This window comes from Paenibacillus elgii NBRC 100335, assembly GCF_004000865.1.
GTDB lineage: Bacteria > Bacillota > Bacilli > Paenibacillales > NBRC-103111 > Paenibacillus_G > Paenibacillus_G elgii.
Window position 1 is genome coordinate 57,672 of record NZ_BIMB01000002.1, and the last position, 113,219, is coordinate 170,890.

The following is a 113,219-nucleotide window of genomic DNA, read 5'->3' on the forward strand; positions in this document are numbered from 1 at the left end:
GTGGGGGACGCGCTGCGGTTTACGGCGGACCAGAGCCATATTTATACGAATAAAACGGATCAGAAGACGATGTACCATAACATCATCCTCTACCCTTCTTGATCCGTATATAGCCTAAAAACGGCAATCCGGGAAGCAGCGCCTCCTTCGGATTGCCGTTTTTGTTGCGCTATAGCGGGACTCCTGCTACTTAATAAAGTGTTTTCACTGCCTCACTCGTAAAGGGGACCAATTCGGCTGTTCGGCCTTCGCGGATCTTGTTTGCCCAAGCAGGGTCTACCAGTAACGCCCGGCCTATGGCTACCAGATCAAATTCTTGACGTTCCAGCCTTTCGATTAACCCGTCGATCTTCGAATTATCGGCTCCCTTTCCTTCGGTAAAGAGACTCATAAAATCCTCGTCCAGACCAACCGATCCAACCGTAATCGTCGGTTTCCCCGTCAATTTTTTGGTCCATCCGGCAAGATTCAGATCCGAGCCTTCGAACTCCGGCTCCCAGAAACGGCGCGTGGAGCAATGGAAAATATCGACGCCCGCGTCGACTAAGGGCGCCAAGAACTGTTCCAGTAGCTCCGGCGTTTCAGCCAATTTCGCTGTGTAGTCACTCGCCTTCCATTGCGAGAAACGCAGCACGATTGGGAATTCCGGCCCGACGGCGCGGCGGCAAGCTTCGATAACCTCCACGGCAAAGCGGGTGCGCGCAACCATGTCGCCGCCATAGCTGTCGGTTCGCGTATTGGTTTTCTCCCAGAAGAATTGGTCGATTAAATATCCATGCGCACCATGGAGCTCGATGCCGTCGAAGCCAAGCCGCTTGGCTTCGGATGCTGAGTGTGCGAAGCCTTGGACGATTGCGGCGATTTCCGATTCCGAATAATCGCCTACTTGGCCTCGTGCTCCCATATGCCAAATCTGCGGTATAATCCTTCCGCCCGCCGCGTGTACCTCAGTCACTACGTTTGCCCAACCGTTTAATGCAGCTTCGCCATAGAAATGCGGTACGTTGGCGGAATTGGACGCATCCGGATGGTTGATCACCGTACCTTCCGTCACGATAAGTCCGACACCGTTTTCGGCCCTGCGACGGTAATAGGCGGCAACATCCCCCCCCGGTACGCCGTCCGGGGAAAATTGCCGGGTCATCGGCGCCATCACGATACGATTAGACAGAGTCATTTTTCCGGTTGCGAACGGTTCGAACAAGGCTTGAACAGATTGAGAATTACTCATAACAACCTCCAAATTAAATTAGATTGGATTGAATTATGTTAATAATGTTGGCATCAGCGTTAATAAAGCTGCAAACAGCATCTTGAATTCGGATTTTTACTCATGTACTTAGATATTCCCTGAGAACCACCTCCTTCAATCACACTGATCCTTTATTGACTACGCAGTCAATAACTTCACAAAAAAAAGATCAAGGTTCGAGCATCGCAAAAGACGTACGTAAAACCGCATCGACCTGCTCTCGGGAAGCACCTGATCTTTCCATGATTTTCGCGCCGAGAAAAGCGTTGTTCAGATAAGCAGCAAGCTCTTTGCTGGTATGGCGGGTCGTAAAGATCTGCTGCTCCTGACCGCTATGGATGATCTTCTCCAGTATTTGTTCAACCTTGGCAAACATCATCTCGATTTCGCGGGTTACTTCTTCGTCGTCGGTTCCGAATTCCAGCACGGAATTAACCATGAGACATCCTCTACGAATGGTTTCGTTGCCCCGACATAGTGCAGCGTCGCGTATGGCTTCCAGCTTTTTCAAGGGGGACTCTTCCTGAGAGGCCAGTTCTTCCAGCACGGATATACTCTGTTCGCGATACAGTGCCAACGCTTTTAAAAACAAGTCCCGCTTATCTTCAAATACGCAATACAAACTTTGCTTCTTAACCTGCGTCGTACGTGTCAAATCCTCAAAGGAAGTCGACTTGAAGCCTTTCATCCAGAACATTTCCATGGACTGGTGCAGTGCACGATCGACATCAAATTCTCTAGGCCTGCTCATAGGGCCATGATATCAATTCTTGACCACGAAGTCAACAACCGCTCGCCGGTGTGACATTTTGAGCACAGTGCTTAGTACGTATTGGGGTAATTCTCCCAAATCATCAATAATTACGTCGGCATCAATATTATCGGAATATACTGTATTATTTCATTTCCAAGCTGCCTTCATACCAACAGCCCGACTCGCTCTTATATCGTTTTCAGGATGGTCCCCCGCAAAAAGAGCTTCCGTTGCTTCCACCCCGAGTTTAGATAAGGCTCTGATAAAAATTGCCGGGTCAGGCGAATAAGAAAACCGCAGGGGCTTAAAGAGGACTATCCTCCGCTTGTATCGTGCGATTTTCATCGAGCCGCACTTTATAAGACTCCCCCCATGCTTTCATAGACATAATCACCGGTTCCAAAGTCCTTCCGAAATCAGTAAGGGAATATTCCACTCTTGGCGGAACCTCTTTATATATTTCTCGATGAATGATGCCGTCCCGTTCAAGCTCTCTTAACTGCAATGTGAGCATAAACTGCGTAATTCCCGGATTGAGGCGCCTGAATTCATTGAATCTTTTCGTTCCGTCCAGAAGCTGATAGAGAATGATCCCCTTCCACTTTCCGCCAATAACATCCAGCGTTGTTTCAACCGGACATGCTTGCATATCTGGACGCATTCCATATTTGTTTCTTCGGTCTCCCACCAGCTTGTCCTCCCAAAGGTTTGATTTTTAATACTATACCATAAAAATATGCGTACTTACTTAAAGTAATCTGACTGATATACAATGCTGTCTGTACAACATTTGCTAATTGAGAGGATGGGATACCCATGAATACCAGCCAAAAGATGAAAGCCATCGGTGCTTACCGATACCTCCCAATATCTGATCCGGAAAGCCTTCTTGATCTGCATTTGGATAAACCGGAACCTACAGGCAGCGATTTGCTTGTAAATGTAAAAGCTATCTCCGTCAACCCTGCAGACGTAGGCGTTCGCGAAAAACATAACTACGAAGCCGAATCACCGAAAATTCTTGGTTGGGATGCCGCTGGAATCGTAGAACAAGTTGGCCCTGACTGTCAATTGTTTAAACCAGGGGACAAGGTCTATTATGCGGGCAGTGTGGCTCGACCAGGCACCAATAGCGAATTTCACTTGGTTGATGAACGAATTGTAGGAAAAATGCCGAGAAGTTTGGATTTCGCAGCCGCAGCCGCATTACCGCTTACCTCGATAACTGCATGGGAGGGCCTATTTGATCGTTTAGGAATTAGCCCGAACGCAAATGAAAACAAAAGTATACTTATTATCGGCGCAGCTGGAGGAGTAGGATCGGTTGCCGTGCAACTTGCCAAATTAGCAGGTTTGACAGTTATTGGCACTGCTTCGCGTCCGGAATCAACTCAATGGGTCAAAAGATTGGGTGCGGATTTTATAATAAACCATAACAACCCTTTCCAACCTCAGCTCAAGGAATTTGGTATAGATACTGTAGATTATATTTTCTGCTTGAATGATACTGTACAGCATCTAGCGAATATGTCGGAAGCCATTACGCCCCAAGGTAAAATTTGCTGTATCGTTCCTACGGATAAGGCTTCCTGGTCAGGAAGCTTGAAAATGGACTTGCTGTTTGCTAAAAGTGTTACGTTTGTATGGGAGTTCATGTTTACACGGTCGTTGTTTCATACCGAAGACATGATGAAACAACACGAATTGCTGAATGACCTGGCGGACTTAATCGATAATGGAAAATTAAAAACTACACTAAACGAACGACTAGAACCCATTAATGCAGCAAACCTGCGTTTAGCGCATGAGAAGTTGGAAAATGGACGGTCTATCGGTAAAATTGTTTTAGAAAACTTCTGAATACCCACGAAGAAGGCACGGTTGGTTCCAAAAAGCGGTAATGCGTATAGACAAGACTAAGGCCCCTCGCCACTTCGGGGGCCTTTTTGTTTACAACGGTATGGTGCAGGCGAGAGAAAGAAAGTGAACCCGTTTCCAATCAAAATGCCCCATTCTACAGACTGTCAAACCTTTTGCGAATGTCCTCAAGTAGCAGCTTGGCCGCTATAATGCCGCCGGACGTATTCCAGATCGGTTCGTTGACGACGAAGGCCCGTTTCGTTTTGACGACGTTCATGTTTTGCGCGAGCGGGCTGCCCAGCCATTCCTCGGCCGTTTTCTTGGCCCCGGTGTCCCCTTGACGGTCCGAGACGAAATAGAACATCACGTCTCCGTCGAGCACGGTCATTTGCTCCTGCGTAATGTCTGCGGAGAAATCGTCCTTGTTCTGGGCGTCCGGACGGGCGAAGCCGAGCTGGCTCAAAATAATTCCGGCGAAATTGTTTTTGTAATAGACACGAACCTTGCCGGGCTGGAAGCGGGCCAGCGACACGCGCATTTTCGTCTTATCGCCCAAGTGCGCTTTAGTCTGCTCAACCGCTTTGTTGTAATCGTCCAGCACGGCCTTGCCTTCGGCTTCTTTGTTCAGCGCCACGGCATACAGCTTGAAGTTGTCGATCATGCTGTCGCCCAGATTTTCCGTAAAAACCGTAGGCGCGATGGCGGACAGCTGCTGGTAAATTTTCTCCTGCCGCACCTTCGTACCGAGAATCAGATCCGGCTTTAGCGTCGCGATGACCTCGACATTCGGCTGCGTTTCGTCCCCGATCATCTTCACATCGGCCATCTGCTCCTTGATATGCTCAAACCACGGATCGCCAATCCAAGACTTCACAGCGGCTACCGGCTTGATGCCGAGCGCCAGCAGCGATTCCGTGCCCTGATTCGTCAGAACGACGACACGCTGCGGGGTGCCTGTAATTTTCGTCTCCCCCATCGCATGCTTAATCGTGCGGGACGCCGGTTCCTGCTGCGAGGGCTGCTGACCCGCCTCCGGCTTCCCGCTTCCTCCGCCGCCGCAAGCCGCAGCAACCAAGGCGAGAACCAATACAACCGCTAGTACGGAAATCTTTTTCGACCCGAATCCCCCAAATCCTTTGAACAACAACGATAACTTCCCCTTTCAGCGATCAACAAGTTGTCTTTTTTTGATAATGATTATTATTATCAATGAAAAATTCAAAAAAACTCCCGTCTGCGGGGATCAAGCCGATAAACCAACCAAGCGTTACAATTGTTACTTGTGTTACACTTGTAACATTAAACGATATCGTCCGGTTATGCAATAACCTCGGCGCTCCCCATGGGCGAAAATGGACAGATGAAAGGAAGTGTCACACTTGGGCGAAGCTACGAGCAAGCTCTCCTTGCGGTCGCAAGAATGGATTCAGACCGCGCTGTTTCAACTAATGGAAAAAAAGCCCTACTCTCTCATCTCCATTACAGAGATTGCAGATAAAGCAGGACTTGCGCGCCAGACGGTTTACCGGAACTTTCAGGATAAAGACGACATTTTATTGAATTACTTGACCCGGCTAATGAGCGGCGTGTGGAAACATATCGACAGCGGGCAGCCGTATACGGAAGCGATGTTCGTGCTGCTGTTCCGCACCTGGAAGGACAATATTCCCCCGTCGCTGATCCTGAACATCAAGGGCCAGGACCGCAAAATCCGGCAGCTCATTTTCCGCAGCATCTGCGATTGCCATGACGAGCTGTTTATCGGGGGAAGCCGCGGCGAGGGCGGCACGAAGTCCGACATTTACCGCCTGTACGGGCAAAAATCGTTCTCAGCCCTCCTTCACATGATGCTGATCGAGTGGACGCTACAGGAATTTCATTTGTCTCCCGAGGAGATCGGCAAGGTCGTCAGCGAGCTGTCGGCTTCGATGCGGAAGTTTCTGTGAGCTACCGCTTATTTGAGTCCGGTGAGCGCAATGCCGCGCACGATCTGCTTCTGGAAAATCACAAACAGCAGGATCAACGGCAGCACGGACACGGTCGCTCCCGTCATGATCAGTACCCAGCCGCTCGTGTCCTTCAGCTCGCTGGAGAAGAACGCCACGCCGACCGGAATCGTGAAATGCGTCTCCGTCTGCGTCACGATCAGCGGCCAGATGAACGCGTTCCAGCTGCCGAGAAACGACAGGATCGCCAGTGTCGCCAGCGCGGGGCTCACCAGCGGCACGGCGATCCGCAGCATGATGCCCCATTCGTTCATGCCGTCGATTCGCGCGGCGTCCAGCAGGTCCGAGGGCACCGATTCCATGAACTGCTTCATCAGGAAGATGCCGAAGGCGCTGACGAGCCCCGGAAACAGGACGCCAACGTACGTATCGACCCAGCGGAGCTTGGCTGACAGCAGATACCACGGAATGATCAGCATCTCGGTAGGCACCATCAGCGTGCTGAGAATGGCGATAAAAATGAGCCGTTTCCCGGCAAACGTAAATTTCGCCAGCACGTACCCCGCGACCGTATCGAACAAGCATACGCTCGCCGTCATGATCACCGCGATCGCAAAACTGTTATACACCCAGTCCGTAAACGGCGTCGTGGCGAACAATTCCGCATAATTGGCCAGCGTCACGCGATCCGGTACGAGGCTGAGCGTGAAGACATCCTGCGGCGTCTTGAGCGAGGTGGCGACCATCCATAAAAAAGGAAATACCATCGCGAGCGTGCCTGCGCTAAGCAGAGCATAGCTTCCTAGCCTCATCGCTCTCCCCCTCCTTAGTATTCGATCTTCTTGCTTAGCACCTTAAGCTGCAGCAGCGACAGGAGCAGGATCAATGCGAAAAGCACGACGGTGGCGGCGGCCGCCTGGCCCATATTAAAGTGCTTGAACGCGAGATTGTAAATGTACAGCACAAGCGAGACGGTCGAGTTGAGCGGACCGCCGGACGTCATGTTGAGCACCTGCGTGAACGACTGCAAATAATCGATGCTGCCGATAACGACGGAAAACACGATCACCGGGTTGAGCAGCGGCAGCGTGATATGCACGAACCTTTGCCAAGCTCCCGCGCCGTCGATGGCGGCCGCATCGTAGTACAGCCGCGGAATGCCCTCCAGCCCTGTCAGGAAGATCAGCATCTGAAAGCCGACGCCCTGCCAGATCATAGCGGCGATGACCAGATAGATCGCTTGGGACGGCGAGCCGAGGAATAGCTGCGGGCCGAGCCCGAGCGAGAGCAGAATGCCGTTGACGACGCCGTTCTTCATCAGCATCCAGCGGAACACCCAGCTGACCGCCACCACACTGGTGACGTACGGGATAAAATAGATCGTGCGGAACAAGCCGCGCAGCCGGCCGATGCGCTGCAGCAGCAGCGCTACAGCCAATCCGGCGGCGACCTGCCCGGGTACGCCGGCCAGCACGTAGACGAGCGTATTTTTCAGCGCTTGCAGGAACACTTCGTCCTGAAACAAGGCGGCGTAATTGTCGAGTCCGACAAACGGCTTTTCTTCGGACAGCATATCCCATTCCCGGAAGCCGACGTTAAACGAATACAGGATCGGCAAAATCCGGATCGAGACGAAAAAAAGCAGCGGCAGCAGCAGGCAGGTGTAAACGAACACATACCGCTGCTTTTTCAAGCCGAGCCCCCGCTTCTGAGGGGCCCGGCTTCTGACGGCAGGCAGCGCTTCGGCACGTTCCATCGTTTCTCGTCCTCCTTTCTCTCGCAGCACGCACGCCGCCTTATTTTTTATCCTGCTTCGCCCAGTAATCGTCGAACAGCTTCTGTGTCTTCTTCACCAGCTCGTCGTACGCCTTCTCGATCGGCACCTGCTTCAGCGCCACTTGATCAACCGCCTCGACGAAGTAATCGCGCTCCAGCTTCTCGTCCACGAAGAAGTGCGCATGCGCATAAGGCAGCTGCTGGATGAACGGACCGAGCTTCTCGTCCTTCGCGTATTTGTCCTGCAGTGCGACCTCTCGCTTCGCCGGAAGCTCCCCGACCTTCTCCACCCACTGCTCCTGCACTTCCTTGCTCGTCAGAAATTTCAGGAACTCGGTCGCCGCCTCCAGCTTTTTGCCCTTCACGCCCTTTGTAATCGAATTGGCCCAGAAGGACACCTGCGTCGCCTTGTCCTTGTACGAAGGAAGCGGCGCAATCGCATACTGGAGGTCGGGCGCGTCCTTCTTGATTCCGCCGAGCTGGAACGATCCGTCGATATTCATCGCGGCTACGCCCTTCTTGAAGGCGGTAATGTCGTCGTTATAGAAATCCTTGGTGCCGACCTTATGTACCAGCGACAGGTCGATCAAATACTTGAACGCCTCCAGCCCCGCAGGGGAATCCGCCCACAAAATTTTGCGCCGGTCGTCGCTGATATCCTTGCCGCCCGCCTGATACACGAGCGCGTCACGGTACCAATGATGAAGCTGCGCGTTCGGCTGCCAAGCCAGCCCTTCGACAACGTATTGCCCGTTCTTGTCCTGCTCGGTCAGCTTCTTCGCAGTGTCGACCAGCTCGGTCCAAGTGGCCGGCGGCTTGCCCGGATCGAGCCCCGCTTTGGTGAACAAGTCCTTGTTGTAAAATAAGGCGAGCGTGCGCACGGCGGTCGGAATCGCGTAATATTTGCCGTTCAGCTTGGCTGTGTCGACGAACGGAAAATATTCCTTTTTGATCTGCTCCTCGGAGAAGGCGCTCTCCGGCAGCGGCTGCAAATAGCCCGAAGAGACGTATTTCGGCAGCCAGCCGTAATACAGGTTAATAATGTCCGGCCCCTTCCCGGCGGGCACGAGCGTCGCTACCTTCTCGTTGTACTGGTCGTATGGGAAGTTCGTCTGCTTGACGGTAATGTTCGGATGCTTTTTCTGGAATTCGTCAATCAGCGCGGCGATCAGCTCGACCTTCGCCGGGTATTGGTACTGCCAGTACTCGATGGTGATCTTCTCCTCTTGGCCGGCTTCCGCCGTCTTCTGGGCAGCCTGCCCCGATTGGCCGTCTCCTGCGGGCGCCTTGGAGCCGCCGCAGGCGGACAGCCCCACGGCTAAGCTAAGCGCAAGCGCCGCGGCGCTCCAAGATGTATAACGATAACGCTGACTCTGAGTGCTCTTCATGGTTTTCCAGTCCCCTTTTTTCTATATGAAGTTCAACAGCCTTCTTGCGTTGTTGCCGAAAATGTTCTCGATCTCGGTCTCACTCATCCGCAGCTCGCGGCAGGAGCGCACCTGATCCTGCAAATAGCGGTAGACGAACCCCCGCGGGAAGCTGCTGGAATCCGTGCCGAAAATTATCCGCTCGGGACCGATCAGCTCATAGCATTTGCGGAACAGAATATCCAGGTTCAGCTCGTACGGCGTCCAGCGCATCCACTGGTTCGACCCGGACGTATCGATGAAGATGTTCGGGCAGCTCCAGCACAAGTGCAGCAGCTCTTGAAAATAGCCCGCGCCGAAATGCGGGATGATAAACGGAATATCCGGGTACTCCCGGGCCACGTTAAAGATCGCCAGCGGATTGATGTTGAGGTGCGAGGCGATCCCGCCGGTATGTCCGAGCAGGCCGAAATGAATGAGCACCGGCAGCTTCCGCTCGGCGAGAAACCGCCACACCGGCGTCAGCTTCGGATCGTGGAACGGGATTTCCACGAGCGGGCCGAACAGCTTGTAGCCTTTCAGGCCGAGCGTGTCCACGGCTCTTTGCAGCTCTTCCGCCGCATCCGGCTCCTCGATCGAATGGTGAGCGAAGCCAGTAAACCGGCCGGGGTATTTGCCGATCTGCTCGGCCAGATCGTCGTTGCTCCAAGCGGTGAGGAAATTGATGCCGCCGAGGCCGTAGCGGTCCAATTCGTCCACCCAGCGGTCGATAAACGGCCGGGCCGCATCCTGATCCTCTTCCGCCGGGGGCTCCGGGAAATCCCACGTCAGCCGCATCCGTTCGGAACGCAGCGCGTTCTGGCTTCGGATCACCGGATTAGCCGACATAAACGGCAGCGGGTAAGGCAAATGGGCATGAATATCGAATACTTGAAAGCCTTCCTTGAACAGCATTGAGGTTCCACCTTCTGTCTTTAGGTTAGCAAGCTATATAAAAAAAGGAGATGAACGCCTGCTTCTGAAAAGCAAAAAGGCTTCATCTCCGGGGGTCCGGTCAATGGATATGGAGGTCCAATCGGGAGGAGCGCCGCTCCGCCCAGTCGGCAACCGTATGATTTACCTGACGCCGGGCGCGTTCGATCGCGTCCCGCTTCTCCCGCAGCCAAGCTTCGTCCCGCTCCTGACGCTGTCTCTGCCCTGCGAGCGCCCGCCGCACTTCGTCCGGGCTCGGTCCCCCGGGCAGCTTGCGGACGCTCACGAAGTGCTGCGGGCTCATGGAACGGCGCAGCGCTTCCTCCGTGAGCGCAAGCGGGCGGCCAATCGTCTCGCGGGCCGCATCGTTCAGCAGCTCCAGCGAGAGCTGACCGGCGGATCGTCCGAGACGGACCGCCTCCTTCACCACACGGCTGACGATCTCGTGCGCCGTGCGGAACGAGAGCCCCTCCGTGCGTACGAGCGTATCCGCCAGCTCGGTCACGGTCGCGAAGCTGCCTTCGGCCCGGGCGCGCAGCCCTTCCTTGTTGATCTGAAGCGTCGCGATCACGCAGCCGAGCAGGCGGTACACCGATTCCAGCGTATGCAGGCTTTTCCAGGCGTACGGCTGCATGTCGTCCTCCGTATCGACGATGTCGCCGAACGGCGTATTGTGCATCATCGTCAGCACAGTCTGCGCGCTGCCCGCGCAGCTAGACAAGAGCGAGCGCATATGCTCGATCGAGACGGGATTGCGCTTCTGCGGCATGATTGAGCTGATCTGCACGTAAGGCGCAGCCACATGGAGCACCGCGAATTCCTGCGTGCTCCAGAGCAGCAGTTCCTGCACGAAGCGTCCCAGATTGAGCGCGGCGAGCTGCACGGCGGTCGCGATCTCACCGATATAATCGGCGCCGCTGACCGCATCGTAAGCATTCTCGATCAGCCCGTCGAACGCGAGCAGTTCGACCATCCGTTCCCGGCTGATCGGGAAGCCGGACGTCGTGAGCGCCGCTGCCCCCATGCTGCTGCGGTTGCAGTTGGCGTACGCCGCTTGCAGGCGGCGGATATCCCGGCCGAGCGAATCCGAGATGGCGGCCGCGTAGTGGGCCATGGTCGTTGGCTGCGCCTGCTGCGTGTGGGTGTAGCCGATCATCACCGTGTCCGTATGCTCAGCCGCGAAACGCAGCAGCAGGTCATGGAGACGCAGCGCCGATGCGATCGCTTCGAGCAGCTTCTCCCGCAGCGTCAGCCGGTAAATCGCGATGCCCATATCGTTACGGCTGCGGGCCAGATGCAGATTGCCCGCCGCCTCTCCGGCGTGCCGCAGCAGCTCATGCTCCACCTGAAAAAACAAATCCTCGAACTGCCCCGTATACGCGCTGCCTTGAAGCTTCGGCAGGTCGACGGCTTCCAGCGCGGCGGCAATGCGCTCCGCTTCCTCCTGACCGATCAGCCGCTGCTCCCGAAGCATCAGCAGATGCGCCTTATTGACCTCGAGCATCGGCTCCAGCAGCTCCGTCTTGGCCTGCTCGTAGGCAGGCTCCAGCACGACCTCGGCGTACGTTCTGCCCGGAAAGCGGTCCCCTTCCGCCAGCAGCCATTCGTCCTTCTGAACCAAGCGGCGCGCCCCCTTCGCCGGACATCGGTAAAAAATAAAAAAGACACATTCCGCCCAGCAGGCAGTACGTGTCTCCGGTAGTCCGGTAGATTTTTAACTATTCCCATAAACTTACTATGCTTTAATCGAAATCATACCCCCGAACCCCGGGAATGTCAATAGAAAAATCGGGATTCGCGTATGATTCGCCTAGCGTGCGCTCTTCTCCAGGAGCCGGTCCAACAATTCGTCCAGCGGCAGCGGCTGCTCCTTCGTGACTTGGATGCCGTTCTCGGACAGGAAAGCCAAAGTTGCCGTACGGTCGCAGGTGACCAGTTGAGGAAACGGTACCTCACTCCATTCGACCGCGCCCGGGATATCCGCCAGACTTGGCAGCGCTTCTCCGGTTAACCAAAGCCGGCGCCACAAGGCGCTTAACGCATCTTTTTCGTAAGGGCCTTCCAAAGCGCCGTTTCTCAGCAAAAGAATACAATCCGCAAACTGCCGGATATCTTCGACCGAATGGGTGGACAGCAGAACAGTCCGCTCCATGATCTCCGCATCCTCGACGAACATCTGCTTCAGACGATTGCGGCTGGCGATATCCAAGCCATTCGTCGGCTCATCGAGCAGCAGCAGAGGCGCATGCGTGCTCAGCGCGAGCGTTAACGCCGCCTTCTTTCGTTCCCCCTGCGACATCTTGCCGTACCTTTTATCGAGCGGAATACGAAAAGACGCCGCGCGCCGGGCGAAATCGTCGTCGTCCCACGATGCGTACCAGCCGCTGATAAAATCCCTCATCTGCCGCAGCGTAAAAGGCTCGCAGCCGTCCAGCGGATCGGGGACAAAAGCGGTCTGCGTCTTAATGGCCTGCTCCTCCCGCTCATACGTATGCCCGAAAATTTCCAGCTTGCCTGAGGTCGGCTTCATCAGATTCATAAGGCACTTGAGCAGCGTCGTTTTGCCCGAGCCGTTCGGCCCTACTAACGCATACGTCAGTCCGGGTTCCAGAACGACATCGATCGGTCCCAGCCGGAATTCGTCTCGCTGTTTCACGAAGCGCTCCAGCCGAAGAGGACTTAGGGAAGTCATTCGTCTCGCCTCCTTTCTTGCAGCATTTCCGCCAAGATCTGCTCGAACGTCTGCCGCGTCTGCTCCGGATCGTTCTGCAGCCGGAAGCTCATTTCGATCGCCGCGCGGAACGCTTGATGCAGACTGGCATCCGCGACCTGCTTCTTTTCGCCCTCCTGCACATCCGCTACGAACGTTCCTTTTCCCTGCACGGTTTGTATGAATCTGCGCTGCTCCAGATTTTGATAAGCCCGGTTTACCGTAATGACGCTGCAGGCCAGATCACTGGCGAGCGACCGGATGGAAGGAAGCGGCGTCCCCGGTTTAAGCTGGCCGCTCACGATGAACGATATCAGCTGCTGTTCAATTTGATGATAGATCGGCTCCCGGCTATGTTCCGAGATGTGTATCGGTAGCTGTATCGCTGCCGCCTCCTTTCTGAGAAGTCCGGTGAACGCCCGGCCGTTGTGCGATCGGACCGCTCCTAGGGAAGATCCTTGCGCGCAAGCCGGTACATCAAGCCCCGGTAGAACCCCGCCACGCCAAGCACGGCCACAAGTACGGACAAGATCATGGCGACCGGCGGATTTCCCCGCACCCATTCAAACACCCATAAATAAACCGGTTGTCTAAAATACGAGTAGAACGTTAAGATTCCCGCAACGATCAGCAGCAGCCCCGTAAAAGAGCCGATAAGTATCGCTTTGCCGTTCGTTCCGAATTCCAGATACGGATTGATGCCGCTGGCCGCAATGGCGTAGCCGACCCAGACAAACACAAAGGCGGCATACTCCGCCACGGACAGCACGCCTAGCAGAGCGGAACCGCTGAACGTTACGAAAACGGAAACACAGACGAGCAGGGATATTCCAAGGCACATCATCATATACAGCATCCGGCTCCAGGCTACGACCTTAAGCGGAATGGCCCACATCCGGAAAAAGCGCAGCCGCTTCAAAAACGGCTCCTCCGACACCAAGTAACCGAAAGAGATATATTCTCTGGAAAAAGCAAGCGCGCCGAGCGTAGGAACGACGGCAATCAGCCATAAATCCACGGGAAAAGAAACGCCCGGCTGCATATTGCCGCGCTCGTCTCCCGCCAGCACGCGCACCATATCGTACGCCAGAAAGTACCCGATCAAGGCCGAGAACAGAACGTTGGCCAGCAGCGCAATATATTTATGTTTTAACTCATTCCATGCAATCCGGCAAGCATCACGCATGTCCACTCACGCTCCAGATTATTGATTCATGCGGGTCAGCCCGAAAAGATCGACGCCGTAAGCGGCGGCAGCGGCGAACAGGATTGTCCAGAACGCCAGCGAGCACGTCATCCAGAACAGGACGGGGCCGCGCGGCGCTTTGAATAACATAGCGAATCCCGCCGCAATCTCCGTCCCGATCAGGATGGGACCGAGAAAGGCAAGGCCCGGCAGCCCGTACCGGACAAACAGGCGGTAGGCCCGCTCGCTTCGTTTGCTTTCGCTTGCTCCGCTGCGTTTGCTGCGCCATGCGTTCCAGCGGTCGAACAAGAAAACGACGAGCAGCACGGTAATCCAATTCCCCAGAAAAGCCATAATCGTTGCGGCAACCGGGTTTAAGTTAAGCATGGCGATACCGAGCACTACGACGAAAGCCGATTCCACCCAAGGCAGCGCCGCAAGAACGAAGACGGCAAGATAAGACCATTCTTTCAGAAATTCAGCAATCATGCAATACTCACTCCTCTTAGGTGTATAAGTGTATATATTAATATATACAGTATATCACCGATTGAAGCTTGTCAACGATCTGCCGTCCGGGAAACTAAAAAAGACACGTCCCGCGTTCAAAACGGTACGTGTCTTTTATCCGGTAAATTTTAATATCGCTGTTATACGTTTTCCACTCGCTGCGTTTGATGACCGACAGGCACACCCGAAGCTCGAACTTCAGGTGTCCGGGAAACCGGCGGACGGTTCTCCCAGCACTCGACGTCTTCTAACCCCTCAATGCTGTCCTTGTAAAACACCGGATCAAGCCCGGCCTTCTTCTGCTTCATGTAATCCTGCAACGCTGCAAAAGCGATTTTGGACAGCCACAGGATCGCGATCAAGTTTACGATAACCATCAGGCCCATAAATAGATCGGCCAAATCCCATACCAATTGCACCTTCGCAACCGAGCCGAAGACGACCATGGCGATCGCGCCGAGCCGGTAGACCAGCAGCCATTTTTTGCTTGTGCTTAAAAATTGAATATTCGTTTCCCCGTAATAATAGTTGCCAATGAGCGCACCAAAGGCAAACAGGAACACAAAAATCGCAAGACAGCCTGATGCCCAAGAGCCGATGTGCTGGCTTAATGCCGCTTGTGAAAGCGCAATGCCGCTTAGCCCCGGTTGTTTGTACGCATCGGAGAGCAAAATAATAAACGCCGTGCTTGTACAGACGATGAGTGTATCCGTTAATACGCCAAAGGCTTGAATCAAACCTTGTTTCACAGGATGACTTGTGGTTGCCGTTGCGGCAACATTCGGAGCGCTCCCCATACCTGCTTCGTTCGAAAATAGCCCCCGCTTCGTTCCATGCATGAGAGCAGCGCCAATGGAACCGCCTGCGAATTGCTGAAAGCCAAACGCGTTCTTAACAATAAGCGAAAGCACTTCCGGCATTTTGGTAATGTTGATCAGCACGACAAACAATGCAACGCCAATGTATAATACGGCCAGAATCATAACCTTGTATTCCGCCATTTTGGCAATACGCTTTACACCGCCGAAAATAATCACGGCGAACGCAATGGTCATGAGAATTCCCAACGTTAAACGATTCGTGCCGAATGCGTTCTCAAAGGCAATGGTAACCGTATTGGATTGCACGGAATTGAAAATAAAACCGAACGTAACGGTAATCAAAATGGCGAAGAACACGCCCATCCAGCGCTGCTTTAAGCCTTTCTCCATATAATAGGACGGGCCGCCGCGGAAGCCAAGCTTATCTTTCGTTTTGTAGACCTGCGCCAGCGTGCTTTCAACAAAGCTCGATGCCGAACTGATGATGGCAATAATCCACATCCAGAAGACGGCCCCCGGACCGCCTAACGCTATGGCAATGGCAATCCCCGTAATGTTGCCCGTTCCCACGCGGGCGGCCATCCCGATAGCGAACGCCTGAAAAGGGGAAATGTCGTCTTTGGAGGAGCCGGACTTCCCTTCCTTTAAAACGCGCACCATCTCTTTCAGCATGCGGACCTGCAGGAATTTCAATTTAAACGTGAAATAAAGTCCCGCAGCAACGAGCAGCACAATCAATAATTTTCCCCAGAAAAATTCGTTGATTTCGCCAACAATACTCTGCAGCAATTCTTGCATACCTTCACCCCATAATTTAATATATGTTTAAAAAATGCTGAGATCCCAATTTTGCGCAATGTGCTGCAAAAGCTTCACGCCGGCCACGCTGTTGCCATGGCTGTCAATTGCCGGCCCGTAAATTCCGATGCCGCAGCCGTCCCGAAACAACGCTTCCGGCCGGCTTCGCGGGGGCACCAGTGCCATAATTCCGCCGGAAACTCCGCTCTTTGCCGGCAATCCGACGAACGCGGCGAATTTTCCCGAGGCATTGTACATGCCGCAAGTGAGCATCAAGCTTTTAGTTAATCTGGCGATGTCCTTCGGAATCAGTTGCTTTTTGGAGACCGGATGGCAGCCGTCCAAGGCCAGAATCAACCCGATCATGGCAATGTCCTGAATATCCGTTTCGATCGAGCATTGCTTGAAATACACTTCCAAAGCATGCTCAACCTCGACCTCCAGATAGCCTGTCTCGCTCAAATAGTAGGCCAAAGCCCGATTGCGGTGCCCCGTTTTGCACTCAGATTGAAATACTTCTTCATTCACCGCCGGACGTTTGCCCAGCATGTTTTCCAGCAGGCTGAAAAAAGAATCCATCTTCTGCTGCGGCGATTCGCCGGGAAGCAGAGAGGCTACGGTAATGGCGCCGGCGTTTATCATCGGATTAAACGGCTTCCCCGGTTTATGCAGCTCCAACCGGAGCATCGAGTTGAAAGGATCTCCGGTCGGCTCCAGATCAACCCGCTCCAACACATAGGGAACACCCCGATGCAGACAGGCTGCAATAAAGCTGATCACTTTAGAGATGCTCTGCATCGTGAAAGAAACGTTGGTATCGCCCGAAGTGGCGGCGATCCCGTCCGGCCCTGCAATACAGATGCCCAAATGGGACGGATTGGCTCTTGCCAATGCGGGAATATATGCCGCACATTGCCCTTCCGCGGCAAAAGAGCGGTAATGGTTCACCCATTCATCCAGGCGATCCAACTGTTGGCGCTCCGTTTGAGCTTCATACGATCTTGTGATATCTCCAATCATATGCAATTCTCCGTTCCAACTGTGGCTTATAAACGAAAACGCTTTCAACTGGTTTTCAAAACTGTGATTTATTTTACTTTTCATACTACAAAATAAAACGGGAAACTACAGCGCGCGATAAATTATCTTTTGGGAAGGGAGGAAAAAGCAGACAATCCGGGCACGACAAAATAGACGCAGTCCGCTCCTCGCGAATGCGCCTATCCATTATTTGAAAACCTATACATTTACATTTTTGAGCTTTTTCGGGGTATAATAGATTAAACAAGCCCCAGCCATGCAAGAAGGATATTTGACACCGTATAGCGCCACGGAATACATCGCAAGCTGATTCTCTCATTCCAAGGAGGAGCCGTCCCATGTCAGACTATCAAATCCGCTTATTGAAAGCGTTCTCCCTGCTGCTGTTTCTTCTATTAGTGATGGGCATCGAATATTACCGCCAGCTTCACGGTTGAACAGGCTCCTTCTGCTCGTCCGTCCCGCTTCGCTTACGAGCGCGGAGCTGCTCCGTCAGCTTCCGCCCAGTCGGCGTCTGCGCCAGTCCGCCAAGCGCCGTCTCTCGGTGCTCGCGCGGCATCGCCCGGCCGACCGACAGCATGACGCCGATCACTTCGTCCGACGGAATGACACTGCGCACACCAGCCAGCGCCATGTCGGCAGCGGCGAGCGCATTGACGGCGCCCAGCCCGTTGCGCACGATGCACGGAATTTCCACAAGTCCGGCAACCGGGTCGCAGATGAGGCCGAGCGTATTTTTCAGCGCCAAGCCGACCGCATGCATCGCCTGCTCCGGGCTGCCGCCACGCATTTCGACCAGCGCGCCCGCCGCCATCCCGATGGCGGAGCCGACCTCGGCCTGACAACCGCCCTCCGCTCCGGAAATGGACGAGTTGTTGGCGATGACATACCCGATCGCTCCCGCGCAAAACAGTCCTTCGACCAGCTTCTCGTCCGGCCAGCCGAACCGTTCCTGCGAGCTGACGAATACGCCGGGGATAATGCCGCAGGAGCCCGCCGTCGGCGTCGCCACCACGCGGCCCATCGATGCGTTCACTTCCGATACGGCAAGCGCATAGGCCATTGCCTTGCACGCTTCCTGACCGGAGGAAGGATCGCCGCTCGCCGCGAAGGAAGCGACCCGGCCGGCGTCGCCGCCCGTCAGTCCGCTCCGCGAAACCGTCGGCTGTTCGATGCCCCGCCGCACCGCTTCTTTCATCGTTTGATAATACTCTGCCATCTGGCGGATGACCCGCTCCCTCGTCTCGCCGGTTTCTTTCACCTGCTCCTCAATCATGAGGCTCGCGACCGTCTTCGATTCCGAGCGGCATAGTTCGGCCAGCTGCCGCAGCGTTTGAAATCTCATGCTCTTCCGCTCCTTTGTGCCAAATCGATGATCGTCGCGTCCGTCACGTCCGGCAGCAGGCGAATGGACTCCAGCATGCCCTCCGGCGGAGCCGAATCCATCTCGATAACCGTCATCGCTTCGCCTTGACGACCCTTGCGGTCGACATCCATAAACCCGATATTGACTCCCGCCTCGCTGACGACCTTCGTAATCGAGGCGAGAATTCCCGTGCGGTCCGAATGCTTGATCACCAGCATCGGGTACTGCCCTGTGCAGCTGACATCAAAGCCGTTCAGCGAATGAATCTCAATGTTGCCCCCGCCGATGGAAGCGCCCAATACCTCCGCATGGCGATCGCCCACCCACAGCTCGATTTTGGCCGAGTTCGGATGAGGCGCGGCTCCGGTACTCGGCTCGAATGTAATCTCCATGCCGAGCGCCCGGGCTTCCTCCAGCACATGCGGAATGCGGGGATCGTCCGTATCGTAGTCGAGCAGCCCTCCGGCAATCGCCAGATCCGTGCCGTGGCCCCAATACGTCTCCGCGAACGACTCGTACAGAAGCACGCGGGCTTTCTCCGGCCTGCAGCCGAGAAGCTGCCGCGCCACACGGCCGATGCGAACCGCACCGGCCGTATGGGAGCTGGACGGACCGACCATCGCCGGACCGATAATCGTAAATACATGCTTAAAGCGCATTGGACATACCTTCTTTCAACGGTTCGTCCGCTTTGACCGCCGGTTTGTGTTCCTTACGATACTTCCCGCTTGGCCGGACGGTTAGTCCTGGCTTGAGACGAAATCGCCGTAGGCTTCAGCGGTAAGCAAGCTCTCCAGCGCTTGGGCGATCTCCCCGTCGATTTCCACTTCCACGATCCAGCCGGCGCCGTACGGCTCGCTGTTGACCAGCTCCGGCGAATCGAGCAGCGCTTCGTTCACCTTCGTCACCGTCCCTGCGACCGGGCTGAACAGATCGGATACCGTCTTGACGGATTCGATCGTTCCCATCGGCGCATGCGCTTCCAGCTTGGCTCCAAGCTTCGGCAGCTCGACGAACACGATGTCCCCAAGCTGATGCTGGGCAAAATCCGTAATGCCGATCCGCACGGACGTCGCCCCGATCTTTTCCGCCCATTCATGCTCTTCCGTATAACGCAATCCCGCTTTCACTTCACTCATCGTCAGCACCCTTTTCTCGTGGAATGAATAGATCCCTATCACTTTGAACATACGGACAGCAGCATGACGGCGGCTCTGCCCCTATCTTCTTTCCGCTCCGCCTTGCTTGCCGTCCGGCAAAGCGGCTTGCTTTCTCTTAGCGTATCCGCCGATACCGGCGCTTTATCCGCGTCTGCCGAAACGCCAGCCGCGCCATGACCGGGTAAAGCGCTTCCACTCAGATTGTCCGGCTGCACCCGCTTGCCCGCAAACGCCAAAAAAGGACAGAAAAAGGCATCTCGCCTTGTTCTCTGTCCCGGGTACCTGAGAGTTTAGGGCCGCTCGTCGCGCCGTTACCCCTTTGGTGGCTTACGCTCTCTCCAGAGGCGCGTCGGATGGCGGTACGTTTACCTGAGAGATTAATCGCCATTCGGCAGGTTTGGCGACTTGCTCCTTCGGTGCCTTGCGCGGGCTTATCGCAGCCGCTCCGGTCTCTCCCAACCATCGTCATTCGCTGTATTTCACATCTCCTTCAAGAGTAATTCAACCGGGTAGGGATGTCAAGAATCCGCATCAAAATGTTGCCTGACGTTTACGGTTGACACAGGCCTGCTATTTAGAGTATTAATGAATATAGAGCTATACAACCGAATAACGCGGATGAACGTAAAGGGAGAGATTACCGGAACGTACGGTAGCGCCGAAGGAGTAAGCCTGCCGAGCCGGGTGAATCTCTCAGGCAAAAGGACCTCTACCGGACGCACCTCTGGAGAGCACCCTCCTTGCTTTAAGCAAGCTCAGGGTCACCCAAGGGGAAACTTGTACGGCCGCTTCCATCCCGGAAGACGGCTGCAAGGTAACTCTCAGGTACAAAGGACAGAGCGAGAGGACAGCGCAGGCATGCAATTTTGGCATGCTTGTCTGCCTTTTCGTCCTGTCCTTTTTTGGCTTGAAGCGTATTGCAATCCCATCCCACAACCGAGGTGATTCGATTGAATCCGTCATTGAAAAGAACGCCGCTGTTCCCTTTGTACTCCGAGTTCCCCGGCGCCCGCTGCATCGACTTCGGCGGCTGGGAGCTGCCGGTCCAATTCACCGGCATCGGACGCGAGCACGAAGCGGTCAGGCAACAGGCCGGCCTGTTCGACGTATCGCACATGGGCGAATTTCTCGTGACTGGCACCTTCGCGGAGGCGTTCCTCCAGCGTGTCACGACGAATGATGTCTCGCGGCTTGCCGACGGCCAGGCGCAGTATACGCTGATGTGCTATGAGGACGGGGGCGTCGTCGACGATCTGCTCGTCTACCGGTTATCGGCCGATCAATTTATGCTCGTCGTCAACGCCTCCAATATCGACAAAGACTTCCGCTGGCTCGAATCGCATCTGCTCGGCGATGTCTCCTTGGAGAACAAGTCGGATACGACGGCGCTCCTGGCGCTGCAAGGTCCGAACGCGCAAGCGATTGCCGCCCGCGTCACAGACGCCGATTTGAATGCGCTCTCACCGTTCCATTTTATTCCTGAAGCCAAGGTATGCGGCGTGACCGTGCTCGCCTCCCGCACCGGCTACACCGGCGAAGACGGCTTCGAGTTTTATGTTGCCGCAGACGACGCCCCTGCGCTGTGGAAAGGACTGATGGAAGCGGGCGAACCGCTCGGCCTGACGCCCGCCGGACTCGGCGCGCGGGATACGCTGCGGTTTGAAGCCAAGCTGCCGCTGTACGGGCAGGAGCTTTCGGACAAAATTACGCCGCTGGAGGCGGGCCTCGGCTTCTTCGTCAAGCTGACGAAGGAAGACTTCATCGGCCGGGATGCGCTGCTCCGCCAGAAGGAAGCAGGCGTGCCGCGCAAGCTCGTCGGCATCGAGATGATCGACCGCGGCATTCCCCGCTCCCACTATCCCGTCTATGCCGGCGACCGGCAAATCGGCGAAGTGACCACCGGAACGCAGTCTCCTACGCTTAAGCGAAATCTCGGTCTGGCGCTGATTCAAGCGGAATACGGCGAGCCGGGCACCGAAGTGGAAGTGGAAATCCGGGGCAGCCGGTTGAAGGCCGTTGTCATCAAAGCGCCGTTTTATCGGCGAAACGTGCAATCCTAACAGAAGCGAGAACCGACAAGGAGTGAAACCCATACGATGAGCGTCAAACACCGGTATTTGCCTATGACCGACCGGGATCGGGCCGACATGCTGCGCACGATCGGCGTCGACTCGGTCGAAGAGCTGTTTCGAGATATTCCCGAACCAATCCGCTACCGCGGCACGCTGCCGATGTCCGGCGCGCTGGATGAAATCTCGCTGCTGAAGCACATGAAGCAGCTCGCTTCGCGCAATGCGGATACGAGCCAATACGCCAGCTTTCTCGGCGCGGGTCTGTACGATCATCACGTGCCCGTCGTCATCAATCATATGATTTCCCGTTCGGAATTTTATACGGCCTATACGCCGTATCAGCCGGAAATCAGCCAAGGGGAGCTGCAGGCGATTTTCGAATTCCAATCGTATATCTGCGAGCTGACCGGCATGAAGGTTGCTAACGCCAGCATGTACGACGGCGCAACGGCGCTGGCCGAAGCGGGTGCGCTCGCCAGCGGAGCGACGCAGCGGAAGCAGATCGTCATCTCGCGGGCCGTCCATCCCGAGGCGCGCGAAATTATGCGCACGACGGCGCGCGGCCTGAACCTGAACGTGGTAGAGGTCGACTATGCGGACGGCGTGACCGATCTGGAGCAGTTGAAAGCCGCGGTGACCGACGATACCGCCGCCGTCATCGTGCAGTCGCCGAACTTCTTCGGCTGCATCGAGGATCTGGCGGCGATCGAACCGATCGCTCACAGTAGCAAAGCGCTGTTCGTCGTCAGCACGAATCCGATGTCGCTCGGACTGCTGGAAGCGCCCGGCAAGCTTGGCGCGGACATTGTGGTGGGCGATGCCCAGCCGCTCGGCATTCATCCGGCGTTCGGCGGCCCGACCTGCGGATTTTTCGCCGTCTCCGAGCCGCTGATGCGCCGCATGCCCGGCCGGATCGTCGGCCAGACGGTCGACCGCGACGGCAAGCGCGGCTTCGTGCTGACGCTGCAAGCCCGGGAGCAGCATATCCGCCGCGAGAAAGCGACCTCGAACATTTGTTCGAACCAAGCGCTGCTAGCGCTGTGCGCCTCCATCTACCTATCCACGATGGGCAAGGAAGGGATGCGGGAAGTGGGAAGCCTGAATCTGCAGAAATCCCACTATGCCGCACGCGAGCTGGCGAAGCTCGAAGGCCCGTCGCTGCCGTTCACGGCGCCTTTCTTCAACGAATTCGTCGTGAGCCTTCCGGCGAACGCGAATATCGCAGACTTGAACGAACGGCTGCTGGAAGCCGGATTTATCGGCGGACTCGATCTGGGCCTCTATTATCCGGAGCTTCAGAACCATATGCTTGTCGCCGTCACCGAAAAACGGACCAAAGCCGAAATTGACGAATTTGCAGCACGATTGGGGGAACTCGTATGAAACCGGAAAAAGCGCTCATTTTCGAGCTGAGCCAGCCGGGGCGCGTCGCGTACTCGCTGCCCGCCTGCGACGTCCCGGAGACGGAAGCCGCCGAGCTGGTTCCGTCCCACATGCTTCGCAGCGAGCCCGCCGCCCTGCCGGAAGTGTACGAGGTCGACGTAATCCGGCATTACACCGAGCTGTCGCGCCTCAACTTCGGCGTGGACAACGGCTTTTATCCACTCGGCTCGTGCACGATGAAATACAATCCGAAAATTAACGAAGATACGGCGCGATTCCCCGGGTTTGCCGGGATTCACCCGTATCAGCCGGAATCTAGCGTTCAAGGGGCGCTGGAGCTGCTGTACACACTCCAGAACGATCTCGCCGCGCTAACGGGCATGGATCAGGTGACGCTGCAGCCGGCCGCGGGAGCGCACGGCGAATGGACGGGGCTCATGATGATTCGCGCTTACCACGAAAGCCGGGGCGAGACGCGGACCAAGGTCATCGTGCCGGACTCCTCGCACGGGACAAACCCGGCCAGCGCAACGACGGCCGGCTTCGAGACGCTGACGATCAAGTCGAACGAGCAGGGACTCGTCGATCTGGACGCGCTGCGCGCGGCTGTCGGTCCCGACACGGCCGCGCTCATGCTGACGAACCCGAGCACGCTCGGCTTGTTCGAGGAGCATATCGTGGAGATCGCGGAGATCGTCCACGCCGCAGGCGGATTGCTCTATTATGACGGAGCCAACTCCAACGCGATCATGGGCATTACGCGCCCCGGCGACATGGGCTTCGACGTCGTGCATCTCAACCTGCACAAGACGATGAGCACCCCGCACGGCGGCGGCGGTCCGGGCGCAGGACCGGTCGGCGTGAAGAGCAAGCTCGTCCCATTCCTGCCGAAGCCGATCGTAGCCCGCCGCGAGGACGGCACGTTCTACCTCGACTCCGATCATCCGAACTCGATCGGGCGGGTGAAGGCTTACAACGGCAACTTCGGCATTCTCGTCCGGGCGTATACGTACATCCGCACGTACGGTCCGGAGGGACTCCGCGAAGTATCGGAATGCGCGGTGCTGAACGCCAACTACATGATGCACCGGCTGGCTCCGTATTACGAGATGCCTTACCCGGGCGTCTGCAAGCACGAGTTCGTCATGTCCGGACGCGGCCTCAAAAAATACGGCGTGCGCACGCTCGACGTCGCCAAGCGCCTGCTCGATTTCGGCTACCATCCGCCGACCATCTACTTCCCGCTCAACGTCGAGGAATGCATCATGATCGAGCCGACGGAGACGGAAAGCAAGGAGACGCTCGACGCGTTTATCGATACGATGATCCGGATCGCCAAGGAAGCCGAAGAGCAGCCGGATCTGCTGCTGAACGCTCCGTACACAACCGTCGTCCGACGGCTCGATGAAACGCTGGCCGCCCGCAAGCCGGTGCTGAACTGCACCTGCGGGTAAAGCTTGAGCTTTAAAATATACCGCGGTCAGATGGCCCGGCATTCAGCCGGAGCCGCTGACACTTGCATAGAGCAAACCATCGAAACCCCGTCCGCCTACGGAGGTCTGTTGTTACAGGACCTCCGCCGAAGCGGCCGGGGTTTTAACATACGTGGAGTCCTTTGCTCGGCATTGGGCTGTTTTTTTAATTTTTTGTGTAGTGATGGATCGTCATACTTTTGTAATAACTTTCCTGTAAGTTATTGTCGTCGATACAAAACGGATCAGAATTCAAGGTGACTCCCTATTGTTTTGTCCGTTTTTTTGAACAAGCATAGTTTCGAAAAATTTTTATCTACAATGATACTATTTGTATCAACAAAAACCGATCTTCCTATGAGGAGGGAACTATGCTTATGACCGGTTTAGGGCAGCGGATTTTAGCGGCATGCCGGCACCCCCTGGTCCAATGGCCGATTCGAACCGCCTATTATTTGTTTATTTTGATCGCCTTGCTGTGGATCTACGGGACGGTTGATCAAAGTCCCGCCACCACCTTTGTTTACAATGAATTTTAAGAGGAGACCGAATATGACGATACTGGATCGGATCGAACGGAAGGCGCTCCAAGACCCTCAGCATACGGCATTTATCCGCGGGGAGGAAAGGCTCGCTTACGGACAATTATGGAATCAATCCGACGCTCTTGCCAAGTGGATTGTCGACACGATCGGGGCAGATAACCGTCCCGTCCTCGTGTACGGACATATGGAACCGGAGATGCTCGTCTGTTTTCTGGCCTGCGTCAAAGCCGGCCATGCTTATATCCCGGTGGATAGCTCCGTGCCGGAAGCCCGGTTAGCCTCGATCGTGCGCGGCTCGCAAACACCGCTTGTTTTGGCGCCCGGCCTGCTTCCGCCTATCGAGACGGGCAGCGCTGTTGTCGTCGGCCGTTCGGACCGCCATCCATGGCGTTTGGAAGCGATTTTCGCGGAGTACGCCGGTCTGCATCCCGATCCGGAATGCCGGGTTGAAGGCGGGGAAAGCTTCTACATCATCTATACCTCGGGAAGCACGGGAGAGCCCAAAGGCGTGCAGATTACCCTCGATTGCCTGGAAAGCTTCGTGCGCTGGACTCAAGAGGAGTTCGCTCTGAGAGACGGCGACGTATTTTTGAATCAAGCGCCGTTTTCCTTCGATCTTTCGGTGATGGACCTGTACCCGTGCCTGACGGGCGGCGGAACGCTCTGGGCGCTTGACCGGGAATGGGTTGCGAGCCCTGCGGTGCTGTTCGAGCGGCTGGCCAAGTCGGGCATCGCAGTATGGACCTCGACGCCGTCGTTTGCCGAGTTTTGCCTGATGGACAAATCATTTTCGCAGGAACTGCTCCCCGACCTCCATACGTTCTTGTTTTGCAGAGAAATTTTGAGCCGGCGCTGCGTACAAAAGCTCAAGGAACGGTTCTCGAAAGCCGACGTGTACAATACATACGGACCGACCGAAGCGACGGTCGCGGTAACTTCCCTCCGCACGGATGAGCATATTCTCGCGGAATCCCCCGCTTTGCCAGTCGGGTACTGCAAACCGGACTGCCGCATCCGGATCATGAACGAAGCCGGCCAGCCCCTTCCGGACGGGGAAAAGGGCGAGATCTGGATCGTCGGACCGAGCGTCGGACCCGGCTATTTCCAGCGGCCCGAACTGTCGGAACGCTGCTTTCTTCAGGTCAACGATCCGGAGCTGGGCTTATCCCGGGCTTACCGTACCGGAGACAGCGGATTTTTGCGCGGCGGGCTGCTGTTTTTCGGGGGGCGGCTCGATTTTCAAGTCAAGCTGCACGGATACCGGATTGAACTGGGGGATATCGAGCATCAGCTTCTTCGGCTCCCGGGGATCAAGAACGCGGTTGTGCTGCCCCACTACAGGGAAGACAAATGCGATTATTTGGCGGCGTTTCTTGTGCCCGAGCAGCACCCGGACGACGAATTTGCGCTGGCACAGTCGGTCCGCAAAGAGCTGGCCTCTTCCTTGCCCGACTACATGATTCCGAAAAAAATCGTGTTTAAAACGTCGTTACCTATGAACATCAACGGAAAGGCCGATCGCAAACCGCTGCTGAGCGAGGTATAAGATGACGCCGTATACCGACTTTACGTTTTTTCTGCTGGCCGCTGTCGCGTTGATCCCGACAATGGTTCTGCTTGCCGCCGGCAGACCGGCCCGGTGGTATAACCTTTTCGTCTCGCTGCTGTTTTTGGGCATTATTTTTTACGGGAATGCCGAGGCTCTTCTATTTTTAGGCGGTTACTTGATTTGGCAGTACTTGTTGATTCGCGGCTATTTGGCGGTCAGGAAAAACGGCAAAAGCTTCCCGTTTTTCGCGTTATCGATCGTTTTATCGGTTGCCCCTCTCGTCTGGGTGAAGCTGGTTCCGCTGCTGCAGGTGAAGCATGGAGTCGGGTTTCTCGGCATCTCATATTTGACGTTCAAAGCCGTGCAGATTCTCATCGAGACGCATGACGGGCAGATCAAAGAAGTGAAGCTTCGCGCCTATTTATCTTTTCTTATCTTTTTTCCGACGCTCACTTCGGGACCGATCGACCGGTATCGGCGGTTTCTTAAGGACGAGGAACAGCCTCCCGATAAAGCAGCCTGCAAGGAGCTGTTCTACACGGGCATAAACCGCATTTTCCGCGGCTTTTTGTACAAATTCATTATCGCCTATCTGATCAACGCCTACTGGCTTCATCTCCCGCTGCATCAGACGAAGTCGGCATTCTCCGCGCTATCGTACATGTATGCTTACAGCCTGTATTTGTTTTTTGATTTCGCCGGGTACAGCGCCTTTGCGGTCGGGCTCAGCTACTTGATGGGCATTCGTACGCCGGAAAACTTCAACAAGCCGTTTCTCAGCCGGAATATCAAAGAGTTCTGGAACCGGTGGCATATGAGCTTATCCTTCTGGTTCCGGGATTATGTATATATGCGGATCGTCTTTTTCCTGACCAAGCGCAAGACGATCGCGGATAAATTCGTCATCTCCGCTCTTGGCTACCTCGCCTTGTTTTTGCTGATGGGTATTTGGCACGGACTACAGCTTCATTATATCGTTTACGGCTTATACCACGCGCTGCTCATGATCGGATTCGAATTTTTCGCTCAGAGGAGCGGTTGGTTCGACCGCTGGAAAACCCGGTTTCCTGTTCATCTGCTTTCGGTTATTGTCACATTCCACTTTGTCTGCTTCGGACTGCTAATTTTCTCGGGATGGCTGTTCTAGCCGTCCCCTGCCGACGGCCCAAATTCCAAAGGAGGATTTCCATGAACATGACGGACTTACAAGAAAAAGTAAACTCGATCCTTATCCATATTTGCAAAACGGACGCTCCGGCGCAAAACCCCGAGCTGGATTTGTTCGCAAACGGTCTGCTCGATTCGTTCGGAGTCGTCGAATTGTTGATCGAGGTCGAAAGCCAACTGGGGCTTAGCGTGGCGATCACCGATTTTGACCGGGAAACGTGGAAAACGCCGCGGCAGATCGCGAGCCAGCTTGAGGTCCTGCAATGAATCCGCCGAAGTTCGGGCCGATCTATTTGGCTTTGCTCCTGTTCGCGATCCTTTTTTTGCTGCCGGAGCGGTTCTTTGCCTTTCTGGTGACCGATCAGGCGTTGATCAAGATCTCGTCGTCTCCCGAGCTGGACCGGTTTAAAAACGTGATGCTTCAGGAAAAAGCTTTCCGTCAAGAAGGCGTACTTCCTTTTTACGGCTCCTCCACGCTTGGGTTCATCAATCCGTACCACCCCTCCCAAGTGTTTACGCCCAACCAGTTTACCCCTTATTTGATCAACTACGTTGCGGTGACCAATATATTTCATGCGATGAATGTTGCGGCTTTGGGGGATACGCTGGAGCGTAAGAAGGTGGTGATCCTGCTGGATACCTCGGATTTCGCCAACCGGAATAAGCCCGATCCGAACGTGCTCAATAATCTTTTCTCGAAGCTTCAGGCCTATCGCATGCTATATAACGATTCGATCGATCCGGACGTGAAGAAGAGAGCCTCGACCCGGCTGCTGACGATAGAAAAAGCGAAAAACGACTGGCTGCTGGCTTCTCTGCTGAAGGAAACGGCGGACGAGGAAGAGCTCACCTTGCTTCAATGGTGGAAAAAGCCTTTGGGCTACTTGGAGATGAAGCTGCTGGAGAAGCAAGATTTGGTTAAAGCGGCGAGCCTGATTTGGTACAACAAGGCGCCTATGCCCGGGAATAAGCCCGATCCCGATTGGAAGGCTCTTCGCCTCAAGGCCGAGCAAGAAGCGGAGAAGGAATCGAACAACAATCCGTACGGCATCGTCAACGCCACCTATACCAAAGAGGTGGAGAAAAAGCTGGACACCTGGAAAGGCTCCTGGAATCCGGGAAACAACTTTCCATGGGAAACGGCCGAGTACGGAGATTTGCAAATTCTGCTCGATGAATTAAAAGCCTTCCATGCCGACCCGATTTTTGTGCTGATCCCCCGCAAAGGCGAGTGGAGCGATTACATCGGCTTTACGAAAAAATACCGGAATCTGCTGTATGCCAAAATACGCGGCCGAATGACGGCGGCCGGTTACAAGGTCATCGATTATTCGGATAAGGATTACGACAAATATTTTTTGCGGGATCAGTATCATTTGGGGAAGCCGGGATGGGTTACGGTGGAGGAAGGCATTCTGAACGAATACCGGCACACGGGGCATTAAATCGTCCGGTGGTATGGCCGCGCAAGTTCGGACCATTTTGGGAAAGGGCAATTTCTCCGGTATACGGATGGATTGCCCTCTACTTCTTTTTTCCGTAATCACAGATCATGTTTATTTCATAACGGCGGCACTGCGAGATTCGCTTCGCGAACGTGCTGGCAATACCCCGCTTCGAAGAAACAAGAGCAAGGAGACGATAAAACAAAGAACGGTAAACAGGCTGACCGAAACAAACCCGTCAAGACGAGTGTACAGAACTCCGGCCACGGACGAAGCGAGCGTAGCTCCGAAATACATGGACGAGTTCGCCAAGGAAGAGATCGTGCCGCGTGCCGTAGAAGACAAGCCTTGCAGCAAGCTCATCATGAGCGGGAAAAGCATGCCCATTATAAAATAAATCAAAAAATAAGCCAGCTTTACATATGTAATACTTTCCATCAAGGAGAGGCTTGGAAAGATCAGGACGAGTACTACCATCCCCAAAATGAACGAGTTTCTCCCCATCCTCTGCACCACGCTGCTGCCAAAAAAGCTGCTGAGCGTATTGCCCAGGCCCAGAAACAGCAGCACCGTTCCAATCTCAGCGACGCCGAGTCCGAATTTGTCCGAAAGCCAGGTTCCGATAAAGGAGAACGTGGCAAAGTTCCCGAGCTGAAACACAAAATAAGCGAGGAAAGCTTTTTTCGCCCCGGATTCGCGAAGCAACGCACGATAGCGTCCGACAATGGAAGGAGCTTTCCCTGCGGCCGACGGCGCCGGAATCGACGGCAGCACCAGAGCAATAAGCATCATGATCATAAACGAGGCGACCCCGATCGCGATAAACGGAGTATGCCACCCGAAGGCGGCAAGATAGCTGCCAATGGGCACTCCGAGCATTTGTGCAACTGCAAGTCCGGCGGTCGCGATCCCCATCGCTTTTAATACTTTACCGGGTGGAACAATTTGCGGGATAGCCGCCCATACCTGCGGCGATACAAACGCACCGCTAACCCCCGCCAAAAAGCGGAAAAGAAGCATAGTCCAAAAGTCGGCGGCAACCCCGCAAAGCAGCGTAAACACACCGAAGCTGGCCATCCCCGCGATCATTACTTTTTTCCGGTTCCACCCGTCCGAGAGAGGCCCGGCAACGAGTGCAAACAGCGCATAGCCTAAGGCGTAGGCGGAAACAATCCAGCCGGAACGCTCGACCGAGACGCCGAAGGCTTCCCGAAGCGTCGGCAATAAAGGCGAAGCGATAAACGTATCGGTGCCGATAATAAACATGATGCAGAAAAACAACGTGATGACCCTGTTCAAGTTTCATAGCCCCTTTATTTCGTTATTTCGAAAATATTCGAATAATTGAAATATAACACTCCCTTTGGTATAATTCAACTACGAAAAATTTTTTTATGGAAGGCGATCGATCTTGAGGAAGCTTTTTCACCCGCAAGTTGACGAAATCAATCTATCTACCGTGCTCTATGCGCTAAGTGACGACATCCGGCTCCAAATCATCAAAAGCCTCGCGGACCACGGGGAGCAAGCCTGCAACCAGTTTGACATCCCGCTTCCGAATTCGACTCTCTCCCATCATTACAAGGTGCTCAGAGAATCGGGGGTTACGCATACGCGAATCGAAGGAACCCAGCGGTTTGTCTCCCTGCGCTACGACGATCTGAATGTTCGCTTCCCTGGCCTATTACAGGCCGTTCTTCAGGGTTTGGAGCCCCGAGCATAACCGCTTCCCTGAAACGCAAACAGGCCAGCCTTCACAACGAAGGTGGCCTTTGCTTACGCTGAATCAGCCCATTGCCTAATCCCAGTCCATGTAAAAGGTCGCCGTCAGCTTGCCGCTGGCACACTCGGGACAATCCAGTTCAACCGTCCTCGGATCGTCCGGTACGGGATGCATCGCTTCCCCACATTTCCCGCAGGAATAGGCGGTGACAAAATAATCGCGATCCGACTTCATCTCCAAATAAAGCTCGTTCCGGAGCGAACGGCATGCCGTACACCGGTACAAGGCGTCATAAGCCGCGTATCGCGTACTTGGTTCCTTCTCAAACTCGGCAATCCGCTTCTTAAGCGCTGCGTCCTGCACGAATGAAGCGATGGAATGCAGATACGCGTACGTGAATCCGATCCCTACAAAAACGTTCATATGATAGCCGCAATCTGCGCAATCCAATTTATACGCTTCGCCCATACCAACTCTAATCCCCTTTCCGGAAAACGAAACCACTCTATTATAGCAAAAAAAGAAATACAATATTTTCAAGATAAACCCATTTTTTCATCAACTTAGCATTCAATGGGCTGTAAATACGATATAATAGACAACAAATACCGAGATTCCTCTAAAACGGATGTGTAAGGATGCTGCATCTTTTTGTCGATATGCTGGAACGCGTCGGCTTCCTGATTGCGCTGGCGTTCGTCTTCTCACGGAGCCGGTGGATGCGAAGCTATATGAGCTACCAAGGGGAGCAGGCTCATCAGTGGCGCTTTATCGTCTTCTTCAGCCTGTATGCGATTCTCGGCACGTATTCCGGGGTAACCGTGACTCCGTATTCGTACCAGCCCGCGCCATGGATCGGTGAAGTCTCCCCTACAGCCGCCATCGCCAACTCCCGGTCGATCGGGGTCGTCATCGCCGGACTGCTCGGCGGGGTGAAGAGCGGGCTGATCGTCGGAGTCATTGCCGGCCTGCACCGGTACAGCCTCGGCGGCTTCGTCGCCGTCGCCTGTATGCTGGCGCCTGTCGCTCAAGGTATCCTTGCGGGATTATGCCGCAATGCCGTCAAACGGCGGTTCCGGCACGCGGCTTCGGCCAAGCCGGCGTTTGCCGTCGGCCTGATCGCTGAAGCGGTTCAAATGGGGTTGATTTTGCTGCTGGCGAAGCCTTGGAACGAGGCGCTCGGGCTGGTCGCGCTGATCGGGATTCCGCAGGTGGTTGCGAACGGGATCGGGGTATCCTTGTTTTTTATCGTGTATCATACGATGGAAAGCGAGGAGGACCGGATCGGGACGGAGCACGCGCGCAAAGCGCTGCATATCGCCGATCTCACGATGCCGCTGTGGCGGTTGGATTTTGACCGGGCGGTCCGGGAAGTTGCGAGAACGCTGCATGAGGAGACGAAGGCCGTCGGCGCTTACTTTTACAAAGATGATAAGGAATGGGCTAAAGAAGGCCGCAAGACACCGTATTGGGTCGATCTGCCGATGGAAATGCAAAATAAGAAGCTGATTGGCCGCTTCCGGCTGTTTTACGAGCGGAAGCAGGAGGATTCCCCGTCCCGGCGGCGGATGTTGACAACGCTGGCGAGGCTTATTTCGCAGCAGTATGCGTTCGTGGAGACGGAGCGGCAGGGGCAGCTGTTGGCCGATGCCGAAATCCGCTCGCTGCAGGCGCAGATGAACCCGCACTTTTTATTCAACGTATTGAATACAGTCAAATCGTTCATTCGCACAAAACCGGAGGAAGCGCGGCAGCTCATCACGCACCTGTCCAAATTCCTCCGCAAAAATATGAACGGCAGCAGCAAAACGATGGTCTCGGTCCGCGACGAGCTTGAGCTTGTTACATCCTACCTGAGCTTGACCAAAGCGCGGCTCGGCGATCAGCTGGAGTTTGTGACAGATATTGACGAAGCGGCGCTGGACTGCCGTATTCCTCCGTTTACGATTCAGCCGCTGGTGGAAAATGCGATTGTCCACGGGCTCCAAAACATCGGCAGGCCCGGCATCATTCGCCTCGACGTGAAGCAGGAAGCATGCGACGGACAATACCGTGCCCGGATTACGGTGGAGGACAACGGCACAGGTATGTGCCTGGGCGTGGCGGGGGCGGCGGACGAGCATGCAGGCGTCGCGCTGCGCAATATCGTTCAGAGGCTCAGCTATCATTACGGTACGGAGAAGCCGCTGCAGATCGATAGCGCACCGGGGAAAGGCACGAAAGTTAGCTTTTGGGTGAGGTGACAAGAATGGGTTGGAATGTGGTGATTGCCGACGATGAAGCGCCTTCCCGGGAGGAGCTGGCCTATTTGCTGGGGCAAATCGCCGACGTATCGCAGGTGACGCAAGCAGTCGGCGGAATGGACGCAATCCGCAAGGTAAAGGAGCAGACGCCGGACGTGCTGTTTCTCGATATGGAGATGCCGGATCTCAGCGGATTGCAGGTGGCGCAAATCGTAGGCGAGCTCGACCCGGAGGTTAAAATCGTCTTTTCCACCGCTTACGACCATTATGCGGTCGACGCCTTCAAGCTACGCGCGTTTCATTACGTATTGAAGCCGTATGACGAGGACGATCTCGGTGCGGTCTTTCGGGAATTGCGGCTGGCTGCGGAGAGGAGCCTTCCGACGGATTCGCGTAAGCCCGTAGCGGGAAACGCCTGCGTGAAGCTGGCGCTTGAATTGGACGACGGCATCAAGTACGTATCGCCGAAGCATATCGTTTATATCAGCAAGGAAGGCAAGCGGGTTCAAGTCCATACGATCGACAAAGCTTACGAGGTCTCGTATACCTTGCAAGAGCTGGAGCAGAAGCTGGCGCCGTTCGGCTTTTTCCGCTGTCATAAAAGCTACCTGGTCCGGCTGGAAGCGATCACGGAATTGAAGTCGTGGGTTAACGGGGCTTACGACGTACGGATGGACGATACGGCGCGGAGCCGCGTTCCCGTGAGCCGAAATTATGTGAAGGAGCTGCGTTTGAAGCTGGAAATCTGACATCTTGAACCGGGTTCCGGACATCATGCGATCCAAGCGGTTTCCCTCGGGCAAAAGAGCGATTATACTTGTTTGCAAACGCTGCCAAGATGGAAGCAATTCACAGGTGGAGGGAACCGCATGGCTAAAAGCTTGAAATCCATAGGTTTATGGGGACTCGTATCGGTACTCGGCGCCTTCGGTTTCGCGACGATTGCGCTGAACCGCGGGGAATCGGTCAACGCCGTCTGGCTGATTGTCGCCGCCGTTTCATGTTATGCCGTCGCTTACCGCTTCTACAGTAAATTCCTGGCCCGCAAAGTGCTCGGTTTAGACGACAACCGCAAGACGCCGGCCGAAATCAACAATGACGGCAAAGATTACGTACCGACGAACAAATGGGTCCTGTTCGGGCATCACTTCGCCGCGATCGCCGGCGCAGGGCCGCTCGTCGGTCCGGTGCTTGCGGCGCAAATGGGCTATTTGCCCGGCACGCTCTGGATTGTGATCGGCGTTATTCTCGGTGGAGCCGTGCAGGACTTCGTCATCTTATTCGCCTCGACGAGACGGGGCGGCAAATCGCTCGGAGAAATGATTAAGGACGAAATCGGCCCGGTAGCTGGAGCGATCGCGATGATCGGCATTCTCGCCATCATGGTTATTCTGCTTGCGGTACTGGCGCTCGTTGTCGTCAAAGCGCTAGTCGGCAGCCCTTGGGGGATGTTCACCATCGCAGCCACCATCCCCATCGCCGTCGTGATGGGAATCTACATGCGGTTTATTCGTCCCGGTCGGGTCGCCGAAGCTTCACTGATCGGGCTGGTACTGCTCCTGGGCTCTCTCGTAGGGGGCAAGTACGTGGCGGAAAGCCCGGTGCTCTCCGGTATGTTTACGTTCAGCGGCGAGACGATTGCGCTCATGCTGATCGCTTACGGCTTTATCGCTTCCGCGCTGCCGGTTTGGCTGCTGCTGGCTCCGCGCGATTACTTGAGCACATTTCTGAAAATCGGCACGATTGTGGGACTCGCGCTCGGCATCCTGTTCGTCATGCCGGATCTGGCGATGCCGTCCACGACGAAGTTTATCGACGGCACAGGGCCGGTCTTCGCCGGCAACCTGTTCCCGTTCCTGTTCATTACGATTGCGTGCGGCGCCGTCTCCGGCTTCCATGCGCTGATTTCGTCCGGCACGACGCCGAAAATGCTGGAGCGGGAAACGCACGCCCGGCCGATCGGCTACGGCGCGATGCTGATGGAATCGTTCGTCGCCATCATGGCGCTGATCGCCGCCTGCGTCATTACGCCGGGCGCCTACTTCGCCATTAACTCCCCGGCTGCCGCCATCGGCACCGATGCGGTGAAAGCGGCGGCCACGCTCACGTCATGGGGCTTTACGATCACGCCGGACGACCTGACCAATTTGGCCAAGGACGTCGGCGAATCGACGATTCTTTCGCGGACTGGCGGCGCGCCGACGTTCGCGATCGGCATGGCGCATATTTTGTCCGGGGTCATTGGCGGCAAAGCGCTGATGGCGTTCTGGTATCATTTTGCCATCTTGTTCGAGGCCTTGTTTATTTTGACGACGATCGATGCGGGAACCCGCGTTGGCCGGTTTATGATTCAAGAAATTCTCGGCAGCGTCGTCAAACCGCTCGGCAATACCGAATCGACGCTGGGCAACGTTATCGCCACGGCGCTTTGCGTAGCCGGGTGGGGCTATTTCTTGTACCAAGGCGTCATCGATCCGCTAGGCGGGATCAACTCGCTTTGGGCGCTGTTCGGGATCGCCAACCAGATGCTGGCGGGCATGGCGCTTATTCTCGGCTCGACCATCCTGCTGAAAATGGGCAAGAAAGCGTACGCCTGGGTGACACTGGTGCCGACAGTCTGGCTGCTGACCATTACGATGACGGCCGGCTGGCAGAAGCTGTTTCACTCCGACGCCAAAATCGGATTTCTGACCCACGCGCAGCAGTATCAGGACGCGTTGAACGCCGGGAAGTTGGTCGCTCCGGCCAAAACCGCCACGCAAATGCAGCAGATCATCACGAACGATTACGTGGATGCCATCTTATGTGGCGTGTTTATGATCATCGTGGTTGCCATACTCCTCGTATCGCTGCGTACTTGGTACCGCGTGCTGAAGGGCCTGCCCGTCGGGCTGAGCGAAGCGCCTTACGTGGCGCGCGGCGCAGACGGCGTCCGGGAGGTGCCGAAGTATGTTTGAGGCGGTCAAGGATGTGCTCAAATACCGCAGACAATTCCTCGACTTGCTCGTCGGGGTGCCGAACTATGAGCGGTACGTCGAGCATCGAAAGGAATGCCATCCGGGCGAGCCGATCCAGACGCGGGAGGAATTTTTCCGCGAGGCGCAGGAAGCCCGCTACAACGCCAAAGGCGGCAAAGTTTCGCGCTGCTGCTGAGAGTTAAAAGGCCGGTCCTTAGCGGATCGGCCTTTTTTATCATTTGCTTCCGTCTTCAGGATTCTCGGGCACCGGTACGACAAGCTCCAGCTCAGGGATATACTGTTTCCCCTGCTTGCCCCAATCCAAATACGGCTTGACCGTTACTGATTTCGGCCTGGTCGGGAAAGCGTCGTAGCTTTTAGCGGCTTCGCCTTCAAGAGGGTACACATGCCCGCCGTGAGATTCCAGTACATTCCTCTCGTGATCAGCGAGATCAACCCCCATTTCTTCCTGAAGGTGCTTGTCCGCGATGTTAATAACGAGATGGGTTGTGATAGGCGAGATGTCAATTTTGGCGGCTATTTTCCAACTCTCACCCTGATTGATTTTCGTCTCTTCGGATGGCTGCGGCGACGGCAATGACTAACCCTTTCCGAAGCGGCTTCCGCTTTTTTATTGTTTCACTGGGAAGCTTGTCCATTTGCTTCTCCGTTTCACGGATCATCCTATACGTTTCGTCCAAACGGGAACGCATCGTTGCCGTGATGTGGTCGGGGAGCTTATTCCTGCATTCGATCAAGCTTTTGTCCAGCTTATTGTGTGCCACAGCTCATCTTCCTTTCCGTACCGTTTCCTAACCAAGATAATAACTGTTTTCTTGCCCTGTGCAGGCGGGTCTTCACCGCTCCCGTCAATATCCCAAGCACATCGGCTATTGTTCGTCGCCCGCCATCAACAGCATCCGCTTCTTCAGCAGTTTATTGCACTCGTTAATCAAAATCCGGTAGATCCACGTCTTGAAAAAAGCAGGATCTTTTAACGTATGCAGCGACTTATAAGCTTTCAATATCGCCTCTTGTACGACATCGGCACAATCCGCCTCCTGCTTAACGATCGCCAAGGCCATTCGATACAAGGGCAGCTCCAATTCCTTTATCAGATCGATGAATGCTTCGCTATCCCCTGCTTGCGCTTTGCGGATGTAGTCTTCTTTCAAATCCACCAATACAGCCACCCTTCCATAAAAAAACGATCCCTTTTGCAATCTTCTTCTCTTCATTCAATTATTAGATCTTTCAAATACGGAAAAGGTTACAAAAAAAATAGACCGTCCCAGATAAAGGTAACGGTCTATTTCTCGTTCTTTAACTATGCCGATTTATAATAATAGCATCAAATCATCCCAAAAACTTGATTAAATTCATGTTTCCTGTTGGCCTAATAATTACCCATCCTTTAGGAATGGGCGAGCCTAACATCACCCAAATTTCACGGCCATAAGTGGCGCTCTTGACATTCGTAATTTCGATCATGTTTCCTCCCACTTTGGTAATAACCCATCCTTCAGGAATAGGAGATCCGACCATAACCCATTGGGTTGGGAACGCATTCGAAAATGGCGGTTCCAGCTGAACACTAGAGGATGGAGCCGCTTGAGACGCACTTGCAGCTTGACCATCCATAGATAAAGCCGATATAGCCATCAACGAACATAATGCTAAGATTGCCGTGCTTTTTTTAACCATGAAATACACTCCCTTTCATTTCATTGCTAAATGTTGTTTAAAAAACCGCTACTGCACGATTTACTGCTAGTCCCCCTCCTTTTATCCTCCAAATATTTCGTAGGGTATATCCGTATGATATACAATGAACAAAATACTTTAAACCTTATTTAGTAAATTTTTAAAAAATATTCATAAATTAATTTATATTCCCATTAACAAAACCTACATATCCTTAGTCCGGAACTAGTCGCAGCTTTAGAAAATGGCTTGCTCCTTCTTGGTACATACGAAAAAATACATAGTGATTTTCGCTTCATAACAAATGAAAATCCCCACCAGCTAAGCTAGTGGGGGATTGCTCAATTGTCCGGCCCTAAGCGGATGCATCATGCAACTGCTATATTCTTAGTTCGAGAAATAAAATTGGATATTGAGCTTGACATCGGTTGTGCCAGAATAGTACATGACATTTGTAACATCGAGACGATAAAACGTTGATGAGTCACTCCCTAAAATTTCACTGCGTACCCCATTTCCCGAAGCAGTATATTCCTTTATCAGTTCCCAATTCCCATTTTTGTAAATGTAATGCTTATAATTTAAAAATGGAATACCACCGAGTACACCCTGTTGATTTGCTTCAAATGTGAGCGTTCTATTGCTAGTAGGCGATAACCAGTAAAATGATTGAGTTTCCCACGGTTTAAGAGTATAACTCCCGCTAGGATCACTGGCGAGTGAAATGATATTGCTTGTCTCAGGTGTTTTATCAGCGAAACTTGCCGGAACATTTACATCCGCAGCACTAACAGGTACTGCAAAAGCCAAGCATGCAAGTGCCGAAACCATACAAACCTTTTTCAAAATTTTCACTTTAATCACTCCTATATATTAATAATTTGAATTACAGTAAAATAATAACATTAAATTACTCGTAATGTAAGTACTGTAATATAAATATTAATATTTTTTTAGAAAATAAACTTTTCATTTCGTAAAGATGGTAAAGGAGACTCGCTTTCCTCAAGTGCAGTTCTATATATCTACAAAGTTATAAAGTGCGTTTTTGATAGGGCATCTCTGTATCTAAGATTGTAGACACAACAAAAAACGATTCCGAAGATGAGATCGATATGCCTGAATGGTACATGAATGAATTAAAAGCTTACTGCCAGATATGGGATGAAGAAAAAGAACATCGAGGTACTTTATGGCGCGACGGTGAAAATGAATATATTTTTCTCAGGGGATTTGGCGAACCTCTTTACCCAGGGACACCCTCGAACCGTTGGAACAAATTTCTCAAGAAAAGCGGTCTGAGACAAATACGATTGCATGATCTACGGCATACCTCATACCTTGGGTTCACTTCTCTTTGAGGCAGGAGAAGATATAAAGTCCATTCAAGAGCGTTTACGCCATTCTAACTCCAGGATTACCGCTAATATTTATGTCCATGTAACTACAAAGAAAAAGAAACAAATTGCCCACTAATTCGATCGTTTTGCCCGGCGTCCCCAATAACGATTTCCGCTAAGTTCACGCTCCTAAAAATCCTTATATATCACGGTATTTCCGCCCATAAACAAAAAAAAGAGACCCGCCAACGGGGCGAGTCTTCAAAGGTTTATATATTAAAAAGGGGGTCTTGCTTATTATATTACACCCCTAACATGTTAAATACGTAACAGGAATATTTCATTTGTGTAACAAAATTGTAATCGCTACCATTTCGCAAAAATCCTGCTCGCTTTTCCTTAAATGGACGTCCCCCTTTCATGCCAAATGCAAAAAGCTCCCTTACGTCATCCTAAGCGGACCGAATCGTAAGGGAGCCTCCACATTCATCCTAGCTTCTTTCGTACCAATAGCCCGCGATGCCATTTTCCATACGAAGCAGCGCTTCGAGGTAGTAATAATCGCCCCAAATCATATAATCGTCCGGCGCCGACCCACCGCGCACGCTGTACGAGCCGTGCTCCAGCAGCCCTTCCGCATCCGGCTGTCCGATCGTAGAGTAATTCTCGACCAGCGATTTCATCGAACGGTGCAGCCCGTCCTCCAGGAAGGCCCGGTCGGCATCCTCGGCGTTCAAATGAGACAGAAGCTCAACAAGCCCGGCCGAGGCGATCGCAGACGCAGAGCTGTCGCGTTTCGTTTCCGGGGTGACCGGCGCATCGAAGTCCCAGTACACCACATCGTCTTGCGGCAGCCGCTCCAGGAAATAACGCGCCATGCGGCGGGACGTTTCCAGATACAACGGATTTTTCGTATACCGGTAAGACAAGGCGAACCCGTAGATGCCCCAAGCCTGTCCCCGGGTCCATGTAGAGGCATCGCGGTAGCCTTGATGCGTCCCCCCGCGAAGCGACTCGCCCGTCTCTTGGTCGAAGTAAAACGTATGATAAGACGAATCGTCCCCGCGGACCAGGAAACGCCGCGATTTGTCAGCGTGTGTAACTGCTACGTCCAAATACTCCTTGTTCCCCGTCTGCTCGTAAGCCCAGTATAGCAAGGGCAGGTTCATCATGCAGTCGATGATGATGCGTCCGCCATTCTCCGGATCGCCTTCCGGCCCCCACGCTTGGATGTAACGGCCTTTCGGACGCCAACGCCGCATCATCACATCGGCCGCTTCCAGTGCCAGTTGCTTGGCAGCCGGGTCCCGCTCGATAATCCACTGTGCTTTGGCGGAAAGCGAGTACAAGAACCCGATATCGTGATGGTCCAGCACCCGATGGGCTTCGAGCCGTTTCTTGAAGCTCTCGACCGTCTGAACGGCCGCTTCGCGGAACGCCTCGTCCTTGGTAAGCTCATAGCAAAGCCATAGCATCCCGGACCAGAAGCCTTCCGTCCAATCGCAATTATCGTTTAAAATATATTTTCCGTTCTCGCTGACATGAGGAAACAGGCCGCCGAATTTGCCAATGTTGGCTTTTGTTTTTTGAACCGCATCTTCAATCGCCTTTTGCCATAAACTCATGAGGATCAAGCTCCTTTTTTCTGGTTGTCGTCTATGTAGGGCCCGGAGGCCGATGAAGCCCGTCGTCAGACCGACTGGCTAGACATGCGCGGGACAAGCTGCATCGGAACGCGGATCTCGTGTGCATCGGTAATCTCGACTTGATCGGAATTTCCATCGATCCGCACCATCGTCTCGATCTCCCCGAGCTGCTCTAGCATCAAGCGGATGGCCAGTCGGGCTTGCTTGTCGTAAGGAATGTTCATCGTCGTCATCGACGGATAGCAGACCGATGTGAACGGATCGTTATTGACCCCGACAATCTGCACATCTTGCGGAACTTTGTAGCCATGGCGCAGTACGGCAAACATGAACGCCAACGCCACATTATCGTCGAATCCCATCACCCCGATCGGCCGGACTCCGTCCGAAAATGCAAGCACCTGTTCCACCACTTCATCCATCGTGAGCCCGTCATCCATCTCCACGATCGCGGATGGGATCGCTTCCGGAAGCCGATCCAATCCGTTACGGAAGCCGATCCGGCGCTGTCGGTCCGTTCCAAGCGATTTAGCTTTCGCTAAGTAAACCATCTTCCGGCTGCCCTGCTCGTACAAATGCCGCACGATTGTATCGCAGCCTTCCAGAAAATCGAGATTGACCGCCCCGGCCGCAATGTCGCTCGGCCATCCCCAAGCGTTAAACAGGACCAACGGGGTACCATCTGATACGATCTGTCTGGTAGCCTCCTGAGACATCGCCAACCCGTGGCAAAACAACCCGTCTACCCTGCGCTGCAGCAGCACGTCCAAGTGACGCTTCTCGATCTCCGGATCGAAACCCGCCGCCGAAAATACCGACAGATGATACCCGTACTGATGAGCGGTACGCTGCATCTCTTCGGCAAAACGCCCGTAATACCCGCCGAAGCTTGGTACGAGCATCCCCAGCTCGTAAGACTTTTTGCTGCTGAGGCTGGCAGCCATTACATTGCGGCGGTAACCGAGAAGCTCCGCCGCCGCTTCCACCTTCCGGATCGTCTCGGCCGACATCGGCACATTCCGTCTATTTAGCACGTTCGACACCGTAGCAATCGATACGCCGGCAGCCTCTGCCAGATCTACGATCGTGATTTGGCGTTTTTTGCTCATAACCGGTACTCCAATTCTTCAGCATAATTTAAACGTTTAAATTAATGTCTATTTTACCTTCTCTCCTACCCATTCGTCAACGAAATTTTATAGATTGGGTTGGCTTATTTTGTCAATAGAGGATTTAAATTTTAAACCAATGTAAAAAAATCACTAAATCTATGTTATCCTTTTCAGTAAACAATTCCATGTAAAACCATTATTTAGGATCTATTTTTTTGTTAAAAAGTACACAAAAGGAGAGCCTCCATGAAATCGCCCATGTCGGTTATTCAAACTTTGCCAACGGGAGAAAGCAGACTCGCCGTTATCGATCTCCACAGCGATGTTCTTTATACCGAAAAGGATAAGTCCGGAAGGCTTATTTTCCATACCTTGCACGGAGAATACCGGGCTATCGCGGATTTGGACGATCTGGAAAATCATATTGAAGACTTCTGGCAGCTCGATGGCTCCAATGTCGTGAACATGTCGAAGGTCAAAGGGGTCGGACATCATTTAAAGGCCTACTTTGACGATTTCCCGACAGAGCGAAGCAAGTTCGCTTCCATCAGCTGGATGTTCATGCATCTGCTGCAAGACATCGTTCATCAGCGCATCCACCATAACCGATGCCAATCGATCTCCGGAGCACTGCCGAAAAAAGACTAGCCCTTCAAGGTTGGTCTTTTTTCTTTTCCAAATGCTTTAACACTTTTTTCATATTGGGCTCGGAAACGGGAGCGTATTTCGTGTGGTCCGTCGTTTCCTCCTCGAAATAAACCGCCTTACGAACAGCATGGTAACCTGCGATCCGGTCCATTCTTACGCTATAAGATCGATCCACCTTATCGAACGACAAATCTTGATACGCTTTGCTCAACTGGTCGAGCGTCGTCGGAACGATATATCGTTCAGTGCGGGTATGTACGCTGATGACATTATTATGAGTGGTGAAAAAAACGATCTCATCGTCGTCAAGTTCGTAACCCGAACCGTCCTCCCGAAGCACTCGCATTGTAGATCCAACTCCAAACTCATACTTATTTGTCGACCAGTTCTTTCGGGGCTTTGGGACTGAACAAAGCAGGTTTCAAAGTAACGGCGAAAAACATAGCGCAAGCATATAAAATATTTGAAATCCTCCTGGCTATCAGTTTCTTCATACTTATTTATCTCCTTTTAAAGGAATAAGGGTCAAACACTGAATCAAAAAAGAGACGGAAATAATCGAGGACCAGAAGATTAAATTCGAGCTCACGATGCATAATGAAATGATCTTAAATAAACGTTTCAATTCAGGTTTGAAACCGGCCTCGCTGTGCACTTGAGGTGCAAACAATAACAATAAACAAACACAAAGTAAAGTAAATATCAACATCTCCGCCTTATTCAGTACGGGGAGCCGGGGAATCGTTGAACACAATACAATAGTTATCGCCATACAACCGAAACTGGACCTGATGTGTACCCCGCCTGAAAAAAATCTTAACAAAATAAAACTAAACAAGGCCAGAGCGGTTTCGCCGTATTTCCCCATGCTATGTCCGATACCTAACGAAATGATAATAATCAATGAAATATTAATTAAAATACTTAAAGCATATTCCATGACTTCAATGCTTGCGGTTTCCTCCGGGTTGGCATTTTTTAGCCAAGTTGCGATGGCTCGTGACGGCCTCCTAATCATTAGAGCGGTCCTTTTTATATGCAAAATATAATATGAAGTACATGATAAAAACTAAGGCAAAAGGCAAATAAAAAAGCTGAATAATCTGATTCGTTAAATATAGGAGAGACAACACGGAAACAGACAATAAATTTAAGCCGAGAAACGCAATATTAATTTTATTCATCTTAACAACTTCATACTGAGAGTGGGGAACAAAGTCGAATCCTTTGCGTCTTTTCTTGACCCACATTCCCAATAAGAAAGCGGTAGATGCTGTGATAATTTGAAGTAAATACGTTCCGTAGGCACTGGGAATCGGTAAACGCGAGTCAAAAAGACCGATTCCATTTAAGAGAAAATAATATGGTATTTGCAATATAACGTATCCTACATAAACCGTACATGTCATGATGGCCGCATAGAAAACATGCGTTTTAAATAACAGCCAAACAAACATAAACATCAAAAAAATTTGCACGAGAACATCTATAGATTGAATCTCATATACATTTCGATTCGTATACGAAATAAACGACGCCACCGCGCTCGCAAATATAATCGAGGCCGGGTACATATCGAACTTGAACAAACGGAACATCAAATAATACATTGCCATTGTTTCCATTATCGAAAAGACCATGAACAATATAAAATCGACCAATGCAACCGCGCTCCCACAATGGCTATCTTAACAAATTCCCCTGATTATACCTTGTATTAATATACTTCCATTTACAAATTTCGACAAGGACATAAATTGGAAAAAGATGATCTAAACTGCCTATTCCCAAACAAAAAAAAATTCTCCCCTGCGATCGTAGCAAGGGAGAATTTTATTACGAATATGATTACACGCTAAGCCATTTCTTGAACAAATGCTTCGTCGTATCGAGGTTCATTGCCGCGATCGATGTGGTGAGCGGAATGCCTTTCGGACAGGAACGTACGCAGTTCTGCGAGTTACCGCAGCCTTCGATGCCGCCATCTTCCATCAAAGCTTCCAGACGCTCGTGAGCGTTCATCTCGCCTGTCGGATGCGCGTTGAACAAACGCACTTGCGAGACGGCCGCCGGACCGATAAACGTTGTTTTGTCGTTCACGTTCGGGCAGGACTCAAGACACACGCCGCAGGTCATGCACTTGGACAGCTCATAGGCCCATTGACGCTTGGACTCGGCCATCCGCGGTCCCGGACCGAGGTCGTACGTACCGTCGATCGGAATCCATGCTTTAACCTTCTTCAGAGCGGCAAACATGCGCTCACGATTGATCACCAAGTCGCGAACGACCGGGAATGTCGTCATCGGCGCGATGCGAATCGGCTGCTCCAGCTTGTCGACGAGTGCGGAGCAAGCTTGCCGCGGCTTACCGTTAATGACCATCGAGCAAGCGCCGCACACTTCTTCCAGACAGTTCGATTCCCAGCAGACCGGTGTCGTTTTATTGCCGCTCGCGTTCACCGGGTTCCGCTGAATCTCCATCAACGCGCTGATCACGTTCATATTCGGACGGTAAGGAACCTCGAACTCTTCCGTGTACGGTTTGCTTTCCGCAGAATCCTGACGCGTTACGATGAACTTGACCTTTTTATTCGCTGCTGCAGTTGCTTCGGCCATGATTAATGACCTCCCTTCTTCTTGTCGGTCGTGTAGTCACGCTTTCTCGGTTCGATCAGCGATACGTCAACGTCTTCCCAATCGATTTGCGGACCGTCTGGCGTCCATTTCGCCTTCGTCGTTTTCAGGAACTTCTCGTCGTTACGATCCGGGAACTCCGGCTTGTAATGCGCGCCGCGGCTTTCGTCGCGAAGCAGAGCGCCGAGCGTCATCGCGTGGGACAGCTCAAGCATGTTCCACAGCTGGCGGGTGAATGCCACACCCGGGTTGTTGAAACGGGCCGAGTCGTTGATGTTGATGTTTTTGTAGCGCTGCTTCAGCTCGTTGATTTTGTCGAGCGTTTGTTGAAGCTGCTTGTTGTAGCGCACGACGGTCATGTTGTTCGTCATCCACTCGCCCAGCTCTTTGTGCAGCACGTAAGCATTCTCGGTGCCGTTCATTTTCAAGATGCTTTCGTATTTGTCCGTGTGTTCCTTTTTCGCGCGATCATAAACCGTCGACGAAACGTCTTCGGCATGCTTATCCAAGCCTTTGATATATTCAATGGCCTTCGGACCGGTGATCATACCACCGTAGATCGCGGAAAGCAGCGAGTTCGCACCCAGACGGTTGGCACCATGGTATTGGTACTCGCACTCGCCACAGGCGAACAGCCCCGGAATATTCGTCATTTGGTTATAGTCAACCCACATGCCGCCCATCGAGTAGTGCACGGCAGGGAAAATCTTCATCGGAATTTTGCGCGGATCGTCACCCATGAATTTCTCATAGATCTCGATGATCCCGCCGAGCTTGACGTCAAGCTCTTTCGGATCTTTGTGCGACAGGTCGAGGTACACCATGTTCTCGCCGTTCACGCCGAGCTTCATATCGACGCATACAGAGAAAATTTCCCGAGTCGCGATATCGCGCGGTACCAGGTTTCCATAAGCCGGATATTTTTCTTCAAGGAAGTACCACGGCTTGCCGTCTTTATAGGTCCATACGCGTCCGCCTTCACCGCGCGCGGATTCGGACATGAGACGAAGCTTGTCGTCGCCCGGAATCGCCGTCGGGTGAATCTGAATGAACTCGCCGTTCGCATAATAAACGCCTTGCTGATATACCGCACTGGCCGCCGTACCCGTGTTGATAACCGAGTTCGTCGTTTTGCCGAAGATGATCCCAGGACCGCCTGTCGCCAAAATAACCGCATCGGCCTTGAAAGTGTTAACTTCCATGCTGCGCAGGTCTTGTCCGGCAATCCCGCGACATACGCCGTCGTCGTCGAGAATCGCGCCCATGAATTCCCAATGCTCGTATTTTTTTACCAGACCGGCGGTTTCCCAGCGGCGCACTTGCTCGTCAAGCGCATACAGCAGCTGTTGGCCTGTCGTCGCACCGGCAAACGCCGTACGGTGATGCTTCGTTCCCCCGAAACGGCGGAAATCGAGAAGTCCTTCCGGCGTACGGTTGAACATAACGCCCATCCGGTCCATCAAGTGGATAATGCCCGGCGCCGCTTCGCACATCGCTTTAACCGGCGGCTGGTTGGCCAGAAAGTCTCCACCGTAAACCGTATCGTCAAAGTGTTCCCACGGGGAGTCGCCTTCCCCTTTCGTATTCACCGCTCCGTTGATGCCGCCTTGCGCGCACACGGAGTGGGAACGTTTAACCGGCACCAAGGAGAACAGGTCGACGTGAACTCCAGCCTCTGCCGCTTTGATGGTGGCCATCAAACCGGCCAAGCCTCCACCGACAACGATGATTTTTGAATTCGCCATGATCGTCCCTCCCCCTTAACCTTTCGCCATTTTCGGCAACTGACTGAAATCCGGATTCAAAAATGCCGTCAAGGACAAAATAAACATGACGGACATGACCACGAATACGCCCATCCATACGTAAGTCGAAACTCGCTGCGCGCGCGGCCCCACGGTAATCCCCCAGCTGACGAGGAAAGACCACATGCCGTTGCTGAAGTGGAACACGGCCGCAACGATGCCAATACAGTACATAATGAAGTAAATGTTGTTGCTCACAATCTCATGCATGTGGATGCCCACCGCATCTTGCGCTACCGCTCCGAACGAGATTTGCAGACGCGTTTGGAAGAAGTGGAAGGCCACGAACAAGAACGTAATGACACCGGTTACGCGCTGCAAGAAAAACATTTGGTTGCGGAAATAGCCATAGTTGGACACGTTGTTGCGCGCCGTATAAGCCACATACAACCCGTAGATGGCGTGATAGGCGAGCGGAATCCAAATGCCGACAATTTCCAGCAGCAGCACGAGCGGCAGCTCATGAAGCCAGAACACTTGATCCAAAAAAGCTGCATGTCCGCCGCTGAACGCCTTGTAGTTCGTCAGCAGGTGCTCGATCAGAAAGAAGCCGACCGGAATGACACCAAGCAATGAATGCAGCTTCCGTGAAAAGTAAGAATTTTTAAACATTGAAACTAGTTCCCCCCTCAAATTAAGGCTTGTCACCGCTTCGTCAAAACCATTTACCATTGTACTCCCGCATATCGGGAGCGTCAACAAAAAACGCTATGCCTATTTTCGATGTTTCGACAAGCTTTTATACCGTTTGCGGCAAAAAATGTGAACAAGAAGTGACACATTCCATACTACTCCTGAATCGCTTATAATGGAAGTGCTGATTTTTTATATATGCTTATAACTTATTGTCATATAAGAAAAGGAAGGATACCCGCTATGGAGCTTATCGATGTATTTGCCACCGTCGTCGAGCAGCAGAGCTTGAATAAAGCGTCGCAACTGCTCAACGTCTCCCAGCCCGCACTGTCGCGTAAAATTATGCGGCTGGAGGAGGAGCTCGGCATTCAGCTCTTCGTCCGCAAGGGCAAGCGGCTGGAGCTGACCCGCGCCGGTGAGGTCTGCTACGAGTTCGCCCTGGAGCAGAAGCGGCTGGAGCGCCGGCTCCATGAGAAGCTGCAGGCGTTCAAGACAAGCGTCAAGCCCGCCAGCATCGTCATCGGAGCAAGCTTGACGACGCTCCAGTCGACGCTGCCCGATCTGATTACGATCTACACCCGCGAATACCCGAATACGGACATCAAGGCCGTTACCGGCAAAACGCACGAGATCGTGCCGCTCATCAAAGAAAAACGCGTGGACATCGGTCTCGTCGCCTCCATGATCGAAGATCCTTCCATCGTCTGCGTGCCCTTATTCGACGACCCGCTCTGTCTCGTGCTGCCCGAAGGGCATCCGTTCGCCGACAAGGGGGAGCTGTTCATTCAAGATCTGCACGAGCTGCCGATGATCCTGTTTTCGCGGGGCACATGGTACCGCGTCTTAATGGATGAGATGTTTCACCGCTGCGGAGTCCATCCGGATGTTAAAATGGAGATCGACTCGTTCGAAGCGATTACCCGGCTCGTATCCACCTGCAAAACGGCAACGCTCTTGCCCGAATCATATTTGCGCCACAATCTGATCGAAGACAACGAGCTGACCGTGCGCTTCATCCCCGAGCTGGAACAAACGAAAAGAACGACCTCTCTCCTGTTCACGGAGGAAGCCGTTCTTGAACCGTCCATCCGCCGCTTCATCGATCAAGCGGTCCGGCATTACCATACGGCGGACGAATATACATTATAAAAAGAAGGCGGACGATGCGTCAGGTCTCTCCGTCCGCCTTCTCCTCCAATCCGAGCCTGCGGGCGACATACGCCGTCGTTCCGGCCTGCAGCAGGATGGTCAGCAACACGGCCAGAAACGTGACCGACGCGATAACGTCCGCATACTTCACACCCATCCCGGCAACCATGCCCGACAATGCCGCCGGAATTACTCCCGTTTCGCGCACCCAGAACATGAATACAATCTCGTTGCGCTTCCATTCGGCCTTGCGGTCCGGAAGCGCGCATGCCAGCACGGTCAACGGGCGGGCAATCAGCATAAAGACGACGATGACGGCAAGACTCGGCCACAAGTGATCGAGGATGACCCGGAAATTCACTTGGCTGCCCAGCATAATAAAGATGAGCATCCGCATAACCACCGTCATATTTTCGCTAAAATGGGCCATTTCGTGCAGTTTGTCGTCCAACTCCAGCTTGAACAGCTCGTGATTGCCCCAGATGAGGCCGGCCACGAAGGTCGCCATAAAGCCGCTGACGTGCAGCACATCGCCGAGCCAATAGGCGCCGAGCGCCGTGACGATCAAGGCGATGGTCGCATAATCCCGCAGCCAGCCGAGCTTGAAGTGAGCTGTAACATAGACCAGAACGAGTCCGATAAGCAAACCGACGACAATGCCGCCCACGGCAGTCTGCACAAAGCCGGTCACGCTAGCGCCAACCGATAAGGCTTGACCGCCTGTGATCGCTCCGAGCACCGAGAAAGTAAGGATCGAGCCGGTCGCGTCGTTGAAGGCGGACTCGCTTTCGACCGTTTCCCGCACCTTGGGACGAATGCGCACCTGCTTGAAAACGGGAATGAGTGTCGCCGGGTCCGTCGATGAAATGATTGCACCTAGCAGCACCGCGTACATCATCGGGATGCCGAGCAGCCAGTGTGCGGCAAAAGCTACGACGGCACAAGTAATCAAAACCCCGGGCACACTGAGCAGCGATACGGTGATCCATACTTTGCGAAGCCCCGACAACTTGATATTCCGACCGCCATCGAACAGAATAAGCGCCGATCCGGCCGTCAAAATAAATTGATTCATAAACGAGCTGCTCGGCTCGTTGACCAGATGCATCCCTTGTCCCACAACAACGCCCGCGATCAAAAAAAGAGCGACGTCCGGCAGTTTCAGCCAACTCGCTACTTTTCCGGAAATCATACCGATGAGGAGGATAAATATAATAAGAAAGAGTACGTGTTCGATCATAACGCCATTTTCCATTAGTGCTCTTCGCCTCCTGACAACTCGGCCCTGCTTCGGTCAACCGCGGTCTGTTACCGGATAACCTCATTCTCGAACGTCTCGATCTGCTCGTTTGTGCCAATGACGACCATGACATCGCGTTCTTCCACCATATCTTCGGCCGTCGGAGCGATGATGACGCCGTTCTTCTTATTAATAGCAACGACGCTGCAGCCGTAGCGCGCTCTCGGATCGAGCTCCTTCAACGAACGGCCGTTCAAGCTGCGCGGCACCGCGAGCTCGGCAATCGTATAATCCTTCGACAGCTCGATGTAATCGAGCAGGTTGGGCGATACCAACTGGTGCGCCACGCGAATGCCCATATCCCGCTCGGGATAGATGACGCGGTCTACGCCGATCTTTTGCAGCACTTTGCCGTGCAGCTCGGACAGTGCCTTGGCCACCACCATGCCCACACCACTATCTTTTAGCAAAATCGCCGTTAAAATACTCGCTTGAATGTCATCGCCGATGGAAACGACAGCGCAATCGAAATTCCGGATGCCGAGCGAGCGGATCACATCTTCGTCGGTAGCGTCCGCCACCACGACGTGCGTCAGCTCGTCGCTCATCTCCTCCACCGCTTCTTCATCCTTGTCGATGCCCAGCACCTCATAACCGAGCTTGATCAGTTCCTTTGCAAGGCTGGAACCGAAGCGGCCGAGGCCGATGACTGCATACTGACTACGTTTCATTCGTTAGCTTCCCCTATCCGATCGTAATTTTTCCTTCCGGGTATCGGTACAACTCTTTTTCCGCTTTCGGCCCTAGCGCATAGGCGAGCGTAAGCGGTCCGAGACGGCCGGCAAACATGGTGAGAGAAATCATAATTTTTCCAAAAAAAGAAAGGTCAGGCGTAACGCCCATCGTAAGTCCGACCGTACCGAAGGCGGAGGTTACTTCGAAAAGCAGCTTCAGAAACGATTGGTTCTCCGTCGTGGTCAGCAGCATCGTGACAAAAATGACCAGAAACAAAGCGATCATCGTCAGCGTAATCGCTTTAAGAATGCGGTCCTTGCCGAGCCGGTAATGGAACAGTACGATATCCTCTTTTCCGCGGATCATAGCGATCATTGCACCGATCAGCGTCGTGAACGTCGTCGTCTTAATCCCGCCGCCGGTCGATCCCGGAGATGCCCCGATAAACATCAGGATGATGATAAAAAATTGTGAAGCTTGTCGCATGGCACCGATATCGACCGAGTTCGCCCCGGCCGTCCGCGGCGAAACCGATTGAAAGAACGAAGCCAGAATTTTGCCGGACCAGTTCAGGGAGCCCAGCGTCTTCTGATTCGTAAACTCGAAAATAAAGATGACGATCGCCCCGACCACGATCAGAAGACCGGTAGCTGACAGCACCACCTTGGAATGCAGCGACAATCGCTTATGCTTCTTGTAGTCGACGACATCGGACATGACGACGAAGCCTATGCCGCCCAATATGATCAAGCCCATCGAGACGATATTAACGATCCAATCGTCCGCGTACGTCGTCAGACTCGTGAACGGAGCGACGACGGAGCCGAATAAGTCAAAACCGGCGTTGTTAAAAAACGAAATGGCATGGAATATGCCGAAGTAAATGCCTTTGGCGATCCCCAAATCAAACGACCAGCGAATGGAGAAAATAACAGCCGCAACGAACTCGATCGTAAGTGAGTAGACGAGGACGCGCCGGATCAGGCGGACGATCCCTTCCATACTTCCTTGGTTCATCGCTTCCTGCAAGATGAGCCGTTCCTTGAGCGATATGCGCTTTCGGAGCACGAAAGCAAACAAAGTCGACATGGTCATGAAACCGAGACCGCCAACTTGAATCAGGGAAATAATGACAATTTGTCCGAACATGGAATAATGGCTACCCGTGTCCACAACGACCAATCCGGTTACGCAAGTGGCGGATGTAGCCGTAAACAACGCGTCTATAAAGAGCGTAGGTTGTCCGCTTGCCGAGGAGATCGGCAAGGAGAGCAGAGTAGCCCCGAGCAGAATGATCGCCGCAAAGCCGATCACTAGAATTTGCGGCGGCGTTAGCTCGATTTTTTTGGCGATGGATTTCATTATACACCTCTGTTAACAGGTTTCAGGCAACAAAAAAGACACTGGAAACCCTAGTGTCGTGTGTAAAGGTTCCTGCAAAAAAAGCCTACGAGGTTAGCTGACGGATTCGGGTTTACAGGCACCCTATCTACAAGCCCCAAAGAAGGACTTGCGGAATTCACCCCTAAAATCATGGTTCCCCCGTTTTCGTAAAGAAATTCGGCTTGTTATTCAATTGATATGAATTGAATTATAATCCCGTTTGGGCGGAAGTACAAAGCTGTTTTTGACGGAAATGGTACGAGAATTATAACCTTAAGACAGATGTAAGCGCTCTTACGCCTATGTGGCTTCGCTTTTCGCGTTTTTCCCCTGACATGCTCGCAATATCGATGGATTTTCCCGGAGCATGTATGCTAATTTAAAAGAATACACTGTTATTATTCCGGATCCGATAAGGAGCTCTTATGCTGAAACGATTTAATTCCGCAACTCCCCTGCCTCTGCTTGCTGTCATCGGTCTGCTGTTGTACTTTGGCGTCATTATCGTCTCTCCATTTTTTCGCGATACGGAGCGGACGGACCAAGCCCCAACGAACGTACCGGAAGTGTCCAAACAGCAAGCGGCCGCGGCGGCGACCGACTTTGTGCGCAACAGGTTCAAGCTGTCCCCGGAGTCGCAGACGAACGTGCTGTACCAAGCGTCCATGACCATTAGCGGCTATCTGCAAAAAGAACACCTGTACGACGAATACGCGAAGCGCTACGGAGACCAATATCCGCTTGAGTTTTATGAGGTTGAGATCAACGACAAGCCGAACGGAACCACTTATTATGTCGCCGTAAATTACAAAACACTGCAAATTTTCGGTTGGGCACGCAGCAAATCTCCGGTTGCCAAAAGCGACACGGTAAGCTCGGCCGAAACCGATCTGGTCCGATTGGCGGAGCACGCGATCCGGGATATGGGCTACACGCCAGAGCAATTTGTACTATCTAGTGAAAAAGGCAAGGAGCGCAACGGGGCTCTCGTTTATGTGAGCAAAACGGAGCAAATTGGCGGGGCGAAGCTGGAGCTACGGCTCGATGTGTCCGGCGGACAAATCGCGTCCTTTAAACCGGCTTTTCCGGCTCCGGACAGCTTTATCTCCTGGCAGCAAGCTCAAGACGAGCGGTCAGCCCTGATGACAAGAATCAGCATGGCGGTGTCCCTGATGATGACGTTTGCCGCGCTGATTGTCATCGTCCGCCATCGGAAGGAAGTTCGCTTCGGCCGCGGTGCGGTACTGTCGATGCTGTTTTTGGCGATCTACCTGACGAACAACTTCAATATGCTGCCGGCCTTCCGGACTATGCACGGAAGCGGCCCCTCGGAGCCGGAGGCCGCTATCTATTTGGTCATTATGAATATTTTCATTACGCTGATGGCCGGCTCGACTTACCTTTCCTTCCTGGCCGGACGGCAGCTTTGGCTGAACCGCGGCTGGAACGCGTGGCCGGTATGGCGCGATCCGCGGTTCGGAAGCGAGACGCGAACGGCCATGGTACGCGGTTACTTGATCTGCTTGTTCATCCTTGGGGTGCAGCAAGTGATGCTCTTCATCGCCTCCGAGGCGTTCGACGTATGGGCGGTCAGCGAGCCGACGGACTCCATCTACAATATGCGCATGCCTGGCTTCTTCCCATTAATGGCTTGGGCTGCCGCGATATCGGAGGAAGCCGTCTACCGGCTGCTCGGGATTGCGCTCGTGCTGAGACTGACCCGCAGCCGGGTGCTGGCCGTACTCCTGCCCAGCGTCATCTGGGCCATGAGCCATACGCAGTACCCGATCTATCCGGTGTACACGCGGCTGATCGAGGTAACGGTGCTCGGCCTTGTCTTCGGATGGGCGTTCCTGCGGTACGGCTTCTTGACCGCTATGTTCGCCCATGCCGCGATGGACAGCATTCTGATGGGACTATCGCTTATGTATACGGGAGAGCCGCTGCAGATTGCCCTCGGAGCGCTATATCTCCTTGTACCCGCAGCGGTCGGATGGATCATTGCATGGCTTCACGGCCGGTTTAATCGGCGTCCGCCTGCTGCATCTCTTCCTGGAGCTCCCCCGCTTCCGGAGACGAATCCGGATTCCGGCCGTTTAACGCCGCTAAAATTTGGCCCGCCAGCTTCTCACCGATCCCCAGAGGCTTGAAGTCTACGACTTCGGCCTCTTTTATTTTCTTAAGCGAGCCGAAATGCTTGAGCAGCGCCTTGCGCCGTTTCTCCCCAATGCCGGGGATCGCGTCAAGCTGCGAGACGGTCATCGACTTGGCGCGGGTCTCCCGGTGGAACGTGATCGCGAAGCGGTGCACTTCGTCTTGAATGCGCTGGAGCAAATAAAACTCCTGGCTGTCGCGCGGCACCGGGACCACTTCGGCCGGATCGCCGATCAAGAGCTGAGCGGTTTTGTGCTTCGCGTCCTTGACCAGCCCGCAGACGGGAATGTACAGCCCGAGCTCGTTCTCCAGTACGTCGATCGCTGCGGACATATGGCCCCGTCCGCCATCGATCACGATCAGGTCGGGCATCTGCAGTTCTTCCTTGAGCACCCGCTCGTACCGGCGGCGCACCACTTCCCGCATCGTTTCGTAATCGTCCGGTCCTTGTACGGTACGGATTTTATACTTCCGGTACTCTTTGCGGTCCGGCTTGCCGTTCGTAAATACGACCATCGCGGATACCGGGTCCGACCCTTGAATATTCGAGTTGTCGAACGCCTCGATCCGGTGCACCATCCCGATGCCAAGCCATTGTCCCAGATTTTCGACCGCTTTGACCGTCCGGTCCGCGTCGCGCTCGATCAGACGGAATTTTTCTTCCAGCGATACACGGGCGTTGTCACAGGCCATATCGACCATATTTTTCTTGAGTCCGCGCCGCGGAATATGCACTTTGACCTTGAGCCAGCTTTCCAGCGCTTCCTTCACATCGGCTTTGGACCCCGATCCAGCCGGGTCGTCCGCTTCCGCTGGATCATCGGCCGGCTCCGGATCGGCGTCTACGGAATACGCTGTGCCGGTTTCGGCCACCATTTCCATATGTGCCTCTGTCGTTGGCACCTCGACGGTAGCAGCCGCTTCCGAGCCTGGCGCGGGCTGCTGTCCTTCCGTCCATGCCGGGAGGAACACTTCCTTCGGCAGCGCCGGGTTCTCGCTGTAATATTGCGTCACGAACGTCAAGAAATCGTCATACGCTTCGCCGTAGTACGGAAAGGACGACGCATGGCGCTCGATCAGCTTGCCTTGGCGCATATAGAGAATCTGCACGCACATCCAGCCCTTGTCCACGGCGAAGCCGAACACGTCGCGGTCCACGGTGTCCGTCGTCGTGATCTTCTGCTTCTCCATGACCGTATCGATATGCTGAATCTGGTCCCGCAGTTCCTTGGCCCGTTCGAAATTGAGCTCCTCGGCCGCTTCGTGCATTTTGCGGGTAAGCTCCTGCTTGATCTCGTTATGTCCGCCGCTGAGAAACCGGCTGATTTCGTGCACCATCTTGTCGTACGTCTCCTGCTCGACCTCGTACTCACAGGGCGCGATGCACTGTCCCAGATGATAGTAAAGACATACGCGGTCCGGGAGCGTCTTGCATTTGCGGAGCGGATACAGCCGGTCCAGCAGCTTCTTCGTCGCTCCCGCGGCGTACGGGTTCGGATAAGGACCGAAATATTTGGCCTTGTCCTTCAGCACCCGGCGCGTCACTTCCAGCCGGGGGTGCTTTTCGTTCGTAATTTTGATGTATGGAAACGACTTGTCGTCCTTCAGCAGAACGTTGTATCGCGGATAATATTTTTTGATCAGATTGCACTCCAGAATGAGCGCTTCCATGTTATTGGCCGTAACGATGTACTCGAAATCGACGATATCGTTTACGAGCAGCTGCGTCTTGATCGTATGGCTCCCGGTAAAATAAGACCGCAGCCGGTTGCGCAGCACCTTCGCTTTACCGACATAGATGATCGTCCCTTCCCGGTTCTTCATCAGGTAGCAGCCGGGCTGCTCCGGGACGAGCGACAGCTTGTTTTTGATCGCTTCCAGTATTTTTTTCCGGTCCTGGCGATCCGGTTCCCCTGCATATTCGGTCAACGAATTCCTCCCCTTTCCCAACGGCAAAAAGCTCTTTTTCCAGCATAGCAGAAAAAGAGCTTTTTCTCACGCGATCCGCAGGCTGCCAAATTATTGATGGCGGCTCAATACGTTTTTCAGCGCATCTTTGGACTGGAAGCCGACGATTTTATCGACCGGCTGGCCGTCTTTGAACACGATCAGCGTCGGAATGCTCATTACGCCGAAACGGGAAGCGGACTCCGGATTGTCGTCCACGTTCACTTTCGCGATTTTCACGCTTTCGCCGATTTCTGTATCCAGCTCCTCCAACACGGGAGCGATCATTTTGCAAGGTCCGCACCAAGGCGCCCAAAAATCTACAAGAACCGTACCGGATCCTTCTACTTCAGCTGAGAAAGATTGGTCAGACACATTAACGATAGCCATGATTCAATTTCTCCTTTTGCGGAAATAATGTCAACATGTAAAGTATACCACATCGAGAGCCTTTTTCAACCGAGCCAAAGTTTGCACAATTGTCATTTTACATCCTTTACAATGGAAGGCGATTTTGGGTATACTAGCCGTATATGAGTATCGCTAAGCTGCCTAAGCTGTGCCGTCAGGCGGCTTTGCCCGGCACAACCCTAAGGAGGAACCTTGTATGAACGACTCGACAAGAAATCCCGAACTTCACGTGTACGAAGAGCAACGGAATGATTTTATCGACGTGGCTACGGGCTTCGGCGTTTTCTTTGCCATCCTGCTCGTGGTGGGCATCATCGCGACAGCGGCTTCGCTTATGATGAAGTAATCATGGTCCGGCCGTTGCGAAAAGCCTCTGCTTAATCTCCATTTCCGGAGGGCGGCAGAGGCTTTTTTGTGCATTTTTCATGCTGAGCTAAAGGAGCGCGGCCCTTTAGGATCAAGATCGCGCCCCCCGTTTGTTATATCCGTTCACCATGACCACGTCGACAAACGGCCGAATCCGGTCCATGATGCGTCGTCCTTTGAACTCCTCGTCCCCGTCCTTGCTGGTGAAGCTGAAATGCTTCTCCAATGCGTCCAAATCGTGATTGGACGTGAAAAACGTCGGCTTGCGGTTCATCCGGTAGTTCAGGATCGCTCCCATCACATGGTCACGAAGCCACGGATTCAAATTCTCCGCCCCGATATCGTCGAAGACGAGCAGGTCCGTCTCCTTCAGTACGTCGATCGTTTCCTTCAGCTTCATCGGGTCCTGGAACATCGTTTTCAGATCCTCGGCAAAATCCGGCATGTACACGATCGCCCCGCTGTAACCTTCTTTTGCCAGTTCATAGAGCAAATAGCACATCAGAAACGTCTTGCCCGTTCCGAAGTTACCGGCTAAGTAGAGGCCTGTTGGCTGAAGCCCCTGCTGACGAATGGTTACGATATATTGCATAATCCGGCCTACCGCTTCTTCCCGGTCCGGATCTTTATCCAAAATTTCGAGCGACGAGTACCCTTGGGACAACGCCCGCTCGTCCACATAGAAGCTGCGAATCCGGCTGCGGACCGAATCCTGCGTTGCTTTGGCGATAAATTTCTTGCATGCGACCTTCTGGTCGTATACTCGGGTCCAATCTTCACCTGGCTCGACGTCGAGCAACGTGTAATGACCCTCCATATCGTTCGGGCACCGGTCCAGACCCGGGCAATTGTTGCAATTATTATATTCCGTTATATATTGATGCAGCTTGTTCAAATTCAGCTTGATCGTCTGGCTGTCGAGCTCCGGGTGTTTGGCTCTCAGCTTGACGATCAGCGGATCGGATGCGATTTCCCGCACCTTATTTTCCGCCTGCTGCAGCAATTGACGGCCCTGACCGCCCCGCAAAAGTTCCCCAAGCGACTCCATCCGCTGCACCTCCCCATTGATTGCTAGCCGGGCATCGCTGACGCTTCTCTAGTACGATCGAGTCCTCTCCCAGGACTTCTATAGCTTTCCGTCGAGCTGCTGCGCCATTTTACGGAGCGCCTCCCGCTCGGCCGAAGACAGCGTTTTGGCTGCCGGCGTATCCTTGACGACCGGAATGACCGGCTTCTGCCGCCCCCGGCCTCCCCTGGCCGGAGTATTCGCGCTGCTTGCGCCTCCGCTACGGCGCGTCCGCTGCTGCTCCTGAAACTTCATTTGCTCGCGAATGTACTGCACCGCTTCTTCGAACGTACCGACCTGCTTGGCCAGCATGTCCGTGACGCTAAATTCGATGGACGCTCTCGACCAGGAACGCTTATTGACATACATGTAATGAATCAGCACGTTCATGACTTCCTCACGCAGACCGTAGTTCAAATCGACCTTGGCCAGCGTATCGAGCAGCCCGTCCGGGATCGAGCCCTGACTGAAAATTTTCTCCAGCAAAAACGTATACGGCTCATTACGCAAAATGTAGTTGTACTGGTGCTGGTTGCATTCCCCTTGAAACAGATCGGGCACTTCGAGGTAATATTCCATCTCGACGCTTTTGTCACCCGCCGGTGCCGGGCTCTTGCTTGCGCGGTCGGTCTCGCCGGTTTTATCGGCAATTTTCGCCATATACCGCGTCCGCTCTTCGGTCCGCTTTTTATCCTGCCGGAACACTTGATTGGCTTTGTGCTGAAGCAGCTCGAGCACGATTCGTCCGTCTTCGTCGAACACCCCGTCTTCGTCCAAAAGCCGGCATACGTCGGTCAGGAACAGGTTGTACTTTTTTGCTACAAAATTGATCGTCGCCAGCTGCTCCGGCTCGTATTTGAGCCGCTCCACGAAGTCCCGGTTTACCGACTCCCGCGGGAAATGCATAATGATCTCCGCGTATTGATAGCCCTTGTACATGACCTCCGGCTTCGCTTCGGCAGGCTTGGCCGCCGCCGATTCGAAGAATGCTTTTTCCAGCTCATGATCGATCACCTGCGTATTCAGACGGAACAGCTCGTAGAATGGCACGGACAAATTTTCGGTGTTGGCGTCCGTCATTTCCTGCGCTTGCGGCAGCACCAGCTCGTCCCGCAGCGCAAACACCGCATATTTACCGACCTTATCCCGCAGCAGCAGCGTCAAATGCTGATTCCGGAAAAATTCCGTCGGTGGCAGCGGCGCAAACAGCGTATACTCGTACACGTAATCGTCCGAAGCGGCCGCAAACCGGCGCGACGTCTTAAGCAATCCCACCGCTTCCAGCCTGGAAGTCTGCTCGATGAACAGCTTCCGGCCGTTCTCGCTCGCTTCCAGCTCCAGCGCCAGAAACAGCTTGCGTTGCTGCTCCATCGCCGAATGACCGACTTTGTCCGCGGGCAGCTGCTGGAACAGCGTCATGTATACGCTGACGGCGTAAGCGCCGATCATCGGCTGATACACCGCGGCCATCATCTTATAATCCAAGCTGCTCAAAGCGAAATCCCGCACGACATAGAAACGGTGATATTCGGAAAAGTGCAGCAAATTCGTTATCCGCATTCAGTCAAAACTCCATCCGTGATTCAAATGTTTACCCTCCATTTTATCACACAAATCGACAAAGAGGATAGGAGGAAAAAGCAGGCTTTTTGGTTGGTTGGCAGAGAGATGTTTTCGGGGAAGAGAGCACTGGGGGAGCTGCGCTGCGAGTCGTGCTGACTGCCTCCGGCCGCTCTTAAAATCGGATTCTAATAAACTTACCTTGCGGTAAGAATCCGATTTTAAAGGCGGCACGTAGACTCTCCGGCAGTCACACGACTCTCCGCTCCACACCCCGTTCCCCCATAAAAAAACATAGGCCCTGCCAAACGGCAGAGCCTGCTTTGAAAAAGAGTACAAAAAACAAAACCCAAAAACCGAAATACTAAAACATTTTGAAGCCTTTTTGACGCAAGGATTTGATCGTAGAGCCGCTGAGGACGGCGCCGATCAGGCCGCCGACGGCAGGGACGTAATCGGCGATGGAATATTCGGCCAGGTTCGAAGCGAGCGAGCCGGTGCCCCAGCCCCAATAAATGACCAAGCCGATCATGAGCGCTATATATCCGTAAATGGGGAACCAAGTCGTTTTCATAAGCATGTTTAGAATAAAACCGAGCCCGAAAAACAGCACGAACAGCAGCACGGTTACGATGATCAATTGCAGCAAAGCGGACAGCTCCTTTCCATATGCCTATATTGTATAAAAAAACAAAGGCGCGGTAAAGTGAGCCGTTGTGAACGAAATATGAAAAAAATCACAGGTGCGAGCTACAAAAGAGAACAAATAAAACGGTACCAGCCGATCGCCGCGATCCAAAACGGGATGCTGATGAGCGTCCCCATCAAAATGCCTAGCGTTAACCGGTTTGTCATGACGGACGCCTCCTTTAACAGGTACATCGGCAGACGAACTCCGAATTGTAATAGCATTTTTATGGCAAGCGTTCACAAAAAGTTTGCCGTTTCGTCACGGAGCCGCATTTGCCCTTTGCAGCCGATTTCGCTACAATAAAACAAGCAGCTGGTAGCAGTGCCCATTTTGAAGGAATAAGGGAGTGTCCATTAATGAGTGAAATCGTACATCCATTGGATGGCTGGTATAGCTTGCATGATTTCCGCGCAATCGATTGGAACGCCTGGAAAAGCTTGACCGCTCAAGAAAGAGCGCGCGCCGAGGACGAGCTGTACACCCTGCTCGGCAAATATCAGAGCACCGAGGACCAAAAGCAGGGCAGCACCGCCTTTTATTCCATTGTCGGGCAAAAAGCCGATTTCGTCTTCATGCATCTGCGCGAGACGTTGGAAGAATTGAACGAGCTGGAAACCGAATTTAACAAAACCATGTTCGCGCAAGTGACGATTCCGACGTACTCTTACGTCTCCGTAGTCGAGCTCGGCGCTTATATGGCGAAGCCGGGAACCGATCCGATGCAGGACCCGGATGTCGTGGCGCGCCTGAAACCGATCCTGCCGAAAGCGGGACATATTTGCTTCTATCCGATGAACAAGAAGCGCGAGGGCAACGACAACTGGTATATGCTGCCCGCCGAAGACCGCCGTAACTTTATGCGCGGACACGGTATGATCGGCCGCAATTATGCAGGCAAAGTGAAGCAAATCATCGGCGGCTCCATCGGTCTGGACGATTGGGAATGGGGCGTTACGCTGTTCGCGGACGATGCGCTGCAATTCAAGAGAATCGTTCATGAAATGCGCTTTGATGAAACGAGCGCCCGCTTCGGGGAGTTCGGCGATTTCTATGTCGGCAACTTGCTGAATCAAGAGAAAATGGCTTCGATGCTGAAGCTGTAACAGGCCAACCCGCCGAAAAAACCCTTGCTGGCATTCGCCGAAACGAAAGCTGCAAGGGTTTGCTCGTTTATTCGTCGTCTTCATCCAAGAGCTCCAGCTCTTTGCGCCGCAAGTACTCTTCCGTGTCCCGGTCGCGCTGCCGCGATTTTTCCTTCAGCCGCTCGATGGCCGGAAGAATGAGGATGTCGATTTCTTTCTGCACGATATACGACAGGTCGTAACGGTTCTGCGATTCGAGGTAATGGCCTACTTCAAGAAGAGCGTTGTACCGGTCAAGCTCCTCTCGGGTCAGCAGCCCCCGAACCTGAATGCTGCAGTTGCGCATCGGTCTAGAAGCGGCCTTTCTTGAGCACGAGCGGAATACCGCCGATGATGTACAAGTAGCGCAGGTCGATGAGCTTTTTCATCACGGCCGCGGTACCGCCCTTGATTTTCTTGGAGCCGACGATCCCGATCGCTTCGCCGCGTCCAAGAGAAGCTACGGTACCCTTCGGCTTATACTCGAACTTTTTCAGCTCGGAGCCGCGGATTTGCGCTACCAGATTGTGCGCGCACATATCGGCTTGCTGCATCGAGATTTGCGCCGTTGGCGGATAAGGACGGCCTTCCGGACTCATCACGATCGAGCAATCGCCGAGCACGTATACGTTGTCGTGCCCTGGAGCGTGTAGCGTATCGTCGACCTTGATGCGGCCGCGCATCGTCTCGAAACCGGCTTCGTCCAGCATATGGTTACCCCGAATGCCGCCGGTCCAGATGACGGTAGCGGATTTGATCTCTTCACCGGTTGCAAGCACGACGCCGTCCGGGGTGCACTCTTTGATTGCGGTCGCGATTTTGAACGTCACGCCTTTGTTTTTCAATACGTTCATCGCGTACTCGACAAGCTCGGGATCGAACCCCGGAAGCGCCGTCGGAGCCGCTTCGATGTTATATATTTTTACGAGGGATGGGTCCACGTCGAATTCTTTGCACAGGTCCGGAATCCGGTCAGCCAATTCTCCGACAAACTCGATCCCGGTGAAGCCGGCGCCGCCGACAACAAAGGTCAGATAGTCCGTACGGGAAGGCTCGCGCTTGAACTTCGCAAATTGGTACTCCACGTGCTCGCGGATGAAGCGAACGCTGTTGATGGAGCGAATATTCATCGCATATTCTTTCAGCCCCGGAATGCCGAACGTTTCCGGTTCGCCGCCCAAGCCGATGACCAAGTAATCGTAAGAGAGCGTGCCCTCTTCCAGAATGACTTTTTTCTCTTGCGGCCGAATTTGAACGACGGTCGATTTCACGAAATCGATCTTGAACTCGTCGATCAGCTTCAGAATGTTCACGCGTGCATTTTCAGGATTATCCGTCCCTGCGGCAGGCATATGCAGATGGGTCGTAATGTAATGATAGTCGTGTTTATTTACGAGCGTGACGTCAGCTTCATTATAATTCAGCTCTTTTTGCAACCGAATAGCCGTTACGATCCCGCCGTAGCCTGCGCCTAAAATGACTATTCTTGGAATTCGACTCATGGTTCTATCCCTTCCATCACATATTTTTCTATATAGTATATGAGTTTGAAAACTGTTTGTGAAAAATTACACAAGCGACGCCGAAAAATGGTTTTTCTCCCTACAGGGTTCCCTCCGGCGCTTGAAAATATAAGCAAATGATGTGTATTTATACCAACAGTTTTAACCAATTCAAATGCAATAATATAATGATACGAGGCAAATAGCAAGTTTTATTTTGGTTAAAAACCTAGGAAAATCGCCAGACTAACAATGGTATCCCTTCGATTCCTTCAGCTGCTGCCTATTGCCATATAAAAACTTTATCAGGCTAATTAATTATATTACTCATTGAAAAGTCTAATTTATATTTTCAATGTCGTAGCCGTACGATTATAATTAGAATGGACTTTACTATGTTTCGGAGGTGTTTGACCCACCATGAGCAGCGAAATCGTCGACATTATTATCGTGGGCGGCGGCCCGGCAGGGATGTTTGCGGCGTTTTACGGAGGAATGCGCCAAGCTTCCGTTAAATTGATTGAAAGCATGCCACAACTGGGCGGTCAGCTCGCAGCGCTTTATCCGGAGAAATACATCTATGACGTAGCCGGCTTTCCGAAGGTAACAGCGCAAGAGCTTGTTCATAATTTGGAAGCGCAAATGAAGCATTTCCCGCTTTCCATCTGCCTGGAAGAAAAGGTATTGAAGGTGGAGAAAAAAGACGAGCGCCTGTTCGAAGTTACAACGGACAAAGGCGTGCATCAATCTAAAGCGGTCATCATTACCGGCGGCGTCGGTGCGTTCGAACCGAGAAAGCTCGAACTTCCGGAAGCCGCGCAATACGAGAAGAAAAACCTGCACTACTTCGTCAGCGACCTTCACCGCTTCGCGGGCCAAAAGGTACTGATCAGCGGCGGAGGCGATTCTGCGGTAGACTGGGCGCTGATGCTGGAACCGATCGCGGAGAAAGTTACGCTGATTCACCGCCGCGACAAATTCCGCGCGCATGAGCACAGTGTCGAGAATTTGATGAAGTCCAAGGTGGAAGTCGTCACTCCGACTGAAATCAAGAAGCTTGAAGGCCGCGACCAAATCGAGAAAGTCGTACTTGCCGACTGCAAGTCGGGCGAAGAGCGCGTCATCGATGTCGATGCTGTAATCGTCAACTTCGGCTTCGTCTCCTCCCTCGGCCCGATTGCCGAATGGGGACTGGATATCGACAACGGCTCCATCATCGTTGACTCACGGATGGAAACCAGCATCCCAGGCATTTTCGCTGCCGGCGACATTACAACGTACCCCGGCAAGCTGAAGCTCATCGCCGTCGGTTTCGGCGAAGCACCGACCGCCATCAACAACGCGAAGGTGTACATCGATCCGACAGCCAAGCTGTCCCCGGGCCACAGCAGCAATATGAAATTGTAAAAATCCTTTCATCTATATAGGCTTTAGCCGAAAAGATCGCTCCGTTCTCAACGAGAGCGATCTTTTTATTATTAAACAGCACATGTCCTATTGAATCAGCTATCCCTTAATTCCGGAAAACGTAATTCCTTGAATGAATTTTTTTTGGGTGAAGAAGAACAAAATCACGACGGGAACCGTCATCATCGTAGCGACCGCCATCATGAGCCCCCACTCTGAGCCCTTCTGATTCTGAAACTGCTGAAGCCCGAGCGACATCGTATACGAAGCTTCATTCGTCAAGTAAAGCAACGGACCGATAAAATCCGTCCAGCTGTTCATAAATTGAAACAACGCCACCGACAAAACGGCCGGCTTCGCTAACGGAAGAATCACTTTCCAATAAATCGTGAATTCGTGCGCCCCGTCGATTCTCGCTGCGTCCAGCAATTCATCCGGAAGCCCTAGGAAAAACTGTCTGAGCAAAAAAATAAAAAACGGAGCGCCGAAAAAAAGCGGTACGATTAAAGGAAGCGGCGTACCGACCCAGCCCAGCTTGTTAAACAACACGAATAACGGAATCATCGTGACCTGGCCGGGAATCATCATCACCGCTACCGTCAGGGCGAACAGCGCTTTTTTGCCGTTCCATCTCAGTTTGGCGAAGCTGTAGGCAATGAGCGGACACGACAGAACGGCGCCGGCCGTGCTCAGAACGGTAATGACGATCGTGTTCTTGAGATAGGTGAAGAACGGGATGTACTCTATGGCGTCCGAGTAATTTTTCCAAGTAAACGGCTTTGGAATCCATTCCGGAGGCCAAGTGAAAATTTGCGTAGACGGCTTGAGCGAGGTAGAGACAAGCCATATAAACGGCGTAATGAAAAAAACGGAAGCCAGAAGCAAAACGACATGGGCCGACACGTTCGTCAGCCTGCTCTTCGATTTTCGGTTCACCGTGGATTCGCCCCCTCATTTCCCCTGATAATGAACCCACCGCTTGGAGGTCATAAATAAAATCCCTGTCAGCAGCATAATCGCCAAAAACAGGAGCCAGGCCATTGCCGAAGCATAGCCCATTTTGAAATATTTGAATCCGTTATCATATAAATGCATGACGTAAAACATAAGCGAATGGGCCGGCGTTCCTTGTCCTTTGGTGAGCGAATACGGCAAAGTAAATTGTTGCAACGCCCCGATGACGCCCATGACCAGATTAAAAAATATAACAGGCGTCAGCAGCGGCAGCGTTACGTTTCGAACCTTCTGCAGCCAGCTCGCCCCGTCCACTTCCGCCGCGTCGTAATAGTCCTGCGAAATATCCTGCAAACCGGCCAAATAGATGACCACGGCCTGACCGATTCCCCATAGGGACATCAGAATGAGGGACGGCTTGGACCAAAACTCGCTTCCCAGCCAGGCAGGGCCGGCGATCCCGAGCTTATCGAGCATGCCGTTCACCAAGCCGAAATGGGGATTCAACAGCCACATCCACAAGACGGCCAGAGCGACCTGGGGAACCAGCGTCGGCAAAAAATAGAGCGTCCGGTAAATGGCCATCCCTTTCACTTTCATGTTCAAGAACAAGGCGAGCAGCACTCCGAACACGATGCTGAGCGGGACAAAGAACACGGCGAAGTACACGGTGTTATAGACTGCCGCCCAAAACACTTTATCCTGCATAAGCTCGCGGTAATTGCGAAGACCGATGAACTCCCCCGGCTCCAAAATGCTGTAGGTGGTAAAACTGAAGTAGATGGAAGCAGCCAGCGGGAGAAGGAAAAAGATAAACAAGCCGATCAGCCAGGGCGAAGCAAACAACCAGCCGTACAGCCTTTCGCCCGCTTCCACACTTTGTCTTTTCATCGCCGAACCTCCTGTGGCGGAAGCGATAGAGAAGCCGGAAACCGGCTCCCCTACCGTGTCCTCTCCAACCTATTTATGTAATTCGGAGTTCACTTTTTGGGAAACCTCCTGCAAAATCTCCTTCGGCGTCCCTTTATCATGAATCGCGTTGTCTCTGGCTCTGGATAACTCGTTCCACAATAAGGAGCCTGCGGAAATGACCGGCCGGTTATGGGATTGCGGAAGAATTTCCGCGAATTTCTTCGTCGCCGGATCTTTAATCCCTTCGTTGACTGACGGGATGGTCGCCAAATTGCCGGTCGTCTCGCTGAATATTTTTTGTCCGTTCTTCCCTGCTGCGAATTTAATGAATTTCCAGGCGGCGTCCGCATTTTTCGCGCCTTTGGGGATGATGTAGCTGAATCCGCCGGACCAGCTTGTAAACTTGTCGCCTGTCGGCGTAGGAATCGGGGTAACGCCGTAATTTAAATTCGGCTTATACTTTTTGATTCCGGCGATGCGCCACGGACCGCTGACGGTCATGCTAAGCTGGCCGGTAAGGAAGGGATTATCCGCTCCCGAGCCTGCCGAATCGGTAAAAGCAGCGACATCCTCAATGTTGTATTTCTTGGCGTAGTCGCGCATCCATTCGAGCGCTCGGACCACATTCGGGTGATCCGCCGTTACTTTGTCGGCCGATTTGTCATAGAAATCGCCGCCGAAAGCCCAGCCCCACGTATAAATCCAGCCCTGATCGTACCAGGGGATAAATCCGATCCGCTCGAACCGCTTGCCTGTCTTCTTGGTCAGCTTCTCCGCAGCGGCTTCAAGCTCGGCGATCGTCTTCGGAGGATGTTCCGGGTCCAGCCCGACCTCCTTGAATTGATCCTTGTTATAATATAAAAGCCGGGAATCCGTGTCGTTCGGAAGCCCGTACAGCTTTCCTTTGTACGTCGCTTCGGCCATTGCAAATTCATAGTAGTCGGAGGCGTTGATCTGTTCGGCCTTCGCTTTATCGGTCAGATCAGTCAATGATCCGCGTGCCGCCCAGGAACCGATTTCGAACCGGTCGAAATAAGCCGCATCGGGAGGATTTCCGCCCGCGATGGCGGCCAAAAGCTTCTCGTTCTGACCTTCGCCCTGCTGAGCGATATAAGTCATATCAACCTGAATATCGGGATTTTGCTCGTGGAACGCTTTGACGATTCTCTCAAGCGCCTCTTTCTCCGTATCCGTATTGCCGTGCCAAAAGGTCACCTTTGTTTTTTTGGCGCCGGTTCCGTTTGCGGAATCCCCGCTGCCCGACGAACATCCGATTAAAACAGTCGAAAGCGCTATCAACGATGCGAATGATCCCATTAAGCATTTGTTCATAGGTTTCACCGGATTGCCTCCCCATTTTGTAATCGGCTGCACAACTCTTGTAAAGGCTTTCATAATGATCGATGCCTATTTCTTGTTTCGCCCCCCTTTTGCCGAAAATAAAAGCATATTGGTATACCAATTAAGATATATCAACATGCTAATTATATTAACATCATCTTATGTTTGTGTCAATTCAGTGATTTTCATGAAAAAACAATAAAAATTAGCTTATTTTGCCGATTTTTGTTGCAGAATAACGATCTCCCCCGGTATTTTTTGCAAAAAAATATGGTATATCAATATACCATATCATAAATCAATATTCATTTTCATATCGGGTATCATGTGATTTGACCTTCAGCTTAAAGCCGACAGGGTTCAGCAGCGGGACTTCCCGGCGTTCCAGCTGCGCCAACAGCAGCTCTGCGGCCTTTTGTCCGATTTCCCGTTCATCTTGAAGAATGTGGGTTAAAGGAAAGTAACCATGGCGGGAATAGATCATATCGAAGCATACGACTTCGCAGTCGCGATGTCTGCCGAGCTGGCGAAGCACATGGGAAAGTAGAATCGCGTTGTCGTATTCGCAAGCGAATATGGCCGTAATCGAAGGATTCTCATCCAAGAAAGCTTTCAGCGGTCCGCTATCCCACTCCATAGGATCGGCCGCGTCGTACGCCATGGTATTCAGGGCGGGCATGTCCGTGAAGATAGAGTTTACCCCGATCGCCATCCCCCGCTTCAAAAAGGCGTTGGTGAAGCCTTGAATCCGCTCCTCAATCGACGACGTGTTTTCGGCCGGAGCCGAAACGAAAACAATCTGCTCATGCCCCTGGTCGAGCAAGTAGTCCGTCAGCACGCCGGCCGCCTGCTTATGATCGGTATATACGGAGCAAGCTGGAATCCCGGGGAGATATTTATCGATTAACACGAGGGGGAACTTTCTATAAACCAGCTTTAACAGTTCCTCGTTGTAATGCTCTCCGTTGACAGGAGATATGATCAGACCGTCTACGCCGTAGTCGAGCAGCGAACGGATGAATTGCTCCTCCAGCTCCTTCCTGCCATACGTGCATTTGACGATCAAATGATAATTTCGCGCAGAAAGCGTCTTTTCCACTGTTCGAAGAATGTTGAGGCCGAAAGAAGCGGAGAAATATGAAGCAATAATGCCGATCGTTACTTGCTCCGTTGCACCGCCGGAAGGGCCGCTCTGATGAAAGGACTCTTCCTTATCCGCAGAATGAGCGAAATCAGCGAACCGCGTGCTGTCGAAATGCTCCGAAACATAGGACCCTTTGCCGCGAATTCTGGTGACGACGCCGTACTGTGCGAGTTTTTCCAGCGCTTTTTTGGAAGTGATCCGGCTGACCCCGAATTGATCCGCCAGTTCTTTCTCCGACGGGACCCTTTCTTTCGGTTTAAGCTGTCCGAGCTCAATTTTTTTTAACAAATGCTGGATTATTTTCTCGTAGATCGGAGTCCCCATCGTTTCATCCCTCTTGCTTGTTATGTTAACATACCAATTTGAGTGTAACATAGCGCATTCTTACAGGCAAATAGGAAATTTCGTATGCGGAAAATGGACAGTGTTCTATTTTATGGACATAACGTATTTTTTCATCAAATTTTAAGAAAAATAGAGTATAGTATGCCTATCTATCAAAGGGGGAATTAGAAATGCTCTCGCAGAAAGCCAACGAAATGAAACAACCATGGATCCCCCGTAAAGAAAGATTGTGGGTAACAGCCGCAATTGCCGTATCCGTGCTGCTTGTGCTATGGGAACTCTGGAGTTTGCTGCATCTTCCGTCGTCAACCGTGCATAGCCGGAGTTTCCAGCATACGTTTAAGAACTATGGCTCGATGGCGAGAATAGCTTTGTTCTTCGTTTTGGCGAATTACGTACTTGCCTTTATAATCAAACAGCGCATATGGGATCGATTGGGCAACCCGAAAAAGTGGATAGCTGCCCTGCTTCGCTTTGCGCGAAAGTGGCATACTCCTATCGCGATTGTGGCCATTGCTCTTATTTTGCTTCATGCGGTTGCCGTCTTCATGTATGGCATTAAATTGGATTTCCATAATATTAGCGGGCTGCTTGCGCTGTTCGTCTTGCTGCCGGTACCGGTTTCGGGCTTGTTGAGATATAGGCGAATGGACCGAAAGTGGCATTTGCGGTCTGGACTGGCATTCGCCATTTTGTTCTTGATTCACGCATTCGTATAGTAAAAAGCCAGGTCAACGGACCTGACTAGAGTGAAACCCGGCTAAGTCGTCGGGTTTTGTTTTTTTGTTCTGAGGCTGATCATCGCCCGCCCTGCACTTCCTTTACCCACCGCTCGATCAGCCGGCTGCGGTTGGCTCCCGCCCAAGTCTGATCGTACGGCACGACGCGCAGCGCGTCCAAAGAGACCGCATCCTCGGGAGATACCGCTTCCCGGTTCGTCAGCCACTGGTAATTGCCGACCTGCTTGCCGAGCTCCTGTGCCTGCTTCGTCAGCGCCCAATCGATAAAGGTCTGCGCTTCCTTCTCATTCGGACCGCCCTGGATCATCCCCATCGCGCCGATTTCGTATCCGGTGCCTTCGCCCGGGTAATGGATCAGCAGATCGCGAAAGCCTTCCTTGTAAAATTTGACGGCATCGTGCGCGAACATGATGGCCGTTCCCGCCTCGCCCATCCCGACGCTGCGCCCGGGCGTGCTTCCGCTCGTCGTATAGCTGCGAACCTGTCCTTGCAGCTTCTTCAAGTAATCGAATGCTTTCTCTTCGCCCCACAGCTGTACGAGCGTGGCCAATATCGTATAAGCCGTACCCGAGGATCTCGGATCGGCCATGACGATCATCCCTTTGTACTTCGGATTGAGCAAGTCCTCCCAAGTTTGCGGTACGGACAATCCGACGTCCTGCAACCATTTGCGGTTGGAGACCAAGGCCAGAGCGCCGACGTAGACACCGATCCAATAATTGTCCGGATCTTTGTATTTCTCGTCGATCCACTTGGCATTCGGTGATAAATAGGGAGCCAGCAGTCCCTCCGCTTTCGCCTGAACGAACGTATCCGCGGGACCGCCGTACCAGACGCTCGCTTTCGGGGCGCCTCGCTCCGCGCGTATGCGCGCCAGAATCTCCCCGCCCGACATGCGAACGTAGGAGGTTTTGATGCCTGTTTCCTTCTGGAACGCTTCCACAACTTTAATCGCGTGGTCTTCGTACAATCCTGCATAAATGGTTAACGTTCCTTTGCGCTCGGAAGCGCAGGAGGTCAACACGGCCGCGCAAAGGATAAGGCTTAACGCTCCCCGCCATCTCTTGTTCATGCCTGCTGCCCCCTTGCTGTCTGTAGATTAGGCCGGAACGACTTGAATCGAATGCTCGGGAAATTCGAGCGTCACGTGCTCCCCGGTCGAGAAAACCGAGCCTGCGATCGGATTATGCTGGGTGACCTGAAACATTTTTCCGCCAAAATCAATCTCGTATTCCTGCGTTTGCCCCATGAAGACGCTTTTCGTAATGACCGCGTTGTTGTTCGCCGTCTTCAAGACGACGGCCGATTCCGGCCGGATGACCAGCGCTACCTGCTGTCCAGCCGTAACTTCCGCATGGTTCGCTGCTACCATTATACCCATTGGCGTATCGATCTCCAAGCGATCCTCGACGACCCGCACCACCTTACCTTCGACGAAGTTGGCCGAGCCGATAAAGTCGGCGACGAACTTCGTCTTCGGTCTTTGGTAAATTTCCTGCGGCGTGCCGATCTGCTCGATCCGCCCTTTGTTCATGACGATGACGACGTCGCTCATGTACATCGCTTCGCTCTGGTCGTGCGTGACGTAGACCGCGGTAATGCCGAGCGTCCGCTGAATGCGGCGGATTTCGTCGCGCATAACGATGCGCAGCTTGGCGTCGAGATTGGACAGCGGCTCATCGAACAGCAGCACGCTCGGCTCCATCACGAGCGCCCGGGCCAGCGCGACGCGCTGCTGCTGGCCGCCTGACATTTGGGAAGGCATGCGCTCCTTATACTCGTTCAGGTTCATGATTTCGAGCACGCGCGACACTTTTTCCCGGATCACGGCTTGATCGAATTTTTTGATTTTAAGCCCGTAGGCGACATTGTCCCAGACGTTCAAATGCGGGAACAAAGCGTACGACTGAAACACCATCGTGCAATCCCGTTTATTCGGCGGAATCTCGTTTACCGGCTGCTCCCCGAACAAAATTTCACCGGAGGTAATCTCTTCGAAGCCCGCAATCATGCGCAGCGTCGTCGTTTTGCCGCAGCCGGACGGACCGAGCAGCGTGGCGAACTGCCCCTCTTCGATGACCAGATTGACATCGGATACCGCATTCGACGGCTGCTTGGTGCCCAAGCCCGCATAAGCTTTCGTAACCTGTTTGAGCGTGACCGATTTGGCTGCCAAGTCTTTCTCCCCCTACATTAACGTTTTTTCTTTGCTGCCGCCGACGAAGCGAAGCAGCAGATTAAGCAGCAGCAAGGCTGCGATCATGATCGCGATCAGAATCGTGCAGTACGCGCTGGCGACGCCGATCCGTCCGGATTCCACCTGTGTGAGGATGGATGCCGTGATCAGGTTGTATTTGGCCGAGATGAGGAAAATGACGGCGCTCATCGCGGTCATGCTTTTGACGAAGCCGTACACAAGACCGCTGTAAAACGCTGGCTTGATGAGCGGCAGAACAACGGTGAAAAAGTTGCGCGCCTGTCCGGCCCCCAAATTCGTCGCCGCCTCTTCGATCGACGGATCGATCTGCTGCAAGGACGCGATCCCGGACCGGATACCGACCGGAATGGCCCGCACGACGAATGCGACGATAATGATCAGCGCCGTACCTGTGAGCGCAAGCGGAGCCTGGTTGAACGCTAAAATGTATGAAATCCCGATGACCGTCCCCGGAATGGCGATGGACAGCATGCTGACGGATTCGAGCGCTTTTTTCCCGATAAACTGCTTGCGGACGACCAGGAAGGCGATGATCATGCCGAGCAGGCCGGCAATCGGCGTCGCGATGATCGACAGCAGCAGCGTATCCTTCATCGATTTTTGACCGAGCGAGAACACGTACTTGTAATGATCCCAGGTGAAGCTGTTGTTAATGCCCCACAGTTTGATGAACGAGCCGATCGGCACGAGCAAATAGAACGCGATGACGATAACCGACAGCAGCATGCACAGCGCGAACAGCGCCTGCCGGGTTGCCCCTTTCTCGATCAGACGGCGGCCGTGGGCCGGTTTGCCGGTAACGGTGACGTAGCTTTTTTTGCCGATCCAAAATTTTTGCAGCGCGTAAATCAGGAAGGTGATGCTCATCAGCACCATCGCCAGCGCCGCGCCGGCTTGAATATCGTAGCTGCCGACCGCCTGCAGGTAAATTTCGCGGGCGACGGTCGTGTAATTGCCGCCGAGCGTCATCGGATTACCGAAATCGGCCAGCGACTGCACGAACACGAGCAGAAACGCATTCGCAATCCCCGGCATCGTCAGCGGCAGCGTGACGTTCAGGAACGTGCGCAGCCGTCCCGCGCCCATGTTCATGCTCGCTTCTTCGAGCGACGGGCTGATCGAGCGCAGCAAGCCGGCCAGCACGAGGAAAGCGACCGGGAAGTACGTTAGCGTTTGGACGAGCACCAGCCCTTTGAGGCCGTAAATGTTGGCGTTTTCCAAACCGAGCAGATGCTTGGAAACGAATCCCTGCTTGCCGAACAGCAAGATCGCGGAAAGCGAGATGACGAACGGCGGGGAAATGACCGGCAATATCGCGACGGCGTTAAACAGCTTTTTGAACGGAACCTTCACGTACGCGAACGTATAAGCGAACATGTAGGCGATGGCTGTCGACAGAATGGATACGATGACAGCGAGGAGCAAGGAGTTTTTCAATGCCTCGAACAACTGCCCGCCCGACAAAACGCCCACATAGGCGCTGAGCGAAACCGATCCGTCCGGGTTGATAAAGCTGCTTTTTAAGATTTGATACAGCGGATAGACGATAAATACCGCCAGACACGCCATGACGAGCAGGATGCAGAGCAGAAGCAGCGGTTCCCGCGTCAGTCTGCGGAGCTCGCTTGCGGTACGGTTCCATGACATGGGCCACAGGCTCCTTTCTTGGGTGGGCCGGGACGGTCTTTAGATTTGGGGCGGGAGACTTGCTTCGCGTAGAGATTCTCTTCGGCGATGCCGTGGACTATATCCCTCCGGCCGCTCCCCTTCCCCAGAAAGTGAAGTAAACCTTCGAAGCAGATTCCGATTACTTTCCGGGGACCCCATATTTCCGTGAAATTTTGATTAGATTTTCATGGTGTTTTCACGGATTTCAAAGGCGGACGTAAACTCCTCCGGGATATACTCCACTTTTTCGCAGAGAAAATCTAAACATATCTTCCCTTGCCCGAGAAATACAAAGACCGTCCCGGGGATTATTTCTTCACTTCGCTGTTCCACTTATCGAGCAGGCGTTTGCGCTCTTTGCCCGCTTCCGTAGGATCGTACTGGATCGGATTGATGTCGGACAGCTTGATCGCCTTTTTCGGCTCTTTCGCGTCCGGGTTCGTCAAGTTCTGGTAGCTGCCTGTGCGCTGCCCCACTTCTTGCGCGCTTGCGCCGAGCGACCAGTCGATGAATTTTTGCGCCAGCTCTTGGTTTTTCGTATTTTTGATGACTGCGACCGCGCCGGTTTCATAGCCTGTCCCATCTTTAGGGATCGTCAGCTCCATCGTGTCGAAGCCTTCCTCTTGGTACTTGATGACGTCGTGCGCGAACAGCACGCCTACGGCCGCTTCACCCATCCCGACCATACGCCCCGGAGCGGAGCCGCTGGTCGTGTACTGCTGAACTTGCGGGTGCAGCTTTTTCAAGTAATCGAATCCTTTGTCTTCCGATCCTTTTACTTTCAGTACCGTATAAAGGGCGGTGTAGGCTGTGCCGGACGAAGCCGGGTTTGCCATGACGATTTGTCCCTTATACGCAGGGTTGAGCAGATCTTCCCATGTTTGCGGCGCTTGCAGGTTATGATCTTTCAGAAACTTCTTGTTCGACGCAAAGCCGAGGAAACCGACATAAATCCCGGTCCAGTGACCGTTCGGGTCTTTATACTTGGCATCTACCTTCTCAGCGGCCGGCGATTTGTAAGGCGCGAGCAGCCCTTCGTTCATTGCGGCGACGAACGTATCTGCCGGACCGCCGTACCAGATATCCGCCTGCGGGTTGTCTTTCTCCGCGCGGATTTTGGCGAGAATCTCGCCCCCGGACATGCGGACCATGTCCGCTTGAATCCCGGTGTCCTTCGTGAACTGCTTCATCGCCTCGACGGCATGGTCTTCCTGGAATCCGACGTATACGGTCAGCTTGCCTTTCGACTTGTCCGTTTTAGCTGCATCTCCAGCTGCCGGAGCAGGTGCGGCTCCGCCGGAGGCAGGTTTGTCGGCGCTGCCGCAGCCGGCAGCTACGGATGCGGTCAAGATTACGGCGAGCGTAGCGGATAGTGCTTTTTTCATCTTTTGTAACGACTCCCTTCGGTTGTTTGGATAGCTTTATCATAAGTGAAGCGTTTCCAGCCCGGAAGTTTAAGTCTTTGCCACATGAAACGGCAAAAAATAAAACCTCCGGCCCATGACCACAAGATCATGAACCGGAGGCTCAAACAGGCAGCGTCCCATATTAACCAGCCCCTAAGCCGAACAAACGAAGAAGACCGCTCAAAATCAGCCCGACGACGGCAAAATCCGTATCCGCAAACGTCGCTCGGACAAAGCCGAGGCTGGAGAGCAGCGGCAGCAAAAAGACCGGCAGCAGCGTAATGACGAAGCCGTGGCACAACGCAGCGACGATCAGTCCCCTCCGGCCGCCGACCTGATACGCGATGACGCCGGAAGCGCCTCCCGAGAAAAAATGCGGGATGACGCCGGGGATGATGACCGTGTACTGCAATGCCATAAGCGTGCCCATCGCGGCAAGCCCGCCGATAAAGCTGAGCAGGAAACCGAGTGCTGCCGCAATGGGCGCGTACGTGAACAGCACCGGGCAATCCAGCGCCGGAATCGCTCCCGGCACGATTTTTTCGGCAATGCCGTTAAAGGCGGGGATAATTTCGGCCAGCATCATTCGCACACCGGACAATATAATGAACACGCCGGCCGTGAACCAAATCGCCTGAATGGCCGAGACAACTACCGGATGACGCCCGGAAAACATCTCGGACAGCGCTTCGCTCGGCACGAACAAGCTGGACAAACCGAACAGCAGCAGCGCAAAGACGGCGATGACAACCATATGATCCTGGAAAAACGGATAAATCCGTTTCAAGCCTTCCGGCATCGGCTTCTTTTCCTTCGTCCCGACCACCTGCGCAATCAAGCCCGAAAGCGCATAGCCTACGCTGTTGAAATGTCCGATGGCGAACTCGCTGCCGCCAGTTGCTTGCCGGACGTACCGCTGGCTCACCGCCGGTCCGAACGACATGGCCAGCGCCAAAAAAAGCCCGCCCCATCCGTACAGCTGCCACGCCGGAAGATGGGCCGAATCTAGCAAAGCCGCTAGCATCGACGCCATGAAAAGCATGTGATGGCCGGTAAGGAATACGTACTTGAACGGCGTCCAACGAGCGATGGCCAGATGAAGCGCCATGCCGATCAGCATGATCACCGCGATCTCGCGGCCGTAGTTGATCTGAGCGAGCCCCGCAATCGTCTCGTTGTGCGGCATAATGCCGATCATTTGCAGCCCGCGCTGCACGATGATCGACAGATTGGATAAAGACGAACCGGCCGCCGAAGCTCCGATCTGCAGCAAAATATACCCGAGCATCGTTTTGATCGTGCCGCTGAGCAGCTTTTGCGGAGAAGCTTTCTGCAGCAGCAGCCCGATCAAGGCAATGACCCCGAGCAAAAAGGCCGGTTCGCCGAGCAGCCCTTTATTAATAATTTGCGACCAGTTCATTCCCGCAATCCTTTCTCCCGTTCCCGCCAGGCCAGAAAACGCGGGCTTTCCATCAGCTTGGTCCGCAAATAATTCCGGTCGGTCATATTTTCCAGCGGTATCCATTCAGCTTGCTCGAGCAGTCGGGTAGGCAAAGAATCGGCGATATGGTGAGCGCCGACGATCAAGTCCGCGGCCGGACTTAAGCCGAGCGACGCGAGATCCATGTGCTCAATGTCAGCGCGGAGCCCCTGCTCCCGAAGCAGCGCTTCGAGATGGATGCGGATCATCAGACTGGTGCCGAGGCCGCTTGTGCAAACCACATTAATTTTCAGCGTCAAGCGTCTCGCCCTCCTTTGCCTTCAAACGATCCCATACAGCATCCGCATCGTCGGCCCGTCTCAGAAATTCCATAAACGCCGCATCGCCAAACACGTCCAGCAGCGTAGATAATGCGGTCAAATGCGACGTTTTGTCCGCAGCGGCCAGCGTAACGAGCAGCCATACCGGCTGCCCCGACGGTCCGAGCGGTACAGGCTCCGCCAGTGTGACCAAACTGAAGCCGGTGCCCCATACGCCATCCTGTGGCGATGCGTGCGGAAAGGCAATGCCTTCCCCGATGACAAAATGATGCTTCTGCTCGCCAATCATTTGGAACAGTTTTTCTTCGTACTGAAGCCCGATGATTCCCCGCTCGCGCAGCAGCCTGCTGCCGAGCCGCACCGCCTCTTCCCAGCCTTCGGCCGTTTGCCCGGTCAGGATGGAGCCGGCGGGCAGCAATTCGGTGAGCCGCTGCAGCCCTTTGTGCCCCGACACGCTTCCGCCCTGCAGGAGATGGATAAGATCCTCCAGCAGCCGATTCCGGTTACGCACATCGGCATGCCGCTCGACGATGCGGACGATCTCGCCCACCCGCTGCAGCGTGTCGGCTTCCATCGGCCGCCCCAGCGGCGACACGCCGAGCAGACGCCCGATGCTGCTCTCGTCCTCGGGGCTCAGCAGCGGCGATACTTTGATCACCTGTACCGGAAGCGGCAGTTGAATCTCGATCGTCGATAAGATCGCGTCGATCTGCTCGAACGGCAGCTGCCTGAGCTCCTTGTAAGCGAATCTTCCGGCAATCTCCAGCACAGGGAACATCGACTCCAGCCTCCGCTGAAGAATCGCCGACGAGCCGAGGCCGGAGCTGCATACGATCGCGACCCGTTTCCGGACCGCACTTACGGCATGTGACAGCCCGCTGCTTAAATGTAAGGAAATGTAACCGATTTCATCACGGTCGAAGCAAACGCCATGCTCCTTCAACACCCGGTTGACTACCTCTTGCGTTACGTCGAGCAGCGAAGCATATTCCTGTTCCAGCTGCGGAAGCAGCGGATTGGCGCTTTGCAGGCCGAATTTGGCGCGGTACATCGCAGGCTTCAAATGGACGGACAGCCCGTGCACCACCTGTTCGGTACGCTGAAGCGGCCGATGCAGCTCCTGCTCCACCTCCATGACGATCCGCTTGGCCAGTTGGACGTAAACGGACTGCTCCGCCTTGGCATCCTGCGCTTTTTGCGCACCCAGAATGTGCTGGGTAATATACCCCGCTTCCTCCAAGGGCACCTCAAGCTGAAAATAACGCTCCATTTCCGGCAGCGCAAGCTGTCGGACGACCCGGAACTCCTCCGCTCCGCTCACTTCGCCAAACAGCTCCGGGTCCATTTGAATGCGGTGGTTGTTTTTCAACCGCTCGACGGCCATCAGCAGATGAAGCACCAACGCCGAATACCCCGCGTCCGTAAATTCGACCTTCAGCTTGCGCTCCAGCATCCGCACGATATCGAATAAAAACTGCGCATCCTTGGGCGAGAACCACGGGTTCCACAGGTTCGTTCCCCCCATCCGGTCTTCCCGGTCTCCAAGAACGACCCGAAGAACATTCTCATCCGTAATCTCTAGCCGCAGCAGTTCAAGATAGGCCGATCTTTTTTTCCGTTCGTCCCCCAGCACCCGAATCCATCCGCCTTCTCTGGCGAGCTTCAGGTCTTTGCCGCCCAGCAGCCTGGTGACTTCCGCCAAATCGCTCAGCAGCGTGCTTTTGCTGATTTTCAGCTCTTCCTGTACCTCGTCCGTCCGCAGCTTGGACGATTCCAGCAGCCGCTTGGCAAGCCAGCGCGACCGCCGCTCCGCATCGAGATGATCCGGCCGTTCCCGCAGCAGACGCTCAAGCTTCTCCCGCCCGTCCTCGTCTACGATAAGTGCAATGCCGTGCTTGCGGTTGCGCTCGATCCCGATGTCGTACCCGGCCAGCCAGTCTTCGATCTGCAGCAGATCGTGGCGAACGGTCCGCGCCGAAAGGCCATACTCCGACTGAAACCGGTCCACAGGCACAAATCCGCGTTGTTCCAATAGTTCCGTCAATATGCTCTGCTGTCTTGCGGATAACATATGTTTGCCTCCGTAGCCGTAAACTTAAGCGGAAAACGATCGCGAGGCCAAGCCCGCAAGAGCGGCAAGCGCCTCTTGCTCGTCCGGTCCGCTTGCGCACACCTCGAGCTCTGCACCGCCCGGAACGGCGAGCGCCATGAGCCCGAGCGCGCTTTTGCCGTCGACCGTTTTGTCCCGGAACGTCACAGTAATGTGACTTTGAAAGGTCTGCGCGAGGCTGACCCACCGCGAAACCGGTCTGGCGTGAAAGCCAAGCGGCACATGTACAGCAATCGTTAATCGCTCCATCGTTACTCTCCCACACCCGTCATAGTCGGAACTATTATATCATAGATTGTTCTCGATAAAAGAAAAAAGCCCGGTCAGCTGACCTGGGCTTTACCTTCTCTGTAAAATTCTAAGTTGATTTGTCTCCTCTTGATCTCGTCTAACAACAATTCGACAAAATCTTCTTCGAGTTTCAAATCGACGGCTTTGAAATAGGAGTCCACTAAAATCTCATTACTGATCAGTTTCATGGAACAACTCACCTTATTCTGTAATGTAAAATTATATTAACATGCGCCCAAAATTAGAACAAGCGTTCCGTTATCCACATGAAATTGTGCATATCCTGTGAGTATTCTGTTAATAAGTGTCGAATACAGGTCATTGGCGGGGTGTATAATGTGGACAAAGTTATACACAAGCAGCGTACCGATTTCGTGATAAAAAAATATGATCGCATTTTGACCATTTACAACCAATTAAACTAATATAGGGCAATTATGGATTGCGCATGTTATTTATTGTTTAAACTTAAAACGATACAGCCGAAACCACCTGCCGCCTCCGACGTAAGTAGTCATAACATCGATGGATTTTGATATACGAAGAAGGGAGCCTCCCTCATGGATACACGTAAACTGATCGCTTCGCTTTGTTATTTCAGCATCTTTTTCGCCGGATTCCTTGTACCCGTTATCGTGTACTTCGTCACCAATGACGGCTGGGTCCGCGAACACGCCAAAAAAGCGCTTCTCTCGCACCTCTTGCCGTTCCTCTCGCTGATCTTCTTCCTGATCATCTGGATCGCGACGATCTCGGTCTCCTCCACGATTTTCCTAGGCGTGCTCAGCCTCATTCTGTATTTCGTCGTTATGATCTGGAATGTGATCAAAGGCATTCAAGTTCTGCTGGAACGGTAACAGCCGGGCTGCGTGCGGACGCCACTTCGAACAGGAAGCGGCGTTTTTGGCGTTCGCCGGATAAACAGCGCGCCGTGCTGTGCCGCAGTCCAAGCAATCGGGCCGTGTAGTGCGTATGCTGGGAGTCAAGGAGAGGCGATGGCATATGATAAACGTGTACTTGGACGACCTGCGTCCTTGTCCGAAAGGATTTAAGCTGGCAAGGTCAGTCGAGCAGTGCATCGATTTGATGAAAGCTGGACCGGTTAACATTTTGTCGCTCGATCACGATCTGGGGCTCGGCAAAGCGACCGGCTACGATCTGGTCAAATATATGGTCGAGAAAGGCCTGTATGCAAAAAAAGAAATTATTATTCACAGCGCCAACCCGATCGGGAGGCATCTCATGTGGACCCTGCTGCACAAGCATAAGCCAAGCCATGTCAAACTGTCGGTTCGACCGCAGCCGTTGGCGTTTAAGATTTAACCGGTGGATGCGGATATGATACAATGAAGTATCCGTTCGCATGTCCGCTGCCAACTACGGCAGGGACCCGCGAAATAAACCTATGGCTTAGATAGGAGCAGTCACGTGAATCCCAATGTACTGAATTTTGAAGGAAACTCGCCGAAAGAGGAGGCCAAAGCCAAGCTCGCCGCAAACCCGGATATCATGTTCGAAGAGCTTCAAACGATTGCGATTCGACGGGAGGATGCCGACTTTTGGCTGAAATTTGCTTCCGAATGGGGCGGAGCTTTGTATTTGCTGGACGAAAAAAACTTCAAGCAGTTCGAGCGCGAGGAGATCGACCCGCAGGCGTTTGAATTTGCGCGAAGAACGTATCGGCTCGGCCTGATTACGCTAAGCGCCTTGTATGACAAGCTGAAGGCTTGGGCGGATTCGAATCCGCAAGAGGACTACCGGCTGAACATGAATGTATTGGAATGTTACTTTTTGCCGAGCTATCTGGACGACTACGGCCGCGCATACGCACCGGGAAAGAAACAGGGCCAAGCCTACGTCGAAGCGATTCGGCAAGCCTTCGGCGAAGACGGCGCCCTCGAACAGAAGGCGGAAGCCCTGCAAGCGCTGGTGCACGAATATATCGAGCGCCTGCATGTCTACGCCAAACAATGAGCTAGCTTGCGGTAAACCATCGACAACGGCGAAAAAAGCGGACACCTTGTACAGGAACGTCCGCTTTTTGCATGGGTCCGGCCTTCATCCGGCTTGCTTCTCCGCCAGTTGTTTGATGTAGAGATTTCGTTTCAGCAAAAAATTCATCATGTACGATTCCAGAAACATCCGGTCTGCCAGCTTGCCAAGAGGCCCTAACGGCGACGTGTAATCAAATTCGTCAATCATCAACGTTCCCGAATCGACGGCGCAGAACTCATGCGTGTGCCGAAACCGTTTGAACGCGCCCCGGACCATCTCGTCCACAAAATAAAAAGGCGACTCAAACTCTGTTATTTTCGCGGTCAGCTGCTGCTTGATGCCAAAATGGACGGCCTCCCACGTCACCGTCTGCCCCAGCTCGATCAACCCGCTCATGACTCCGCCGACCGCTCTTTCCTTCGTTTGCGAAGTCGATCGGGCATGAACGTCGATACTTCGCGCCAGATCGAAGCAGGTTTCAATCGGCGCTTCTATGTACAATTCGGATCTGATTACCGGCATATTCGTCCTCCTCTCCAAATCGAACGAAGCGCTGCGTCTTCCACGCCCCCCGGTAACAAACACCTGTTCTGATATTACTACAAAATGGTTATTTGAGCAACGAAGCCGTAGTTTACTGGCAACCAAGAGCCTGCTGTGCTGTAATCGCATTCAAGGTATCAGTGAAAGCCAAAAAAACGCCCGAAACTCACGAAACCGGTGAGTTCTGGCGCTTCCTATGGCAGAGCAAAAGAGCAGACCTCTAGGGGTAGCCCGCTCCTACTCGCCCTTCTCATACAGCGAACGGATAGCCAGCCGAAGTGTCTGCACGGCCCCCTCGTACAGTCTCATGCTTGCCGGGAACTTGCTTTTTCTTTCAATACGTTCTCCAGCAGTTCGTTCAGCTTCGTCAGACCGTGCACAATATCTTTCAAGTCGTCTTCCGACGCGTTCTTCACGAACAGCTCCTGGAAGTCTTTCACGTTCCCGAGAATTTCCTATTTAATGAATCGTTAATATAAGACGTAATAAGTAACGCCACCCGAACGGATCATTCCGCTTGAGTGGCGTTTTTGTGTAACGTTATATTGACCTTTGATCTTCTTAGACTTCGTCGTGTGCCCGCCTCAATCCTCGCAAGGCTGAGCCAGCGCTTCCTCCTCCGGCTTCGTGCGGAAGCTGGAGCCGCAGCCGCAGGTGGCTACTGCGTTCGGATTATGGATGCTGAACCCGCCGCCGATGCCGGTGTCTTGGAAATCGATCTCCACGCCGTACAAATATTTCGCGCTCTCTTCGTCCACGACGACCTTCAGCCCGTGGATGTCCATGACTTTGTCGCCTTCCTGCTCGTTGTCGTCAAAGCCCATCCCGTAGGAAAAGCCGCTGCAGCCGCCTTCCTTGACGCCCACGCGCAGGAACAAGTTCGGAGCTTCCTCCGCCGCGAGCATTTCTTTAATTTTATCGCAAGCCGTTTCGCTGATTTTAATCATATCGCCATGCCTCCCTTACCTGCTCGAAAATGTACTTCTATCTAGAAGTATACTCCTTCCGGCCTCGGTCCTCAAGGGCTGCCTCATTTGCGGTTGTCCGTTTTATCGGCTTCATAATAACGAAGCAGCAATTGGTCCAATTGTCTGCTGCAGTGCTGCACTTCCGGATGCATGAACCCGAGCTGATTGCCCAAACTTACCATCTGCTCGCGCATGTCTTCGATTTCTTCGGAAATGGACGCCTGCTCATCGAGAGCTGGAGTAAGCAACTTGGCACCGTCCTACCCAATGTTATTTCAATCTATTAGTATACTAAACTCCCCTGCCCATGAAAATAGGAATTAAACCCTATCTTGTTTGTTTTTACAACAGGAATATAGTTTTAACGATTCATGTATTGCCCCTCTTCGGCAGTAGGTTTATAATAAGGAGTATTGTTTATCACACGTGTCATCGGGAGAAACACATTGTCGGTCTGTCCAAGCACCAAGCGAAGCTTCGTATTTCATGGAATACGTCCAAGCTTCGCCTACCTGTGTGTCCTTGGCCGGCTGACCATGTGCAAGCTTTCACAGCTTCCGCCGGTTCATTCGCAGCAGACTGTGAAAAGCTCGATTCCCTGTATCGTTGTACAATTTCATCGACAGAGCGTCCCGTCAGCGGAAACCAGGGGCGCCTGACCCATTTACGGAGGTGGCTAAACCATGAGTATGATTGTCAACAGCCAGGAAAGGCGCATGGCCGAAATCGCCGAAAAAGTGGAGCACGGAGAGCGTTTGACCCTGGAAGACGGCGTTTTTCTGTACGAAACGGACGATTTATTAACCATCGGACAATTAGCAAACCAAGTGAACCTGAAGAAGAACGGCAAAAAAGTGTATTTCGTCGACAACATGAGCTTATACTTCACCAATGTGTGCGAAGAGCACTGTGCGTTCTGCCATTTCCGCCGCGACGAGGGCGAGGACGGCGCGTACACACTCACGGCCGAGCAAATGTTCGATTACATCGACAAGCATTACCACCCGAACATGCGGGAGTTCCACATTACGGGCGGCCACAATCCGAACGTGCCGTTCCAATATTATGTCGACTGTATTAAGGGGCTGAAGCAGCGTTATCCGAATGTGACCATCAAGGCGCATACGGCGGCGGAAATTGAGTTTTTTTCCCGGCTCAGCGGGTTAAGCTATAAAGAAGTGCTGCAAACGCTGATGGATGCCGGACTCGGCACGATGCCGGGCGGGGGCGCGGAGATTTTGTCCGAGCGTTACCGCAAAAAAATGCACCTGGTCGACAAAGCCTCCACCGAAGCTTGGCTCGAAGTGCATCGCACCGCGCATCAGCTCGGCATGAAAACGCACGCCACCATGCTGTTCGGCTCCATCGAGACGTTCGAGGAACGAATTCGGCATATGATGTACCTGCGCGAGCTGCAGGACGAAACCGGCGGCTTCATGGTCTTTATACCGAACTCGGTTCAGCCGGCTAGTGTCAACGCAAGCATCAAGCGCCGTGTTTCAGCGTTCGACAATCTGAAGACGATTGCGATCAGCCGTCTGATGCTGGACAACATTCAGCATGTCAAAGCTTACTTCATCAATCTCGGTACGCAGCTTACGCAAATTGCCCTGACGTTCGGCGCTTCGGACGCCCACGGCACGATTATCCAGGAACGCATCAGCCATGCCGCTGGAGCGACCTCGCCTGAAGGCATGACACGGGACGAACTGGTTTGGCTCATTCAAGGAGCCGGCCGCATTGCCGTCGAGCGCGATACTTTCTATAACGAGATCAAGGTCTACTAATTAAGTCATAAGAGAAAGGGTTAACCGTTGTATGAAAAAACTTGTCATTTTGGGCGGAGGCTACGGTGGACTGACGGTAGCGAAAGAATTGCTGGAAGGAGACATCCCGGCCGATACGGTGATGATCATGGTCGACCGGATGCCTTATCAGGGACTGAAGACAGAATATTACGCGCTTGCTGCCGGAACGGTGTCCGAAAAAGACGTCCGGGTGCATTTTCCGGTAGATCCGAGATTGATTCTGAAATACGGCGAAGTGACGGCTGTCGATCCCGAGCAAAAGGTGATCCGTTTCGCGAACGACGAACCGTTGTCTTACGACTGGCTGGTTATCGCGCTCGGATGCGTGGACAAATACCACAACATTCCCGGGGCGGAGGAATTCTCAAACAGCATTCAGTCGTTATCCGCCACCCGCAAAACGTACCAGGCTTCTAACGATGCGGCTCCTTACGGTCAGATTACCATTGTCGGAGGCGGCCTTAGCGGCGTAGAGATGGCGGCGGAGCTCCGCGAGAGCCGTCCGGACCTCAACATCCGCATCCTGGACCGCGGCGCCAGCGTCCTGTCTCCGTTCCCGGAAAGGCTGCAGCGGTATGTGCGCGAGTGGATGCTGGAACATGACATCGAGCTGCGTTCGCATGTATCGTTGAACCGCTTGGAAGGCGGTCTGCTGTACAACCAGCAGGAAATCATTCAGACCGACATTACCATCTGGACCGCCGGCATTCAGCCCAGCCCGATCGTACAGAACTTGAATCTGCCCAAGGACAATCAAGGACGGTTAACGATTAACGAATACCATCAACTGCCCGATTACAATGAAATTTATGTCGTCGGCGACTGTGCGGCCCTGCCCTTCTCCCCGAGCGGACAAGCGGCAGAAGCGCAAGGCAAGCAAGTGGCGGAAGTCCTGCAAGCCGTATGGAAAAACGAAACTCCCCGGCTTGGTAAAATCAAGCTCAAGGGAGTTCTGGGATCGCTCGGTAAAAAAGCCGGCTTCGGCCTGATGGGCAAGCGGACGGTCATGCTCGGCATGGTGCCCCGCGCCTTGAAGAGCGGCGTGCTTTGGATGTCGAAGCGCCATCTGGGATAAACTTTATTCGTCTTTGAAGAGATCGAGCATGTCCTCGATCTCTTTTATTTTAAGCTGAATAGCCGCCTCCAGCTCCTCTGCGGTGGCTGCCGCTACGATCTCGCCGTTCACCAGCGCGAACGGAGCCAAATAGCATTCGCCGCAGTTGCCGAGACATCCGTACTCGATCACGTCGTATTCCGGATTTTGCTCCAGCTGCTGCATCAGCTTGGCTGTCCCGTGGTGCATATTATTCGTACAAAATTCAATGATCGGTCTCATCGCACTTTCGCCTGCCTTACAGCCATTTTAATTTTCGATCGATTGTACTATAATAAAATAAGAAGGGAGATGATGCAAATGAGCGAGAACACTCAGCAAAGCACCATGTACGACGAGGTTCTTGAAGTTCTAGATAAGCTGCGCCCGTTCCTGCAACGCGACGGCGGCGACGTAGAGCTGGTTGACGTTGAGGACGGCATCGTTAAACTGCGTTTGATGGGCGCTTGCGGCAGCTGCCCGAGCTCGACCATCACGCTGAAAGCCGGTATCGAGCGCGCGCTGCTTGAAGAAGTGGAAGGCGTTCAAGAGGTAATGCAAGTATTCTAATGCATTGACCGGCCAAGTTTCTGCGAAAAAACAGCCCCGAGTTCGCATACTCCATGCGCCGCTCAGGGCTGTTTTTTTGTGCCGCTTGCGGCCGTTTGCACGGACCCGCTGCCGATCATCGCGCGGATCGGGTCCAATCCTCCGGACACATCCATAATGTTGCCGGTGATGAAATCCGAGCGCTCTTCGCATAAAAAGGCGATGACCCGGGCGATGTCCTCTCCCGTTCCGGGGCGTCCGCGTGGAGATTCGTCGTCCTGCAAATGCTCCACCTCGCCGATCGTCCGCTCTTTATTCGCGCCGCGAATGTCTCCCGGACAAATCATGTTGACCGTAATTCCTTCCGACGCTTCTTCCACGGCCAACGTTTTCGTGAAGGAGACGAGACCGACTTTTGCCGCCGCATAGGCTGCCCGGTGTGGCCACCCCCGCGCTTCCGCCGCATGGCCGAAGCCGAAATGGATGATCCGGCCCCACTGCTTCCGACGCATCATCGGAATAACCAGATGATCCAAATGCATCACGCCGAGCAGATTGCCCTGCATCAGCTCGTTGATTTCCCCAAGCTCATACTCCATGAACAGCCGGCGTTCGCGGATGAACGGACCGGCGTTGTTGATCAAAATATCGATCGATCCGAAATGACGGACCGCTTCTCGTATGAGCCGTTCCCTGTCCTCGGGAACGGATACGCTTCCCTGAACCGCCTCGCAGCGTACGCCCTTGCGGCGTATCGCCTCTCGCAGCTCGAACGCTTCCTTTTCGCTGTGCACGTAATTCAGCACAATATCGGTTCCCCGTTCGGCAAGCAGGAGCGCGGTCATTTTTCCTAGACCTTTGGCGCTTCCCGTAATGAGGGCGGTTTTCCGCTGCCCTTCCATGCTCCCACCTCCCGCTTCTCGTTCGTTCCCGTTTAATACAAAGTATAGTGCAAGCCGGAGAGCGATTCAACTTAAAGGCGCTTCGAATCACCGGACCAGATAACGAAATACGGTCGTCACGGAACGGAACGCCATGTCGCAGCCTTGCTCCAGATCGGCCAAATTTCCGCGGACATCCTCCGTCTCGGAACGCAGCCGTTCCCCGTATTTCGCTTCCTCTGCCTTCATCAAATCGTCCAACAGATCGGCGTTAATCGTATGGATTTCCATGTTCCGCTGATTGCGCAGACGCGTGAGCGGCTCTTTGTAGCTCGTTTTCAGCTCGTAGAGCTTATCCTCCAAATCCGTAAACAGCTTGTGCTGATGCATATTGCGAAGAACGGTGAAATATGAGAAACGCGATTTGGCCTTTTCCGTCTTCAAAGCAAAACGTTCGTTCATAAAATGCCCGAGCTTATCCAGCACGGCGAACAGACGAATCAGTGCGTTGTTATAATAATATAAATGGCGGTGGTAATCGTCCAGCTCCTCGCGCTCCATCCGATCGATGAAGGTCGTCTTCACCCGCTCCCCGTAGCGGACGGCCGCGTACTGGCTTTGCTCCATTTCGTCCAATGCCCGCAGAAAGCTTTGGCACCAGATCGCATAACGGCGCTCCTGCGCAGTCGGAGCCGCGCCCTTCTTCGTCCGGGTGACGGTTCGCAAATATCCGCGGATCGCCTCATTGGCCTCAAGCAGAAGCCCCGTATCCTGCCTGGGCGGCTCGCCAAAAATCGCTCTTAACATAGGTGACCACTCCATCCCATTGTCCCATTCAGTATACCCGATCCCGTTTTGCAAAAACAATCGCATCCGCAAAAAAACGACAGCGGCGCATGGCCCTGGGTAAAGGACACGCCGCTATCGTCGGTTGCGTTTATGAACTTAAGCAAAATATTCGCTCCACCGGGAATCGACCAACTTCACGATATCTTCCCGCGGGAAAAGCTCATCCGGGTATCCCGGCTTCATCCGGGCGTCGATTACAAGCGGCAGCTCGTAGCCGATATGATGGCGATTGACCTGCGTGCGCGCGTAGATGTCGGCTGCCGGGTTAAAGCGAGTGAACACCGTCCACAGAAACGCCGTCTGATCGCCGGCGATAGACGTCTCATCTGCGACGATGACAAGCGGCCACTGGGCCAGACGATCCCCCGCCTCTTCCACTAACCGGCTAGCCAGGCCGGGATCGTCCGTATAGGAGGCGCCGGAGACGACGAGACAACCGCGGCAGTAGACGGCAGCAGCCGAAATGCCCGGCAGCTCCCCGCCCATATAAACGGCCGGCAGCTCCCGCTTCGGCTCACCGACGCCGACCAGCACCGCTTTACTGCCGTGGTTAAGCCGGTCGCCGGTATAATCGAGCGTATCGTGCGACGTATTGCCGAATACGTACAAGTCCTGCAGCGGATCGAACCTCTCCAGCACCGTCTCCAGCAGCGTCGGGAAACGTTCCAGATCCAATTGCCGATCCGTCACCAGCAAAAATTTCGTCAGCGACAGCTGGCCCTCGCCGAGAATCCGGAACGCCGAGACGATCGCTTCGCGGCTGTAGCTTTCGCGGACAATCGCCGCGGCAAGCGCATGAAAGCCGGTTTCAGCGTACGTCCACAGATCTTTGACACCCGGCATCGCCATCGGGAAGGCAGGCGACAGAAGCTTTTGCAGAAACTCACCGAGATAATAATCCTCTTGTCTCGGCTTGCCGACAATTGTAGCCGGGTAGATGGCGTCCTTGCGGTGCCACATATGGCTCACGTTGAACACAGGAAAATCGTGAGTCAGCGAATAATAGCCGTAATGGTCTCCGAACGGCCCCTCGGGACGGCGCACATGAGGCGCTACCGACCCGCAAATCGCAAATTCTGCCTCGGCGACGAGACGGTGCCCTCCTTGCGGATTAGCCACAAGCGGAAGCTTCTGCCCCATTATGAGCGAGGTCAGCAGCAGCTCCGGCAGATGCTCGGGCACCGGCGCGATGGCCGATGCGATCAAGGCCGGCGGCCCGCCGAGAAAGACCGTCACCGGCAGCGCTTGTCCGCGCTTCTCCGCTTCGTGGTAATGGAAGCCGCCGCCCTTATGAATTTGCCAGTGCATCCCTGTCGTCCGGTCGTCGTACACCTGCATCCGGTACATGCCCAGGTTATGATGGCCGTTTTCCGGATGCTCGGTATATACAAGCGGCAGCGTGACGAACGGCCCTCCGTCTTCCTGCCAGCTCGTTAATACGGGAAGCCCGGCAAGCGGCGCCTCGGTCTTGCACTGCTGCAGCACCGGAGCGGCGTCGGAGGACACGTTTTTCGTCCCGACTTTGAGCAGGTCCAGAAGAAGCTGCCGCTGGTCCCAGACTGCCTTCGGCGTCGGCGGAAGCAGCGTATCCTTCGCCGCGATAATATCCTTCATCAGTTGCTCGGGACGCGGCCCGAACGCAAGGTCAACCCTCCGACTTGTGCCGAACAGATTCGTTACGACCGGAAAGGAAGCGCCTTTTACATTGGTAAACAGTAGCGCAGGCCCTTGCTCATCGATGACCCTGCGGTGAATTTCGGCAAGCTCCAGATTCGGATCGACCGGCGCGGAGATGACTTTTAATTGATTTTCCTTACGAAGCGCTTCCAGAAAGCTGCGTAAATTTTCGAATCTCATTGGCCGAGCGTCTCCCTTCTTTCATCCCATGAAATGAATTATATCATTGCCAAATGCCCCCGGACAGGACTTATAGTAAAAAAGAGAGGCTTACGGCAGCCGAGGAGCCGCGTAAGCCTGTACCTTCCCTTCTGCTGCGTGCAGAGACGTTATCCCCAAATAGCATAAGATGCCGAACAAGCAGGAGATCAGCAGCGCATGCAGCATGCTGGCGAGCAGGTAGATGTCGTATCCCATGGCCAGCGTAACAAAGCCGCCGCTTAAGATTTGCAGGATAATAAGCACCAGCGACAAGCGGGTCGCCCGATAGATCGCGCTGTCCGTATGCGCCTGCATCCGTATGACGAGGAACAGAACCAGAATAGCGATCCCCAATACCGCAGCCGCCACGCGGTGCATGAATACGATGCCGGTCGCCCCGCTCAGCTCCGGAATGACTTGTCCGTTGCACAGCGGCCACCCGATACAGCCCCCGGTCGATTGGCTATGCCGGACATAGGCTCCCAAATAAACGACGACATAAGAGTAGATCAAAATGCCCCAGATCGCGATGCGCACGCCTTTGGTCAACCTCGTTCCGTCGCCGCGGTGCATCGCCTCTCCGAATTTCGTATATACCAGGTACAGAAGCATCGTAAAGGCAAACGACAGCAGCGAGAAGCCGAAGTGCAGCGCAAGCACCGGCCCGGATTGCGGCCATACGACGGCCATGGCGCCGAGGATCGCTTGCAGCACCGTAAACACCATCGCTCCGCCTACGTACCATATGGCATCCTTACGCTTGCTGTACAGCAGCACCAGAATCGTCGTAGCGAGCAAAATCATCCCTACAACCCCGACGACAAAACGGTGGCTGTACTCAATCAACGACTCAATCGTATAAGCCGGAACGAACTTTCCGTTACACAGCGGCCAATCGTCGCCGCAGCCTCGGCCCGATTCCGTTTTCGTCACCAACGCGCCCATCAGCAAGATCAAAAACATGCCGGCCATGCTCGCAAAAGATAAGCGTTTAAGCCAACGTTGTATGTTCATGCGTAACATTCACCCGCTTCTTCTAAAAAATACGTCTATACTCATTTGTCGACAACAATAGACAAAAGCGAACGTCCATCCCTTATTATAGCGATAAAAAGTACCTAAATCCATGCGGAAATGTTACAAAGCCTTGAAACCGGGCGAAACCTCCGCATCGCCCTCTTCGACGAACAAAAGCCCGTCCGGAACGGTTTCCGGCGGGCTGTTGAGCTTTGGTCCTGTATAGCTGTTACTTTTGCAGGGCGTTCGATACTTCCAGCGCGCGGTCCAGGAATTGCTCGATCTCGTCGCGGGTTTTGCGCAGCTTGCTGACGAAACGGACAAGCTCCTGCCCGTCGCGGAACGCGATAAAGCTCGGGATGCCCAAAATGTTCAATTCCGAGCAAAGGTCCGGCAAATCGTCGCGGTCGATATGAATGAAGTTCAGGCGATCTTGGTACGCTTCCTCCACTTGAGGCATGAACGGATCGATGAAATGGCAGTCCTTGCACCAAGTCGCTTTGAAAACGGCAACGGTCGGCTTGGAGCCGGCGATTACTTCTCTAAATCGTTGTTCGGTTGTCACTTGTTCCACGGAAAGCACCGCCTTCTGTCATCGTTTTGCGCTATTTTCTTTCGCTTACCCCACTTATAGCACTCGGAGCGGCTATTGTCAATGTTGCGCAGAAGGGCCCAACTTCATTGCTCAACTGAAATTTCCACTTTATCCTACTTTACAATTATTACTAAAAGTGATATCATAAAAATATCAAAACAATATGATTCCCTTTAAACAAAGGAGTGTTTGCGATGAAGGAAAGAAAAGCATGGGTGATGAACGGATTTGTCGGGCTGCTGCTGGTGCTTGCACTGGTCGGAGGAGGACTTTCCCTTCTGATTACAGAAACTTCGCCCGTTCTGGGCATCGTTTTAATCATTCTTTCGGTGCTCCCCTTGTCCTCATTAACGGTCATTCAACCGAATCAGGCGATGGTCGTGACGTTCTTCGGCAGCTACGCCGGAACAATGCGCGAGAGCGGCATGTGGGTAACAGTTCCGTTCTCCGGACGTAAAAAGGTATCGCTGCGTGTCCGCAACTTCAACAGCGCCAAGCTAAAGGTGAACGACATCGACGGTAATCCGATCGAAATCGCCGCCGTCGTCGTCTTCCGCGTCGTCGATTCGGCTAGAGCCAGCTTCGATGTCGACAACTACGAGCAATTCGTTGAGATCCAAAGCGAAACCGCGCTGCGGCACGTAGCCAACAAATATCCGTACGATTCCTACGAGAACGGCTACTCCTTGCGCGGCAACTCCGAAGAGGTGGCCAAAGAGCTGAGCCGCGAGCTGCAGGACCGGCTGTCGGTGGCGGGCGTCGAAGTGCTTGAAGCGCGTTTGACGCATCTCGCTTATTCCACGGAAATCGCGAGCGCCATGCTGCAGCGTCAGCAGGCAACGGCCATCCTCGCCGCCCGCGCCAAAATTGTCGAAGGCGCCGTCGGCATGGTGCAGTTGGCAATCTCCCAATTGCAGGAGGAAGGCGTCGTCGAGCTCGACGAAGAACGCAAAGCCGCCATGATCAACAATCTGCTTGTCGCCATCGTGTCGGACCGTTCCGCCAATCCGGTCATCAATACGGGAAGCTTGTACTGACGGTCCGTCATGGCCGGCAAAAAAAATTTCCCGCTGCGGCTTGATCCGAAGCTGTACGAAGTGCTGGAAAAATGGGCGGCCGACGAATTCCGCAGCGTCAACAGCCATATCGAATACCTGCTGCGCGAGACGGCCGCCCGAGCCGGTCGGCTGCCCTCCCCCCGGTCGCTCGGACCAGGAGCGGAGACGAAGGCCCCGCCTTCCGATTCAACAACACAGGATTAAGCCTGATCCTCATTTACGAAAAAAAGAAACAGCCCCCCATCTTTCCGAGGCGGAGTCGGATGGGAGGCTGTTTTCTGCTTCCAAGGCCGGAATAGTCCAGCCGTTCAAGCACATATTAAGGATAAAGCCAAATTAATCGCGGGTAATTTTAACGGTTTGCGTTTCTTGCTCCCAGCCTACTTTCGCTCCGAGACCTTCGGAAACGACGCGAACAGGAACATACGTAACGCCTTCTACGAGAACGGCTTGCTTCTCCAGCTTCACGGCTTTGCCGTTGACGGTAGCTTCGTCACTGCCGATCGTTAATACAAGCGCCGCACCGTTCAGCGGATCGGTCACTTTGACTTGCTTGGTGGCCTCATCCCACTTCACATCGGCATCCAGTTCCTCGACGACGAAACGCGCCGGAACCATGATTGTGCCGTTGTCGTTATACGGAAGCGTGCCGTACGAATACTCTTTGCTTTCGCCGACGATCATGCTGATATTTTTCTTCGTTATGCCAAGATCGTCTTTAAGCAGCTTATACAGCTGGGAATTCGGATCGAGCGATGCGACGAATTTGCTTGCCGTCATGCGGCCGTCCGCACCGTTCATTTCGATGACGCCGCCGGCGGTGTCAATCGTGGCCGTTTGTACCGGTTTATTGACATTCCACACTTCGTAGGCCGACGTGATTTTGACGCTTTTCAAGCCGTCTCCCTTGCCTTGCGGAAGGGTGAAGCCAATTTCCGTGTTCGATTTGCGGGTTACGTAATCTTTGTCTACATACAGGTCCATCTTAAGCGATTGATTGTCGCTCAGCCAAGCTTTGGCTTCCGGACCCATCGCGTCGACCGACGCGTCGAAATCCTTGAGCATTTGCTCCAAATGGGTTTTAACGAACGTATGGATGAATTCTACAGCCAGCGCTTTATTGTTCAAATAAGGCGTAAGCGGGTCGTTCATCGAATTGAGATCACTCTTGCCGGCTTCCTTGGTGACTTCCTTCAGGATCGGCACATACAGATCATACAGCACGCCGATAAAATCCTTCAGGCCTTGATCGTCGGCTAGTACGTTTGTCAAGAAGCCTTTCACCAAGCCAAGCAGCTCGTTGCCGTAGACTTCGGCATGCACCTTTTGCAGGGTCAGCGATTCGCCGTTTACGGTTTCGTTCACTTCCGCAGCCGTAATTTTGCCCGGGTTCGGGAAGTTGCGGGTGAAGAACGACGTGAGCGAAGGCATTGCCTCAACCGCTTTCTTGCTGAGCTGTTGGAGCTGCTCCTGCACTTCCTTCGAAAGCTCGGCGGTGCCGCTCATCGCCGTCGCGCTGTTGCGGATGACAATCGGCTTTTTCGCGCCTTCGACTTTGAGGGTGTAATTCATGTCAGACATGACCAGCTCGAACGGCACGCGGCCCTTCTGATACTCGAATGCACCCTTCAAAGACGCATGCAGTTGATCTTGCATTTTCATTTCGGTAATGTCAATCTTCACCTTGCTGAACAGATCGAAAGCCCGTTTGCCCTCCGGGGACATCGTGACCGCCGGGTCCGGCGTCAGCTCCAGCGTTACCGTTTGCTTGCCTTCCGAAGATTTGACGGCCAAGCTTCCGGCCATCGCCTTGCCTACGTCGACATTGCCGACCGGTTGGCAGCCGGCGAGCAGGATCAGGATACCGACCAACACGAGGCTAAGCATGGCGTTCCAACGTTTTGTTCTCATCGGGAACCTCCTAAAAAATATGTACTATAATGCATGCAACCTACCGTCTTATACGAAATAAATGGCAGAACGTTGCGCACTTGCATATGGAATTATACGACAGCAGTTTGGAAAATCCTTTTTTTAAGGCGGGAGGTCTCGGATCATGAACCGGGGAAAATACCGTTGGAACGGCATCGATCTGCTTCATAAGCTCGCGGATTTGCCACAGGAAGCGGTAGAGTGGGTCAAAGGAAAAGCGCAGACGGTAGCGCATGAAAAAAAGCTTCTGGCCGCAGCGCACCGCATTCCAATCGATCCGCTTTCGGTCGAAGCGCTGCGCAAGCGGCTGCAATGGAAGCTTGCGCTGCAGGAGGAGAATGCGGATTCGGCGAAAGACGTTTCGGAGACCGAGTCTCATGCCAATGAAGAGGAGCAGGAGCTGCTGGAGCGCATCGTACGCGAGCGGGACGCGCACATCCGCAACAACGTGACGCGTACCGCGGCTTATTTGCATATGCACCGGGAGCATCCGGAGCTGCATTGGGCGTTTCTCGCTCATATGGTGTCGCGCAACGGGGGCTGGAGCATGACGGATCTGCGTGGAGATCTGCTGCCGTTTCTGCTGAATGAAGAGCAGTGCGAGAACGTATACGTTTTTTTGGAAAGGGCCAACGCGCTTATCTTCCGGGACGCTTACCCGCAGCTTCTGCTGTACCGGGCAAGCTTGCAGATGAAGCGCCCGCTGTTTCATCTGCTTCCCCGGCTCGGCGTCTCGCGCTTTATGCGCCCGGTCTGGGACCGCTTCTGGGTCGAGCGGGAATCCGGGCTATTGACCGTCGCCTTAATCGTGAACGAGCAGCATTATATTGAGGACCGCGTCGTCCGTCATCCTTCGTTTCAAAGCACCGTGCTGGATACGTTGTTTTTTCAGACGCAGACGATGCTTCAGCTGAATCAGGTCGTGTTTCCTTATATCCATGGCGATCGTATACGGCTGGCAGGCTTAACTCTGGAAAACTTCAGCAGCGTGCGCGAGCGCATAGAGGTCGGCAAAAAGCTGTATGCCATTCTATTCGGGATACGTGCGGTAGCCGAAGGCGCTCAGGCGTTCGCCTGCGGACGCCGTCATAGCGGCTCCCGCGCGGATTACTGGCCGCACCTGTTCGCCCCCGTGCGCAAGGAGCCGCCCCGGCCCCGCGGCCAGCTGCTGGAGCGGCTCGACGGCTGCAAGCTGCGGCCCGGCGCGGCCCCGCTGTACAGTCCGACGCTGCTGGATGCATGGAAGGACAGGGACGCTGAACCTCCCGTTCCGGGGGATTGGTTCCGCGACCTGTCCGTCCTCGATTATTTTACGGAAATCAGCGCACCGTTCTCCTTTGAAATGACGCAGGACTGCGGCGTCGGACTGAAAAAAATTGAGCTCGCCGTGCTCGCCGGCGATCTGATCCTGTAACGGGCCAGCTCCGTCGGGCGTGCTTACTGCTCCCGAAAGCTGTAACGCTGCGCCGCGCTCTCGTAGAGCCAGCCTTTGGCGACCTGCAGCGCCGTTTCGCGGTCGATCCAGCCCCGCTCCGTCTGCTCGAAGAGGAACTCGGCCATCAGCCGTTTGACGAGCGCGATTTTGCCGTAGCTCCATTCGATACAGCGCGCGTCGGAGACGATCAGCGAGCTCTTGAGCGCAGGCAGCGCCTCCAGCCGGTACTGCATCGCATCGCGGTACGTGCTGGCGCGGAAGTTGAACCACCACTGCCCGCCCGTATGCACATTGGGGAAATTCCACGCCGCTTGGACGATGTCCAGGTTGTTCAGCTCCGAGGCAGCCACCAACTCGAACGGAACGGCATACCGCTCGAACAAGCCGGACAGCTTGGCAATCTTAAGCGGATCGTTGACCGGGATTGCGGTACCGCACCAGGACCGTTCCACGCCCACGAAGATTTGCACCAGCAGCCCGTGGCGCTCGGCCGCTTCGCACACCGCATGCAGAAGCATCATCAGGATCTGGTCCTCCGTCGCGCCGGCTTTTAGCGAATACGAGCGGTTGGCGCTGGCCTCGAAAGCGGGCAGCGTCGTCATCACGCCCGGGCACCCCTGCTCCCGGTACGATGCGAACAGCTCGTCTATGCTTCCCCTCGCCTCTTCGTACGCTTCCTCCGGCTGCGCCGACGCCGCGATGGCCCGGGTCCACTGCGGCAGCTTGCCGTCAATCCGCGGGAGCAAAATCGCGTCGCGCCTCATGCCGACAAACTTCGCATGGTCCGGGTGATTGACTACGAAGGCGCGAACGTTCAGCTTATCCGCCACCTGCTGCGCCCAGCCTGCCTTTTGAGCCGATGCCCGCACCGCCTCATCGGCTTCGTAGACGGAGCGCTCGTCGCGAAGCTCAATCCCGTACAGCTGCTTGAAGATATGCGTGGCGGTCCAATTCATCAGCGTGTTCCGCGTGGCGCGGTACGCCTTCAGGAACGCTTCGATACGCTCCTTCTCCGGCAGCTCCGCCGCGTTGGCGGGATACCCGCCCGCCTGCATTTCCCGGTTCAACCAGAAATAATGGGCGATATCCCAAAAGCTCTGCGCGCACAGCTTGTCTCCGATCAAATGGGTATGCGTATCCAGCGTCTCGATGCCTTCGACTTCCGCAATCCACGTTTCCCGCCCGGTCATGACGGATCTCCCCCTTCCCTTGATCTTTTCATCATACTACTTGTTCGGACAGGGGAGAATGGATTCGTTTTGGAGGAGGCTGTATTTTTTTAGGCTCACCGCCCCAACGACCGGCTATACCCCTTCACTTGCCGTTCTCTCCCCGCCTCGCACCCTCTTGTCCCAAGGCTTGACGGAAAGCAGAACGGACGAAGCCACGATGAACAGACCGCCCATGATTTGAAAAAACTTCAACGGCTCCGCAAGCCACAGCATCGAAACGACGATCGTCACGAGCGGCTCCATGACGGACAACGTGTTCGTTTCGGCGGGCTCCAGGTAATGAAGGCTCTCCAAATAAAACAAAAAGGCCAGACACGTACCGAACAAGACGATAAACAGCACGAGAATCCAGGAGATGGCATCCATGCCCTGCACGGCCGAGTAAAAGCCCCCCGAGACAGGCAGCGCGTTGAACACAATCCCGCCGATCAGCATTCCCCAGCCCAGCACGAGCGTGCCGCCCCAGCGGCGGATGAGCGGAACCGGAAACAACGTATAGAAGGCGAACGCAACCGCGGTGGCAAGCCCCCAGCCGACGGCTTCGGGCGATAAGGAAATGCCTGCCAAAGACCCGTTTGTGACCATGAAAAACAACCCGATAATGCAAAGCGATACCAGCACCGTCTCGATCCAGGTCGGCGGCTTCCGCTTCTTGAACGCCAACACGATCATGACAACCGCCGGGCTCAAAAATTGAAACAAGGTAGCCGTCACGGCATTGCCTGTCTCGACGGTGCTGATGAACGCGTACTGCAGCACCATGATCCCGCAGACCGAAAAGATGATTAAAGACAGGGCCATACGAAAATCGGTCCAGACCTTCCATATATTCTGCCTTCTGCCCATAGCGATCAATAGCAAGATGACGCCCGATAACATGAACCGGAATTGCAAAAGCGCCGTGGACGACATTTTCTGATGGGAGAACAGCCATTCCATCATGGGGGACGACAATCCCCAGCAACCGGCACCGATAATAATGAGCGCCAGCCCAAGATTTCTTCCTCGAAACGACTTTTTCAACATGCTGCTTATGTCCTTTCCTGTCTATGTTTTTTCGATTATAATCATTATTTGAACGGATCATAAGCTTCAGTTTTATACAAAATGATGAGGTCAGTTTGAGGAAGGGGCATCACTGATGGATATGTTCACGGTTCATTTGGACCCGGGACGCAAGCAGCCTTTATACGATCAGCTCTACATGCACATCAAGCGGGAAATCGAGTCGGGGCATCTTTCCTACGGGACAAGGCTGCCGTCCAAGCGGAAGCTGGCCGGGTATTTACGCATCAGCCAAAATACGCTCGAAACCGCCTATCAGCAGCTGGTGGCGGAAGGCTACGTCGAAGCAGTGCCGAAGCGTGGATTTTTCGTCAGCAAGACGGACGAGGTGCTGTGCATCGGCACGGAAACGCCATCACCCATCATGCGAATGCCGGCAGCGGATACGGACGCCATTGCTCCCCGGTACGATTTTTCGCCGACCAGTATCGATTTGGACGTGTTCCCTTTTGCCATATGGAAGAAGCTGGCTAAAGAAACGATTCAGTCCGAGCACAAGTCGCTGCTGCAGCTCGGGCATCCGCAAGGAGACGAGAGGCTGCGCAGCACGATTTCCCAATACTTGTACTACTCCCGCGGAGTGTCCTGCACCCCGGAGCAAATTATCGTCGGCGCCGGGACGGAGAGCCTGTTTCAGCTGCTGCTGCAAATTTTGGGCCGGGACAATTCATTCGCCGTCGAGAATCCGGGGTATTACCGGATGTACCGCATTCTCCGAAGCTACGGCATTGACGTTCAGCTGCTGCCGCTGGATGAAGAGGGCATCGACGTTGCGAAGCTTGCGGAAGGACGCTCGAACATCGTGTATACGACGCCATCCCATCAGTTCCCGATGGGCATGGTCATGCCGGTCAACCGCCGGATGCGGCTGCTCCAGTGGGTCAACGAGCAGGATGGCCGGTACATCATCGAGGACGATTACGACAGCGAATTCCGCTACAGCGGGAAGCCGATCCCTTCACTGCACGGGATGGATTCGAGCGGCAAAGTGATCTACATCGGCACGCTGTCGAAGCCGCTTTCCCCTTCGCTGCGCATCAGCTATATGGTGCTGCCCGGCCGTCTTCTGGAGGTGTACCGCACGCATTATATTTCATACGCCTCGACCGTTTCGCGCATCGATCAGCACGTGCTGTACCGGTTTATCCAGGAAGGGCATTTCGAGAAGCACTTGAACAAGATGCGCCGCATTTATAAAAGAAAACGAGACCGGCTTGTGGCGGCGGTGCGCAGATTTCCCCAGCCGGTCGACATTATCGGGGAAAACGCCGGCCTGCACCTGCTCCTGAAGGTGCGCAACGGCTTGAGCGAGGAAGCGCTGGTATCGCGCGCGAAGGAAGCGGGCGTCAAAGTGTACGGCATCTCGGGCTATTGCTTCGAGTCCGTCCCCGAAGGCCCGGACCCGGTCATTCTGCTCGGCTTCGCCGGGCTGTCCGAGGAAGACATTGATGCTGCGGCGCGGATCTTGGAGCAAGTCTGGTTCTCCGTGTAGCTGCCATACGAATAAAGCATAAAAGATTCCATGTCTTTCTTAAATTGTTCAATACCCATCACAGCTTGAATCGGATATGATCATTACGGAATCGGAATTACCCTTTTTTCAATAACGGAGGGATGACCGCGAATGAAAAGATATCGTTTGAGCGAGCTGCAGGACGCCCGCGAAGGGCACATTCTAAGTCAAGTGCTGCCGGGCGCCCACGTATCCTCGGGCGGCCTGGCGTTCAGCAAGCCAGGCGAGCGCAGCCATACGAACGACGGGCCGGGCGGCCGGGACTATCACGTCCATACGGACTGTGAGGCATTCCTGATCGTGCAGGGCCACGGGACGATGGAGATCGACCAGACGTTCCACCCGGTAACCGTGGGCGATATTATCGTCGTAGAGCCGGGAGAAGACCATCACTTGCACTCCAGCATCGAAGACCCGATCGTGACTCTCTGGTGTCACGCCGGCCCGGTACGGCACAAAAATCAGCAGCCATGAACGGCGAACCGTTCAGTTTCGGAGCGGCGCGGCGCACGCGCTATTGATAGCGCTCTCAATAGCCACCGCTATCGGACGACGAACAGCCCCGAACCTTCGCAGCAGCATCGTCTGCTTGAAGGCTCGGGGCTGTTTTCATAATCGTCTATCAGCACTAACGCTCCGCTTAGCGCTTGTCTTGCTGCGTCGTGCGACCAAGACGGGCGAGCAGCGGCTTCACCAGCTTCCGGAGCGGTCCTGGCAGATGCTGCAAATCGTGCAGCGTCATGACCCGCGTCAGGAAGAGCAGGACGGGGTAAGCCGCGCCGGCGATCGCACAGATGATCAAGGATTGTACCATATCGTCCCAGCGTTCGCTGCCGAACGGATGGACGTAGGCAACACAAAGCTGCTCCAGTCCATAGCCGATCAGGCAGATCAACGCCGTCGTTACCGCGAGCGACAACCAGCGGCGCAGGCCGAACACCCGGAACGGCACGGCGGACCGCAGCACCGCAAGGTTGAGCCAAGTCATCACGACGAAGCAGAGAGCGGTGGCGGCGATGATGCCGTAGATGCCCCAGTATGGAGCCAGCGCATAGCTGCCCGCCAGCTTGACCGCGATGCCGAAGATCACGCTCAGCACAAGCGCTCTCATGCGGCCCATCCCCATCAGCACCGCGCCCGAGGTCTGCATAACGATCTGGAACATCGCACTGACGGTGAGCAGGGTGATGATCGGAGCGGCATACGTATCGACAACCGGCGAGCCGGTCGTGTTCGCAAAAATAAACCCGTTGATCGGACGCGCCCCCAGACTGATCAGCAGCACCATCGGCAGGCCGGTAAGAATCGATAATTGCAGCACCTTGGCCGTCTGATCGGATACCTGCTTCATGTCTCTTTGCGAATAGGCGGACGAAATAATCGGTACGACCGATTGGCTGAGCGCTACGGCGAGAATAATCGGAATGCCTGCCAGCGATTGCGCCCGACCGGTTAAAATTCCGAGCATTTCACGAGCCGCGTGCTCTCCAAACTGATCCTTGAGCAGCAGAGTGACGATCGACGAATCGATCGTATAAATCAACGTGACGGTCATCGAGAAAATGACAATCGGCACGGACAGCTTGAACAACTGCGCATAAATCGCTTTGAACGCCAGCGGCTGGCTGGATGCCACACCGCCCGAGCTCGCTACCGCTGCGTCGGTGTCCTCTGCGGACCGTTCGCGGCGGTCGCTTTGCTTCAGCCGCATCGCATAGTACAGCATCACGGCCGCCGCCGCAATGCTGCCTACCACACCACCGAACGAAGCGCCGGCGACGGCATAGTCCAAGCTGTGGCTGAGCAGCAGATAGGCAAGCGCCACCGAAGTGACGACCCGGAACACCTGTTCGATGATTTGCGATATGCCGTTCGGCATCATCATCCGGCGCCCTTGGAAGTAGCCGCGCATGATGGCGATCAGCGGAAACAGCAGCAACGCCGGCGCGATGGCCTGGATCGGTAGCGCCGCCTGCGGATTGAGAATGCTGTCGGCAAAATACGGCGCTGCGACGTACAGCAGCACGGTCATCAGCACACCTGCGCAGACGGCGAACCACAGCGCCGCCTTGTAGATCCGGTCCGCCTCCGCATGTCGGCCGAGCGCGGTTTTCTCGGAGATCATTTTGCTGAGCGCGCTCGGAATGCCTGCGGTGGCGACGACGAGCAGCACGGAGTACAGGTTGAAGGCGATCCCGTAGGCTGCCATGCCGATATCGCCGAGCAAATAAACGAGCGGGATGCGCTGCACCACGCCTAGCGCCCGGGCAACCAATGCCGCCAAGGTTAGAATCAGCGTTCCTTTGACTAATGAATCTTTGGACAAAAACGTTCCCTTCTTCCCTTCATGCCTTACACGACCCAGATGATAAACAGCACGATCATCAGAAGCTGCAGCACGAGTTTAACGACGAGCCCCGAGAAAAAGCCGACCAACGCTCCGATTCCCGCCCGCACCGCTTGGCGGAATTTCGTTCCGACGATCAGCTCGCCCACGACGGCGCCGAGAAATGGACCGATCAGCAGTCCTGCGACCGGGATAACAAACGGTCCGATCAACAGCCCGATCGTGCTGCCGATGACGGACGCCCGCGTGCCGCCGAACTTTTTGACGCCAACCGCACTGACGGCATAATCCGCCACCATCAGAACGGCCACAATCGTCGTTTGAACAAGCCAGAACCAGACCCCGAACGGTTCGAAGCCGACCATGAAGCCGTAGACGAAAAACGCCGCATAAATCGCGAGCGCCCCCGGCAGCACCGGGTATACGGCTCCCGCCATGCCGACGAGAAACAGAATAACGACGATGATCCATGCGGCGATGAGCATAGATAAATGCCTCCCTTCTCAGCTGTCATGCCCGCCTTGCCGGATGGCACAATCCGCTATTTCAAGGCATACTCCCTAATAATCTGAGCGACCCCGTGTTCTTCGTTCGTCCCGGTCACCGCATCGGCCAGCCGTTTGACTTCCTCCTGCGCGTTCCCCATCGCCACCCCGAGTCCCGCTTCGCGGATCATGGCGACATCGTTCAAGCTGTCGCCCATGGCGATCACCTGCGACATCTCGATGCCGAGCATGGCGCATACTTGTCTCAGTCCGCTGGCCTTGCTGATTCCTTTCGGATTCACCTCGATATTGAACGGATGAGAATTGGTAATTTCCAGCTTGTCCCACGATTCCAGCTCCCGGCGAATCGCGGCGAGACTTTCTTCGTTCTCGATATAGTAGCCGAACTTCAGCCATTGCTGCGCATCGATCTCCGCTTCCGGCAGCCAGTGCTCTTTGTTGTAGATTTCCTTGACGCAATAAGCCCAGAACCAGGTATCGTAATGAACCGCGAGCGCATGCATGCGGCGGATCAGCTCCGTGTCCAGCGTATGACGCTCAAGCAGCTCGCCCGGTGCTTTCCATACTTCGCTGCCGTTCACGGTGACCAGCGGCGACTTCAGACCGAGCTCCTCCGCATAAGCCTGACAGTTCTGAATCCCCCGTCCGGTCGAAAACATGACGGTTACTCCGGCATCGTGCGCCGCCAAAATAGCCGCACGGTTTTCCTCCGAGATTGTCTTTTCCTCCGTCAGCAATGTGCCGTCCAGATCCAACGCTACCATTTTGAATCGACTCATGTTCGCTTCTCTCCCTTTTCGTCCGTTCCTCGAAGTGTGCACCTGCCGCGAACTGCGGCCGGAAGCATTCCCGTTCGGACTTTAGCTTATTGAGCGTGCGCGAGCGTTCGGGCCGGCAGCTCCTGCATGTAGGCCGCATGCCAAAGCGCGAACATATAAATCGTCCAAATGCGCCGGGCGTAATCGCCCTTGCCGCTCTGATGGTTTCCGAGCATCGCCCTTACGGTATCCATCCGGATGTAGCTGTCAATGCCGCTTGCTGCGATTTGCTCCATCACGACGTTTCCTTGCGGACCTTTCAGCCAGTCGCGCATCGGCACCGGGAATCCAAGCTTCGGCCGGTTCAAAATAAAGTCCGGAATAATGCCTTCCATCGCTTTGCGGAATACGTACTTAGTCGTGCCTTCCGCAATCCGGTATTTGGCTGGAATCCGGCGCGCTACCTCGTACACCTCCACGTCGAGGAACGGCACGCGCAGCTCGATCGAATGCGCCATCGTCATTTTATCGGCCTTCATCAGAATATCGCCGGGCATCCACAGGTTCATGTCGATATACTGCATCCGGGACACCGGGTCCAGATGCTTGCTTTTATCGTAAAACGTTTTGGCGATATCGAACGGATTACGGTACCGGCTCAACAGCTCGCGGTCGGCCCGCACGATCTCAGCCTTCATGTCTTCGGTGAAAATTTTGGCGTTGCCGAGGAAACGCTGCTCCAGCGGCGTCGTGCCGCGCAGCACGTAATTGCGGCCGTAGACGCCGTTCGGCAGCAGCCGGGCCAGCGCGTGCAACAGCCGCTTCACGCCGTGCGGCAGCCGCTCGATGGGCGCGAGCGACTGCGGCTCGCAGTAGATGCGGTACCCGCCGAACAGCTCGTCCGCTCCTTCTCCGGACAGCACGACCGTCACGTGCTCGCGTGCAAGCTGCGCCACATGGTAAAGCGCAATTGCCGAAGGGTCGGCCACCGGCTCGTCCTGATGCCAGACGGCTTTGGCCAAGGTGCCGAAGTAATCTTCCTTCGTGATGATTTTGTCGTAATGTTCAGTGCCAAGCGCCTGTGCGGTCTGACGCGCGATGACGGTCTCATTGTTGGCCCCTTCGAAGCCGACGGAGAACGTGCGGATCGATTCGATCTGGCGCATATGCGCGGCAATCGCCGTCGAGTCGATGCCGCTGGATAAGAAGCAGCCCCGCTCCACGTCGCTCTGCATATGGTGAACGACCGAATCCTTGAGCGCCTCGCGGATCCGCTCGACGCATTCGTCAAACGGCCGCTCCTCCGGCTGCAGCATCGGGTCCCAATACCGCTTGACCGATAGCCCACCGTCATACGATACGGTAACGGTATGTCCCGGCGGCAGCTTATGTATCCCTTGAAACATCGTCGTCGGCTCCGGGACGTACTGGAACGTCAAGTAGTTTAACAGACTTTCCGAATGAATCGTCCGGGCGACTCCGGCGGCCAAAATGCTTTTGATTTCCGAGCCGAACAGGAATTGGGCGTTGTCGTGGTAATAATAGAACGGCTTGATGCCGAAATGGTCCCGTGCGCCGAACAGCTGCTTTTTCCGGCGATCCCAGATGACGAATCCGAACATCCCGCGAAGCTGCTTCACGCATTCCTCCCCGTACTCCTCATACAGGTGGACGATGACTTCGGTGTCCGAATGGGTTTTGAACTGATGTCCTTTCGCCTGAAGCGTATTGCGCAAATATTTATAGTTATAAATCTCGCCGTTGAATGCAATCCATACCGTTTCGTCTTCGTTGGCGAGCGGCTGATGGCCTTCCTGCAAATCGATGATGGACAACCGGCGGAAGCCGAGTCCAATGCGGTTCTCACTCCAAAATCCAAAATCGTCCGGTCCCCGATGCACGATACAGTCGGTCATGCTTTTCAGTATGGACGGGGAAGGCTCGCGGTCTTCAAAATACATGACGCCGGTGATCCCGCACATTGTTTTTCCTCCTCAAGCGCTAAAAAATAGTCCGATACAACAGTATACCATATTCGTACGGGTTTCAGGAAATGGTAGGTTTCCGGCAAAAATCATGTCGCTATTTCCGAGTAGACAGCCTGCGGAGCGGCGGTTTATGATGTGGGCGGGTATATCTTGTGGAAGGAGCGGATGAGCGGATGATCAAAGGATTGACAAGAGCAGGCATCAGCGAAGCAGGGCCGATCGGCAAGTTTGTGGAGCTGGCTTCCCGCTTCGGGTTCGGCGCGGTTGACGCGCACGGCCAGGAGCTGGAGGAATGGATCGCGGCGGCAGGCTCGGAGCAAGTTAGAGGCTTTTTGCAGGAGAAGCAAGTGCGCATTGGCGCGATTGGACTTGCCGCAGAGTGGCGGCAAAACGAGGACGCCTTCCGGGAAGGCTTGCCCCGGCTCGTTGCGGAAGCGGCTGCGGCCAGCAAGCTCGGCGTAACCGCCTGCTGCACGTACGTGCTGCCGTCGACGGACGAGAACGCCGCGCGTTTTATGGCCGTCGCGACCCGACGACTGCGCCTGTGCGCGGACATTTTGGAGGCGTACGGCATCCGGCTCGGACTGGAATTCGTCGGTCCGCACCATCTGCGCACGCGTTGGAAGCATCCATTTCTACAGGATGCGGAGAGTATGCTGGAGTGGATCGATACGATCGGCAAAAGCAATGTCGGCTTGCTGTTCGACGCCTATCACTGGTATACGACGGGAGGCACAGCGGCCGACATCGCCAAGCTGCGCGCCGACCAGATCGTCCATGTCCATATCAACGACGCGAAGGACGTTCCGGTCACCGAGGTGCTGGACAACGACCGCCTGTATCCGGGCGAGGGCGTCATCGACTTGACGACGTTTTTGCAAGGGCTGGACCGCATCGGCTATACCGGCGTCGTGGCACAGGAGATTTTGACGCCGCAGCCGCCGGTGGACACCGCTGAAGCGTTGGCCGCGCGATCGCAGCAGGCGTTCAAGCGCGTATACGAAAAAGCCGGGCTCGCGTAAGCCCGGCTAGAGTGTCGAGAAAGTGGTCTTCACTAATTCAGAGGAACATACGGAGGTGGGGTATGCACTGGAGGAGCGAAAGCGTTCGCCTTTGTCCGCGGGAAATATCCGCTGTGAAGCGGCTTCAAATCAAAATTTCCTGCGGACAAGAGCGACCGGAAGTGTATCCCCCGCCCCCTCGTACCCTCTATTCACACGACTACAGCCTGCTTCCGTCTGAATTTGCGCCAGACGACGCCGTGCGTCGGCGAGAACAGCAGCGCCACGATGAATAACACACCAGCTACAACAATCATGCAGCCGGCGATCGAAGCGTCCAGCAACACGGCAGCGAGGTAGCCGAGCACGGCGCTCAGCACGCCGACTCCCATGCTGTAAAGGATCATGCGGCTGAGCTTTTCCGTAAGCAAATACGCCGTGGCGGCCGGCACGACCAGCATGCCGACGACCAGAATGGCGCCTACACTTTCGAACGAGGCTACCGTCGTCATGGAGACCAGCCCCATAAGCAGGTAATGGAAAAACGCAACTGGAATGCCTACTGCAGCAGCCATAGCCGGGTCGAACGCGCAAATTTTGAACTGCTTGTAGAACAGTCCGATAATCAGAGCGCTGAGCGTCAGTACGATGCCGAGTCCCCAGACCGCTTTCGGACCGATATCGATCCCGTTCCACTCCACCGTTTCCCAGGGCACATGAATAATTTCCCCGTACAGCACGCAATCCAGATCGAGGTCCACCTGCCGCGTATACAGACTTACCAAGACGACCCCTGCGGCGAACAAGGCGGTAAACACGACGCCGATGGAAGCATCGGATTGAACCCCGTTCTGATGAAACCATTGGATCAGAAACACCGTCACAAGGCCGATCACCGACGCTCCCAGCATCATCCACAGCGAATCCCGCGAGCCGCTGAACAGAAACGCCAGCACAATCCCCGGAAGCACCGAGTGGCTGATCGCATCCCCGATCATCGCCATTTTCCGCAGAACGAGGAAGCAGCCGAGCAGGCTGCAGGAGCAGGCTACGAGCGCAGCCGTCAGCAGTATCCAGAAGTCGTTCATGCCTGCCCCTCCTTCCGAAGCGGTTCGCCTGCCGTACCGATGCCGTGCAGCTGCGGCCGAAGCTCCTGCTCGCTTAGCACACTCCGTTTGACGGCTAACCGTTCCAGCAATTTGGCCAGCAGCCCTCGGCGCGGCGCGAACAGCACCGACATGACGAAGAAAAAGGTCGCGGCCAGCACCGTAAGCGGTCCGGTCGGCATATTGTTCGCCATGCCGCTAAGCAGGGTGCCGAAGAAGCCGCTGAGCGCTCCGAAGACGCCCGAGAGCGCCACCATGACGCCTAACTTCTCGGTCCAATACCGGGCCGAAACGGCCGGTGTAATAAGCAGCGCCGACATCAGCACGACGCCTACGGCCTGAATGCCGACGACCACGGCCACCACGATCAGAAACATCATGAACTGGTCGAGAAAAGCGACCGGCAGCCCGATCCCCTTGGCAAAGCCCGAATCGAAGCTGAGCAGCTTGAATTCCTTGAACAGCAGAGCGCAAACCATCGTCAGCAGCAGCGCCACAACCGCCATCGTGATGACATCCGACAGCACCATGGAAGCAGCCTGCCCGAACAGAAACTTGTCGAGGCCGCTCTGGTTGCCACTGCCGCCATGCTGAATTTTGGTCAGCAGGACGATGCCAAGCCCGAAAAATACCGACAATACGATGCCCAGCGCCGTATCCTGCTTGATCCGGGAATTACGGGTGACATAGCCGATCCCGAAGGTGGCCGCCAAGCCGGCGACAATCGCGCCAAGCAGAAAGAAAAAGATCGATTTCGAGCCGGTCAGCATAAAGGCGATGCACACGCCCGGCAGCGCCGCATGCGCAAGCGCGTCGCCCATCAGACTCTGTTTGCGTAAATAAGCGAAGCTGCCAAGCACGCCGCTGCTCAGCCCGAGCAGCATGCTGCCCATCAAGATCCACTGTGCGTTAGGATCACGGAACAATTCCAACCATGCCATGCCGCTCACCTCGCGTTCACGACGAGTGCGCCTTCACGCTGATCCAAAAACGCCAGCCGCCCGCCGTATGTTCGTTGAAGATTGTCCCGCGTAAATACTTCTTCCGCGGGCCCGATGCCCTGAAGCTCTACGTTGAGCAGAATGACCCAATCGAAATATTGCTTCACGGTTGCGAGGTCATGGTGCACGACCAGAACGGTCTTGCCCTGCTCCCGGAGCTCGCCGAGCAGCGTAACGATCGCCTTTTCCGTGGCCGCGTCGACGCCGACGAACGGTTCGTCCATAAAATACAGCTTCGCATCCTGCGCCAGCGCCCGGGCCAAGAACACGCGCTGCTGCTGTCCGCCGGACAGCTGGCTAATCTGTCTGTCGGCAAAGTTAGCCATGCCTACTTTGGACAAGCAGTCCATGGCAATCTCCCGCTCTTTGGCACCCGGCCGCTTGAGCCAGCCTAGATGACCGTATCGGCCCATCATTACCACATCGAGCGCGCTTGTCGGAAAATCCCAATCGACGGATTCCCGCTGCGGCACGTAGCCGATGAGCTTCCGCTGCTCGGCGTATGGCTTGCCGTAGATCGACACTTCCCCGGTTACGCTTGGAATGAGTCCGAGAGCCGCTTTAATCAGCGTCGATTTGCCGGCGCCGTTCGGCCCGACAATGCCGATCAATTTGCCTTCCGGCACCTGCAGCGATATATCGCGGAGGACCGGTTTTTTCTGATAAGCTACAGTCATGCCTAGTATGGATAACGGTATCCTTTGTTCTTTCATTGGTTCCTCTCCCCTTTTTCGTTGTCCGCTTCTCGCCCTCTCTCCCGGACTCTTATTTCAGCGCTTGAACAATCGTATTAATGTTGTGCTTCACCATGCCGATATAGTTTCCTTCCGGCGTTCCTTCTTCCCCCATCGCGTCGGAGAACAGCTCGCCGCCGATTTGAACTTCGTGCCCTTGCTTCTTGGCCCCTTCGATGACCGCTTCGATCGATTTTTTCGGCACGCTCGACTCTACGAAAACCGCCTTAATCTTGTTCGCGACGAGGTAATCGCGCAGGTCGCTAACGTCCTTGGAGCCGTATTCCGATGCGGTACTGATGCCCTGAAGCCCCATCACTTTGATGCCGTAGGCATCCCCGAAATAACCGAACGCGTCATGCGCCGTAACGAGCACCCGCTGCTTTTCCGGAATCGAAGCGATCTGCTCCTTCGCGAACTGATTCAGCTCCTCCAACTGCTTGATGTACGCCTCCGCGTTTTTTTTGTAATCCGCCGCGTTCACCGCATCGTGCTTGCTAAGCTCGTCGCGCACCGTCTCGGTCGCGCTGATCCAGTGCTTGACGTCGAACCATACGTGAGGGTCATGCGCTCCGGTTCCGTCCTCCATGCCGCGAAGCTTCGACTCCGGTATGTTTTTCGTCACAGCCACCGTCGGCTTCGTCTTCTCCATTTTCTCAAAGACGTCGGTCATTTTGCCTTCCAAATGAAGCCCGTTATAGAAAATGATATCCGCCTGATCCAGCTTTTTCAGATCTCCTTGCGATGCTTTGTATAAATGCGGGTCGACACCCGACTTCATCAGTCCGGTCACCTCGACGTGGTCTCCCCCGACCTGCTTGACGATGTCAGCGATCATTCCGATCGTGGTCGTTATCTTCACTTTGCCGGGAGCGCCGTTCTCCTTCTCCTTAGGCGCTCCGCACGCAGCGAGCGATACGGCAAGCGCGAGGAACATGATCGTCATAATAAATCGCTTGAACGAAGACGATAGCCTCGGTTTTGTTTTTACGTTTTTCAAAGTACCCCTCTCCCATCTCTCTAAATAAGTTGTATTAGTCCATTTTTATTTCCTAAAAGACTATATGTTTATAATATACAAATATGTTTACCTAGTGCAACATTTTTTTTATAAAAAAAAGAAATCCCCTCTTCTCGAGGAGATTTCCGGTGCTTTGCTATGGCTTTTTGGTTTCCGTCGGAGGCCCTTTCGGTTTTCCGTCCAATCCGTAATATTGATCGTAAGCGTCAAAGATTTTACGTGCGATCGGCGCCGCTCCGTAGGAGCCGAATCCGCCCTCCGGAACGACGACGGCGACAGCAAGCTTCGGATTTTCCGCAGGCGCGAAGGCGATAAACACGGCGTTGTCGATTTCTTTGCCGCCGGCCACTCTTTGCGTCGAGGTCCCTGTTTTTCTCGCAATCGTATACGGAAAATCGTCAAACCCTTGAATGCCGACCTGCAGCATTCCTTTGATCACGGCATCCCAATAAGCTTTCGGGAAGTCGGTCTGATCCAGCACGACAGGCTGGTCGAATTTCTTAAGTACTTGTCCTTTGTCATACGTCTCGATCCGGTCGACAAGCAGCGGTTGAAGCCGTTTGCCCCGGGTCGCCAGCGTTGTCGCGTACTGCGCCAATTGGAGCGTCGTATACTTCTCGTTCTGCCCCCAGGAGGCGAATACCATCCGGGATTGGGCCGTCTCTTTCGTATTCGTCTTGTACTCACTGATTCCCGGGCTCTCTCGCGGCAGACCGCTGCCGGTAAGCACGCCCAAGCCGAACTTGGCCAAGTACTGGTCCCAAATTTCTACGGCTTTGTTCGGGCTGCGAGTGTACAGCGCGTTGCCGATCAAAGCGGACATGAATGTGTTCGACGAGTGTTGGATCGCCCCTGTAGCATTGATCGATCCAAAGGCGGCTCTGCCGGAATTCGTCAGTTTGGAATTGTTGTCTTTTCCGTACGTAAATACGCCAGTATCGTTATAATACGTATTGGTCGTGAACAGCCCTTCGTTGAGCCCGATCAGCACCGAGAGCGGTTTAATGACAGAGCCCATATACACGATGGACGTAGGATGATATTTTTGCTCGTCCTCCGGGTAATCTGGATACGCGGTTGTAATCGTGCCGTTGTTGATTTTCGTCTGAACCTGCTTGTAATCGGTATCCGAGAACGGATTGCTCCAGAAGGTAGGATCGTAATCCGGCATACTGGCCATCGCCACGACTTTGCCCGTATCGACCTCCATCGCTACGGCATAGCCCGCGACGGCGTTGACTCCTTTGTTGGCGTATGGATTGGAGCGGTAAGCCGGACCTTTTAGGGTCCCCAGATGGTCCATGATCGCCTTCTCGGTGGCAAGCTGGACGTTCTTGTCGATGGTCAGGAACAGGTTGTTCCCCTTCTCCGGCGGGATGACCGGGGGCGCTTCCGCGCTGCCGATAATTTTCTGCAAGGCGTTGACCGGATACGACTTCACGCCGTTTTTGCCGCGGAGCTCTTCCTGGTACATCAATTCAATGCCGTCATAGCCGACGTATTCCCGGTCCAGGTAGCCTTCCGTCTTCGTTTTATCCTTATAAAATTCAAGCCCGTTCTTCGCTTCCCTAGCCGTTGAAAACGGCCGCATGTACCCGACAAGCTGCACCGCAATCGTGTTCTCGCGATCGTATGTACGAAGGCTTTCCTCCATGATCTCGATCCACTTCAGCTCGTCACGATGCTCCAAAATAAATGCCATTTCCGCTTGGGTCAAATCGGTCTTGATCCGTCTCGGGACCGAGTAATAGCTCGGTTTTTTGGCCGTTTCCTGCTGGTTCAAATCGAAGCCGACATCCATTGCCTTGATAATCTCTTCCGCGGTCGGCTGCTTCACGTCCTTGTTGCCGTACTGGGTAAAAATATCCGCCAAGCGCTTGGCCAACGCAACCACTTGATCCTTGGGCTGATCCTGCTCGATCCGGAAGTAGAGCGACTGTGCCGATGTCGTATAGGCGATCGGAGCGTTTTGGCGGTCGAAAATATTGCCGCGAATCGGAGGGATCGGCGTATCGGCGTTGTTGATTTTGTCCTTTTCCGCGGACAGCTCTTTGCCTTCGACAAACTGCAGCATCGCCAGCCGCACGATCAGTACGGAAAACAGAAAAAACGTAAAGAAAAAGAACAGGTTGATCCTAGTCGTAAAATGACGGCGCTGGCTTCCGTCCTGCTTACTTGAGTCATCCATGCCGATAGGTTTCTTCATCTTGCTTGCGGCTCCTTCCTTCTAAAAATGGGTCCCCTATGCTACTTCGCGTCCTGCAGCAGCTCGCGCAGGGAAAGAATGCCGTCTCCGGTATGATAATCGTATCGCTTGATCTTCACCGCATCGATGCCGACTTGAGCAGGAGCCCAAATGTCGTTGCGCTCGTGGTCCCCGATGTACAGCACCTCTTCCGGTGCCAGCTTGGCGCGCTCCAGCGCCAGGCGGAAAATCGCCGGGTCCGGCTTCTCCAGACCAACCTCCGTCGAGACGATAACTGGATCGAAGTGATGCAGAATGCCCTTGTATTCCAAAATCGAACGCAAGGTCGGCGCAAAGTTGGAGATGATGCCGAGCCGAAGCCCCTTCTCCTTGAAAGCCGGCAGGCTTTCCTCCACATCCTCGAACAGCGCATACTGCTGCGGGGCCGTGAATAAATCGTAGAGCTCGTGGCTGCAGACGTGGATCTGCTCCTCCGTCCATTTTTCCTCTTCGACGCCCAGTTTTTTTAAGATATAATCGTACAGCTTCATCCAGAAAGCCCGGTCCGATTCCGGCGTGCAAGCTTCGAACGGGTCAAGCTGCTTCCCATAATAAAATAAACGAAAAGCTTCGGTAAAAAGTTCCCCGATTTGCTCTTGTCCCCGATGAAGAGAACGGCTCGCCAAAAACTGCTGCATGATGACCCGGGCCGCCGGAATCGTCATCAGCGTATCGCCGACATCGAAAAATATCGCTTTATATTGTGTTAACGGTTTGCGCAGCAATGATAAACCCACCTTTTTCAAACTTATATCTTCACAAGTGTATCATATTCGAGGAATTTATAGAAACGTACGGAAAAGGAAAAAACCGGTTCGTCGCTTGTGGCGGCCGTCCGGCTTCCGTTATTAGGCATCTTTAATATGCGTGTCCTGAAAG

116 protein-coding genes, 1 pseudogene and 4 riboswitches (2 of these 121 cut by a window edge) are annotated in these 113,219 nt (G+C 54.1%); of the genes and pseudogenes, 36 read left to right on the forward strand and 81 right to left on the reverse strand.

Annotation, left to right across the window (positions count from 1 at the left end):
- Positions 1-102 carry the end of a helix-turn-helix domain-containing protein gene (locus PEL01S_RS01795; protein WP_025849811.1) on the forward strand. 459 nt of this gene lie to the left of the window's left edge, so only the last 102 of its 561 coding nucleotides appear in the window; the start codon falls outside the window, past its left edge; it ends in the stop codon at positions 100-102.
- An 88-nt stretch (positions 103-190) separates the two neighbouring features.
- Here the strand turns inward: PEL01S_RS01795 and PEL01S_RS01800 are convergent, their stop codons facing one another.
- From PEL01S_RS01800 to PEL01S_RS01815, 4 genes are all read right to left on the reverse strand, one after another.
- Entirely contained in the window at positions 191-1,231 is a 1,041-nt protein-coding gene (locus tag PEL01S_RS01800) for an NADH:flavin oxidoreductase (RefSeq protein WP_127459043.1), read from the reverse strand.
- Between the two features lie 190 nt (positions 1,232-1,421).
- A complete protein-coding gene (locus PEL01S_RS01805; protein ID WP_127459044.1) occupies positions 1,422-2,003 on the reverse strand; it encodes a TetR/AcrR family transcriptional regulator in 582 nt (193 codons plus the stop codon).
- Positions 2,004-2,153: 150 nt separating this feature from the next.
- A complete protein-coding gene (locus PEL01S_RS35055; RefSeq protein ID WP_233455196.1) occupies positions 2,154-2,351 on the reverse strand; it encodes an HAD family hydrolase in 198 nt (65 codons plus the stop codon).
- Entirely contained in the window at positions 2,311-2,667 is a 357-nt protein-coding gene (locus tag PEL01S_RS01815; RefSeq protein ID WP_127459189.1) for a winged helix-turn-helix transcriptional regulator, read from the reverse strand. Before PEL01S_RS01815 ends, PEL01S_RS35055 begins: the two co-directional genes overlap by 41 nt.
- Positions 2,668-2,822: 155 nt before the next feature.
- Between PEL01S_RS01815 and PEL01S_RS01820 the strand changes: the two genes are divergently transcribed.
- Positions 2,823-3,866 carry a zinc-binding alcohol dehydrogenase family protein gene (locus PEL01S_RS01820; protein WP_127459045.1) on the forward strand — a complete coding sequence of 348 codons (1,044 nt, stop codon included), beginning with the start codon at positions 2,823-2,825 and terminating at the stop codon, positions 3,864-3,866.
- A 154-nt stretch (positions 3,867-4,020) separates the two neighbouring features.
- On the opposite strand, the gene PEL01S_RS01825 is transcribed toward PEL01S_RS01820, so the two are convergent.
- Positions 4,021-5,013: an ABC transporter substrate-binding protein gene (locus PEL01S_RS01825; RefSeq protein ID WP_127459046.1), complete on the reverse strand. Its 993-nt coding sequence runs from the start codon at positions 5,011-5,013 to the stop codon at positions 4,021-4,023.
- 223 nt (positions 5,014-5,236) lie between these two features.
- Here PEL01S_RS01825 and PEL01S_RS01830 point away from each other — a divergent pair, with 223 nt between their 5' ends.
- The gene (locus PEL01S_RS01830; protein ID WP_255320056.1) at positions 5,237-5,812 is read left to right on the forward strand and encodes a TetR/AcrR family transcriptional regulator; all 576 of its coding nucleotides are present in this window, start codon (positions 5,237-5,239) and stop codon (positions 5,810-5,812) included.
- A gap of 8 nt (positions 5,813-5,820) precedes the next feature.
- Here PEL01S_RS01830 and PEL01S_RS01835 read toward each other — a convergent pair whose 3' ends face one another.
- The 15 genes from PEL01S_RS01835 to PEL01S_RS01905 all read right to left on the reverse strand — a co-directional run bounded on the left by PEL01S_RS01835 (position 5,821) and on the right by PEL01S_RS01905 (position 19,734).
- Entirely contained in the window at positions 5,821-6,624 is an 804-nt protein-coding gene (locus PEL01S_RS01835) for a carbohydrate ABC transporter permease (RefSeq protein WP_127459048.1), read from the reverse strand.
- Positions 6,625-6,638: 14 nt separating this feature from the next.
- The gene (locus tag PEL01S_RS01840) at positions 6,639-7,568 is read right to left on the reverse strand and encodes a carbohydrate ABC transporter permease (RefSeq protein WP_174806888.1); all 930 of its coding nucleotides are present in this window, start codon (positions 7,566-7,568) and stop codon (positions 6,639-6,641) included.
- A 40-nt stretch (positions 7,569-7,608) separates the two neighbouring features.
- The gene (locus PEL01S_RS01845) at positions 7,609-8,976 is read right to left on the reverse strand and encodes a sugar ABC transporter substrate-binding protein (protein ID WP_127459049.1); all 1,368 of its coding nucleotides are present in this window, start codon (positions 8,974-8,976) and stop codon (positions 7,609-7,611) included.
- Positions 8,977-8,997: 21 nt separating this feature from the next.
- A complete protein-coding gene (locus PEL01S_RS01850; RefSeq protein ID WP_127459050.1) occupies positions 8,998-9,909 on the reverse strand; it encodes an amidohydrolase family protein in 912 nt (303 codons plus the stop codon).
- A gap of 100 nt (positions 9,910-10,009) precedes the next feature.
- Positions 10,010-11,548, reverse strand: a complete 1,539-nt coding sequence (gene argH, locus PEL01S_RS01855; protein ID WP_127459051.1) for an argininosuccinate lyase — start codon at positions 11,546-11,548, stop codon at positions 10,010-10,012.
- 189 nt (positions 11,549-11,737) lie between these two features.
- Positions 11,738-12,619 (reverse strand): ATP-binding cassette domain-containing protein, encoded by an 882-nt coding sequence (locus PEL01S_RS01860; protein WP_127459052.1) that lies wholly within the window; start codon positions 12,617-12,619, stop codon positions 11,738-11,740.
- Complete coding sequence (locus tag PEL01S_RS01865; RefSeq protein ID WP_063186667.1) at positions 12,616-13,020, reverse strand: GntR family transcriptional regulator; 405 nt, start codon at positions 13,018-13,020, stop codon at positions 12,616-12,618. Before PEL01S_RS01865 ends, PEL01S_RS01860 begins: the two co-directional genes overlap by 4 nt.
- Positions 13,021-13,082: 62 nt before the next feature.
- A complete protein-coding gene (locus tag PEL01S_RS01870) occupies positions 13,083-13,823 on the reverse strand; it encodes a hypothetical protein (RefSeq protein WP_127459053.1) in 741 nt (246 codons plus the stop codon).
- Between the two features lie 18 nt (positions 13,824-13,841).
- On the reverse strand, positions 13,842-14,312 hold the full coding sequence (locus PEL01S_RS01875; protein ID WP_063186671.1) for a small multi-drug export protein: 471 nt from the start codon (positions 14,310-14,312) through the stop codon (positions 13,842-13,844).
- A 161-nt stretch (positions 14,313-14,473) separates the two neighbouring features.
- Positions 14,474-15,952 (reverse strand): alanine/glycine:cation symporter family protein, encoded by a 1,479-nt coding sequence (locus PEL01S_RS01880; protein WP_063186673.1) that lies wholly within the window; start codon positions 15,950-15,952, stop codon positions 14,474-14,476.
- A gap of 27 nt (positions 15,953-15,979) precedes the next feature.
- The gene (locus tag PEL01S_RS01885; protein ID WP_371860668.1) at positions 15,980-16,960 is read right to left on the reverse strand and encodes a glutaminase; all 981 of its coding nucleotides are present in this window, start codon (positions 16,958-16,960) and stop codon (positions 15,980-15,982) included.
- Between the two features lie 460 nt (positions 16,961-17,420).
- On the reverse strand, positions 17,421-18,338 hold the full coding sequence (gene sdaAA / locus PEL01S_RS01890; protein ID WP_108531091.1) for an L-serine ammonia-lyase, iron-sulfur-dependent, subunit alpha: 918 nt from the start codon (positions 18,336-18,338) through the stop codon (positions 17,421-17,423).
- The gene (gene sdaAB / locus PEL01S_RS01895; RefSeq protein WP_127459055.1) at positions 18,335-19,018 is read right to left on the reverse strand and encodes an L-serine ammonia-lyase, iron-sulfur-dependent subunit beta; all 684 of its coding nucleotides are present in this window, start codon (positions 19,016-19,018) and stop codon (positions 18,335-18,337) included. The genes sdaAA and sdaAB overlap by 4 nt, the downstream gene beginning before the upstream one ends.
- Before the next feature lie 81 nt (positions 19,019-19,099).
- Positions 19,100-19,498 carry a glycine cleavage system protein GcvH gene (gcvH, locus tag PEL01S_RS01900; protein WP_108531307.1) on the reverse strand — a complete coding sequence of 133 codons (399 nt, stop codon included), beginning with the start codon at positions 19,496-19,498 and terminating at the stop codon, positions 19,100-19,102.
- 38 nt (positions 19,499-19,536) lie between these two features.
- Complete coding sequence (locus tag PEL01S_RS01905; protein ID WP_127459056.1) at positions 19,537-19,734, reverse strand: hypothetical protein; 198 nt, start codon at positions 19,732-19,734, stop codon at positions 19,537-19,539.
- A 133-nt stretch (positions 19,735-19,867) separates the two neighbouring features.
- Positions 19,868-19,987: riboswitch (glycine riboswitch) on the reverse strand.
- Between the two features lie 150 nt (positions 19,988-20,137).
- A riboswitch (glycine riboswitch) is annotated at positions 20,138-20,238 on the forward strand.
- A 3-nt stretch (positions 20,239-20,241) separates the two neighbouring features.
- Positions 20,242-20,359, forward strand: a riboswitch (glycine riboswitch).
- Between the two features lie 110 nt (positions 20,360-20,469).
- Here PEL01S_RS01905 and gcvT point away from each other — a divergent pair.
- The 8 genes from gcvT to dltD all read left to right on the forward strand — a co-directional run bounded on the left by gcvT (position 20,470) and on the right by dltD (position 29,152).
- Positions 20,470-21,579 carry a glycine cleavage system aminomethyltransferase GcvT gene (gene gcvT, locus PEL01S_RS01910; protein WP_127459057.1) on the forward strand — a complete coding sequence of 370 codons (1,110 nt, stop codon included), beginning with the start codon at positions 20,470-20,472 and terminating at the stop codon, positions 21,577-21,579.
- 36 nt (positions 21,580-21,615) lie between these two features.
- On the forward strand, positions 21,616-22,974 hold the full coding sequence (gene gcvPA, locus PEL01S_RS01915) for an aminomethyl-transferring glycine dehydrogenase subunit GcvPA (RefSeq protein WP_127459058.1): 1,359 nt from the start codon (positions 21,616-21,618) through the stop codon (positions 22,972-22,974).
- Entirely contained in the window at positions 22,971-24,428 is a 1,458-nt protein-coding gene (gene gcvPB / locus PEL01S_RS01920; protein WP_127459059.1) for an aminomethyl-transferring glycine dehydrogenase subunit GcvPB, read from the forward strand. Before gcvPA ends, gcvPB begins: the two co-directional genes overlap by 4 nt.
- Positions 24,429-24,823: 395 nt before the next feature.
- Positions 24,824-24,985 carry a teichoic acid D-Ala incorporation-associated protein DltX gene (locus tag PEL01S_RS01925; protein ID WP_127459060.1) on the forward strand — a complete coding sequence of 54 codons (162 nt, stop codon included), beginning with the start codon at positions 24,824-24,826 and terminating at the stop codon, positions 24,983-24,985.
- Positions 24,986-24,998: 13 nt separating this feature from the next.
- Entirely contained in the window at positions 24,999-26,537 is a 1,539-nt protein-coding gene (dltA, locus tag PEL01S_RS01930; protein ID WP_127459061.1) for a D-alanine--poly(phosphoribitol) ligase subunit DltA, read from the forward strand.
- 1 nt (position 26,538) lies between these two features.
- Entirely contained in the window at positions 26,539-27,687 is a 1,149-nt protein-coding gene (gene dltB / locus PEL01S_RS01935; RefSeq protein WP_127459062.1) for a D-alanyl-lipoteichoic acid biosynthesis protein DltB, read from the forward strand.
- Positions 27,688-27,734: 47 nt separating this feature from the next.
- Complete coding sequence (gene dltC, locus PEL01S_RS01940) at positions 27,735-27,974, forward strand: D-alanine--poly(phosphoribitol) ligase subunit DltC (RefSeq protein ID WP_239551541.1); 240 nt, start codon at positions 27,735-27,737, stop codon at positions 27,972-27,974.
- The gene (gene dltD, locus PEL01S_RS01945) at positions 27,971-29,152 is read left to right on the forward strand and encodes a D-alanyl-lipoteichoic acid biosynthesis protein DltD (protein WP_127459064.1); all 1,182 of its coding nucleotides are present in this window, start codon (positions 27,971-27,973) and stop codon (positions 29,150-29,152) included. Before dltC ends, dltD begins: the two co-directional genes overlap by 4 nt.
- A gap of 111 nt (positions 29,153-29,263) precedes the next feature.
- Here the strand turns inward: dltD and PEL01S_RS01950 are convergent, their stop codons facing one another.
- Entirely contained in the window at positions 29,264-30,451 is a 1,188-nt protein-coding gene (locus tag PEL01S_RS01950) for an MFS transporter (protein ID WP_127459065.1), read from the reverse strand.
- 112 nt (positions 30,452-30,563) lie between these two features.
- On the opposite strand from PEL01S_RS01950, the gene PEL01S_RS01955 reads away from it, so the two are divergent.
- Positions 30,564-30,875 carry an ArsR/SmtB family transcription factor gene (locus PEL01S_RS01955; protein WP_010493600.1) on the forward strand — a complete coding sequence of 104 codons (312 nt, stop codon included), beginning with the start codon at positions 30,564-30,566 and terminating at the stop codon, positions 30,873-30,875.
- 75 nt (positions 30,876-30,950) lie between these two features.
- On the opposite strand, the gene PEL01S_RS01960 is transcribed toward PEL01S_RS01955, so the two are convergent.
- Complete coding sequence (locus PEL01S_RS01960) at positions 30,951-31,343, reverse strand: FmdB family zinc ribbon protein (protein ID WP_127459066.1); 393 nt, start codon at positions 31,341-31,343, stop codon at positions 30,951-30,953.
- 170 nt (positions 31,344-31,513) lie between these two features.
- Between PEL01S_RS01960 and PEL01S_RS01965 the strand changes: the two genes are divergently transcribed.
- The 4 genes from PEL01S_RS01965 (at position 31,514) to PEL01S_RS01980 (ending at position 36,271) form a co-directional block, all read left to right on the forward strand.
- Positions 31,514-33,118 (forward strand): LytS/YhcK type 5TM receptor domain-containing protein, encoded by a 1,605-nt coding sequence (locus PEL01S_RS01965; RefSeq protein WP_127459067.1) that lies wholly within the window; start codon positions 31,514-31,516, stop codon positions 33,116-33,118.
- A gap of 5 nt (positions 33,119-33,123) precedes the next feature.
- Positions 33,124-33,867 (forward strand): LytR/AlgR family response regulator transcription factor, encoded by a 744-nt coding sequence (locus tag PEL01S_RS01970; protein ID WP_127459068.1) that lies wholly within the window; start codon positions 33,124-33,126, stop codon positions 33,865-33,867.
- 120 nt (positions 33,868-33,987) lie between these two features.
- Positions 33,988-36,075, forward strand: coding sequence for a carbon starvation CstA family protein (locus PEL01S_RS01975; protein ID WP_127459069.1), 2,088 nt, complete (start codon positions 33,988-33,990; stop codon positions 36,073-36,075).
- Positions 36,068-36,271, forward strand: a complete 204-nt coding sequence (locus tag PEL01S_RS01980; protein ID WP_010493609.1) for a YbdD/YjiX family protein — start codon at positions 36,068-36,070, stop codon at positions 36,269-36,271. The genes PEL01S_RS01975 and PEL01S_RS01980 overlap by 8 nt, the downstream gene beginning before the upstream one ends.
- 39 nt (positions 36,272-36,310) lie before the next feature.
- On the opposite strand, the gene PEL01S_RS01985 is transcribed toward PEL01S_RS01980, so the two are convergent.
- The 5 genes from PEL01S_RS01985 to PEL01S_RS02005 all read right to left on the reverse strand — a co-directional run bounded on the left by PEL01S_RS01985 (position 36,311) and on the right by PEL01S_RS02005 (position 38,634).
- Positions 36,311-36,538, reverse strand: a complete 228-nt coding sequence (locus tag PEL01S_RS01985) for a hypothetical protein (RefSeq protein ID WP_127459070.1) — start codon at positions 36,536-36,538, stop codon at positions 36,311-36,313.
- Positions 36,539-36,626: 88 nt separating this feature from the next.
- The gene (locus PEL01S_RS01990) at positions 36,627-36,860 is read right to left on the reverse strand and encodes a hypothetical protein (protein WP_127459071.1); all 234 of its coding nucleotides are present in this window, start codon (positions 36,858-36,860) and stop codon (positions 36,627-36,629) included.
- A gap of 105 nt (positions 36,861-36,965) precedes the next feature.
- The gene (locus PEL01S_RS01995) at positions 36,966-37,256 is read right to left on the reverse strand and encodes a sigma factor (RefSeq protein WP_255320057.1); all 291 of its coding nucleotides are present in this window, start codon (positions 37,254-37,256) and stop codon (positions 36,966-36,968) included.
- A 175-nt stretch (positions 37,257-37,431) separates the two neighbouring features.
- Complete coding sequence (locus PEL01S_RS02000) at positions 37,432-37,779, reverse strand: hypothetical protein (RefSeq protein WP_063186707.1); 348 nt, start codon at positions 37,777-37,779, stop codon at positions 37,432-37,434.
- Between the two features lie 387 nt (positions 37,780-38,166).
- Positions 38,167-38,634 (reverse strand): hypothetical protein, encoded by a 468-nt coding sequence (locus PEL01S_RS02005; RefSeq protein WP_127459072.1) that lies wholly within the window; start codon positions 38,632-38,634, stop codon positions 38,167-38,169.
- 462 nt (positions 38,635-39,096) lie between these two features.
- On the opposite strand from PEL01S_RS02005, the gene PEL01S_RS35540 reads away from it, so the two are divergent.
- Complete coding sequence (locus PEL01S_RS35540; protein WP_127459074.1) at positions 39,097-39,255, forward strand: tyrosine-type recombinase/integrase; 159 nt, start codon at positions 39,097-39,099, stop codon at positions 39,253-39,255.
- Between the two features lie 355 nt (positions 39,256-39,610).
- On the opposite strand, the gene PEL01S_RS02020 is transcribed toward PEL01S_RS35540, so the two are convergent.
- Together PEL01S_RS02020 and PEL01S_RS02025 are read right to left on the reverse strand one after the other, a co-directional pair.
- Positions 39,611-40,744 (reverse strand): glycoside hydrolase family 88 protein, encoded by a 1,134-nt coding sequence (locus PEL01S_RS02020; RefSeq protein WP_127459075.1) that lies wholly within the window; start codon positions 40,742-40,744, stop codon positions 39,611-39,613.
- A gap of 65 nt (positions 40,745-40,809) precedes the next feature.
- Positions 40,810-41,874 (reverse strand): LacI family DNA-binding transcriptional regulator, encoded by a 1,065-nt coding sequence (locus PEL01S_RS02025; RefSeq protein WP_127459076.1) that lies wholly within the window; start codon positions 41,872-41,874, stop codon positions 40,810-40,812.
- 249 nt (positions 41,875-42,123) lie between these two features.
- Here PEL01S_RS02025 and PEL01S_RS02030 point away from each other — a divergent pair, with 249 nt between their 5' ends.
- Positions 42,124-42,525, forward strand: a complete 402-nt coding sequence (locus tag PEL01S_RS02030) for a LytTR family transcriptional regulator DNA-binding domain-containing protein (RefSeq protein WP_063178203.1) — start codon at positions 42,124-42,126, stop codon at positions 42,523-42,525.
- Positions 42,526-42,529: 4 nt separating this feature from the next.
- On the opposite strand, the gene PEL01S_RS02035 is transcribed toward PEL01S_RS02030, so the two are convergent.
- The 5 genes from PEL01S_RS02035 to PEL01S_RS02055 form a co-directional block, all read right to left on the reverse strand.
- Positions 42,530-42,871 carry a LytTR family DNA-binding domain-containing protein gene (locus PEL01S_RS02035; RefSeq protein WP_063178201.1) on the reverse strand — a complete coding sequence of 114 codons (342 nt, stop codon included), beginning with the start codon at positions 42,869-42,871 and terminating at the stop codon, positions 42,530-42,532.
- 150 nt (positions 42,872-43,021) lie between these two features.
- Positions 43,022-43,543: an accessory gene regulator B family protein gene (locus PEL01S_RS35630; protein ID WP_127459077.1), complete on the reverse strand. Its 522-nt coding sequence runs from the start codon at positions 43,541-43,543 to the stop codon at positions 43,022-43,024.
- Between the two features lie 830 nt (positions 43,544-44,373).
- Positions 44,374-45,141 carry a succinate dehydrogenase iron-sulfur subunit gene (gene sdhB / locus PEL01S_RS02045; RefSeq protein ID WP_036679356.1) on the reverse strand — a complete coding sequence of 256 codons (768 nt, stop codon included), beginning with the start codon at positions 45,139-45,141 and terminating at the stop codon, positions 44,374-44,376.
- Positions 45,142-45,143: 2 nt separating this feature from the next.
- The gene (gene sdhA / locus PEL01S_RS02050) at positions 45,144-46,904 is read right to left on the reverse strand and encodes a succinate dehydrogenase flavoprotein subunit (protein ID WP_063178190.1); all 1,761 of its coding nucleotides are present in this window, start codon (positions 46,902-46,904) and stop codon (positions 45,144-45,146) included.
- A 15-nt stretch (positions 46,905-46,919) separates the two neighbouring features.
- Positions 46,920-47,576, reverse strand: coding sequence for a succinate dehydrogenase cytochrome b558 subunit (locus PEL01S_RS02055; RefSeq protein ID WP_063178188.1), 657 nt, complete (start codon positions 47,574-47,576; stop codon positions 46,920-46,922).
- Between the two features lie 264 nt (positions 47,577-47,840).
- Between PEL01S_RS02055 and PEL01S_RS02060 the strand changes: the two genes are divergently transcribed.
- On the forward strand, positions 47,841-48,749 hold the full coding sequence (locus PEL01S_RS02060; RefSeq protein WP_127459078.1) for a LysR family transcriptional regulator: 909 nt from the start codon (positions 47,841-47,843) through the stop codon (positions 48,747-48,749).
- A 19-nt stretch (positions 48,750-48,768) separates the two neighbouring features.
- Here PEL01S_RS02060 and PEL01S_RS02065 read toward each other — a convergent pair whose 3' ends face one another.
- From PEL01S_RS02065 to PEL01S_RS02075, 3 genes are read right to left on the reverse strand one after another with little or no spacing between them, the layout of a single operon-like run.
- A complete protein-coding gene (locus PEL01S_RS02065; protein WP_127459079.1) occupies positions 48,769-50,004 on the reverse strand; it encodes a cation:proton antiporter in 1,236 nt (411 codons plus the stop codon).
- 53 nt (positions 50,005-50,057) lie between these two features.
- A complete protein-coding gene (locus tag PEL01S_RS02070; protein ID WP_063178182.1) occupies positions 50,058-50,720 on the reverse strand; it encodes a potassium channel family protein in 663 nt (220 codons plus the stop codon).
- Between the two features lie 13 nt (positions 50,721-50,733).
- Entirely contained in the window at positions 50,734-52,086 is a 1,353-nt protein-coding gene (locus tag PEL01S_RS02075) for a TrkH family potassium uptake protein (RefSeq protein WP_127459080.1), read from the reverse strand.
- Positions 52,087-52,153: 67 nt separating this feature from the next.
- A riboswitch (cyclic di-AMP (ydaO/yuaA leader) is annotated at positions 52,154-52,300 on the reverse strand.
- A 1,453-nt stretch (positions 52,301-53,753) separates the two neighbouring features.
- On the opposite strand from PEL01S_RS02075, the pseudogene PEL01S_RS35060 reads away from it, so the two are divergent.
- Positions 53,754-53,999 (forward strand): annotated as a pseudogene (locus PEL01S_RS35060) (CPBP family intramembrane glutamic endopeptidase); the annotation flags it as partial.
- Positions 54,000-54,129: 130 nt separating this feature from the next.
- Here PEL01S_RS35060 and uvrC read toward each other — a convergent pair.
- Both uvrC and trxA read right to left on the reverse strand, forming a co-directional pair.
- Positions 54,130-56,190, reverse strand: coding sequence for an excinuclease ABC subunit UvrC (gene uvrC / locus PEL01S_RS02085; RefSeq protein ID WP_127459081.1), 2,061 nt, complete (start codon positions 56,188-56,190; stop codon positions 54,130-54,132).
- A 90-nt stretch (positions 56,191-56,280) separates the two neighbouring features.
- Positions 56,281-56,598, reverse strand: coding sequence for a thioredoxin (gene trxA / locus PEL01S_RS02090; RefSeq protein WP_063178177.1), 318 nt, complete (start codon positions 56,596-56,598; stop codon positions 56,281-56,283).
- Between the two features lie 217 nt (positions 56,599-56,815).
- On the opposite strand from trxA, the gene PEL01S_RS02095 reads away from it, so the two are divergent.
- Positions 56,816-56,965: a hypothetical protein gene (locus tag PEL01S_RS02095; RefSeq protein ID WP_010493655.1), complete on the forward strand. Its 150-nt coding sequence runs from the start codon at positions 56,816-56,818 to the stop codon at positions 56,963-56,965.
- 111 nt (positions 56,966-57,076) lie between these two features.
- Here the strand turns inward: PEL01S_RS02095 and dnaI are convergent, their stop codons facing one another.
- The 3 genes from dnaI to PEL01S_RS02110 all read right to left on the reverse strand — a co-directional run bounded on the left by dnaI (position 57,077) and on the right by PEL01S_RS02110 (position 60,260).
- On the reverse strand, positions 57,077-58,033 hold the full coding sequence (gene dnaI, locus PEL01S_RS02100) for a primosomal protein DnaI (protein WP_063178175.1): 957 nt from the start codon (positions 58,031-58,033) through the stop codon (positions 57,077-57,079).
- Between the two features lie 78 nt (positions 58,034-58,111).
- Positions 58,112-59,611 carry a replication initiation and membrane attachment family protein gene (locus PEL01S_RS02105; protein ID WP_127459082.1) on the reverse strand — a complete coding sequence of 500 codons (1,500 nt, stop codon included), beginning with the start codon at positions 59,609-59,611 and terminating at the stop codon, positions 58,112-58,114.
- Positions 59,612-59,975: 364 nt separating this feature from the next.
- Positions 59,976-60,260 carry a YuiB family protein gene (locus PEL01S_RS02110; RefSeq protein ID WP_174806889.1) on the reverse strand — a complete coding sequence of 95 codons (285 nt, stop codon included), beginning with the start codon at positions 60,258-60,260 and terminating at the stop codon, positions 59,976-59,978.
- 398 nt (positions 60,261-60,658) lie between these two features.
- Between PEL01S_RS02110 and hemQ the strand changes: the two genes are divergently transcribed.
- Positions 60,659-61,405 (forward strand): hydrogen peroxide-dependent heme synthase, encoded by a 747-nt coding sequence (gene hemQ / locus PEL01S_RS02115; RefSeq protein ID WP_127459084.1) that lies wholly within the window; start codon positions 60,659-60,661, stop codon positions 61,403-61,405.
- Between the two features lie 67 nt (positions 61,406-61,472).
- Here the strand turns inward: hemQ and PEL01S_RS02120 are convergent, their stop codons facing one another.
- Together PEL01S_RS02120 and PEL01S_RS02125 are read right to left on the reverse strand one after the other, a co-directional pair.
- Positions 61,473-61,730: a hypothetical protein gene (locus tag PEL01S_RS02120; protein ID WP_010493665.1), complete on the reverse strand. Its 258-nt coding sequence runs from the start codon at positions 61,728-61,730 to the stop codon at positions 61,473-61,475.
- Positions 61,731-61,734: 4 nt separating this feature from the next.
- Positions 61,735-62,925, reverse strand: coding sequence for an NAD(P)/FAD-dependent oxidoreductase (locus PEL01S_RS02125; RefSeq protein WP_127459085.1), 1,191 nt, complete (start codon positions 62,923-62,925; stop codon positions 61,735-61,737).
- A gap of 420 nt (positions 62,926-63,345) precedes the next feature.
- On the opposite strand from PEL01S_RS02125, the gene PEL01S_RS02130 reads away from it, so the two are divergent.
- Positions 63,346-64,332, forward strand: coding sequence for an NAD(P)/FAD-dependent oxidoreductase (locus tag PEL01S_RS02130; RefSeq protein ID WP_108531120.1), 987 nt, complete (start codon positions 63,346-63,348; stop codon positions 64,330-64,332).
- Between the two features lie 99 nt (positions 64,333-64,431).
- Here PEL01S_RS02130 and PEL01S_RS02135 read toward each other — a convergent pair whose 3' ends face one another.
- The 4 genes from PEL01S_RS02135 to PEL01S_RS02150 form a co-directional block, all read right to left on the reverse strand.
- Positions 64,432-65,268: a carbohydrate ABC transporter permease gene (locus PEL01S_RS02135; RefSeq protein WP_127459086.1), complete on the reverse strand. Its 837-nt coding sequence runs from the start codon at positions 65,266-65,268 to the stop codon at positions 64,432-64,434.
- Between the two features lie 15 nt (positions 65,269-65,283).
- A complete protein-coding gene (locus PEL01S_RS02140) occupies positions 65,284-66,177 on the reverse strand; it encodes a carbohydrate ABC transporter permease (RefSeq protein WP_127459087.1) in 894 nt (297 codons plus the stop codon).
- Between the two features lie 69 nt (positions 66,178-66,246).
- Positions 66,247-67,530 carry an ABC transporter substrate-binding protein gene (locus PEL01S_RS02145; RefSeq protein WP_127459191.1) on the reverse strand — a complete coding sequence of 428 codons (1,284 nt, stop codon included), beginning with the start codon at positions 67,528-67,530 and terminating at the stop codon, positions 66,247-66,249.
- Positions 67,531-67,837: 307 nt separating this feature from the next.
- Positions 67,838-69,007, reverse strand: a complete 1,170-nt coding sequence (locus tag PEL01S_RS02150; protein WP_063178155.1) for a GntR family transcriptional regulator — start codon at positions 69,005-69,007, stop codon at positions 67,838-67,840.
- A 215-nt stretch (positions 69,008-69,222) separates the two neighbouring features.
- On the opposite strand from PEL01S_RS02150, the gene PEL01S_RS02155 reads away from it, so the two are divergent.
- Positions 69,223-69,747 carry a hypothetical protein gene (locus PEL01S_RS02155; RefSeq protein ID WP_127459089.1) on the forward strand — a complete coding sequence of 175 codons (525 nt, stop codon included), beginning with the start codon at positions 69,223-69,225 and terminating at the stop codon, positions 69,745-69,747.
- Positions 69,748-69,826: 79 nt separating this feature from the next.
- Here the strand turns inward: PEL01S_RS02155 and PEL01S_RS02160 are convergent, their stop codons facing one another.
- The 9 genes from PEL01S_RS02160 to sda form a co-directional block, all read right to left on the reverse strand.
- Complete coding sequence (locus tag PEL01S_RS02160; protein ID WP_063178151.1) at positions 69,827-70,840, reverse strand: ABC transporter substrate-binding protein; 1,014 nt, start codon at positions 70,838-70,840, stop codon at positions 69,827-69,829.
- A gap of 27 nt (positions 70,841-70,867) precedes the next feature.
- Complete coding sequence (locus PEL01S_RS02165; RefSeq protein ID WP_127459090.1) at positions 70,868-71,944, reverse strand: ABC transporter ATP-binding protein; 1,077 nt, start codon at positions 71,942-71,944, stop codon at positions 70,868-70,870.
- A gap of 12 nt (positions 71,945-71,956) precedes the next feature.
- Positions 71,957-73,633 carry an ABC transporter permease gene (locus PEL01S_RS02170; RefSeq protein ID WP_127459091.1) on the reverse strand — a complete coding sequence of 559 codons (1,677 nt, stop codon included), beginning with the start codon at positions 73,631-73,633 and terminating at the stop codon, positions 71,957-71,959.
- Between the two features lie 329 nt (positions 73,634-73,962).
- Positions 73,963-75,039, reverse strand: a complete 1,077-nt coding sequence (locus tag PEL01S_RS02175) for an ABC transporter substrate-binding protein (RefSeq protein WP_127459092.1) — start codon at positions 75,037-75,039, stop codon at positions 73,963-73,965.
- 163 nt (positions 75,040-75,202) lie between these two features.
- On the reverse strand, positions 75,203-76,480 hold the full coding sequence (gene ulaA, locus PEL01S_RS02180) for a PTS ascorbate transporter subunit IIC (protein ID WP_127459093.1): 1,278 nt from the start codon (positions 76,478-76,480) through the stop codon (positions 75,203-75,205).
- Positions 76,477-76,800: a PTS sugar transporter subunit IIB gene (locus tag PEL01S_RS02185; RefSeq protein ID WP_127459094.1), complete on the reverse strand. Its 324-nt coding sequence runs from the start codon at positions 76,798-76,800 to the stop codon at positions 76,477-76,479. Before PEL01S_RS02185 ends, ulaA begins: the two co-directional genes overlap by 4 nt.
- Complete coding sequence (locus PEL01S_RS02190; protein ID WP_127459095.1) at positions 76,784-78,892, reverse strand: BglG family transcription antiterminator; 2,109 nt, start codon at positions 78,890-78,892, stop codon at positions 76,784-76,786. Before PEL01S_RS02190 ends, PEL01S_RS02185 begins: the two co-directional genes overlap by 17 nt.
- 24 nt (positions 78,893-78,916) lie before the next feature.
- Entirely contained in the window at positions 78,917-79,180 is a 264-nt protein-coding gene (locus tag PEL01S_RS02195; RefSeq protein ID WP_010493698.1) for an HPr family phosphocarrier protein, read from the reverse strand.
- Between the two features lie 74 nt (positions 79,181-79,254).
- On the reverse strand, positions 79,255-79,410 hold the full coding sequence (gene sda / locus PEL01S_RS02200; RefSeq protein WP_010493699.1) for a sporulation histidine kinase inhibitor Sda: 156 nt from the start codon (positions 79,408-79,410) through the stop codon (positions 79,255-79,257).
- A gap of 372 nt (positions 79,411-79,782) precedes the next feature.
- On the opposite strand from sda, the gene PEL01S_RS02205 reads away from it, so the two are divergent.
- From PEL01S_RS02205 to PEL01S_RS02215, 3 genes are all read left to right on the forward strand, one after another.
- On the forward strand, positions 79,783-80,079 hold the full coding sequence (locus PEL01S_RS02205) for a magnetosome magnetite crystal formation protein family (protein WP_127459096.1): 297 nt from the start codon (positions 79,783-79,785) through the stop codon (positions 80,077-80,079).
- A gap of 145 nt (positions 80,080-80,224) precedes the next feature.
- On the forward strand, positions 80,225-80,545 hold the full coding sequence (locus PEL01S_RS02210; protein ID WP_063178132.1) for a cyclic-phosphate processing receiver domain-containing protein: 321 nt from the start codon (positions 80,225-80,227) through the stop codon (positions 80,543-80,545).
- Positions 80,546-80,650: 105 nt separating this feature from the next.
- Positions 80,651-81,196 carry a hypothetical protein gene (locus PEL01S_RS02215; protein WP_255320058.1) on the forward strand — a complete coding sequence of 182 codons (546 nt, stop codon included), beginning with the start codon at positions 80,651-80,653 and terminating at the stop codon, positions 81,194-81,196.
- A gap of 84 nt (positions 81,197-81,280) precedes the next feature.
- Here the strand turns inward: PEL01S_RS02215 and PEL01S_RS02220 are convergent, their stop codons facing one another.
- The 4 genes from PEL01S_RS02220 to PEL01S_RS02235 all read right to left on the reverse strand — a co-directional run bounded on the left by PEL01S_RS02220 (position 81,281) and on the right by PEL01S_RS02235 (position 82,976).
- Positions 81,281-81,739 (reverse strand): SRPBCC family protein, encoded by a 459-nt coding sequence (locus PEL01S_RS02220; RefSeq protein ID WP_108531135.1) that lies wholly within the window; start codon positions 81,737-81,739, stop codon positions 81,281-81,283.
- Between the two features lie 326 nt (positions 81,740-82,065).
- Positions 82,066-82,200 carry a hypothetical protein gene (locus tag PEL01S_RS02225; protein WP_255320059.1) on the reverse strand — a complete coding sequence of 45 codons (135 nt, stop codon included), beginning with the start codon at positions 82,198-82,200 and terminating at the stop codon, positions 82,066-82,068.
- A gap of 144 nt (positions 82,201-82,344) precedes the next feature.
- Positions 82,345-82,707, reverse strand: a complete 363-nt coding sequence (locus tag PEL01S_RS02230) for a HesB/IscA family protein (protein ID WP_010493708.1) — start codon at positions 82,705-82,707, stop codon at positions 82,345-82,347.
- Positions 82,708-82,790: 83 nt separating this feature from the next.
- A complete protein-coding gene (locus PEL01S_RS02235; RefSeq protein WP_036679471.1) occupies positions 82,791-82,976 on the reverse strand; it encodes an aspartyl-phosphate phosphatase Spo0E family protein in 186 nt (61 codons plus the stop codon).
- Between the two features lie 435 nt (positions 82,977-83,411).
- Between PEL01S_RS02235 and mqnE the strand changes: the two genes are divergently transcribed.
- Together mqnE and PEL01S_RS02245 are read left to right on the forward strand one after the other, a co-directional pair.
- Entirely contained in the window at positions 83,412-84,515 is a 1,104-nt protein-coding gene (gene mqnE / locus PEL01S_RS02240; protein WP_063178124.1) for an aminofutalosine synthase MqnE, read from the forward strand.
- A gap of 31 nt (positions 84,516-84,546) precedes the next feature.
- Entirely contained in the window at positions 84,547-85,611 is a 1,065-nt protein-coding gene (locus PEL01S_RS02245) for an NAD(P)/FAD-dependent oxidoreductase (RefSeq protein ID WP_063178123.1), read from the forward strand.
- Positions 85,612-85,614: 3 nt separating this feature from the next.
- Here PEL01S_RS02245 and PEL01S_RS02250 read toward each other — a convergent pair whose 3' ends face one another.
- A complete protein-coding gene (locus tag PEL01S_RS02250; RefSeq protein WP_010493714.1) occupies positions 85,615-85,872 on the reverse strand; it encodes a YuzB family protein in 258 nt (85 codons plus the stop codon).
- A gap of 78 nt (positions 85,873-85,950) precedes the next feature.
- On the opposite strand from PEL01S_RS02250, the gene PEL01S_RS02255 reads away from it, so the two are divergent.
- Positions 85,951-86,199 carry a NifU family protein gene (locus tag PEL01S_RS02255; RefSeq protein ID WP_010493716.1) on the forward strand — a complete coding sequence of 83 codons (249 nt, stop codon included), beginning with the start codon at positions 85,951-85,953 and terminating at the stop codon, positions 86,197-86,199.
- A gap of 62 nt (positions 86,200-86,261) precedes the next feature.
- Here PEL01S_RS02255 and PEL01S_RS02260 read toward each other — a convergent pair whose 3' ends face one another.
- The 5 genes from PEL01S_RS02260 to PEL01S_RS02280 all read right to left on the reverse strand — a co-directional run bounded on the left by PEL01S_RS02260 (position 86,262) and on the right by PEL01S_RS02280 (position 91,377).
- Positions 86,262-87,080: an SDR family oxidoreductase gene (locus PEL01S_RS02260; RefSeq protein WP_063178122.1), complete on the reverse strand. Its 819-nt coding sequence runs from the start codon at positions 87,078-87,080 to the stop codon at positions 86,262-86,264.
- Positions 87,081-87,167: 87 nt separating this feature from the next.
- The gene (locus PEL01S_RS02265; protein WP_063178121.1) at positions 87,168-87,866 is read right to left on the reverse strand and encodes a Cthe_2314 family HEPN domain-containing protein; all 699 of its coding nucleotides are present in this window, start codon (positions 87,864-87,866) and stop codon (positions 87,168-87,170) included.
- A gap of 138 nt (positions 87,867-88,004) precedes the next feature.
- The gene (locus PEL01S_RS02270; protein ID WP_108531142.1) at positions 88,005-89,765 is read right to left on the reverse strand and encodes a UbiD family decarboxylase; all 1,761 of its coding nucleotides are present in this window, start codon (positions 89,763-89,765) and stop codon (positions 88,005-88,007) included.
- Positions 89,766-89,855: 90 nt separating this feature from the next.
- Complete coding sequence (locus tag PEL01S_RS02275) at positions 89,856-90,809, reverse strand: COX15/CtaA family protein (RefSeq protein ID WP_127459097.1); 954 nt, start codon at positions 90,807-90,809, stop codon at positions 89,856-89,858.
- A gap of 223 nt (positions 90,810-91,032) precedes the next feature.
- Positions 91,033-91,377 carry a thioredoxin family protein gene (locus PEL01S_RS02280; RefSeq protein ID WP_036679489.1) on the reverse strand — a complete coding sequence of 115 codons (345 nt, stop codon included), beginning with the start codon at positions 91,375-91,377 and terminating at the stop codon, positions 91,033-91,035.
- A 215-nt stretch (positions 91,378-91,592) separates the two neighbouring features.
- On the opposite strand from PEL01S_RS02280, the gene PEL01S_RS02285 reads away from it, so the two are divergent.
- The gene (locus PEL01S_RS02285) at positions 91,593-92,435 is read left to right on the forward strand and encodes an SPFH domain-containing protein (RefSeq protein ID WP_010493726.1); all 843 of its coding nucleotides are present in this window, start codon (positions 91,593-91,595) and stop codon (positions 92,433-92,435) included.
- 9 nt (positions 92,436-92,444) lie between these two features.
- A complete protein-coding gene (locus PEL01S_RS02290; RefSeq protein WP_010493727.1) occupies positions 92,445-92,660 on the forward strand; it encodes a type II toxin-antitoxin system antitoxin in 216 nt (71 codons plus the stop codon).
- Between the two features lie 132 nt (positions 92,661-92,792).
- On the opposite strand, the gene PEL01S_RS02295 is transcribed toward PEL01S_RS02290, so the two are convergent.
- Positions 92,793-94,367, reverse strand: a complete 1,575-nt coding sequence (locus PEL01S_RS02295; protein ID WP_127459098.1) for a copper amine oxidase N-terminal domain-containing protein — start codon at positions 94,365-94,367, stop codon at positions 92,793-92,795.
- 145 nt (positions 94,368-94,512) lie between these two features.
- Here PEL01S_RS02295 and PEL01S_RS02300 point away from each other — a divergent pair, with 145 nt between their 5' ends.
- Positions 94,513-95,802 (forward strand): DUF2515 domain-containing protein, encoded by a 1,290-nt coding sequence (locus tag PEL01S_RS02300; RefSeq protein WP_127459099.1) that lies wholly within the window; start codon positions 94,513-94,515, stop codon positions 95,800-95,802.
- Between the two features lie 23 nt (positions 95,803-95,825).
- On the opposite strand, the gene PEL01S_RS02305 is transcribed toward PEL01S_RS02300, so the two are convergent.
- Together PEL01S_RS02305 and PEL01S_RS02310 are read right to left on the reverse strand one after the other, a co-directional pair.
- Complete coding sequence (locus tag PEL01S_RS02305) at positions 95,826-97,013, reverse strand: glucuronate isomerase (protein WP_127459100.1); 1,188 nt, start codon at positions 97,011-97,013, stop codon at positions 95,826-95,828.
- 114 nt (positions 97,014-97,127) lie between these two features.
- Positions 97,128-98,081 carry a DMT family transporter gene (locus PEL01S_RS02310; RefSeq protein ID WP_127459101.1) on the reverse strand — a complete coding sequence of 318 codons (954 nt, stop codon included), beginning with the start codon at positions 98,079-98,081 and terminating at the stop codon, positions 97,128-97,130.
- Between the two features lie 115 nt (positions 98,082-98,196).
- Between PEL01S_RS02310 and pdxR the strand changes: the two genes are divergently transcribed.
- Complete coding sequence (gene pdxR, locus PEL01S_RS02315) at positions 98,197-99,612, forward strand: MocR-like pyridoxine biosynthesis transcription factor PdxR (RefSeq protein WP_127459102.1); 1,416 nt, start codon at positions 98,197-98,199, stop codon at positions 99,610-99,612.
- A gap of 132 nt (positions 99,613-99,744) precedes the next feature.
- A complete protein-coding gene (locus PEL01S_RS02320; protein ID WP_127459103.1) occupies positions 99,745-100,107 on the forward strand; it encodes a cupin domain-containing protein in 363 nt (120 codons plus the stop codon).
- Positions 100,108-100,273: 166 nt separating this feature from the next.
- Here PEL01S_RS02320 and PEL01S_RS02325 read toward each other — a convergent pair whose 3' ends face one another.
- From PEL01S_RS02325 to asnB, 4 genes are all read right to left on the reverse strand, one after another.
- Positions 100,274-101,959, reverse strand: coding sequence for a putative polysaccharide biosynthesis protein (locus tag PEL01S_RS02325; protein ID WP_127459104.1), 1,686 nt, complete (start codon positions 101,957-101,959; stop codon positions 100,274-100,276).
- Positions 101,960-101,985: 26 nt separating this feature from the next.
- Complete coding sequence (locus PEL01S_RS02330) at positions 101,986-102,465, reverse strand: DUF456 domain-containing protein (protein WP_063178104.1); 480 nt, start codon at positions 102,463-102,465, stop codon at positions 101,986-101,988.
- Between the two features lie 56 nt (positions 102,466-102,521).
- Positions 102,522-103,265 (reverse strand): Cof-type HAD-IIB family hydrolase, encoded by a 744-nt coding sequence (locus PEL01S_RS02335; RefSeq protein WP_127459105.1) that lies wholly within the window; start codon positions 103,263-103,265, stop codon positions 102,522-102,524.
- Between the two features lie 86 nt (positions 103,266-103,351).
- Positions 103,352-105,226, reverse strand: coding sequence for an asparagine synthase (glutamine-hydrolyzing) (asnB, locus tag PEL01S_RS02340; protein WP_063178100.1), 1,875 nt, complete (start codon positions 105,224-105,226; stop codon positions 103,352-103,354).
- A 179-nt stretch (positions 105,227-105,405) separates the two neighbouring features.
- Between asnB and PEL01S_RS02345 the strand changes: the two genes are divergently transcribed.
- On the forward strand, positions 105,406-106,254 hold the full coding sequence (locus PEL01S_RS02345; RefSeq protein ID WP_127459106.1) for a sugar phosphate isomerase/epimerase family protein: 849 nt from the start codon (positions 105,406-105,408) through the stop codon (positions 106,252-106,254).
- 191 nt (positions 106,255-106,445) lie between these two features.
- Here PEL01S_RS02345 and PEL01S_RS02350 read toward each other — a convergent pair whose 3' ends face one another.
- The 7 genes from PEL01S_RS02350 to PEL01S_RS02380 all read right to left on the reverse strand — a co-directional run.
- Positions 106,446-107,321 carry a metal ABC transporter permease gene (locus PEL01S_RS02350; RefSeq protein WP_127459107.1) on the reverse strand — a complete coding sequence of 292 codons (876 nt, stop codon included), beginning with the start codon at positions 107,319-107,321 and terminating at the stop codon, positions 106,446-106,448.
- A complete protein-coding gene (locus tag PEL01S_RS02355; protein ID WP_127459108.1) occupies positions 107,318-108,280 on the reverse strand; it encodes a metal ABC transporter permease in 963 nt (320 codons plus the stop codon). Before PEL01S_RS02355 ends, PEL01S_RS02350 begins: the two co-directional genes overlap by 4 nt.
- A 5-nt stretch (positions 108,281-108,285) precedes the next feature.
- Positions 108,286-109,053, reverse strand: coding sequence for a metal ABC transporter ATP-binding protein (locus PEL01S_RS02360; protein ID WP_010493741.1), 768 nt, complete (start codon positions 109,051-109,053; stop codon positions 108,286-108,288).
- A 52-nt stretch (positions 109,054-109,105) separates the two neighbouring features.
- Positions 109,106-110,020 (reverse strand): metal ABC transporter solute-binding protein, Zn/Mn family, encoded by a 915-nt coding sequence (locus PEL01S_RS02365; RefSeq protein WP_063178219.1) that lies wholly within the window; start codon positions 110,018-110,020, stop codon positions 109,106-109,108.
- A gap of 211 nt (positions 110,021-110,231) precedes the next feature.
- Positions 110,232-112,301: a peptidoglycan D,D-transpeptidase FtsI family protein gene (locus tag PEL01S_RS02370; RefSeq protein ID WP_063178091.1), complete on the reverse strand. Its 2,070-nt coding sequence runs from the start codon at positions 112,299-112,301 to the stop codon at positions 110,232-110,234.
- A 41-nt stretch (positions 112,302-112,342) separates the two neighbouring features.
- The gene (locus tag PEL01S_RS02375) at positions 112,343-113,065 is read right to left on the reverse strand and encodes an HAD-IA family hydrolase (protein WP_063178088.1); all 723 of its coding nucleotides are present in this window, start codon (positions 113,063-113,065) and stop codon (positions 112,343-112,345) included.
- Positions 113,066-113,188: 123 nt separating this feature from the next.
- On the reverse strand, positions 113,189-113,219 hold the 3' portion of the coding sequence (locus PEL01S_RS02380) for a transglutaminase domain-containing protein (RefSeq protein WP_127459109.1). Its footprint extends 1,130 nt past the window's final position; the window shows 31 of its 1,161 coding nt (coding positions 1,131-1,161); the start codon falls outside the window, past its right edge — the gene reads right to left on this strand; it ends in the stop codon at positions 113,189-113,191.

Excerpts from the sequence above, each read along its gene's own strand:
- PEL01S_RS02095 (WP_010493655.1), top strand. The coding sequence starts at position 56,816 with ATGAACGACTCGACAAGAAATCCCGAACTTCACGTGTACGAAGAGCAA.
- PEL01S_RS01960 (WP_127459066.1), bottom strand. The coding sequence starts at position 31,343 with ATGGGCGAAGCGTATAAATTGGATTGCGCAGATTGCGGCTATCATATG.
- PEL01S_RS02355 (WP_127459108.1), bottom strand. The coding sequence starts at position 108,280 with ATGGCATGGTTGGAATTGTTCCGTGATCCTAACGCACAGTGGATCTTG.
- PEL01S_RS02320 (WP_127459103.1), top strand. The coding sequence starts at position 99,745 with ATGAAAAGATATCGTTTGAGCGAGCTGCAGGACGCCCGCGAAGGGCAC.
- PEL01S_RS02255 (WP_010493716.1), top strand. The coding sequence starts at position 85,951 with ATGAGCGAGAACACTCAGCAAAGCACCATGTACGACGAGGTTCTTGAA.
- PEL01S_RS02265 (WP_063178121.1), bottom strand. The coding sequence starts at position 87,866 with ATGTTAAGAGCGATTTTTGGCGAGCCGCCCAGGCAGGATACGGGGCTT.
- PEL01S_RS02175 (WP_127459092.1), bottom strand. The coding sequence starts at position 75,039 with ATGAAAAAAGCACTATCCGCTACGCTCGCCGTAATCTTGACCGCATCC.
- PEL01S_RS02060 (WP_127459078.1), top strand. The coding sequence starts at position 47,841 with ATGGAGCTTATCGATGTATTTGCCACCGTCGTCGAGCAGCAGAGCTTG.
- PEL01S_RS01835 (WP_127459048.1), bottom strand. The coding sequence starts at position 6,624 with ATGAGGCTAGGAAGCTATGCTCTGCTTAGCGCAGGCACGCTCGCGATG.
- sdaAA (WP_108531091.1), bottom strand. The coding sequence starts at position 18,338 with ATGAGATTTCAAACGCTGCGGCAGCTGGCCGAACTATGCCGCTCGGAA.
- dltB (WP_127459062.1), top strand. The coding sequence starts at position 26,539 with ATGACGCCGTATACCGACTTTACGTTTTTTCTGCTGGCCGCTGTCGCG.
- PEL01S_RS02285 (WP_010493726.1), top strand. The coding sequence starts at position 91,593 with ATGAAGGAAAGAAAAGCATGGGTGATGAACGGATTTGTCGGGCTGCTG.
- PEL01S_RS02365 (WP_063178219.1), bottom strand. The coding sequence starts at position 110,020 with ATGACGATCATGTTCCTCGCGCTTGCCGTATCGCTCGCTGCGTGCGGA.
- PEL01S_RS02070 (WP_063178182.1), bottom strand. The coding sequence starts at position 50,720 with ATGAAACGTAGTCAGTATGCAGTCATCGGCCTCGGCCGCTTCGGTTCC.
- PEL01S_RS02075 (WP_127459080.1), bottom strand. The coding sequence starts at position 52,086 with ATGAAATCCATCGCCAAAAAAATCGAGCTAACGCCGCCGCAAATTCTA.
- PEL01S_RS01800 (WP_127459043.1), bottom strand. The coding sequence starts at position 1,231 with ATGAGTAATTCTCAATCTGTTCAAGCCTTGTTCGAACCGTTCGCAACC.
- trxA (WP_063178177.1), bottom strand. The coding sequence starts at position 56,598 with ATGGCTATCGTTAATGTGTCTGACCAATCTTTCTCAGCTGAAGTAGAA.
- PEL01S_RS02195 (WP_010493698.1), bottom strand. The coding sequence starts at position 79,180 with ATGGAGCGATTAACGATTGCTGTACATGTGCCGCTTGGCTTTCACGCC.
- PEL01S_RS02020 (WP_127459075.1), bottom strand. The coding sequence starts at position 40,744 with ATGAGTTTATGGCAAAAGGCGATTGAAGATGCGGTTCAAAAAACAAAA.
- asnB (WP_063178100.1), bottom strand. The coding sequence starts at position 105,226 with ATGTGCGGGATCACCGGCGTCATGTATTTTGAAGACCGCGAGCCTTCC.
- PEL01S_RS02130 (WP_108531120.1), top strand. The coding sequence starts at position 63,346 with ATGAGCAGCGAAATCGTCGACATTATTATCGTGGGCGGCGGCCCGGCA.
- pdxR (WP_127459102.1), top strand. The coding sequence starts at position 98,197 with ATGGATATGTTCACGGTTCATTTGGACCCGGGACGCAAGCAGCCTTTA.
- PEL01S_RS01840 (WP_174806888.1), bottom strand. The coding sequence starts at position 7,568 with ATGGAACGTGCCGAAGCGCTGCCTGCCGTCAGAAGCCGGGCCCCTCAG.
- sdhB (WP_036679356.1), bottom strand. The coding sequence starts at position 45,141 with ATGGCCGAAGCAACTGCAGCAGCGAATAAAAAGGTCAAGTTCATCGTA.
- PEL01S_RS35055 (WP_233455196.1), bottom strand. The coding sequence starts at position 2,351 with ATGAAAATCGCACGATACAAGCGGAGGATAGTCCTCTTTAAGCCCCTG.
- PEL01S_RS02150 (WP_063178155.1), bottom strand. The coding sequence starts at position 69,007 with ATGGGGACTCCGATCTACGAGAAAATAATCCAGCATTTGTTAAAAAAA.
- PEL01S_RS02290 (WP_010493727.1), top strand. The coding sequence starts at position 92,445 with ATGGCCGGCAAAAAAAATTTCCCGCTGCGGCTTGATCCGAAGCTGTAC.
- PEL01S_RS02125 (WP_127459085.1), bottom strand. The coding sequence starts at position 62,925 with ATGAGTCGAATTCCAAGAATAGTCATTTTAGGCGCAGGCTACGGCGGG.
- PEL01S_RS02190 (WP_127459095.1), bottom strand. The coding sequence starts at position 78,892 with ATGTTATCCGCAAGACAGCAGAGCATATTGACGGAACTATTGGAACAA.
- PEL01S_RS02250 (WP_010493714.1), bottom strand. The coding sequence starts at position 85,872 with ATGAGACCGATCATTGAATTTTGTACGAATAATATGCACCACGGGACA.
- PEL01S_RS01850 (WP_127459050.1), bottom strand. The coding sequence starts at position 9,909 with ATGCTGTTCAAGGAAGGCTTTCAAGTATTCGATATTCATGCCCATTTG.
- PEL01S_RS02025 (WP_127459076.1), bottom strand. The coding sequence starts at position 41,874 with ATGAGCAAAAAACGCCAAATCACGATCGTAGATCTGGCAGAGGCTGCC.
- dnaI (WP_063178175.1), bottom strand. The coding sequence starts at position 58,033 with ATGGAGTCGCTTGGGGAACTTTTGCGGGGCGGTCAGGGCCGTCAATTG.
- mqnE (WP_063178124.1), top strand. The coding sequence starts at position 83,412 with ATGAGTATGATTGTCAACAGCCAGGAAAGGCGCATGGCCGAAATCGCC.
- PEL01S_RS01815 (WP_127459189.1), bottom strand. The coding sequence starts at position 2,667 with ATGCGTCCAGATATGCAAGCATGTCCGGTTGAAACAACGCTGGATGTT.
- PEL01S_RS01980 (WP_010493609.1), top strand. The coding sequence starts at position 36,068 with ATGTTTGAGGCGGTCAAGGATGTGCTCAAATACCGCAGACAATTCCTC.
- PEL01S_RS02145 (WP_127459191.1), bottom strand. The coding sequence starts at position 67,530 with ATGAACAAATGCTTAATGGGATCATTCGCATCGTTGATAGCGCTTTCG.
- PEL01S_RS02120 (WP_010493665.1), bottom strand. The coding sequence starts at position 61,730 with ATGCGCAACTGCAGCATTCAGGTTCGGGGGCTGCTGACCCGAGAGGAG.
- PEL01S_RS01965 (WP_127459067.1), top strand. The coding sequence starts at position 31,514 with ATGCTGCATCTTTTTGTCGATATGCTGGAACGCGTCGGCTTCCTGATT.
- sdhA (WP_063178190.1), bottom strand. The coding sequence starts at position 46,904 with ATGGCGAATTCAAAAATCATCGTTGTCGGTGGAGGCTTGGCCGGTTTG.
- PEL01S_RS01970 (WP_127459068.1), top strand. The coding sequence starts at position 33,124 with ATGGGTTGGAATGTGGTGATTGCCGACGATGAAGCGCCTTCCCGGGAG.
- gcvPA (WP_127459058.1), top strand. The coding sequence starts at position 21,616 with ATGAGCGTCAAACACCGGTATTTGCCTATGACCGACCGGGATCGGGCC.
- PEL01S_RS02245 (WP_063178123.1), top strand. The coding sequence starts at position 84,547 with ATGAAAAAACTTGTCATTTTGGGCGGAGGCTACGGTGGACTGACGGTA.
- PEL01S_RS02030 (WP_063178203.1), top strand. The coding sequence starts at position 42,124 with ATGAAATCGCCCATGTCGGTTATTCAAACTTTGCCAACGGGAGAAAGC.
- PEL01S_RS01880 (WP_063186673.1), bottom strand. The coding sequence starts at position 15,952 with ATGCAAGAATTGCTGCAGAGTATTGTTGGCGAAATCAACGAATTTTTC.
- PEL01S_RS02305 (WP_127459100.1), bottom strand. The coding sequence starts at position 97,013 with ATGACCGGGCGGGAAACGTGGATTGCGGAAGTCGAAGGCATCGAGACG.
- hemQ (WP_127459084.1), top strand. The coding sequence starts at position 60,659 with ATGAGTGAAATCGTACATCCATTGGATGGCTGGTATAGCTTGCATGAT.
- PEL01S_RS02220 (WP_108531135.1), bottom strand. The coding sequence starts at position 81,739 with ATGCCGGTAATCAGATCCGAATTGTACATAGAAGCGCCGATTGAAACC.
- PEL01S_RS02350 (WP_127459107.1), bottom strand. The coding sequence starts at position 107,321 with ATGAACGACTTCTGGATACTGCTGACGGCTGCGCTCGTAGCCTGCTCC.
- PEL01S_RS02155 (WP_127459089.1), top strand. The coding sequence starts at position 69,223 with ATGAAACAACCATGGATCCCCCGTAAAGAAAGATTGTGGGTAACAGCC.
- PEL01S_RS02295 (WP_127459098.1), bottom strand. The coding sequence starts at position 94,367 with ATGAGAACAAAACGTTGGAACGCCATGCTTAGCCTCGTGTTGGTCGGT.
- PEL01S_RS02140 (WP_127459087.1), bottom strand. The coding sequence starts at position 66,177 with ATGAAAAGACAAAGTGTGGAAGCGGGCGAAAGGCTGTACGGCTGGTTG.
- PEL01S_RS02035 (WP_063178201.1), bottom strand. The coding sequence starts at position 42,871 with ATGCGAGTGCTTCGGGAGGACGGTTCGGGTTACGAACTTGACGACGAT.
- PEL01S_RS02300 (WP_127459099.1), top strand. The coding sequence starts at position 94,513 with ATGAACCGGGGAAAATACCGTTGGAACGGCATCGATCTGCTTCATAAG.
- PEL01S_RS02310 (WP_127459101.1), bottom strand. The coding sequence starts at position 98,081 with ATGTTGAAAAAGTCGTTTCGAGGAAGAAATCTTGGGCTGGCGCTCATT.
- PEL01S_RS02065 (WP_127459079.1), bottom strand. The coding sequence starts at position 50,004 with ATGGAAAATGGCGTTATGATCGAACACGTACTCTTTCTTATTATATTT.
- PEL01S_RS01875 (WP_063186671.1), bottom strand. The coding sequence starts at position 14,312 with ATGATTGCTGAATTTCTGAAAGAATGGTCTTATCTTGCCGTCTTCGTT.
- PEL01S_RS01845 (WP_127459049.1), bottom strand. The coding sequence starts at position 8,976 with ATGAAGAGCACTCAGAGTCAGCGTTATCGTTATACATCTTGGAGCGCC.
- PEL01S_RS02260 (WP_063178122.1), bottom strand. The coding sequence starts at position 87,080 with ATGGAAGGGCAGCGGAAAACCGCCCTCATTACGGGAAGCGCCAAAGGT.
- PEL01S_RS02360 (WP_010493741.1), bottom strand. The coding sequence starts at position 109,053 with ATGAAAGAACAAAGGATACCGTTATCCATACTAGGCATGACTGTAGCT.
- PEL01S_RS01820 (WP_127459045.1), top strand. The coding sequence starts at position 2,823 with ATGAATACCAGCCAAAAGATGAAAGCCATCGGTGCTTACCGATACCTC.
- PEL01S_RS01870 (WP_127459053.1), bottom strand. The coding sequence starts at position 13,823 with ATGCGTGATGCTTGCCGGATTGCATGGAATGAGTTAAAACATAAATAT.
- PEL01S_RS35540 (WP_127459074.1), top strand. The coding sequence starts at position 39,097 with ATGATCTACGGCATACCTCATACCTTGGGTTCACTTCTCTTTGAGGCA.
- PEL01S_RS02275 (WP_127459097.1), bottom strand. The coding sequence starts at position 90,809 with ATGTTACGCATGAACATACAACGTTGGCTTAAACGCTTATCTTTTGCG.
- PEL01S_RS01860 (WP_127459052.1), bottom strand. The coding sequence starts at position 12,619 with ATGACTTCCCTAAGTCCTCTTCGGCTGGAGCGCTTCGTGAAACAGCGA.
- PEL01S_RS02270 (WP_108531142.1), bottom strand. The coding sequence starts at position 89,765 with ATGAGATTCGAAAATTTACGCAGCTTTCTGGAAGCGCTTCGTAAGGAA.
- gcvPB (WP_127459059.1), top strand. The coding sequence starts at position 22,971 with ATGAAACCGGAAAAAGCGCTCATTTTCGAGCTGAGCCAGCCGGGGCGC.
- PEL01S_RS02170 (WP_127459091.1), bottom strand. The coding sequence starts at position 73,633 with ATGTCATGGAACCGTACCGCAAGCGAGCTCCGCAGACTGACGCGGGAA.
- PEL01S_RS02055 (WP_063178188.1), bottom strand. The coding sequence starts at position 47,576 with ATGTTTAAAAATTCTTACTTTTCACGGAAGCTGCATTCATTGCTTGGT.
- ulaA (WP_127459093.1), bottom strand. The coding sequence starts at position 76,480 with ATGAACTGGTCGCAAATTATTAATAAAGGGCTGCTCGGCGAACCGGCC.
- gcvH (WP_108531307.1), bottom strand. The coding sequence starts at position 19,498 with ATGAGTGAAGTGAAAGCGGGATTGCGTTATACGGAAGAGCATGAATGG.
- PEL01S_RS01985 (WP_127459070.1), bottom strand. The coding sequence starts at position 36,538 with ATGGGGGTTGATCTCGCTGATCACGAGAGGAATGTACTGGAATCTCAC.
- dltA (WP_127459061.1), top strand. The coding sequence starts at position 24,999 with ATGACGATACTGGATCGGATCGAACGGAAGGCGCTCCAAGACCCTCAG.
- PEL01S_RS02370 (WP_063178091.1), bottom strand. The coding sequence starts at position 112,301 with ATGAAGAAACCTATCGGCATGGATGACTCAAGTAAGCAGGACGGAAGC.
- PEL01S_RS02210 (WP_063178132.1), top strand. The coding sequence starts at position 80,225 with ATGATAAACGTGTACTTGGACGACCTGCGTCCTTGTCCGAAAGGATTT.
- PEL01S_RS02230 (WP_010493708.1), bottom strand. The coding sequence starts at position 82,707 with ATGATTAAAATCAGCGAAACGGCTTGCGATAAAATTAAAGAAATGCTC.
- PEL01S_RS02000 (WP_063186707.1), bottom strand. The coding sequence starts at position 37,779 with ATGGTTAAAAAAAGCACGGCAATCTTAGCATTATGTTCGTTGATGGCT.
- sdaAB (WP_127459055.1), bottom strand. The coding sequence starts at position 19,018 with ATGCGCTTTAAGCATGTATTTACGATTATCGGTCCGGCGATGGTCGGT.
- sda (WP_010493699.1), bottom strand. The coding sequence starts at position 79,410 with ATGAAACTGATCAGTAATGAGATTTTAGTGGACTCCTATTTCAAAGCC.
- PEL01S_RS01805 (WP_127459044.1), bottom strand. The coding sequence starts at position 2,003 with ATGAGCAGGCCTAGAGAATTTGATGTCGATCGTGCACTGCACCAGTCC.
- PEL01S_RS02345 (WP_127459106.1), top strand. The coding sequence starts at position 105,406 with ATGATCAAAGGATTGACAAGAGCAGGCATCAGCGAAGCAGGGCCGATC.
- PEL01S_RS35630 (WP_127459077.1), bottom strand. The coding sequence starts at position 43,543 with ATGATTAGGAGGCCGTCACGAGCCATCGCAACTTGGCTAAAAAATGCC.
- PEL01S_RS02205 (WP_127459096.1), top strand. The coding sequence starts at position 79,783 with ATGGATACACGTAAACTGATCGCTTCGCTTTGTTATTTCAGCATCTTT.
- PEL01S_RS01975 (WP_127459069.1), top strand. The coding sequence starts at position 33,988 with ATGGCTAAAAGCTTGAAATCCATAGGTTTATGGGGACTCGTATCGGTA.
- PEL01S_RS02330 (WP_063178104.1), bottom strand. The coding sequence starts at position 102,465 with ATGCTCATCGCCGCATGGATCATCGTCGTTATTCTGTTTCTCGTCGGC.
- dltD (WP_127459064.1), top strand. The coding sequence starts at position 27,971 with ATGAATCCGCCGAAGTTCGGGCCGATCTATTTGGCTTTGCTCCTGTTC.
- PEL01S_RS02105 (WP_127459082.1), bottom strand. The coding sequence starts at position 59,611 with ATGCGGATAACGAATTTGCTGCACTTTTCCGAATATCACCGTTTCTAT.
- PEL01S_RS02335 (WP_127459105.1), bottom strand. The coding sequence starts at position 103,265 with ATGAGTCGATTCAAAATGGTAGCGTTGGATCTGGACGGCACATTGCTG.
- PEL01S_RS01925 (WP_127459060.1), top strand. The coding sequence starts at position 24,824 with ATGACCGGTTTAGGGCAGCGGATTTTAGCGGCATGCCGGCACCCCCTG.
- PEL01S_RS02160 (WP_063178151.1), bottom strand. The coding sequence starts at position 70,840 with ATGAACAAGAGATGGCGGGGAGCGTTAAGCCTTATCCTTTGCGCGGCC.
- dltC (WP_239551541.1), top strand. The coding sequence starts at position 27,735 with ATGACGGACTTACAAGAAAAAGTAAACTCGATCCTTATCCATATTTGC.